This is a genomic window from Streptomyces sp. NPDC041135 (assembly GCF_055592085.1).
Genome location: NZ_JBVIYZ010000004.1, coordinates 1 through 110445, shown reverse-complemented (window position 1 = coordinate 110445; position 110445 = coordinate 1). Strand labels below are relative to the sequence as shown.

The following is a 110445-nucleotide window of genomic DNA, read 5'->3' as shown; positions in this document are numbered from 1 at the left end:
ATCAGGTCGGCTGAGCGGAACTGCGCTCGTGATCAATACACCTAGCGGCCTGGGGTGCCGCACGCCCGCGCCCGGCGCAGGAGCAGGGCGCGCTCGGGTTCGTTGCGGGTCAGTGCCGCGGCCCGCTCGAACTCCGCGCGGGCCTCGGCCGTGCGGCCCAGGCGGGCCAGGAGGTCGCCGCGGACGCTGGGGAGCAGGTGGTAGTCGCGCAGGGACGGCTCGGCGGCCAGGGCGTCGACGAGCGCGAGCGCCGGGGCCGGGCCCTGGGCCATCGACACGGCGACCGCGCGGTTCAGTTCCACCACGGGCGACGGCGACCGGGCGGCGAGCAGGGCGTACAGCGTGGCGATGGTCCGCCAGTCGGTGTCCTCGTAGGTGTGGGCGTGCGCGTGGCAGGCGGCGATGGCGGCCTGCAGGGCGTACGGGCCGGGCGGGCCTGGAGCGGCGGCGTCGGCCCGGGCCAGGGCCGTGACGCCGCGGGTGATGAGCATGCGGTTCCAGCGGCCGCGGTTCTGGTCCCGCAACAGCACCGGGCTGCCGTCGGGGCCGGTGCGGGCGGCGGCGCGGGAGGCCTGGAACTCCAGCAGCGCGGTCAGGCCGTGGACCTCGGGTTCCCCGGGCATCAGGCCGGAGAGCACCCGGGCCAGCCGCAGGGCGTCCTCGCACAGGGCGGGGCGCAGCCAGTCGTCGCCGGCGGTGGCCGCGTAGCCCTCGTTGAAGATCAGGTAGATGACGTCGAGGACGGAGCCGAGGCGGGCCTCGCGGTCGGGGCCGTACGGCACCTCGAAGGGGACGTTCCGGGTGGCCAGGGTGCGTTTGGCGCGGACGATGCGCTGGGCGACGGTGGGCTCCGGGACCAGGTGGGCCCGGGCGATCTCGGCCGTCGTCAGGCCGCCCACCAGGCGGAGGGTGAGGGCGGTGCGGGCCTCGGCGGACAGCACCGGGTGGCAGGTGGTGAAGATCAGGCGCAGCAGGTCGTCGTCGATGGCGTCGGGGTCGGCCGGTTCCGCGGCCGGGGCGGTGGTGGCCAGGTCGCGGCCGATCTCGGCGAGTTTGCGGGCGTAGGTCTCGCGGCGGCGGACCAGGTCGACGGCGCGGTGGCGGGCGGTGGCCATGAGCCAGGCCCCCGGGTTGTCCGGGACGCCGTCGCGCGGCCACTGCTCCAGCGCCGCGACCAGGGCGTCCTGGGCCAGTTCCTCGGCGATCCCGACGTCCCGGACGACCCGGGCGACGCCGGCGACGACCCGCGGCGACTCGATCCGGAAGACCGTCTCGATGGCGTGCGCGGCCGTACCGGCGGACCGGGCGGCGGCGGTGCCTGCCGGGTCGGCAGGGGCCGCGGGGGCCGGGCGGCCGGGCGGGGCGGCGGCGGGCTGTCGTTCCACAGCCCCCCATGCAACACCGCCCGGCGGCCGCCCGCCAGCGAACGGCCCGCCGGGCGCGGCGGTGCGCCGGTCCGGGCGGCGTCAGCCCTCGGCGATCTCCCGGACCTCGCAGGTCACCGTCCAGAACTCCTCGTGGGCCTGGAGGAACCGCTTGGTCCACTCCAGGGCCTCCGCCTTGTCCTTGCACTGCATGAGCGCGTAGCCGCCGATGACCTCCTTGGACTCGGTGAACGGCCCGTCGGTGACGGAGATCCGGCCGCCCTCCCAGTGCACCCGGGTGCCGTCGGCGGAGGGCGTCAGCCCGGCGGTGTCGAGCATGACGCCGGCCTTGGTGACCTCCTCGATCAGCTCGCCCATCCGCTGCATCAGGGCCTCGCTGGGCCCCTCGGCGGGGGCGGCGGACTCGTCGATCCGCACCAGCGACAGGTAGCGGGGCATGGTGTCTCCTTCGGTCGGGCGCGAGCGCCCGGGGTCGGGACGGCGGGGCTGTTCCCCGCCGCTCACCCGTGCGTCGAACGGAAGACGCCCGGATCGACATCCGCGCCGGAAGAAGTTTTCCCGGCCCGCGGTGGCCCCGGAACCGGCCGCGCCGCCCCGCCCCGCGCCTGTCAGCCCAGCGTCACCGCCGGTACCGGGTTGGTCCCGCTCCACGACCCGTTGAACCCGAAGGTCACCGATCCGCCGCTCGGCACCGAGCCGTTGTACGAGGCGTTGGCGCAGGACACCGCGGCGCCGGTCTGGGTGCAGGTGGCGTTCCAGGCCTGGGTGACGTGCTGGCCGGCGCCGAACGTCCAGTTCGCCTTCCACGACGACAGCGAGCTGCCGGCGCAGGAGATCGTCACCTGCCCGGTGAAGCCGGTGTTCCACTGGCTGGTGACGCTGTAGGCGGCGGTGCAGCCGTCCGTCGGCGGCGGCGGCGGGGTGGTCGTGCTGCCGCCGAGCGCCTCGGCGATGCCGTGGTACGCCGGTTTCGGCGCCAGGCTCTCGTCGTACGGCGTCGCCGCCCCGTAGCCGGAGAAGGTCCCCGGCACCCACGAGTCGGCGTCGGTGAAGCCCCAGACGGTGACGTTGACGCAGCGGGTCACCGCCACGCAGGCGGCCACCACCGACTTGAAGTCCGTGGCCTGCTGGGCCAGCTTCGCACTGTCCGCGGGCAGCGCCATCCGCACGTCCAGCTCGGTGATCGCCACGTCCACGCCGAGGTCGGCGAAGCGCTGGATGTTCTGCTGGAGGGTGGACGGCACCTGGCCGAGGATGAAGTGGGCCTGGAGGCCGACCCCGTCGATCGGCACGCCCTGCTGCTTCAGGCTCTTGACCAGGTTGTACAGGGCGGTCGACTTCGCGTTGACGCCCTCGACGTTGTAGTCGTTGATGTACAGCTTGGCGGCCGGGTCGGCGGCGTGCGCCCAGGTCAGGGCGTTGGCTATGTAGCCGGAGCCGAGCTTGTCGGACCAGAGGTCCGAGCGCAGGGTGCCGTCCTCGTTGAACGCCTCGTTCACCACGTCCCAGGCGGCGATCTTGCCCTTGTAGCGGCTCACCTCGGTGGTGATGTGGTTCTGCAGCAGGGTGCCGAGCTGGGCCGCCGTCCAGTTGCCGTTGGTCAGCCAGCCCGGGTTCTGGTTGTGCCAGACCAGGGTGTGGCCGCGCACCTGCTGGTTGTGCGCCTGGGCGAAGGCGACGATCTGGTCCGCCTCACCCCAGGTGAAGCTGCCCTGGGTGGGCTCGACGGACCCCCACTTCATGGCGTTGTCGGGGGTGAGCGAGCTGAACTGGGTCCCGGCGATGTCGCCGTAGGTGCCGGTCAGCTTGCCCCCGGAGACCGCGCTGCCGATGAGCTTGCCCTTGGCGGTGGCAAGGTCGCGCAGCGGGGTGTCGGCGGCGTGGGCGGTGGTGGCCCCGGCGGTGAGCAGGGCACCGGCCGTGAGGGCGCCGGCGAGCAGCGCGGTCAGGCGCGTGCGCAGGGACCTGCGGGGCGCGGCGGGTGACCGGTGTGCCGTGGGGGGCGGTGGGGGTGTGGCGCGGGGTGCGGTCGTCCTGGAATTTCTGGAGGTTCTCAACGCGGGTGCCTCCGAAAGTTTCGGCCGTATTACCGACTGGCTTCGGAGGAGTGTGGGGCCACGCGCCCCACGCGTCAATACGTCAACCCGTCTTCGCTCCCGTCACCCCGCCGGCCGGGCGGTCGTGCTGCTGCGCACCACCAGGCTCGTCGCCAGCTCCACCCGGGTGGCGACCGGGGAGTCCGGGGCGCGTCCGAGGTCCAGCACCAGCCGGGCCGCCGCCTCCGCCATCTCGGTCAGCGGCTGCCGTACGGTCGTCAGCGGCGGCCCGACCCAGCGGGCCACCGGCAGGTCGTCGAAGCCGACCACGCTCAGGTCCTCCGGGATGCGCAGGCCCAGCTCGCGGGCGGCCTCGTACAGGCCGAGCGCCTGGAGGTCGTTGCCCGCGAAGACGGCGGTGGGCCGGTCCGGGCGGCGCAGCAGCTCCAGGCCCAGCCGGTAGCCGGCGTCGTGGTGGAAGTCGCCGGCCGTGATCAGGGCCGGGTCGACCGGCAGTCCGGCCGTCTCCAGCGCCGCCCGGTAGCCGTCGACCCGCGCCCGGCTGCACATCATCCGGGACGGGCCGCTGATCGCGCCGATCCGGGTGTGGCCCAGTTCGATCAGGTGCCGGGTGGCGGCGAGGCCGCCCTGCCAGTTGGTGGCGCCGATCGAGGGCACGTCCGGGCCCGGGTCGCCGGCCGGGTCCATGACCACGAACGGGATGCCCCGGCTGGTCAGCAGGGCCCGCTGCGACTCGTCCAGCTCCGACAGCACCAGCACCACGCCGTGCGGCCGGCGGGCGGCGACCTGGTCGGCCCAGCTGCGGCCGGGGGTGAGCCGCCCGGCGCTCTCGCTGAGCACCACGCTCATCCCGGCGTCCCGGGCCACGTTCTCCACGCCCCGGATGACCTCCATCGCCCAGGCGCTCTCCAGTTCGTGGAAGACCAGGTCGATCAGGGGCGAGCGGGAGGCCTCGGCGCGCCTGCGCCGGTACCCGTAGGCCCGCAGCAGCTCCTCCACCCGGGTGCGGGTCGCGGGGGCGACGTCGGCACGGCCGTTGAGCACCTTCGAAACAGTCGGAGCGGACACGCCTGCCTCACGGGCGATTTCGGCGAGCGTCGCCGTCTGCGTTTCTGGGAGCTTCGGAGACTTCATGTCCGCGATCGTATCCCCGCCGTCCCGACTGACGAAGGGTCACACTTCCCTCGGGCTCCCGGAACATTCGGTGCGATTTGCGAAACATTCGAACCCTCGAGGGCCTTCTTCGAGGCCGGTCGTCAGTCCGCCGCCGTGCCCAGGGACTCGAACCGCCAGCGGTGCACCGTCCGGGTGACCAGGTCCCCGGGCGGCTCGGGCAGCTCGGGCAGCTCGGCGTCGTACGGCGCGTCCCACCAGGTCAGCACCAGGACCCGGTCCTGGGGCGCCCGGAACGTCTCCCGGCGCAGCGGCGTGCCGGGCAGCTCCTGGCGCCGCGCCCAGGCGAGGAGTTCCGCGCCCCGGCCCTCGGTCGCCCGGGCCTCCCACATCAGGGTGACCGTCACGGGTACAGGTTCTCCCCGCCGGTCTCGTGCGCGTGGTCGTGGGCCGGCACATGGGGGTCCGTCACCGGCAGGGAGGAGTCCGCGGAGAGGTCCCAGCCGGACGCGGCCCGGCCGCGGGCCACCATCTCGGCGCCCAGCGCCGCCACCATCGCGCCGTTGTCCGTGCACAGCTTGGGCCGCGGCACCCGCAGCCGGATGCCGGCCGCCTCGCAGCGCTCCGCGGCCAGCGCGCGCAGCCGCGAGTTGGCGGCGACCCCGCCGCCGATCATCAGGTGGTCGACGCCCTCGTCGCGGCAGGCCCGCACCGCCTTGCGGGTCAGGACGTCCACGACCGCCTCCTGGAAGGAGGCCGCCACGTCCCGCACCGGGACCTCCTCGCCGGCCGCCCGCTTCGCCTCGATCCAGCGGGCCACGGCCGTCTTGAGGCCGGAGAAGGAGAAGTCGTAGACCGGGTCGCGCGGGCCGGTCAGGCCGCGCGGGAAGGCGATGGCCTTCGGGTCGCCCTCGCGCGCGTACCGGTCGATGACCGGGCCGCCCGGGAAGCCGAGGTTCAGCACCCGGGCGATCTTGTCGAAGGCCTCCCCGGCCGCGTCGTCGATGGTCGCGCCCATCGGGCGGACGTCCGAGGTGATGTCGGACGACAGCAGCAGCGAGGAGTGGCCGCCGCTGACCAGCAGCGCCATCGTCGGCTCCGGCAGGGGTCCGTGCTCCAGCTGGTCCACGCAGATGTGGGAGGCCAGGTGGTTCACGCCGTACAGCGGCTTGCCGAGCGCGTAGGCGTACGCCTTGGCCGCCGAGACGCCGACCAGCAGGGCGCCCGCGAGGCCGGGGCCGGCGGTGACGGCGACGCCGTCGAGGTCCCTGGCGCTGACCCCGGCGTCCTTGAGCGCGCGGTTGATGGTCGGGACCATCGCCTCCAGGTGGGCCCGGGAGGCCACCTCCGGGACGACGCCGCCGAAGCGGGCGTGCTCGTCGACGCTGGAGGCGATGGCGTCGGCCAGCAGGGTCGTCCCGCGGACGACGCCGACGCCGGTCTCGTCGCAGGAGGTCTCGATCCCCAGGACCAGGGGTTCGTCAGCCATTGATCTCGGTTCCTTGTACGCCGTTCACGGAAGTGGAGGGGTCGGTCAGCCGCATCACCAGGGCGTCCACGTTGCCCGGCTGGTAGTAGCCGCGTCTGAAGCCGATCGGCTCGAAGCCGAAGCGCTCGTAGAGTCTGCGGGCCCGGTCGTTGTCCACCCGGCACTCCAGCATCACCTCGGCGCACTCGAAGGCGGTCGCCGCCCGCAGCAGCTCGGCCAGCAGACGGCCGCCGAGGCCGGTGCCCCAGTGGTCCCGGGCGACGGCGATGGTCTGCACGTCCGCCAGCTCGCCGGTGGCGGCCAGGCCCGCGTACCCGACGATCCGCTCGCCCTCGGTTGCGACCACGTACCGCCGGGTCGCGCCCGGGCCCCGGGAGTGCGCCAGCTCGGACCAGAACATGCCCCGCGACCAGGCGTCCTCGGGAAACAGCTCCTTCTCCATCCCCAGCACCGGGTCGATGTCCCACCAGCGCATCTCGCGCAGCGTGGTCTTCACGGGTCCGGTCACTTCGGGGTGACCACCTTGTAGTTCCTGGGGACCTGGGCGTCGGGGCGGCGCAGGTAGAGCGGTCTGGGCGCCGGCAGCTCCTCCCCCGCGGCCAGCTTTCCGGCGGCCAGCGAGGCGAGGGCGGCGGCCGAGACGTGCTCGGGCTCGTGGGCGCTGGGGAACGTGTCCGGGTAGAGCAGCGCGCCGGCGCCGACGGCCGGGAGGCCCGCCACGCGCTCGGCGATGTCGGCGGGGCGGTCGACGGCCGGGTCGGTGAGCCGGGTGCGGGAGTCGGCGTAGGTGGCCCAGTAGACCTCCTTGCGCCGGGCGTCGGTCGCCACCACGAAGGGGCCCGTGGTGAGGTCGGCGGCGTGGGCGAGGCCGTCGAGCGTGCACACGCCGTACACGGGGACGCCGAGCGCGAGGCCGAAGGTGTCGGCGGTCATCAGGCCCACGCGCAGCCCGGTGTACGGCCCGGGCCCGGTGCCGACGACGATCCCGGTGACGGCGTCGAGGGCGAGCCCGGCCTCGGCGAGGACGCGGTCGACGGCCGGCAGCAGCAGCTCTCCGTGCCGGCGCGCGTCCACCTGGCTGGACGAGGCGATGACGTCCGTGCCGTCGTGCAGCGCGACGGTGACGGCGGGGGTGGCGGTATCCAGAGCGAGCAAGAGCACGCGAACAGCCTACGGCTCCCGCGCCTCCCGCACGGCCGTCCGGGACGGACGGTCACCGACTGCTACGGTTCGTACGAAGTACGACATATCGCACGAGACAGAGGTGGCGCACGTGGCAGGGACCAGCTCGGTGATCGTGGCCGGCCTCACCGTGACGGCCGTCGGAGCGGTCGGCTTCCTCGGTTACCAGGCGTCGGCGAACGTTCCCGAGAGCCTGGGCGGCAGGCCGTCGGCGGGCGCCTCGGCCTCCGCGGCCGCCTCACGGGCGCCCCGCGGCCACGGCGGTCCCGGCGCCCTGCCCGCCGGCTCCGGGCAGGGTGAACGGGTCGTGTACTCGGTGGACGACGACCGGGTGTGGCTGGTCAGTGAGCGGGAGAAGGTGCAGCGCACGTTCGCCGTGCGTCCGGGGACGGTCGACCCGCTGCCGGGCGTGTACTGGGTGACGTCCCGCTCGAACGCCGTCACCGGCACCGACGGCGTCCCCATCGAGCACGTCGTGCGCTTCACCAGCGTGGACGGAGTGGTGATCGGCTTCAGCGCGGCCGTGCTGAACTCCGGCTACACCTCCGGCAGCACGAACGGCACGGCCGTGAAGACGGGCGGCATCCGGGAGACCCGGGCGGACGGCGAGGCCATGTGGCGGTTCGCCACCATCGGGGTACCGGTCGTGGTGATCCGCTGACGCGCGCCGCGCGTGCGCAACAGGTCCTAGGCGGCCTCGGGGTGCTGTCGCCGCGTCACCGGTGTCCTGGGCGCCGAGCCCGCCGGCCGGGGGGCCTGCGGCGCCCGCGGGGGCCTGGAGACGGCTTCCGCCGCCGCGCAGGACGCGAGCAGCTCGCTCATGGACACCCCGGCGAACCCGGTCGGCAGGGGCTGCTTTGTGGGGCGGGAAGCGGGCATGGGACGCCTCCTGAGGTGCGGGGGCGGGCGTGGTTAGGTTCACCTAACCACCGGCTGGCTACCATGTGACCACGCCCGATGCGTCCGGCGCAACATCGTGCCGACAGGTTGTCGGAATATCCGCGCGCGCCCGTCCGGTGCTCCCGGCGCCCCTGGTGCTCCCGGTGCTCAGGCGGAGAGCGCCCCGAGGTCGGCGGCCGCCCAGCGGGCCCCGCGCCCGGTCACCGTCACCCGCCGCGCCTCGTCGGTGTCCGCGGACCCGGAAGGGGACTCGGCGGGAGCGGGTCCGGCGGCCGCGGTGCCCACCGAGCGGTGGATGACGACCTCGAGCCGGTCGTCGGTCAGCTCCTCGACCTTGCCCTCGCCCCACTCCACGACGATCACCGAGTCGGACAGCGAGACGTCGAGGTCGAGGTCCTCCATCTCGTCGAGGCCGCCGGAGAGCCGGTAGGCGTCGACGTGGACGAGCGGGGGGCCGCCGCCCAGGGAGGGGTGCACACGGGCGATCACGAAGGTCGGCGAGGTGACCGCGCCCCGTACACCGAGCCCCTCGCCGAGACCGCGGGTCAGCGTCGTCTTGCCCGCGCCCAGTTCCCCGGTGAGCATGACCAGGTCGCCGGCGCGCAGCAGCTTCGCCAGGCGGCGGCCCAACTCCTTCATCTGGTCAGGGGAGTTGACGATCAACTGGGTCTCAGCCGGGTTGTGCGGTGCTGCTGGTGCTTCCATACCCACTTACGGTAGCCCCTGCCGGGACGGCGCCCGCGCGGGTGAGCAGGTCCGCGAGGCGGTCGGTGACCACCTCCGGGTGCTCCAGCATCACCAGGTGCCCGGCGTCGGGCACCAGCACCAGTTCGGCGTCCGGCAGCAGGTCGGCGATGGCCTCGCTGTGCTCGCTCGGCGTCACCAGGTCCCGCACCCCGGCGAGCACCAGCACCGGCTTGTCCCGGAAGCAGGCCAGCGCCTCGGTCTTGTCGTGGTCGGTGAAGGCCGGGTAGAACTCGGCGACCACGTCGATCGGGGTGGACTCGATCATGCGCTCGGCGAACCGCTCGACGGCCGGATCGACGTCCCGGGACGCGAACGAGTACCGCTTGATGACCCCGGCGAACAGGTCGGCCGTCGCCCGCCGCCCCTTCTCCACCAGCGCCGCCTGCTGCCCGAGCGCCCTCAGCACGCCCGGCAGCACCCGGCGCACCGCGTTGACGCCGGCCACCGGAAGGCCGAAGTTGACCTCGCCGAGGCGCCCGGAGGAGGTACCGACCAGCGCGGTGGCCACCACCCGCTCCCGGATCAGCTCCGGGTACTGGGCGGCCAGCGCCATCATCGTCATCCCGCCCATGGAGTGGCCGACCAGCACCAGCCCGCCGTCCGGCGCGGCGGCGTCCATGACGGCCTTCAGGTCGCGGCCGAGCTGGTCGATGGTGAGCGGCACGCCGTCGCGGACCTGGCCGACGCCGCGCCCCGACCGGCCGTGGCTGCGCTGGTCCCAGTGCACCATGCGGACGACGCCCCGCAGGGCCGCGCGCTGGAAGTGCCAGGAGTCCTGGCTGAGGCAGTAGCCGTGGCTGAAGACGACGGTGACCGGGGCGGGCGCCTTGCGGCCGAACAGCCGGCGCCGGCGCGGCGAGACGGCCGCCCCGGTGTCCGGCTCGACCTCGTCGACCTCGTAGTACAGCTCGGTGCCGTCGTCGGCGTACGCCGTGCCGGGGGTGCCGCGCAGGGCGCCGTAGGGGCCCGCCGAGTCCAGCGCCAGCCGGGCCCGGCGCCGCATGTCGCGGCCGACGGTCATCCGCTCCAGGGCGACACCGGCCGCGGCGCCCGCGGCCAGCACGCCTATCGCGGTGCCGGCGATGCCGGTCGCCCTGCGCCAGCTCGCGGCCGTCGCCCCCGCGGCGGAGGCGACGGCCACCGAGGCGATGACGTCCGCCACGGCCTCCGCGCTGCTCTCGCTCACGTACCGCTCCTCTTCGCCGTACTGCAGTTCGCAGGATGGGTCGTACGGGTGATGCCGGTGGTGCTGATGGTGCCTGCGCCGGTGGGGCCGGCGGAAGGCGTGGTGCCGGCGGAGCCGGCGACCGGCGGCACCGGGGCGGGCCCGGCACCGGCCCTCGCGGGCCCTCCTGACGGGTTACCCGTCCTGCCGGTCCTGTCCTTCGTCGACATAGACGCGAGGAACGCGGGTTCCGATGCGTGTGACGATCTCGTACGCGATCGTGCCCGCGGCCTGGGCCCAGTCCTCGGCGGTGGGCTCGCCCCGGTCGCCGGGGCCGAACAGCACGGCCTGGCTGCCGACCGGGGGCTCGTCGCCGCCGAGGTCGACGACGAACTGGTCCATGGCCACCCGGCCCGCGACCGTCCGCCACTTGCCGCCGACCAGCACCGGGCCGGACCCGGACGCGTGCCGGGGGATCCCGTCCGCGTAGCCCACGGGCACCAGGCCCAGGGTGGTCTCGCCCGGGGTGACGTAGTGGTGGCCGTAGCTGACGCCGTGGCCGCCCGGGACGTGCTTGACCAGGGCCAGCGACGCCGAGAGGGTCATCACCGGGCGCAGGCCGAAGTCGGCCGGGGTGCCGGTCTCCGGGCTGGGCGAGATGCCGTACAGGGCGATGCCGGTGCGGACCAGGTCGAAGTGGCTCTCGGGGAGGGTGAGGGTCGCCGGGGAGTTGGCGATGTGCCGTACCTCGGGGCGCACCCCCTGCTCCTCGGCGTGCGCCAGCAGCTGCCGGAAGCAGCCGAGCTGGGCGGCGACGGAGGGGTGGCCGGGTTCGTCGGCGCACGCGAAGTGCGACCACAGGCCGGTGACGCGGATCAGGCCGGCGCGCTCGGCGCTCAGGGCCTCGGCGACCAGTGCGGGCCAGTCGGCGGGCTGGCAGCCGTTGCGGCCGAGCCCGGTGTCGGCCTTCAGCTGCACGCGCGCGGGCCGGCCGGCCTGCCGGGCCGCCTCGGTGACCTCGCGCAGGGCCCACAGCGCGCTGACGGACACGTCGATGTCCCGCTCGATGGCCTGCCGCCAGGGGCCGCCCGGGGTCCACAGCCAGCACAGCACGCGCACGTGCGGCGGGATCGAGGGGTCCGCGCGCAGCGCGAGGGCCTCCTCGGGCGTGGCCGTGCCGAGCCAGCCGGCCCCCGCGGCCACGGCCTCGCGGGCACACCGCGCCGCGCCGTGGCCGTACGCGTCGGACTTGACGACGGCCATGAGGGCCGCGCCCGGCGCGTGGGCGCGCAGGGCCCGGACGTTGGCCCGCAGGGCGGCCAGGTCGATCTCGGCGCGGGCCCGCAGGGGCGCGGTCGGTGCAGGTGCTGTGGTACTCATCGCGCCCCCAGTGTCTCAGAGGCCGGTGCCGGCCCCGGGGCGCAGGGCCCGTGGGCTGTCAGGTACCCGGCCGGCGCCCCCACACGTACACCCGGTCGCCCTTCTTCAGCACCTTCCACAGCGTGCGGGCGTCGCCGAGGGTGAGGTTGACGCAGCCCCAGGAGCCGACGGTGGTGTGGATGCTGCCGTAGACGGCGTGGAAGGCCTGGCCGCCGTCGAAGAACTGGGCATAGGGCATGGGCGAGTTGTAGAGGGTCGACCAGTGGTTCTTGTGCCGCCAGTAGACGGTGTGCAGCCCGGTCCGGGTGCGGTGGCCGCTGCGGCCGCTGCGCATCGGCACCGGTCCGTAGAGCACCTTGGTGCCCTTCTGCACCCACGTCAGCTGCCGGTCGAGGTCCACGCAGGCGATGCGGTAGGACCGCACGGGGCACCGGCCGGCCGCGTTGGGGTTCTTCCTCGCCGACAGGAGCGTCATCCGTGACCAGGTGACCGGTCCCGCGAAGCCGGCGGCGGGCTTGATGCGGTACTTCTTCTGGAAGGCGCGGATGGCCCGGCAGTCGGTGCCGGACTGCTTCCCGTCCACCCTCAGCTTCAGCCAGCGCTCCACCTGGCGCTGGTAGGGCCCGGTCCGCTTGCTGCACGTCACCTTGGCGACGGCGTCCTCGAGCGGCACGTACTCGATGAGGTCGTACGCCCCCTCGGGCGCGTTCCGGGGCTCGACCGCGTCCTCCTCGGCGGAGGGCGTGTAGATCTTCGGCGGCAGCGCCTGGTCGGGCGTGTCGATCTGCCAGGGCTGCCCGGGGCCGGGGGCCACCCCGGGGACCAGGGCGGTGACGGGGCCGGGGGCCGGCGGGGCGGGTGAGGTACGGGGTGCGGCGGGGGCCGCGAGCGCCGGCCCGGCGGCCGGGAGGGCGGCCGCTGCGGCCAGCAGCGCCGCGGCCCCCCGGCGTGCGATACGTCTGCTCATCATGCGATCAGAGAAACGTGCCGCCCTCCCTGATCCCGGGCGCCGCGCGGTCCGGTCCCGGCCGGGTCACCCGGTGGACGGACGCGGGCACCGGCCCCTCAGCCGCGTACGTCGCACACGTCCCGCCAGGCCTCGGGGATCATGGCGGCCACGTCGTGGGCGCCGGCCGGTGCCCCGTCGGCCGCGAACCGCCCTGCCAGGCCGTGCAGATAGGCCCCCGCGCTCGCCGCGTCCAGCGCCGGCAGCCCGGCCGCCAGCAGGGACCCGGCCAGACCCGACAGCACGTCCCCGCTCCCGGCCGTCGCCAGCCATCCCGTGCCGGTGGCGTTGACGCGTACGGCACCGCCGCCGGGGTCGGCGACCACCGTGGTCGAGCCCTTCAGCAGCACGGTCGCCCGGTACTGCCCGGCCAGCCTGCGGGCGGACTCCAGCCGGGCCCCCTCGACCTCCTCGCGCGGTACGCCCAGCAGCGCGGCCGCCTCGCCCGCGTGCGGGGTCATCAGCGTCGGCGCGGTCCGCCGCCGCACCGTGTCCCGGTCCGCCAGCCGCAGCCCGTCCGCGTCGACGAGCACGGGCACGTCCGCCTCCAGCACCTCCGCGACGGTCGCCGCGTCGTCCCCGGCGCCGGGGCCGACCACCCACGCCTGGACCCGGCCGGCCTTCCGGGGGCCCCCGTCGGAGACGAGGATCTCCGGGAAGCGGGCGATCACCGCGTCCGCGGCGGGGCCGACGTACCGCACGGCGCCCGCGCCGCCCCGCAGCGCCCCGCTGACCGCGAGCACGGCCGCCCCGGGGTAGCGGGCCGATCCGGCGGCGACGCCGACGACGCCGCGCCGGTACTTGTCGCTCGCCGCGCCGGGCACGGGCAGCAGCCGTACCACGTCGGCGTGTTGCAGGGCCTCCAGGTCGGCGGGGGCGGGCAGGTCGAGACCGATGTCCACCAGCCGTACCGAACCCGCGTACTGGCGGGCGGGGTCGATGAGGAGGCCCGGCTTGTGCGTGCCGAAGGTGACGGTGAGGTCGGCGCGCACCGCGTGCCCGTGCACCTCGCCGGTGTCCGGCTCGATGCCGCTCGGCAGGTCGACGGCGACGACGGCGCCCCGGGCACGCTCGGCGGCGGCGGCGAGCGGTACGGCGTCCTCGCGCAGGCCGCCCTTGCCGCCGATGCCGACGATGCCGTCGACGACGAGGTCGGCTCGGGCGACCAGCGGTTCGGCGGCGGCGGGCCGCACGGTGGTGCCGCCCGCGCGCCGCAGCGCCGCGAGGCCGCCGCGGTGCGTCCGCTCCGGGGCGAGCAGCACCGCCGTGACGCCGGCGCCGCGCCGGGCGAGCCGGGCACCGGCGTACAGGGCGTCACCGCCGTTGTCGCCGCTGCCGACGAGCAGCACGACCCGGCGGCCGTAGACCCGGCCGAGCAGGTCGGCGCAGGCGGCGGCGAGTCCCGCGGCGGCACGTTGCATGAGGGCGCCCTCGGGGAGGGTGGCCATGAGCCGGCGCTCGGCGGCCCGGACCGTTTCCACGCTGTAGGCAGTACGCATGGCTCCGAGTCTGCCCCGAAGCCGCCGCCTGCCGCAGCCACGGCGGGACGTCCACCGCCGGGACCACCGGCCGGCGGTCCCGGGGCGTTCTCATCCGGCCCGCGCCTGGGACATCACCTCGTGGAACTCTTCGTGACGGCCGGCCAGCAGCAGGACACTGACCAGGCAGCTGCGTGACGCCCGTGTCTCCTCCGCGCAGCCGATCTCCCGGAAGCCGGCGACCGACCGCCGCAGGGGCTCCACGGCGGCGTCGAGCCGACCGCCGGCCCAGAGGGCCTCCCCCGCCTTTCGCTGCGCCGCCGCCACGAGCCGGGAGTTGCCGACGTCCCGCGCGAGGCTCTCGGCCCGGCGCGCGGCCGTCAGAGCCTCGTCCCACCGGTCCGCCTCGCGCAGGAATCCGGAGGCGAGGCATGCGAGCACGGCCTCACCCTGACGGTCTCCCAGGGCCCGGAAGGACTCGCGTGTCGCGGCGGCGAGCGCGAGGGCGCCCTCGCGGTCGCCGCCGAACCACCGGTCGGCCACCATCTCGCTCTCCACCTGAGCCACCCCGTGGTCGTCACCGAGGGCCGACAGCAGCTCTCGGGCCTCCTCGTACGCCTCCAGGGCCTCGGGATGCCGGCCGGTGGCGCGCCGGACACCGGCGAGGTGGCGCAGCAGCAGCGCCAGGGTCGGCGGATCGCCCGTCGGCCGGCACAGGTCGAGCGCGGTCGTCAGGACGCCGGCGGCCTCCCGGTGCCGGCCGAGGTCGCGGTACACGCACCCCAGGGAGGTGGCGACTCTCACCTCGTTGCGCCGGTCACCGCAGCCGTGGAGGAGTTCCAGCGAGCGGGAGAGGGTGGCGGCGGCCTCCGTCAGGGCGTCTTGTCCGGCCTGCGCCGCGCCGAGGACGCTGAGCGCCACGCCCTCCCCGCAGGGATCGCGTCGTGCGCGCTGGATGTCGCGGGCCGCGGTGGCCGCGGTCCGCGCTTCCGCGTGCCGGCCCATGCGTGACAGGATTCCGGCCACGTTGGTGTGGGCGAGCCCGAAGTAGCGCGAGGCCTCCGCGCCGGGCTGCTCCAGGAACCCGGTGAAGATCTCCATCGCCTCGTCGAGGCGGCCGGTCTCCGCGAGCACACCGCCCCTGCCGATCACGGCCTGCGGCATGGTCTTCCCGGACCGGCCGGCCGTGTCGGCGGCCTCCTGGTACGCCGCGAGGGCCTCGTCGTGGCGACGCAGACCCGCCAGAGCATTGCCGAGACAGCCGAGGACCACCGCCGCGTGCCGGGACTCGCCCGTCGCCCGGACGGCCGCCAGGGTGGTCAGCGCCGCGACGCGCATGTCCTCGAACAGGTGCTGTCGCGCGGTGTAGACGTCCAGCCCCGCGCACAGCACGACCGCGAGGTCCACGGCGCGGGTCGACGCGCTCCGGACGGCGGCGAAGAGATTGGCCCGTTCGAAGTCGCACCAGCCCAGCGCGTATCCGGCGTCCGGGAAGGGCCGGTCGCCGCTCTGGGCCGACAAAGGGTTGTCGAGCAGCTCACCGGCCCGTACGAGCCACTGCGCGTAGTACCGCAGGACACGCTGGACGGCCTCGTCCCGCCGGTCCGCCGCGGCCTGCTCCGGTTCCTCGCCCCGGCGCACCGAGAACAGGACCATCAGGTCGTGCATCCGCCAGCGCCCCGGGTACGCCCCGGGTTCGACGAGATGGGCGGCGGCCAGGCCGTGGAGGAGCATCTCGGTGTCGTCGACACGGTCGTCGTCGATGTCGGCGTCGGGACAGGTGAGGTGGGCCGCGGCCTCGGAGGAGAAGCCGGGGCCGGGGTTGGCGGACGCCAGGCGGAACACCTCGCGTTCGCGCTCGGAGAGGGAGCGGTAGGACAGGTCGAACGCCGCCTCGACCGCGATGTCCCCTGTGCGCAGCCGGTTGAGCCTGCTGTGCTCGCTGCGCAGCAGGCCGGCGTAACGGTCCACGCCGAGTACGGGGGAGCCCGCGAGGAACGCGCCGGCGATGGTCAGGGCCAGGGGCAGTCCACCGCACAGCGTGACGATCTCGGCGGCGGCCGCCGGCATCCGGTCGACGCGGTCGTCCGCGTCCCCCCGGGCGGTCCGCAGCGTGCGGCGCAGCAGGTCGACGCCGGACTCGGTCGTCAGGGGCTCGACTTCGTGGATACGGCCGAGGGTCAGGCTCTCGCGGGACGTGACGAGCACGTGGGTGACGCCGTCCGTCGGGAGCAGGGGGGCCAGTTCCGACCGGCTGGAGGCGTTGTCGAGGACGAGCAGCACGCGTCGGCCGGTGGCGGCCAGGTCCGCCAGCACGCCGCGGAACTCGCCCGACCGGTCCGGGGCGCCGCCACCGGCCTTCACGTCACGGCCGAGCCGGCGCAGGAACGCGTCCAGGATCTGCGCGGCGCTTCCGCGTCGGCGGGGTTCGGCGTCGTACCCGTTGAGATCCGCGAACAGCACGCCGCCGGGGAACCAGCCGCGGGAGGCACCCGCGTGCGCCGCTTGCAGGGCGGCTTCCGTCTTGCCGGCGCCGGGCATCCCGGTCACCACGGACACGCGGGGGCTGCCGGGCGCGGTCGGACGTTCCGGGGGTGCCAGTGCGTCGAGCAACGCGCCGAGAACGCCGACGTGTCCGGTGTGGTTCGGCGACAGGGGTGGGATCCCGCCGAGGTCGCAGTCCGCCGAGGTCCCGCCGCCGGGCCCGGGCCTGCGGAAGGCGGCGCCGCCGGCCGGCTCCGCGGCGCCCGCGGCACGCCGCCCCCCGCGTTCGGCGTCGTGTTCCTCACGGGCCGCCCTCAGCAGGCGCTCCCACTCCCTCCTGTCGAGGCGATCGCCCGCCCAGCCGGACCAGACCTCGACCAGGGCCAGCACCGCCGGGTCACTGCCGCTGTGCGGCACGTTGAACCGCTCCAGGGTCCGCGGCGCCCAGGAGCTGGCCCGCTTCCCCTCGAAGTCCCGCCCGCCCGGCAGCTTCCTGACCGCGGGCGCCAGCGCGTGCTGCTGGCTGTGCGGCTTGCCGGCCGCCCGCCGCGCCGTCTCCGCCCGCTCCCGCAGCCCTCGCAGCCTCGCGTGCAGTTCCTTCTTCCGCTCGCCCATCCCGGACTCCTCCCCTTCGCGGCCGTGCCCGGGCCGTACGCCACCGGGCGCCGCCCGGAGCCGGGCGCGCGGGGTGGCACCGGGCAACCCCGCGACCAGCGACGCGCGAGGCAACTCGCCCCGCACGCACGGTACTTGCTGCGCGGGACCGGGAGTGGAGGCCAGCGTGGTCCCATCACGCCGGGCCCGGCGCGCAGCACCGTCCACTCGCGTCCACTCGCGTTCGAGGAGCACCGTCATGTCCCAGCGCCGTCGCGCCCGCCGCACGCCCCACCCGCACCACCACCGGACTCCGGGGACCGAGCCCGCCCCGGAGCCGTGTGCCGCGCGTGACTCCGTACCGCGTGAGGCATGGCGGCGGCTGACCGTCAGCCTGGCCGACGCGGCCGGGCCCGCACTGGTGGCGGCCGTGCAGTGGTGGACGCGCACTCACTGAGCGGGGTCCTCAGCCCTCCGCGATCACCACGGCGGAGGCCACTCCCGCGTCGTGGCTGAGCGAGACGTGCCAGGACCGCACGCCGAGTTCCGCCGCCCGGGAGGCCACGGTGCCCTTCACCCGCAGGCGGGGCTGCCCGTTGGCCTCGACGTACACCTCGGCGTCCGTCCAGTGCAGCCCGGGCGGCGCGCCGAGGGCCTTGGCCAGCGCCTCCTTCGCCGCGAACCGCACGGCGAGCGAGGCGATACCGCGCCGCTCCCCGCTGGGCAGCACGACCTCGCCCGGCACGAACAGCCGGTCCACCAGCCCGGGCGTACGGTCCAGCGACGCCCGGAACCGGTCGATCTCGGCCACGTCGATCCCGACCCCGATGATGCTCATGGGCAGCACCTTAGGGCCGGCCGCCCACCGGCCACGAACCTGAACTCACTCTTCCGCGAACAACTCCCCCGCGTCCACCGCGTGCACGGCCCGCCGCGCCCACACCTCGAGCCGCTCCAGATCCGCGCAGCCCTCCACCCGTTCGCGCACGGCACCGGTCACCGCGATGCCGCGCCACTCCAGAATCCGCAGCACCATCTCCCTCCGGTCCTTCACGCGCCCTTCCTCACGGCCCTCTTCACGCCCCTCTTCACGCACCTGCTCGGCCAGCGGGTGGCGCCAGAAGTACTGGATCGCCGTCATCAGGTCCCTCCACATCTGCTTCGCCTGGGGGTCGGCCAGGCACGAGTCGACGAACTGCACGAAGACTGCGGCACTGTCGGGTTCGACGGTCCGCAGGGCGGCGGCCAGGGATTCCAGTATGGCCGGGGCCTGCGGACCGCGGCCATGTGTCATCGCCGAAAGCACCGCAAGGGGTACGTCCCGTTCGGCCTGCCGCTCGTCCGCGATGACCGGTACGTTGTCCGGGCCGAGCACGAGCGGGCGCACCGTCATCGAGTGCCAGCCGGGGAAGCCGAGCCGGATGGGACGCGAGGCCCACTTCGCCGTGGCGCTGCTCTGGGTGATGACGATGAGCACCGGCTCACAGCGGTACTTCTCGTAGAGGTAGGACAGGTAATACGGCCAGCTGCCGCGCTTGCGCTCGTCCTTCTTGCCCTGCGACTCGACCACGAGCAGGTACGTGCCCTGGTCCGTCTCCGCCCGCAGCAAGGTGTCCACGCGCCGCTCCACCGGCTCGACCTCCGTGAGGTCCACGTTCAGCGCCGCGATCTCGCGTGGTTCCGGGAACGGTACGTGCAGCACACGCTGCAAGGCCCGGGTCAGCAGGGCGGGGTCCTTCTGGAAGATCCTGTGCAGTGCTTCATGCGACGAGCCCACCATCATGCCGCCTCCAGTTCGCACCACACGTACTTGCCCCGGCTGCCGAACCTGGCGGACGGCTGCCAGCCCCAGTGGGTCGCGCACGCGGTGACCAGGGCGAGGCCCCGGCCGGCCTCCGCGTCCAGGGGCCGGTCCACCGGCTTCGGCGGTCCCGGTGGTTCGGGGTCGGTGTCCCAGGCCCCGATCCACACGACGCCCTCCGGGCTGCGGCGCACCCTCAGGGCGGCGGGGCCGTTGGTATGGCGTACGGCGTTGCAGACCAGCTCCGCCGCGAGGAGTTCGGCGGTGTCCACAAGAGCGATGAGCCCGTGCATGGTCAGGATCAGCCGCAGGGTGCGGCGGCAGATGGTGACGGCTCTGAGGTCGTTGGGGATGCAGAGGGTGTAGTCCCAGGTTTCGGACATGGGGCGTCAACTCCGTGGGGAAGAGGGGATCTCCGCGCGCGGCGACAGTGCGCTTCCACTGCGTGCGCGTTGCATCACCGAACGTAGGGGTAACTGTTTAGATCCGGCAAGCCGGTCACGTAACCTGCCCCCGAACGGGTGGCGCCCACCGGTGTGTTGAGAGGAACGGTCGATGGCGAAGAGAGGCGAGCCGACGGCGCGTCAGTTGCGTCTGGCGGTCGAGCTGCGCAGGCTCCGCGACGCGGCAGGCCTCACCTCGCGGGAGGCGGCCGCCCTGCTCGGGGTCAGCGCTCCGCAGATCAGTCAGATCGAGTCCGGCCTCGCGGGCGTGAGCGAGAAGCGGCTGCGCCGCCTTGCCGCCAATTACTCCTGCTCGGACAGCGAGCTGATCGAGGCCCTGGTGGCCATGGCCAACGACCGCACGCGGGGCTGGTGGGAGGAGTACCGGGAGCTGCTGCCGACGTCGTTCCTCGACCTGGCCGAGCTGGAGCATCACGCCACGTACCGGCGTGACGTGGAGTTCCTGTTCGTTCCGGGCTTGCTGCAGACACCCGAATACGCCCGAGCCGCCTTCTCGTCCAGGGTCCCCGAACTCCCCAAGGATGACCTGGACGTGCGCGTCCGTCATCGCATGCAGCGCAAGGTGATCCTTACCGGCTCCGACACCGTTCCCTATGAAGCGGTCATCCACGAGGCGGCACTACGCATCAGGGTCAGTGACCGTGCCGCTTCCCGCGCCCAGCTCCTCCGTGTGCTGGAGCTCTCCGAAGCGGATCACATCACCGTGCGCGTCATCCCCTTCGACCTGGACGGCTTCGGCGGGGCCTGGAGCCCCATGATGCTGGCCGGCGGCGCCGTGCCCAAGCTGGACACGGCGGTCCGCGACGCGCCTCACGGCACGGGATTCATTGATTCCGAGGCCCAACTCGGCGTCTTCCGCACGCTTTTCCATAGGGTGGAAGCCGTCTCACTCGATCCCGTCCGATCGCGTGACTTCATCCACAGGCTGACCAAGGAGCTGTGAGGAACCCCGTGACCAACTGGCGGAAGTCGTCCTACTCAGGTGGCGGTGACGGCAACAACTGCGTGGAGGTAGCGGCCACCCCGACCCACATAGCCGTCCGCGACTCCAAGTCCCCCGCCGGAGACATCCTCACCTTCCCCGGCAGGGTCTTCGCGGAGTTTCTCGGGGCGGTGAAGGGGGGCTACTCCACCGTCACCGACTTCGCCAGGTTGCGCGGCTGATCGACCTCGTTGCCGCGGGCCGTCGCCAGTTCGCAGGCGAAGACCTGGAGGGGAACCGTGGCCACCAGGGGCTGGAGCAGGGTCGGGGTGACGGGGATGCGGATGAGGTGGTCGGCGTAGGGGACGACCGCCTCGTCGCCCTCCTCCGCGATCACGATCGTCCGCGCCCCCCGTGCCCGGATCTCCTGGATGTTGGAGACGATCTTGTCGTGGATGACGGACCGGCCGCGGGGTGACGGAACGACGACCACCACGGGCAGGTCCTCCTCGATCAGCGCGATCGGCCCGTGCTTCAGCTCGCCCGCCGCGAACCCCTCGGCGTGCATGTAGGCGAGTTCCTTGAGCTTGAGGGCGCCTTCAAGGGCCACCGGGTAGCCCACGTGCCGGCCGAGGAACAGCACCGTGTCCTTCCCGGCCAGGGACCGCGCGAGGGCCCGTACCGGCTCCATGGTCTCCAGGACCCGCTCGACCTCGCCGGAGATCTGCGACAGGTCCCGGATCACGGCGCGGATCTCGTCGCCCCACTTGGTGCCACGGACCTGCCCGAGGTAGAGGGCGACCAGGTAGCAGGCGACCAGCTGGGTCAGGAACGCCTTGGTCGAGGCGACCGCGACCTCCGGCCCGGCATGCGTGTACAGCACCGCGTCCGACTCGCGCGGGATGGTCGAGCCGTTGGTGTTGCAGATGGCCAGGACCTTGGAGCCCTGCTCCCGGGCGTGCCGCAGGGCCATCAGCGTGTCCATGGTCTCGCCGGACTGCGAGATGGCGATCACCAGGGACCGCACGCCCAGGATCGGGTCCCGGTAGCGGAACTCGCTCGCCAGCTCCACCTCGCACGGAATCCGCGTCCAGTGCTCGATGGCGTACTTGGCGATCATGCCCGCGTGGAACGCCGTCCCGCAGGCGACGATGACGACCTTGTCCACCTCCCGCAGCTCGGACGGGGAGATCCTGACCTCGTCCAGGCTCAGCGAGCCCGCCGCGTCGATGCGGCCCAGCAGGGTGTCGGCGACCGCCTTGGGCTGCTCGGCGATCTCCTTGAGCATGAAGTAGTCGTGGCCGCCCTTCTCCGCGGCGGAGGCGTCCCAGTCCACGTGGTAGGAGCGGACCTCGGCCGGGCTGCTGTCGAACCCGGTCACCGTGACCCCGTCGCGGCGCAGTTCGACCACCTGGTCCTGGCCCAGCTCGACGGCCGAGCGGGTGTGGGCGATGAACGCGGCGACGTCGGAGGCGAGGAACGCCTCGCCCTCCCCCACGCCCACCACCAGCGGCGAGTTGCGCCGCGCGCCCACCACCACGTCCGGCTCGTCCGCGTGCACCGCGACCAGCGTGAACGCGCCCTCCAGGCGCCGGCACACCCGCCGCATCGACTCCGCCAGGTCGGCGCAGCCGGAGAACTCCTCGGCGAGCAGGTGGGCGACCACCTCGGTGTCGGTCTCCGAGGTCAGCTCGTGGCCGCGCTCGGCCAGTTCCGCGCGCAGGGCCGCGAAGTTCTCGATGATGCCGTTGTGGACGACCGCCACCCGGCCGGCGTTGTCGAGGTGCGGGTGGGCGTTCGCGTCCGTGGGAGCTCCGTGCGTGGCCCAGCGGGTGTGCCCGATGCCCGTCGAACCGTTCGGCAGCGGCCGCTCGACCAGCTCCTTCTCCAGGTTGACCAGCTTCCCGGCCTTCCTGGCCGCGGCCAGCCCGCCGTCCGCCGGCACCGCGACGCCCGCCGAGTCGTAGCCGCGGTACTCCAGCCGCTTCAGTCCGGCCATCACGACATCGAGCGCCGACTGCGCCCCCACGTATCCCACGATTCCGCACATGGGCGGCAGCCTACGCACGATCTCCGGCCCGAAACGGCTCCCGCGTGCCCGGAATCGGAAATTCCCACCGTCGTACGAGCCCTCCGCACCACGCGTCCCGCTCGAGCGGCGGCCGGGCGTGACCCACCCCACCCGCCATGCCGTTCAAACTCCGTTAACAATGGACTGTGATCTCTCCGGTCTCCCCGAAGCCCCGGAGCGCCCACCGGCACCGCCCGGAGGCGACTCCCTACGTGGACCTCACCCGCGCCGAGTGGAGCGCGCTGCGTGACAAGACGCCGCTGCCGCTCACCGCGGAGGAGGTGGAGAAGCTGCGCGGCCTCGGTGACGTCATCGACCTCGACGAGGTGCGGGACATCTACCTGCCGCTGTCACGGCTGCTCAACCTCTACGTCGGCGCCACCGACGGCCTGCGCGGCGCGCTGAACACCTTCCTCGGCGAGCAGGGCTCCCAGTCGGGCACCCCGTTCGTCATCGGCGTCGCCGGCTCGGTCGCCGTCGGCAAGTCCACCGTGGCCCGCCTGCTCCAGGCACTGCTGTCGCGCTGGCCCGAGCATCCGCGGGTGGAGCTGGTCACGACCGACGGCTTCCTGCTGCCCACCAAGGAACTGCGGGCCCGCGGGCTGATGTCCCGCAAGGGCTTCCCGGAGTCCTACGACCGCCGCGCCCTGACCCGGTTCGTCGCCGACATCAAGGCGGGCAAGGACGAGGTCACCGCCCCCGTCTACTCCCACCTGATCTACGACATCGTCCCCGACCAGCGGCTCACCGTCCGGCGTCCCGACATACTGATCGTCGAGGGGCTCAACGTCCTGCAACCCGCGCTGCCCGGCAAGGACGGCCGCACCCGGGTCGGTCTCGCCGACTACTTCGACTTCAGCGTGTACGTCGACGCGAGCGTCGAGGACATCGAGCACTGGTACCTCAGCCGCTTCCGCAAGCTGCGCGCGACCGCCTTCCAGGACCCTTCCTCCTACTTCCGCAAGTACACCCAGGTGTCGGAGGAGGAGGCCCTCGACTACGCCCGGACGCTGTGGCGGACGATCAACAAGCCCAACCTGATCGAGAACATCGCCCCCACCCGCGGCCGGGCCGGCCTCATCCTCCGCAAGGGCCAGGACCACAAGGTGCAGCGGCTGCGGCTGCGCAAACTGTGACCGCTACCCTGCGGGGATGCTGCACTTGCGTCTGATCACCCCGGCCGCCGAGACGGAGGAGGTGGTGCGGCTGATCGAGGAGACGGTCGGCACCACCCACCTCGTCGTCCTGCCGGGCGCCGCCCGCGACCCGGCCGGCGACGTGGTCCTGTGCGACGTGGCCCGGGAGGCGGGCGACAGCCTGCTGAGCGGACTGCAACGGCTCGGCATCGACAGCAGCGGCTCGATCGCCGTGGAGGACATCGACCTGTCCCTGTCGAAGCGGGCCGACCGGGCCGAGGAGGACGCGCCGGGCGAGGGCGCGGACGCGGTGCTCTGGGAGCACCTGGCGGACGAGACGCACGAGGAGTCGACCCTCTCGGTCACCTACGTCGCCTTCATCACCCTGGCCACCATGATCGCGGCCTGCGGTGTGCTGCTCGACAACGCGATCCTCATCGTCGGCGCGATGGCGGTCGGGCCGGAGTTCGGGCCGCTGGCGGGGATCTGCACCGCGACGGTGCGGCGGGCGCCGCGCCTCGCGCTGCGCTCGCTGGTGGCGCTGCTGGTGGGCTTCGCCGCGGCCATGCTGCTGACCTCGGCGTTCAGCCTCTTCATGGACGCCGTGGGCCTGTTCAGCAAGGCGCAGCTGGAGGCCGACCGGCCCAACACCGGCTTCATCTACGCGCCCGACTGGTTCTCGTTCGTGGTGGCCGTCCTCGCCGGAGCGGCCGGCATGCTGTCGCTGACGTCGGCGAAGTCCGGCGCCCTGGTCGGCGTCGCCATCTCCGTGACGACCGTACCGGCCGCCGCCAACGCGGCCGTGGCACTGGTCTACGGCGACACCGTCCAGGCCGGCCGCTCCACGGAGCAGCTCCTGCTGAACCTGCTCGGGATCATCCTGGCGGGCATCCTCACGCTGCTGGCCCAGAAGGGACTCTGGGCCGCGCAGCAGCGCAGGACCGCCACCCGCGACGCCCGGGCCGCCCGGGAATCCGGGGCTTAGCCGAGCGCGGACTTCACCGCGTCCGCCAGCCGGCCCGCGACCGACCTGGCCTGGTCGATGTCGGCGGCCTCGACCATGACCCGCACCAGCGGCTCGGTGCCGGAGGGCCGCAGCAGCACCCGGCCGGTGGCGCCCAGCTCCCGCTCGGCCTCGGCGACGGCGGCGGCGAGATCGGCGGAGGTCTTCACCCGGGCCCTGTCGACGTCCGGCACGTTGATGAGGACCTGCGGCAGGCGCTCCATGACCGACGCGAGGTCCTTGAGCGTCCGGCCGCTGCGCGCGACCTCGGCCGCGAGCAGCAGACCGGTCAGCGTGCCGTCGCCGGTGGTGGCGTGGTCGAGGACGATGACGTGCCCGGACTGCTCGCCGCCGAGGGCGTAGCCGTGCTCCTTCATCTCCTCCAGGACGTAGCGGTCGCCGACGGCCGTCTGCACGAGGTGGATGCCGGCGCGCTCCATGGCCAGCTTGAAGCCCAGGTTCGACATGACCGTCGCGACAACGGTGTGGGAGCGCAGTGCGGAACGCTCCCGCATCGCCAGCGCGAGTACGGCCAGGATCTGGTCGCCGTCCACCTCCTCCCCGGTGTGGTCCACGGCGAGGCAGCGGTCGGCGTCGCCGTCGTGGGCGATGCCGAGGTGGGCGCCGTGTTCGAGGACGGCGGCCTTCAGCGGGCCGAGGTGGGTGGAGCCGCAGCCGTCGTTGATGTTGAGTCCGTCCGGTGCGGCACCGATCGTGACGACCTCGGCGCCGGCCCGGGTGAAGGCCTCCGGGGAGACTCCGGCGGCCGCGCCGTGCGCCTCGTCCAGGACGACCTTCAGCCCGTCGAGGCGGTTGGGCAGCACCCGCAGCAGATGGCCGACGTACTGCTCGAAGCCCTCGTCGTAGTCCCGCACCCGGCCGACGCCGGAGCCGGTGGGCCGGTCCCAGGGGGCGCCGGTGCGATGCTCCGCGTAGACGGCCTCGATCCGGTCCTCCAGCTCGTCGGCGAGCTTGTGCCCGCCGCGGGCGAAGAACTTGATGCCGTTGTCCGGCATGGCGTTGTGGCTGGCGGAGAGCATCACGCCGAGGTCGGCGCCGAGCGCGCCGGTCAGGTGGGCCACCGCGGGCGTCGGCAGCACGCCGACGCGCAGGACGTCCACCCCGGCGCTCGCCAGGCCCGCGACCACGGCCGCCTCCAGGAACTCGCCGGACGCGCGCGGGTCCCGTCCGACCACGGCGGTCGGCCGGTGGCCCGCGAAGGTGCCCGCCTCGGCCAGTACGTGCGCCGCGGCGACGGAGAGGCCCAGCGCCATCTCCGCCGTCAGGTCCGCGTTGGCGACACCGCGCACGCCGTCCGTGCCGAAGAGTCGTCCCACTTGTCCTCCTGAGGAAGCGTCAGTTGCGCTGTCAGGCGCCTTGTCATCCGAGCACACAAGCCTTTGAGCGTCTTGTGCCGTTATACGCCCTTGGCTGTGATAAACGAACGCCCCGGCTGGCACAGTGGCGTGCCGCCGGGGCGTTCGGAGTACGAGCAGCAGCGCGGGATTAGCGCTTGCTGTACTGCGGGGCCTTGCGGGCCTTCTTCAGACCGGCCTTCTTGCGCTCGACCGCACGGTCGTCGCGCTTGAGGAAGCCGGCCTTCTTGAGGGCGCCGCGGTTGTTGTCGACGTCGGCCTCGTTCAGGGCGCGGGCGACACCGAGACGGAGCGCACCGGCCTGGCCGGAGACACCGCCACCGGAGATACGGGCGATGACGTCGTAACGGCCTTCCAGCTCGAGCACCTTGAAGGGCTCGTTGACTTCCTGCTGGTGCACCTTGTTCGGGAAGTAGTCCTCGAGGGTGCGGCCGTTGATCTTCCACTTGCCGGTGCCCGGGACGATCCGGACGCGGGCGATGGCGTTCTTGCGACGGCCCAGGCCGGCGGCCGGCTGGGGCTCGCCGAAGCGGGACGCGAGGGACTCGGTGGTGTACTCGCCCTCGACGGGGACGTCCGACTCCGTGGTGTAGCTGTCGATGTCAAGCTCTTCGAGCGGCTGCTCGGCAGTGGTCTCGGCCACGATTCTCCTCAGATTCTCTTCGGTCTTAGGGGGTGGCCGGACTACTGCGCGACCTGGGTGATTTCGAACGGCACCGGCTGCTGGGCAGCGTGCGGGTGCTGGTCACCCTTGTAGACCTTCAGCTTCGAGAGCATCTGACGGCCCAGCGTGTTCTTGGGAAGCATGCCCTTGACGGCCTTTTCGATGGCCTTCTCGGGGTTCTTGTCGAGCAGCTCGTCGTAGCGGACCGAGCGCAGACCACCCGGGTAGCCGGAGTGGCGGTAGGCCAGCTTCTGGGTCCGCTTGTTGCCGGAGAGGTGCACCTTGTCGGCGTTGATGATGATGACGAAGTCACCAGCGTCGATGTGCGGCGCGTAGATCGGCTTGTGCTTGCCCCGCAGAAGGGTCGCGGCAGTGGTGGCGAGACGGCCCAGGACGACGTCCTGAGCGTCAATGACGTGCCACTGGCGCGTCACATCGCCGGGCTTGGGGCTGTACGTACGCACGGTTCGTAGCCTTCGCTTCGAGTGAATGGTCCTAAACAAGGTCACCGAAACGATCACGACAGCCCTGACCGCACTGCGGTGACGCATACCGCGTGCTGGTCGCTGGTCATCGGCCCGGTGGACCGGTGTAAGGGCCCGTCCCGTGAGAATGAGCAAGCCAATACACAACGAAAAAGCAGAATACCCGCGGGGCCACGGCTGGGTCAAAACGCGTCCGCCGCGACCGGACTCCGCCGGCCTCCGCACCCAGGATACGGCCGCCGCCCGGACCCCCGGGGACGCTGCCGGACCCCGGCGGCCCGCGAAACTCCGGAGCACCCCCGCCTCCCGTCTAAGATGCGCCCCATGAGCTATGGGCAGGGGGGACCTCAGTCCCAGTGGGACCCGTGGAAGCCGAACTCGCAGCAGCCGTGGAGCGACGGCGCCGACGGGTCTCCGGACTGGGCGGCGCTGGCCGAGGCCTCGGAGACGCGCAACAAGCGGCGCAAGCTGCTGTTCATCGTGGGCGGGGCGCTGGCCACGGTGGGGGTGGGAGCGGCCGTCGCCATGGCCGTCGTGTCGGCGAACGGTGACGACAGCGCCTCCGGGCAGCCCAGCGGCCTGCCCGCCACCGCGACCCTGCCCAGCGGCTCGGGCAGCGCGGTGCCGTCCTTCGCGCCGACCAGCGCGCCGCCGCCGCTGGACCCGAAGGACTTCATATCCAGCGTGAAGAAGGACACGGCGCCGCTGAGCCCCGAGACCCTGTTCCCGGGCACCCAGCTCACCATGAACGGGACCGTCTACAAGAAGGGCCCCACGGCCGACACCTCCGCCTGCGCCTCGGCCGCCGCCGGCACCCTGCCCCCGGTCCTCAGCGCCAACGGCTGCACCCGCCTGATGCGCGTCAGCTACCGGGAGAACGGCATCGCGGTGACCGTCGGCGTCGCCGTCTTCGACACCGAGGCCCAGGCGACGAAGGCCAAGAGGCAGGCCGACCGCCGGAGCATCGTGAAGTCGCTGTCCGGCAAGGGCGTCAAGGACTTCTGCAACGCCGCCGTCTGCCGCTCCACGACGAACGCCTACGGCCGCTACGCCTACTTCACGATCACCGGCTTCACCAGCGGCAAGGACGTCACCACCAAGGACACCACCGCGTTCGGCGCCGGCGACGACCTGGCCCAGTTCGCCTTCCAGCAGATCCGCCGCCGCGGCGAGGCCCAGGCGTCGGCCGCCGCGAACAAGTAGCCGCCCGCCCGGAGCCCCCGCCGCCGTGCCGCGGCGCCGGTGGCCGGTGGCCGGTGGTGCGGAGACTAGTGGCGCTTGAGCCGCAGGCGCAGCGGGACGACCGCCGACTCCAGCTGGGTGCGCAGGGTCATCTTCGACTCGCCGTCCGTGCGCTCGGCGAACCGGATGGGGATCTCCACCGCGGTGTGCCCGGAGCGCACGGCCTTGTACTTCAGCTCCACCTGGAAGCTGTAGCCCGCGCTGTCCAGGGAGGACAGCCCGACGTCGCGCAGCGTGGCGGCCGACCACAGGTTGAACCCGGCCGTGATGTCGCGGATGTCGGTGCCGAGGATCGTGCGCGCGTAGCGGTTGGCGAAGCGGGAGAGCAGGACCCGGTGGGCGCCCCAGTCCTCGTCGAGGGAGCCGCCCTCGACGTACCGGCTGCCGACGACCAGGCCCGCCCCGGAGGACACCGCCGCCGCCAGCAGCCGCGGCACCGCCTCCACCGGGTGGCTGCCGTCGGCGTCCATCTGGACGACGTACTGCGCGCCCTCCTCCAGCGCGGCGGACATGCCGGCCGCGTAGGCCCGGCCCAGCCCGTCCTTCTCGGTGCGGTGCAGCACGCTCATGCGGCGCCGGCCGCCCGCGTTGTGCTTCTCGGCCAGCTCCTCGGCGATCCGCCCGGTGCCGTCCGGACTGGAGTCGTCGACGACCTTCAGGTGCAGCCCGTCCAGCTCCAGGGCGAGCAGCGCCTCCGCCATCCGCGGCAGGTTGGCCGCCTCGTTGTACGTCGGCATCACCACGGTGACACCGGCGGCCCGGGTGATCTCACCGACGTCCGTGACGTCGCGGTACTGCGTCATCGCTCAGCATCCTCTCGGGGCGCGGGCCTGCCCAGCGCCCGGAACCGCCAGCCGGCCGCGGTCCAGCGGTCGGCGTCCAGCACTCCCCGGCCGTCCACGATCCGGGGCCGGTTGACCAGCGCGGCCGTCTCCTCGGGGTCGAGGGAGCGGAACTGCGGCCACTCGGTGAGGTGCAGCACGAGGTCGGCCCCGCGCAGCGCGTCCCGCGCCGAGGCGGCGTACCCGAGCAGCGGGTAGGCCTTGCGGGCGTTGTCCATGGCCTCGGGGTCGTAGACCGTGACGTCGGCGCCGTCCAGGCGCAGGCGCGCGGCGACGTTCAGCGCGGGCGAGTCGCGGATGTCGTCGGAGTCGGGCTTGAAGGCGGCGCCCAGCACGGCGACCCGGGCGCCCAGCACCGCTCCCCCGCACAGTTCCCGCGCCAGCTCCACCACGCGGTCGCGGCGCCGCATGTTGATCGCGTCGACCTCCCGCAGGAAGGCCAGGGAGACGCCCAGCTCGTCGGCGCGGTGGGCGAAGGCCCGGATGTCCTTGGGCAGGCAGCCGCCGCCGAAGCCGACCCCGGCGCGCAGGAACTTCGGTCCGATCCGGTCGTCGTGGCCGATGGCCCGGGCCAGCGTGCCGACGTCCCCGCCGGCGGCCTCGCACAGCTCCGCCATCGCGTTGATGAAGGAGATCTTCGTGGCGAGGAAGGCGTTGGCGGCCGTCTTGACCAGTTCGGCGGTCGGGAAGTCGGCGGTGACGAGCGGGGTGCCGGCGGCCAGCACGGGCGCGTACACCTCGCGCAGGACGGCCTCGGCCCGCGGCGAGGCCACCCCCAGCACCAGCCGGTCGGGGCGCAGGGTGTCCTCGACGGCGAAGCCCTCCCGCAGGAACTCCGGGTTCCAGGCCACCTCGGCGCGCTCGTGCGTGGCGGCGAGCCGCTGGGCGGTGCCCACCGGCACCGTCGACTTGCCCACCAGCAGGGCGTCCGCCGCCGCGTGCTCGGCGATGGCGGCGAAGGCCGCGTCCACGTAGGTCAGGTCGGCGCCCTCGCAGTCCTTGCGCTGCGGGGTGCCCACGCACACGAAGTGCACGTCCGCGAAGGCGCCGGCTTCCGCGTAGGAGGTGGTGAACCGTAGCCGGCCGCTCGCCGTGTGCCTGGCGATCAGCTCGCCGAGGCCCGGCTCGTGGAACGGCACCCGGCCGGCGCCGAGCGCGGCGACCTTGTCCGGGTCGACGTCCACCCCGAGCACCTCGTGCCCGAGTTCCGCCATGCAGGCGGCATGGGTGGCACCGAGATAGCCGGTGCCTATGACGGTGAGCCGCATGGATCGACGGCCTTTCGTGTTCTGGCTGGTGGGAAGGTGGAGCAACGGGACGGTCGGAGCAGCGCGGCGGCGGGGCGGGACGGGTCAGGAGGTCTTGACCCAGATCCGGTACGTGCCGGTGCCGCCGCCGGCGGCCGGGAACGGGATCTTGCCGACCAGCCGGTAGTGGCCGCTCCTGGTCACCTGCTGTTCGAGGTAGCCGTCCAGGTCCGGCGTCGAGACGCCGTCCAGCAGGACCACGTCGAACCAGCCGTCCTTCAGGGCGAGGCGGTAGCCCTGCTTCCCGTGGTGGACGGCGCCCTTCTTGTCCGCGTAGCCGATGCCGTAGGTGGAGGTCCACTGCGAGGCGTCCGTGCTGTTCCGCAGGTAGTAGACGGGCACCTCGTAGGTCTCACCGAGGTAGTGGCCCTTCGGCTTCATGTACGGCTCGATGGCCTTGATCATGCCGCTGGAGTCGGGCCACTGGTCGTAGCGCCACTCGGACTGCGAGACGCCCAGGCACAGCGCGGTGACCCAGATCATGATGCCCAGCTGCGGGTAGCGGAAGTGCTTGCCGACCAGCCGGATCACGCCGATGCCCGCCATCGGCGCCGCGAACAGCAGACCGAAGCCGAGGTGCTTGTAGAGCGAGACGGAGGTGTGCAGGTGGATCTGGTACGCCGGTGCCAGCAGCGCGGTGCCGGTCAGGGTCGCGCCGAGCAAGGCGCGCCAGCGCCAGCCGGGGCCGTGCAGGCCGTGGGAGCGCGGTGACTCGTTCATCCGGCCGCGCAGCGCGTAGGCGACGGCACCCGCGACGGCGGTGGCGAAGATCAGGCCGCCCCACTCCGCGGACTTCTGCAGCAGCGCGGACGCCGCGTCGGTGCCGTGGGCGCGGTTGGTGGTGGTCTGCCGTACTCCGGCGAGCACGTCGGTGTACATCAGACCGGCCCCGGCCAGCACGGCGGTGCCGGCGGCCAGCAGGAGTGCGCGCGGCACACAGCGCCAGCCGTGGTGGTGCCAGGCGGTGAGCGCGGCCAGTACGACGAGCGTGGGAACGTACAGACCGGAGGCGTACTTCACCGCGACGGCGAGCACGACGACCGGCGCGGCGAGCAGTACGGCGAGGACGGGCGCGCGGTTGGTGCGCACCACGATCCACGCCGCGAGCGCCAGCAGGAAGATCGCCGGGGCGTCGTAGGTGGCGAACCAGCCCAGCACGATCGTCGGCTGCGTGACCGCAAACAGCGCGGCGGCCACCAGCGCGACCCGCTCGTTGAACAGGCGCCGGCTGAAGGAGTACAGCAGCGCGGTGGCACCCAGCAGGCACAGCAGGCTGAGCAGGCGGGCCCCGGCCAGCCCGAAGTGCGTGTCGACGAAGGCGGCGGCCACCGGGTACAGCATGGGCGAGCCGGAGAAGTACGACGCGTACCCGCTGTGCAGCGGGGTGCCGCTCGCCCAGTGGTCCATGACGTTGTGGCCCGCCGCCAGATACAGCGCCTCGTCCTGGAAGGCGGTGTTGGACAGCCGCAGCGACAGCAGTGCCTGGACGGCGAGGACGAGCAGCAGCACACCGCGGCTCACCCAGGCCCGGCGCCTGCTCGGGGTGTCGTCCCAGCCGGCGTCGGGGGTCTCGGGTATGTGATACCCGGGCTCGGGCTCCGCTTCGGCTTCCGGCACCGTGCGCAGCGCGTACGTCGGCTGGTCGGCCGGCTGCTGGTACGGGTAGACCCGGGGGTCGTAGTCGTAGCTGTCCGGGACCTCGTAGCCCTGCGGGACCTGGTGGTGCCGGTGGTCCTGCGGGGCGTAGGGGTCCTGGCCGGCCCGCTGGTCCTGCGGGGCCTGGTAGGCCTGCGGGGCCGCCTGGCCCGGGTAGGTCCCGGGCCCCGGGTAGGTCCCGGGCCCCGGGTAGGTCCCGGGCCCGGGGTAGGTCTCGTGGTCCTCGGGGCCCGGCTGCCGCGGGATGTAGCCGTCGGAGTTGAACCAGCCGCCGGAGGTGTCGTCGTCGGCGTAGGGGTCGTAGGGCTGAGGCGTGTAGTGCTCGGGGCGCGAGGTCATGACGGCTTCCGTACGTCGAAGCCGAAACGGTCGTCGGCGGCCAGCCGCTTGAACTCCTCGAGTGCCAGCGGGCTCGCCTCCAGCCGCCAGTCGGCACGTTTCTTGTAGTTGAACCAGATGAAACCGATCATGTCGTCGTCGGCCGCCACGCCCGCGAAGAGATTGCGGATGTCGGCGCGGCGCCGCTCACCGGGCATGGCCGCGGTCTCCAGCAGCAGCATCGGCTTCCTCGTGAAGGTGCGGACCTGGTCCCGGGTCGGCCCGAAGACGCTGTCGAAGGCGTTGTCCTCACCGGCGGTGAAGTAGCCGATCAGCCCGATCCAGTCGACGTAGGCGTCGCCCGGGTAGTACGGCTTCAGCTTCACGTCCGGGACCGGGTTGACGACGTTGGGCGCCCAGGCCCAGATGACGTTGGAGGCGCCGACGTCGAGGAAGATCCGGTGGATGTGCCGCCAGGCGGCGACGTAGTCCCGGGGAGTGGTGCTCTGAGTGCCCCACTTCTCCCAGTGGCCGTTGAACTCGTCCGCGAAGTCGATCACGACGGGCAGGTTCAGCTTCCGTACCGCGGTGGCGTACTTCCTGACGTAGGCGTCCGAGTGCCCGGCCGCGATGTCGGCGATCCTGGTCTCGAAGGGCTCCCAGGACATCAGCGTCAGGGCGCCCTCGGCCCAGGCCCTGCGCACCCCGGAGGCGTCGAAGCCGTCGCCCCAGCCGGCGTAGTACTCGATGAGGTCGGGCTGCTTGCCGGTCATCCGGGTGTAGGCGTCGACGGCCTTCAGCGACGTCGGCGCCCCGGGGACGGCCGCCCCGAAGTACTTGTGAGCGGGCTTGAGCAGCGGCACGACGTCGTAGGGCACGTCGCTCGCGCCGCCCGCGGCGGAGTCCTCCCGCCCGGCCCCGCCGTGGACGGTGCCGTCCGGGCCGCCGTCGCCGGCGAGGGAGCAGCCGGTGAGGGCGAGCAGGGCCAGCAGGCAGCCCGCGAGGACCGCCCGGACCGGGAGGGAGGGGTTCACCGGGTTCATCAGGCCTCCGCCCCGGACCGGGGCTGGACCAGGACGCGGCCCACGACCAGGGCGTAGAAGAGGCCGGAGGACAGCACCAGGGCGAAGTTCGGGGCGTCCATGGTGAAGGTCCGGTACACCGCCGCCGTCACCCAGATCAGGGCCGTGCCGCCGCTCCAGGCCCACATCCCGATCCAGAAGCGCCGGGTCTTGTTCTTCTTGGCGCCGGAGGAGCCGGTCGGCTGCCAGCCCATGCGGTTCTTGCGCAGGATGTCCCAGATGGCGAAGACGTGCGCCCAGCCGTACATCATGCGGGCCGCCCAGGCCTCCAGCCGGTAGGGCGCCCGGTGCCACATGGGGAAGATCATCGTGGTGTAGACGATGCTGGGCACCACCAGCAGCAGATGCTCGACCTTGAGCTTCTCCGGCATCATCAGCAGCAGCACGATCGGGATGACCGGCGCCGCGAACGTGAACAGCGCGGTGTGGATGTAGTAGAAGAACCCGGACATGTAGCACAGGCGGCTGGAGAGCCGGATCTTGCGCTGCCAGAACTTCTTGCTGCCCAGCAGGCTCATCGAGCCCGAGCACCAGCGGTACTGCTGGTTGAAGAAGGCGCCCGCGGTGTCCGGGCACACGCCCGTGGAGACCGCGACCGGCACGTAGCGCAGGTCCCAGCCGAGGCCGCGCAGGTCGAACCCGGTGTGCACGTCCTCGGAGTGCTCGATCAGCGTCGTGCCGCCGTTGGTGTCCAGGGCCGCCCGGCGGTAGATGGCGCAGCTGCCGACGCAGATCGCGCCGTCGCTGCCCTGCCGGGAGACCTGGACGGACCGGTAGAACAGTTCCTGCACCGCGCCGGCGCCGCGCTCGATCCAGTTCTGCGAGTCCAGCACGCGGAAGTACTGGGGCGACTGGACGATGCCGATGCGCGGGTCGTCGTGCATGTACGGCAGGAGTTCCTCGAGCAGGTCGGCGCGCGGGGTGAAGTCGGCGTCGAGGATCAGGATGAACTCGCCGTCGGACTGGCCGAAGCCGAAGTGCAGGTTGCCGGCCTTCTTGAACCAGCCGCGGTTCTCCCGGGTGCCGTAGCGGAAGCCGAAGTCGCGGGCCATCGCCTCCAGTTCGCCGCTGGCGCCGTCGTCGAGGACGAACGGCACGCAGACCCCCGGGTAGCGGTCGGCCATCGCGCGCACATGCCGCCAGGTGTTGTGCAGCACCTCGATGGGCTCGCCGCACACCGGCAGGAACACGTCCACGGACGGGTACGTCCCGGGGCGCCAGCTCTGCACCAGCTTGCGGTGGTAGGCGATGTCGAAGTCCCGGGTGAAGCCGTTGACCCGCAGCGACACCAGGTAGTAGATCACCGTGAAGACCAGCAGCGGCACGTAGATCCACAGCACCGGCGTGGACTGGGCCAGCTTGAACTGGCTGACCACCAGGCAGCAGAAGCTGACCAGCGAACTGAGGGTCAGGATCCACAGGTTGCGGCGCGCGTAGGAGTACTTCTCCTTGTCCGTCGGCGGCAGGGGCAGCAGCCCCAGCGACGCACTCGCTCCGCGTCCCGCCCGTCGCCGGCCGCCGCTCTGGCGCACGGCACGACGCCCCCCGGTCCGCACGGGACCCACTGCACTCATCGAGATTTCCCACCCTGGGCCCGTGACGACCCGTCGACCCCCCAGCCAACCCCGGCCGTCCCTTCGTACGGACGGCCAAGAAACGCAACCTTATCCGAGGGGTATGGAACGTGTAAGGGATAGCTGGGAACTTACGCCCGGTAAGCACCGAGATGGGGCATAAGTGATCGACAATGCGGGGTAACTAACAGGTTTCGCAACCGGACGACCCGGGCAGGGATCGTCTGTTGCGCGCTTCCTTGTTCCGGGCGGCCAGCAGCTCGTCGGCCGGGTAGCCGACCTCCTCCAGCGTCAGCCCGTGCGGCCGTACGACATGCACCGCCGAGTCCCGTACGCCCGCGGCCAGCACCTTCCCCGGCCACTCGGGCCCGCGGTGGCCGTCCCCGACGAACAGCAGCGCCCCGATCAGCGACCGCACCATGTTGTGGCAGAAGGCGTCCGCCCGGACGGTCGCGGTGATGATCCCGTCCGCGTCCCGCACCAGACTCAGCTCCTGGAGCGTGCGGATGGTGGTCGCGCCCTCGCGCTTCTTGCAGTAGGCGGCGAAGTCGTGCTCGCCCAGCAGCGCCCGGGCGGCCTCGTTCATGGCGTCCACGTCGAGCGGCCAGTCGTGCCACAGCACGTGCCCGCGCAGCAGCGGATCGACCCCGCCGGGGTTGTCGGTCACACGGTAGGCGTAGCGCCGCCAGATCGCGGAGAAGCGCGCGTCGAACCCCTCGGGCGCCTCGGCCAGACGCCAGATCCGCACGTCCTTCGGCAGCCGCCCGGCGAGCCGCTTCAGCAGCTTCTCCCGGTGCTCCGCCCACAGCGGCGCGGGCAGGTCGACGTGCGCCACCTGGCCGCGGGCGTGCACCCCGGCGTCGGTCCGGCCGGCCACGGTCAGCTCGTACGTCGTCCCGTGCGACCGGGTGACCGTGCGCAGGGCGTCCTCGATCTCCCCCTGCACCGTCCGCCTGCCGCCGGCCTGCTTGGCCCAGCCGTGGAAGGCGGCGCCGTCGTAGGACAGGTCGAGGCGGACACGGACATGGGCGGGCTGTACTTCGTCACTCACCCCTGGATCCTCTCAGGGCCTGGAAGGTGTCGGACATGCGAAAGCGGGTCCGCCCGACAGGGGCGGACCCGCTCAGCGCGAGGTGGTGCCTCAGGCGTCCTTGGACTCCTCGGCGGACTCCTCGGCCGGAGCCTCGGTGACGTCCTCGGCCTTGGTGTCCTCGGCCTTGGCCTGCTCGGACTCCTTGACCGCACGCTTGGTGGCGGCCTCGGCCTCGCCCACGGCGTTCTGCTGCACCGTCAGCGCCTCGACCAGCTCGATGACGGCCATGGGCGCGTTGTCGCCACGGCGGTTACCGATCTTGGTGATGCGGGTGTAGCCACCGGGGCGGTTCTCGTAGCGCGGACCGATCTCGGTGAACAGCGTGTGCACGATGCTCTTGTCCGTGATCACCTGGAGCACCTGACGGCGGTTGTGAAGGTCGCCCTTCTTCGCCTTGGTGACCAGACGCTCCGCGTACGGGCGCAGGCGGCGGGCCTTCGCCTCGGTGGTGGTGATGCGGCCGTGCTCGAACAGCGACTTCGCGAGGTTCGCGAGGAGCAGCTTCTCGTGCGCGGCGCTGCCGCCCAGACGGGCACCCTTGGTGGGCTTCGGCATGGTTCTTCTCCTGTGTGTCTGCCCCGGCCGTATCAGGTACCGGAGTCAGTATCCGAGCGGGCGGTCGCCCGTCGGAGACCCGCGCCCCGAGGGGGCGCGGGGAACTGCGCGGCCAGCCGCGGCGGGCCGGCAGCCGAAATCGGACCGTCCGGACCGAGCTGTCAGTACTGCTCGGTCTCGACGAATCCGGCGTCCGCGTCGTCGTCGGCGCCGAAGGCGTCGGCGGCGGCGGTCGGGTCGAATCCGGGCGGGCTGTCCTTGAGCGCCAGGCCCATGCCGGCCAGCTTCGCCTTGACCTCGTCGATGGACTTCGCACCGAAGTTGCGGATGTCCAGCAGGTCGGCCTCGGAGCGGGCGACCAGCTCACCCACGGAGTGGATGCCCTCGCGCTTGAGGCAGTTGTAGGAGCGGACGGTGAGTTCCAGCTCCTCGATCGGCAGCGCCAGATCGGCGGCCAGGGCGGCGTCCGTCGGGGACGGACCCATGTCGATGCCCTCGGCGTCGATGTTCAGCTCACGGGCCAGACCGAACAGCTCGACCAGGGTCTTGCCGGCCGACGCCATGGCGTCGCGGGGACGCATGGCCTGCTTGGTCTCGACGTCGACGATCAGCTTGTCGAAGTCGGTGCGCTGCTCGACACGCGTGGCCTCGACCTTGTACGTCACCTTCAGCACGGGGCTGTAGATGGAGTCGACCGGGATGCGACCGATCTCCTGGCCCACCTGCTTGTTCTGCACGGCGGAGACGTAACCGCGACCGCGCTCGACGGTCAGCTCCATCTCCAGCTTGCCCTTGCCGTTGAGCGTGGCGAGGACCAGGTCGGGGTTGTGCACCTCGACACCGGCCGGGGGCGCGATGTCGGCGGCGGTGACCAGACCCGGGCCCTGCTTGCGCAGGTACATCACGACCGGCTCGTCGTGCTCCGAGGAGACGACCAGCTGCTTGATGTTGAGGATCAGGTCGGTGACGTCCTCCTTGACGCCCGGCACGGTGGTGAACTCGTGCAGGACGCCGTCGATGCGGATGCTGGTGACAGCGGCACCGGGGATCGACGACAGGAGGGTGCGGCGCAGGGAGTTGCCGAGGGTGTAACCGAAGCCCGGCTCCAGCGGCTCGATCACGAACCGGGAGCGGAATTCGTCGACGACCTCTTCGGTCAACGAGGGACGCTGAGCGATCAGCATGTGTGGATCAGATCCTTCTTTCGTGGACGCCCGCTATTTGACGCCCGACGGAAACCGCACCTGGTGAGAAATGCGGGTACTGCAAGGGTACGGGCGATACGGCCGTTTTCACGGTGCCGTACCGCCCGGAACCTCGAAGCGGCCGTGCGTCAGACGCGGCGGCGCTTCGGCGGACGGCAGCCGTTGTGCGGGGTCGGGGTGACGTCCTGGATGGAGCCGACCTCGAGGCCCGTGGCCTGCAGGGAGCGGATCGCGGTCTCACGACCGGAACCCGGGCCCTTCACGAACACGTCGACCTTGCGCATGCCGTGCTCCTGCGCGCGGCGGGCGGCCGACTCGGCGGCCATCTGCGCGGCGAACGGCGTGGACTTCCGGGAGCCCTTGAAGCCGACGTGGCCGGCGGAGGCCCAGGAGATCACGTTGCCCGACGGGTCCGTGATGGAGACGATCGTGTTGTTGAACGTGCTCTTGATGTGCGCGTGGCCGTGAGCGACGTTCTTCTTTTCCTTGCGGCGCACCTTCTTGGCAGCGCCCTGACGACCCTTGGGGGGCATCTATTACTCCTACGGGAGGTGGTCGGTCCTACAGCGAAGACCGTGGACAGAGGTCCGCTGCGGACTACTTCTTGCCCGGCTTCTTCTTGCCGGCGATGGCGCGACGCGGGCCCTTGCGGGTACGGGCGTTGGTGCTGGTGCGCTGACCACGGACGGGCAGGCCACGGCGGTGACGCAGACCCTGGTAGGTGCCGATCTCGACCTTGCGGCGGATGTCGGCCTGCACCTCGCGACGGAGGTCACCCTCGGTCTTGATGTTGTTGTCGACGTACTCGCGGATCGCGACCAGCTGCTCCTCGGAGAGGTCACGAACACGGGTGTTCGGGTCCACGCCGGTGGCGGCCAGCGTCTGCTGGGAGAGGGTCCGGCCGATGCCGAACACGTAGGTGAGGGCGATCTCCACGCGCTTTTCGCGCGGGATGTCAACACCGGAAACGCGTGCCATTCAATGGCTCCAGTTGATCTTCGGAGGTCTTCCACAGAACCGGACCCCGGCCGCCGTACCAGGTACGAACCGGGTCCCCGGCCTCCGAACCGGGGGTGTCGAGCCATGGGCTCGGGTTCTGCGTATGAACAATTCAGCTTGCGTCGCGCGAATCTCTGCGGGTGCAGAGGGTTCGGTCGTGCGTCAGCCCTGGCGCTGCTTGTGGCGCGGGTTCTCGCAGATGACCATGACCCGACCGTGACGGCGGATCACCCTGCACTTGTCGCAGATCTTCTTGACGCTCGGCTTGACCTTCATGGTGAGGTTCTCCGGGTCAGTGCCATCGCCGCGGGAGTTCCCGGGGCGCGGGCAAGATCTACTTGTACCGGTAGACGATCCGGCCACGCGTCAGGTCGTACGGAGACAGCTCCACCACGACCCGGTCGTCAGGGAGGATGCGGATGTAGTGCATACGCATCTTGCCGCTGATGTGTGCCAGGACCTGGTGGCCGTTCTGGAGCTCGACCTTGAACATGGCGTTCGGAAGAGACTCGACGACAGTGCCCTCGATCTCGATGGCACCTTGCTTCTTGGCCACGCTTCGCCCTTCGAATCGACTACCTTGATCGACTCCCTTGCGTCCCTTACGGGCGCATGCGGACATGCGGGTGCACGAGAGCCGACGAGTCAGTCTACGTCAGCGCACCCGGAAAGACGAATCGAGGAAGTCTGCCCCATCCGGGCGATTCTCATGCGAGGGGACCGGCGGGACCGGTCCCCGGCCGGCCGTCAGGCCAGCGGGTCCGGTGCCGCCACGACGCCGTGCTCGGCCAGCTTGGCGCGGCCGCCGTCGGGGGCGGTGAGGACCAGGGGGCCCTGCTCCGTCAGCGCCACGGAGTGCTCCCAGTGGGAGGACCAGGTGCCGTCGGTGGTGATGACCGTCCAGTCGTCCGAGAGGACCTCGGTCCGCGGCGTGCCCAGCGACACCATCGGCTCGATGGCCAGGCAGAAGCCCGGGACCAGCTTGGGGCCCTTGCCGCGGCGGCGGTCGACGTAGTTCAGCAGGTGCGGGTCCATGTGCATCTCGGTGCCGATGCCGTGGCCGCCGTAGTCCTCGATGATGCCGTAGCGGCCGCCGCCGGGCTTGGGCTGGCGGCGGATGTAGGTCTCGACGGCCCGGGAGATGTCGACCAGGCGGTTGCCCTGCTTCATCGCGGCGATGCCGGCCCACATGGACTCTTCGGTCACCCGGGACAGCTCGACCAGCTCCGGCGCGTGGCCGGAGCCCACGAACACCGTGTACGCGGCGTCGCCGTGCCAGCCGTCGACGATGGCGCCGCAGTCGACGGAGATGATGTCGCCGTCCTTGAGGACCACCTCGTCGGACGGGATGCCGTGGACGACGACCTCGTTCACCGAGGTGCAGATGGTCGCCGGGAAGCCGCCGTAGCCGAGGAAGTTGGACTTGGCGCCGTGCTCGGCGAGCACCTTGCGGGCGACCTCGTCCAGGTCCTTGGTGCTGGCTCCGGGCACCGCCGCCTCCCGGGTCGCCGCGTGGATCGCGGCGACGACCAACCCCGCCGCACGCATCTTGGCGATCTGCTCCGGGGTCTTGATCTGCACCATGGGGGGCCTGCGCTCTCCGTCACTCACGTCGGCTGGGTTACCTGTACAACAGTACGGCCGCGGCGCCCCTGAGGTGTCCCCGGAACAGTCCGGGGGCGGGCACCGCGGCCGTGACGACCACGCTCTACTTGTTCTCGGCCTTCTCGCCCTGGAGGGCGTCCAGCGCCCGCTCGGTGATCTCCTCCACCGGTCCCAGCGAGGAGATCGTGCGGACCAGGCCCTGCGACTTGTAGTAGTCGATGATCGGCTCGGTCTGCGTGTGGTAGACCTCCAGGCGCTTGCGGACGGTCTCCTCGGAGTCGTCGTCGCGCTGGTACAGCTCACCGCCGCAGACGTCGCACACCCCGGCCTGCTTGGCCGCGCTGTACGTCACGTGGAAGACGTGGCTGGAGTCGTTGCGGCAGATGCGCCGGCCGGCGATCCGCTTGACGACCTCCTCCTCCGGGACCTCCAGGTCCAGGACCGCGTCCAGCGTGATGCCCTCGGTCTCCAGCAGCTGGTCGAGGGCCTCCGCCTGCTGCACGTTGCGCGGGAAGCCGTCCAGCAGGAAGCCGCCCTCGGCGTCCGGCTGCTCCATGCGGTCCTTCGCCATCGCGATCGTGACCTCGTCGGGAACGAGGTTGCCGGCGTCCATGTAGGACTTCGCGAGCTTGCCCAGTTCCGTCTGCCGACTGATGTTGGCGCGGAACAGGTCGCCCGTGGAGATGTGCGGGATACGCAGCTTCTCGGCAAGGCGAACAGCTTGCGTTCCCTTCCCGGCGCCCGGCGGCCCGACGAGGACGATTCGCATCAGCGGAGGAACCCTTCGTAATTGCGCTGCTGGAGCTGGCTCTCGATCTGCTTCACCGTCTCGAGACCGACACCCACGATGATGAGGATGCTCGTCCCGCCGAACGGGAAGTTCTGGCTTGCCCCGAAGCCCACCAACGCCATCGTCGGTACGAGAGCGATCAGACCCAGATACAGCGAACCCGGCCAGGTGATCCGGTTGAGCACGTAGCTCAGGTACTCAGCGGTCGGTCGGCCAGCCCGGATGCCCGGGATGAAGCCACCATACTTCTTCATGTTGTCGGCGACTTCCTCGGGGTTGAAGGAGATCGCCACGTAGAAGAACGCGAAGAAAACGATGAGCAAGAAGTACATACTGATGTAAATCGGGTGGTCGCCCTTGGTCAGATTCTGCTCGATCCAGGTTTTCCAGCCAGATGTACCCCCCGCGAACTGAGCCACGAGTGCGGGAATGTAGAGCAGCGACGAGGCGAAAATGACGGGAATCACACCCGCCTGGTTCACCTTCAGCGGGATGTAGGTGGACGTACCGCCGTAGGACCGGCGGCCGATCATGCGCTTCGCGTACTGGACCGGGATGCGGCGCTGGGCCTGCTCCACGAAGACCACGAGCCCGACCATGACCAGGCCCACCGCGATGACCGTGCCGAACTCGATCCAGCCGCCGGCCAGGGTGCCCTGCTTCTTGATGGCCCACAGCGCGGACGGGAAGGTCGCGGCGATCGAGATGAACATCAGGATCGACATGCCGTTGCCGATGCCGCGGTCGGTGATCAGCTCACCGAGCCACATCACCACGGCCGTACCGGCGGTCATGCAGATGACCATGGTGATCGTGGTGAAGATCGCCTGGTCCGGGACGATGCTCGACGCGACCGAGCACCCGCTGAACAGCGCACCGCTGCGCGCGGTGGCCACCAGGCCGGTGCCCTGGAGGATGGCGAGGGCCACGGTCAGGTAGCGGGTGTACTGCGTGATCTTCGCCGTGCCGGCCTGGCCCTCCTTCTTGAGGGCCTCCAGACGCGGGATGACCACGGTCAGCAGCTGGAGAATGATGCTGGCCGTGATGTACGGCATGATGCCGAGCGCGAAGATCGTGATCTGCAGCAGCGCGCCACCGCTGAACATGTTGACCAGGCCGAACAGGCCCTGGTTGCCCGACGCCTCGTTCACGCACGTCTGAACGGCCTTGTAGTTGACGCCGGGGATCGGGACGTGGGTACCGACCCGGTAGGCCACGATGATGCCCAGCGTGAAGAGCAGCTTCTTGCGCAGGTCGGGCGTCCTGAACGCCCGGGCGAACGCGGTGAGCACGGTGCCTCCTGCGACCCCCGCGCAAGTGCGTCAAGGGTGACGGTCTGAGGTGCGACGAATACGGATGAAGAACAAGTGCAGGCCACCTTACCGGCGACACTGCCTCCCTAGGAACGACCAACCGGGGATACCTCATTGTGAGGTATCCCCGGTCGGAACTGCTTACGTCATCGACGGGCCTGAGAAAATCAGACCAGCTCGGTGACGGTACCGCCCGCGGCGGTGATCTTCTCCTTGGCGGAGCCGGAGACGGCGTCGACCGTCACCTGCAGCGCCACGGAGACCTCGCCCTGTCCGAGGACCTTGACGAGGCTGTTCTTGCGAACGGCACCCTTGGCCACGAGGCCCTCGACGGTGACCTCGCCACCCTCGGGGTACAGCGCCGCCAGCTTGTCGAGGTTCACGACCTGGTACTCGGTCTTGAACGGGTTCCGGAAGCCCTTGAGCTTCGGGAGACGCATGTGGAGGGGCATCTGGCCACCCTCGAAGCGCTCCGGAACCTGGTAACGGGCCTTGGTGCCCTTGGTACCACGACCGGCCGTCTTACCCTTCGACGCCTCACCACGACCGACACGGGTCTTGGCGGTCTTGGCGCCCGGGGCGGGACGGAGGTTGTGGATCTTGAGCGGGTTGTTCTCCGCCATGATCAGTCGACCTCCTCAACCGAAACGAGGTGGCGGACGGTGTGCACCATGCCGCGGAACTCGGGACGGTCCTCCTTGACGACCACGGTGTTGATCCCCTTGAGACCAAGCGACCGCAGGGTGTCACGGTGGTTCTGCTTGCTGCCGATGTACGACTTCACCTGGGTGATCTTGAGCTGAGCCATTACGCAGCACCAGCCCCGGCACGCGCACGCAGCAGAGCCGCGGGAGCGACGTCCTCGAGCGGCAGACCGCGGCGGGCCGCGATCTCCTCGGGACGCTGCAGGCCCTTCAGGGCCGCCACGGTCGCGTGCACGATGTTGATCGCGTTCGACGAACCGAGCGACTTCGACAGGATGTCGTGCACGCCGGCGCACTCGAGCACGGCACGCACCGGGCCACCGGCGATGACGCCGGTACCGGGGGAAGCCGGCTTGAGCAGGACGACGCCCGCAGCCTTCTCACCCGTGATCGGGTGCGGGATGGTGCCCTGGATGCGGGGGACCTTGAAGAAGTGCTTCTTGGCCTCCTCCACACCCTTGGCGATGGCGGCCGGCACCTCCTTGGCCTTGCCGTATCCGACACCCACGGTGCCGTCACCGTCGCCCACCACGACCAGCGCGGTGAAGCTGAAGCGACGACCACCCTTCACAACCTTGGCGACGCGGTTGATCGCGACGACGCGCTCAACGTACGCGGTCTTCTCGGCGGCAGCTGCGCCGCCGTCACGGCCCTTCCGGTCCCGCCGCTCGCCGCCACCGGCACCGCCACCGCGGCGCTGGGGTCCAGCCATTGGAATTACCTCTCTCTGTTTCCGCTAGCTACGGAACCGGCTCAGAACTTCAGTCCGGCTTCGCGGGCGGCGTCCGCCAGAGCGGCGATGCGCCCGGCGTACTGGTTGCCACCACGGTCGAATACGACAGCCTCGACACCGGCGGCCTTGGCACGCTCGGCGACCAGGGCGCCGACCTGCTTGGCCTGCGAGGACTTGTCGCCCTCGCCGCCGCGGATCGTCGTGTCCAGGGTCGACGCCGACGCCAGGGTGTGACCCTTGATGTCGTCGATGACCTGGGCCACGATGTGGCGGTTGGAGCGCGTCACGACCAGGCGCGGACGCTCAGCCGTACCCGAGATGTGCTTACGGATCCGGATGTGGCGGCGCTTGATCGCGGCACGCTTGTAAGCGTCGCCCTTGAGAATCTTCTGTCCGTATGCCATGGCTTACTTACCCGCCTTTCCGACCTTGCGGCGGATGACTTCGCCCTCGTACTTGACGCCCTTGGCCTTGTACGGGTCGGGCTTGCGCAGCTTGCGGATGTTGGCCGCAACCTCGCCGACCTTCTGCTTGTCGATGCCCTCGACCGAGAACCGGGTGGGGGCCTCCACCTTGAAGGTGATGCCCTCGGGGGCCTCGACGGTGATCGGGTGGCTGTAGCCGAGCGCGAACTCGAGGTTCGAACCCTTGGCGGTCACACGGTAACCGACACCACTGATCTCGAGCTTCTTCACGTAACCCTGGGTCACGCCGGTGATCATGTTCGCCACCAGCGTGCGGGACAGGCCGTGCAGGGCCTTGTTCTGACGCTCGTCGTTGGGGCGCGTGACGTTGAGTACGCCGTCCTCGCCCTTGACGATCTCGATCGGTGCCACGACGGTGTGGGTCAGCTCGCCCTTGGGGCCCTTGACCTTGACCGTACGGCCGTCGATGGTGACGTCCACGCCGGCGGGAACCGCGATGGGGAGCTTGCCGATGCGCGACATAGCTGTTTCCTCCGTTCCCTTCTGCTACCAGACGTAGGCGAGGACTTCCCCACCCACGCCCTTCTTGCCGGCCTGCTTGTCGGTGAGGAGCCCGTGCGACGTGGAGATGATCGCCACGCCCAGGCCGCCCAGCACCTTCGGCAGGTTGGTGGACTTCGCGTACACCCGGAGACCGGGCTTGGAGATGCGCTTGATCCCCGCGATGGAGCGCTCACGGTTGGGGCCGAACTTCAGCTCCAGGACGAGGTTCTTGCCGACTTCGGCGTCCTCGACCTTCCAGCCCGTGATGAAGCCCTCCTGCTGGAGGATCTCCGCGATGTGAGACTTGATCTTCGATGCCGGCATCGTCACGGAGTCGTGGTATGCCGAGTTCGCGTTCCGCAGACGCGTAAGCATGTCTGCGATCGGATCAGTCATGGTCATGAATTGGCCTTCGGCCTCTCTCGCCGGGGTTTCCTGGTGCGCCATCCCTCTCCTCGATCCGAGACGGGGCGGGTGCGGTGCGGTGGACCTACGGCGTAGTAAGTCGTACGGGCGGCAGACGCCCAACCCCGCAAGCCTACGGCATGCGGAGGTGGGCCCCTGCCGACCCAGATGCTTACCGAGAGCTTCCGGAATCCCTAAAAGGCGGGATTACCAGGAACTCTTGGTCACGCCCGGCAGCTCGCCACGGTGAGCCATCTCACGAAGGCACACGCGGCACAGGCCGAACTTGCGGTACACGGAGTGGGGACGGCCGCAACGCTGGCAGCGCGTGTAACCGCGCACGCCGAACTTGGGCTTGCGGGCAGCCTTAGCGATCAGAGCCTTCTTCGCCATCTCGCTCACGCCTCCTTGAAGGGGAAGCCGAGGTGACGAAGGAGCGCGCGGCCCTCAGCGTCGTTGGTCGCCGTGGTGACCACGGTGATGTCCATACCCCGGACACGGTCGATCTTGTCCTGGTCGATCTCGTGGAACATGACCTGCTCCGTGAGACCGAAGGTGTAGTTGCCACGGCCGTCGAACTGCTTGGGGGACAGACCGCGGAAGTCGCGGATGCGCGGCAGCGCGAGCGACAGGGTGCGGTCCAGGAACTCCCACATGCGGTCGCCACGGAGCGTGACGTGGGCACCGATCGGCTGACCCTCACGCAGCTTGAACTGCGCGATGGACTTGCGGGCCTTGGTGACGGCCGGCTTCTGACCGGTGATCGTGGTGAGGTCGCGGATGGCGCCCTCGATCAGCTTGGAGTCGCGGGCGGCGTCGCCCACACCCATGTTGACCACGACCTTGACGAGGCCGGGGATCTGCATGACGTTCTCGTACTTGAACTCGTCACGCAGCTTGCCCGCGATCTCCTCGCGGTACTTCTGCTTCAGACGCGGAGTGGTGGTGGTAGCCATCAGATGTCCTCACCCGTCCGCTTGGCAACGCGGATCTTGTTGCCCTCGTCGTCGAAGCGGTAACCGACGCGCGTGACGACCTTGTTGCCGTCCTTCTCCACGACCAGCTGAACGTTGGACACGTGGATCGGGGCCTCGGTGGTCACGATGCCGCCGGCCTGGGAACCGCCTGCGGTCGGGCCGGCCTTGGTGTGCTTCTTGACCCGGTTGACACCCTCGACCAGGACGCGGTCCTCGCGGGGGAAGGCCGCGATGACCTTGCCCTGCTTGCCCTTGTCCTTACCGGTGATGACCTGGACCAGGTCGCCCTTCTTGATCTTCATGCTTACAGCACCTCCGGCGCGAGCGAGATGATCTTCATGAACTTCTTCTCGCGCAGCTCACGGCCGACCGGGCCGAAGATACGGGTGCCGCGAGGGTCGCCGTCGTTCTTCAGAATGACAGCGGCGTTCTCGTCGAAGCGGATGTACGAGCCGTCCGGACGGCGGCGCTCCTTGACGGTGCGAACGATGACCGCCTTGACGACGTCACCCTTCTTCACGTTGCCACCGGGGATCGCGTCCTTGACGGTGGCGACGATGACGTCACCGATGCCCGCGTAGCGGCGACCGGAGCCACCGAGCACACGGATGCAAAGGATTTCCTTCGCACCAGTGTTGTCGGCGACACGCAGTCGCGACTCCTGCTGGATCACGTCTATCTCCTGATCGTCTGCCGGTTCCCCGGGGGCCGCTTCTCAGCGGCCCCCGGAGCCTGGCGGAACTGACCTGCGGGATTTGCCCCGCAGGGCGTTTTCATTGGAATTCGCTTGCGCGAATTACCTACTTGGCCTTCTCGAGGATCTCGACGACGCGCCAGCGCTTCGTCGCGGACAGCGGACGCGTCTCCATGAGGAGGACGCGGTCGCCGACGCCCGCGGCGTTCTGCTCGTCGTGGGCCTTGAGCTTGTTCGTACGACGGATGACCTTGCCGTACAGCGCGTGCTTGACGCGGTCCTCGACGGCGACGACGACGGTCTTGTCCATCTTGTCGCTGACGACGAGACCCTCACGGGTCTTGCGGAAGCCGCGGGCCTCTGCAGTCTGCTCAGTCACGTTGCTCTCACTCATCAGGCGCTCTCCACCGTCTCGATGCCCAGCTCGCGCTCACGCATCAGGGTGTAGATCCGCGCGATGTCCTTGCGGACGGCCTTCAGCCGACCGTGGTTCTCGAGCTGACCGGTCGCCGCCTGGAAGCGGAGGTTGAACAGCTCTTCCTTGGCTTCGCGGAGCTTCGCCAGAAGCTCCTCGTCACCCAGTTCGCGCAGCTCGGACGCCTTGGTACCGGCCGACATCACGCTTCACCTGCCTCGCGCTTGACGATCCGGCACTTCATCGGCAGCTTGTGGGCCGCACGAGTCAGCGCCTCACGGGCGATCTTCTCGTTGGGGTAGGACAGCTCGAACATGACCCGACCGGGGTGCACGTTCGCGATCCACCACTCCGGCGAACCCTTACCGGAACCCATGCGGGTCTCGGCAGGCTTCTTGGTGAGGGGACGGTCCGGGTAGATGTTGATCCAGACCTTGCCGCCACGCTTGATGTGGCGGGTCATCGCGATACGGGCCGCCTCGATCTGGCGGTTGGTCACGTACGCCGGCGTGAGGGCCTGAATGCCGTACTCGCCGAACGCGACCGTCGTACCGCCCTTGGCCTGACCACGGCGCTTCGGGTGGTGCTGCTTGCGGTGCTTGACCCTACGGGGGATCAGCATGACGGTCAGGCCTCCGTTCCGGTGCTCTCAGCCGGAGCGGACGCGGGAGCCTCGGCCTTGGGGGCCTCGGCGCCAGCAGCCTGCTGCGGCTTGCGACCGCGCCGCTCGCCACCGCGGCCACCACGGGCCGGGCGGTCGGAGCCGCCACCGCGGGCCGGGCGGTTACCCGCACGGGCGGCAGCGTTCTCGGCGCGGACCTCGGCGATGTTCTTGACATCGCCCTTGTAGATCCAGACCTTCACGCCGATGCGGCCGAAGGTCGTCTTGGCCTCGAAGAAGCCGTAGTCCACGTTCGCGCGGAGCGTGTGCAGGGGCACGCGGCCCTCGCGGTAGAACTCCGAGCGGGACATCTCGGCGCCGCCGAGGCGGCCACCGCACTGGATCTTGATGCCCTTGGCGCCGGCCTTCATCGTGCCCTGCATGCTCTTGCGCATGGCACGACGGAAGGAGACGCGGGAGGACAGCTGCTCGGCGACGGCCTGAGCGACCAGCTGGGCATCGGTCTCGGGGCTCTTGACCTCGAGGATGTTCAGCTGGACCTGCTTGCCCGTCAGCTTCTCCAGCTGACCGCGGATCTTGTCGGCCTCCGCGCCGCGGCGGCCGATGACGATGCCCGGACGCGCGGTGTGGATGTCGACGCGCACGCGGTCACGGGTGCGCTCGATCTCCACCTTGGAGATACCGGCGCGCTCCATGCCGGACGTCAGCATCCGGCGGATGGCGACGTCTTCCTTGACGTAGTCCTTGTACAGCTTGTCGGCGTACCAACGCGACTTGAAGTCGGTCGTGACACCGAGCCGGAACCCGTGCGGGTTTACCTTCTGGCCCATTACCGGGTTCCTTCCTTGCTGCTGACGACCACGGTGATGTGGCTGGTCCGCTTGCGGATCCGGTAGGCGCGGCCCTGGGCACGCGGCCGGAACCGCTTCAGGGTCGGGCCCTCGTCGACGTAGGCCTCGGAAATGACCAGGCTGTCGACATCGGTGTGGTCGTAGTTGTGCGCGGCGTTGGCGATGGCGCTGTCGAGCACCTTGCCGACCGGCACGGAGGCGGCCTGCGGAGCGAATCGCAGGACGGCCTGGGCCTCCGTGGCGTCCATGCCACGGATGAGGTCCACCACGCGGCGGGCCTTCATGGGCGTGACGCGGATGTACCGCGCCTGGGCCCTGGCTTCCATGGTTGTCCCTTCAGTTACTTACGTGTCTGAATGCGATCCGCTGCTAGCGGCGCTTCGACTTCCGGTCATCCTTGACGTGGCCCCGGAAGGTGCGCGTCGGCGAGAACTCGCCGAGCTTGTGGCCGACCATCGACTCGGTGACGAACACCGGGATGTGGGTCTTGCCGTTGTGCACCGCGATCGTGTGACCGAGCATGGCCGGGACGATCATCGAGCGACGGGACCAGGTCTTGATGACGTTCTTGGTGCCGGCTTCGTTCTGCGTGTCCACCTTCTTGATCAGGTGGTCGTCGACGAAGGGCCCCTTCTTCAAGCTACGAGGCATCTCAACCCGTCCTTAGCGCTTCTTGTTCGTCTTGCGGCGGCGGACGATGTACTTGTTCGACGCCTTCTTGGGCGAACGAGTACGGCCTTCCTTCTTGCCCCACGGGGACACGGGGTGGCGGCCACCGGAGGTCCGGCCCTCACCACCACCGTGCGGGTGGTCCACCGGGTTCATGACCACACCACGCACGGTCGGGCGAACGCCCAGCCACCGCTTGCGGCCGGCCTTGCCCCAGTTGATGTTGCTCTGCTCGGCGTTGCCGACCTCACCCACGGTGGCGCGGCAGCGCGCGTCCACCATGCGGATCTCGCCGGACGGCATACGCAGGGTCGCCATGGCGCCCTCACGAGCCAGCAGCTGCACCGAGGCACCGGCGGAGCGGGCGAACTTGGCACCGCCACCGGGACGGAGCTCGATCGCGTGGATCGTGGTACCGACCGGGATGTTGCGGAGGGCCAGGTTGTTGCCCGGCTTGATGTCGGCCCCGGGACCGTTCTCGACGCGGTCACCCTGCTGCAGGTTGCGCGGGGCGAGGATGTAGCGCTTCTCGCCGTCGGCGTAGTGCAGCAGCGCGATGCGCGCGGTGCGGTTGGGGTCGTACTCGATGTGCGCGACCTTCGCCGGCACGCCGTCCTTGTCGTGACGACGGAAGTCGATCACTCGGTAGGCGCGCTTGTGTCCGCCACCCTGGTGGCGAACGGTCACACGACCGGCGTTGTTACGGCCGCCCTTGCTGTGCAGCGGGCGGACCAGCGACTTCTCCGGCGTGGACCGCGTGACCTCGACGAAGTCGGCGACGCTGGAGCCACGACGGCCCGGCGTAGTCGGCTTGTACTTGCGGATTCCCATTTCTCAGTCCTCGTCCGATATCGGACGATCCGACCCGCTTACGCGGTCGGACCGCCGAAGATGTCGATACGGTCGCCCTCAGCGAGGGTCACGATCGCGCGCTTGCTGCCGGCACGCTGACCGAAACCGGTCTTCGTGCGCTTGCGCTTGCCCTGGCGGTTGATCGTGTTGACCCCGGTGACCTTGACCGAGAAGACCGCCTGGACGGCCTGCTTGATCTGGGTCTTGTTGGCGTTCGGGTCGACGATGAACGTGTACTTGTTCTCGTCGAGGAGCGCGTAGCTCTTCTCCGAGACGACCGGCTTCAGCAGGACGTCACGGGGGTCCGTGTACGACTTGCTCAGCGGCGTCTCGACGGTGTTCTTGCCCTCGGCGGCGTGGCGACGCGCCTTGGCGACGCGCGCGGCCTTGGCGGCCTTGGCGGCCTTCGAGGCGATGCTCGGGTGACGCGTAGCCATCAGGCCTCGCTCCCTTCGGTGTCATTGGCCTTCGGGCCGGACACGAAGGACTCGAACGCGGCCTGGGTGAAGACCACGTCGTCCGAGACGAGAACGTCGTACGTGTTCAGCTGGCCCGGCTCCAGGATGTGGACCTGGGGCAGGTTGCGGGCGGACAGCCACGCGGCCTCGTCGGCGCGGTCGACGACCAGGAGCAGGTTCTTGCGCTCGCTGATCTTGCCGAACAGGCTCCGGGCGGCCTTCGTGCTGGGGTTCTCGCCCTCGATCACGCCGGAGACGACGTGGATGCGGTTGTGACGCGCCCGGTCGGTGAGGGCACCGCGCAGGGCGGCGGCCTTCATCTTCTTCGGGGTGCGCTGCGAGTAGTCACGCGGCTGCGGGCCGTGGACGACGCCACCGCCGGCGAACTGCGGCGCACGCGTCGAGCCCTGACGGGCGCGGCCGGTGCCCTTCTGGCGGTACGGCTTCTTGCCACCGCCGCGGACCTCGCCACGCGTCTTGGTCTTGTGGGTGCCCTGGCGGGCAGCGGCCAGCTGCGCGACGACGACCTGGTGGATCAGCGGGATGCTGACCTTGGCGTCGAAGATCTCCGCGGGGAGCTCGACGGAACCGGCCTTCTCGCCCGCCGGCGAAAGGATGTCAACAGTACTCATCGGTTACCTCAGGCCCCCTTGGCCGCGGTGCGGACCAGGACGAGGCCGCCGTTCGGACCGGGGACCGCGCCCTTGATGAGCAGCAGGCCCTTCTCCGCGTCAACGGCGTGGACGGTCAGGTTCTGGGTGGTGACCCGCTCGTTGCCCATGCGACCCGCCATGCGGAGGCCCTTGAACACGCGGCCCGGGGTGGCGCAGCCACCGATGGAACCGGGCGAGCGGTGCTTGCGCTGGGTGCCGTGTCCGGCGCCGAGGCCCTTGAAGTTGTGACGCTTCATGACGCCGGCGAAGCCCTTGCCCTTGCTCTTGCCGGTCACGTCGACCTTCACGCCGGCCTCGAACACCTCAGCGGTGATCTCCTGGCCGAGCGTGTACTCGGAGGCGTCCGCGGTGCGGATCTCGACGAGGTGGCGACGGGGGGTGACGTCGGCCTTGGCGAAGTGGCCCTTGAGGGGCTTGTTCACCTTGCGCGGGTCGATCTCGCCGAAAGCGATCTGGACGGACTCGTAGCCGTCGACATCGTTCGTACGGACCTGGGTGACGACGTTCGGGCCGGCCTTGACGACGGTGACCGGAACAACACGGTTGTTCTCGTCCCACACCTGCGTCATGCCGAGCTTCTCGCCCAGGATGCCCTTGATCTGCTTAGCCATCTCTCAGATCACCGGCCTCAGAGCTTGATCTCGATGTCGACACCGGCCGGGAGGTCGAGTCGCATCAGAGAGTCAACGGTCTTGGGGGTCGGGTCGAGGATGTCGATCAGGCGCTTGTGCGTGCGCATCTCGAAGTGCTCGCGCGAGTCCTTGTACTTGTGCGGCGACTTGATGACGCAGTACACGTTCTTCTCAGTGGGCAGCGGCACCGGGCCCGCGACCGACGCACCAGTGCGCGTCACCGTCTCGACGATCTTCTTCGCCGAGGAGTCGATGACCTCGTGGTCGTAGGCCTTGAGCCGGATGCGGATCTTCTGTCCCGCCATGGCTACTCAGTAGTCCTGTCTCTCTAACGCTCTGGAACCCGATGTTCCTTTTTCTGTCTCCGCCGACCCACGCGGTCGGGCGTGTCGCTGTTCCACTGACACAGATGCCCCTTGTTCGAACATCCCTGCGGGAACTGCACACGGCCCTTCCGGAACCGCAAGCCGGGGGCGACGACCCACCGGGTGCCTGGCCAGTGCCGCGCTGACACTTCCCGGAAGATTCCCGTACGTCCAACCCGCAGGGGGTTGACGAGTACTGTGGGACTCGCTTCCGGTCCTCCCGGCGGGAGGCGCACAGCATCAACACTCGACCGAGCAACTCGGACAGTCTGCCATATGGGGCAGCTGCCTGGCCAATCGGGCCGAAGAGATTACCCCGAAGGTGATGTAGGTCAAACCGGCACGGGCGCGGTCCGGGAACGGGCGGGCCCCCGGAGCGCGCTCGGGACGACCGGTCGGCGGATCCGACCGGTCAGCGGATCCCCAGGACCAGTTTGTCCAGGGCCTCGTCCGCCGTGCGGGCCAGCAGCGTGACGCCGGCCATGCCGGTGTACACCGCGCCGCCCGGCGCGATGGCCAGGTAGGTGTTGCGCCGGTCGGCCTCCCCGATCGGGCAGAGCGGGACGCCGGCCTCCTCGCTGAGCACGTCGAAGATCTCGTCGTCGCACTCGGCGGCCATCGGGTCGAGCCGGAACCCCATGCGGGCCATCGTCCGCCCGGGCCCGCGCTCGCCGCTCTCCAGCCCCCCGAACTCGGCGAGGAAGCGTCGCGCGGCCTCGTGGAACTCGAACCCGCCGCGTTCGCGCAGCGCGGTCTCCCACGGCCGGACGGGCACCGCGCGGCCGGGATACCAGCCGGCGGCGCGCAGGACCCGGTCCGTCCGCGCGGACCAGCGGGGTGCGGGCTCCCCGTTCACCGGGGCGTCACGAGCGGCGGCCGCGCAGGGCCCGCCACCCCTCCTCGACGGCGTCCGCGGACCTCAGCCACCAGCCCTCCAGCGTGTCGCGCACGGCCGACCGCAGCCACCGCCACTTGAACCACGGCGGCAGGTCCCGGTACGGCACGTACGTCAGCGTGTCCTTGATGGGGTGCTCGGCGGCTCCCCCGGGGCCCTCGGCGCGCAGCGCGGCGTACAGCTGCGGGGTCAGCCTCCCGTGCAGGCGGGCGGCGTGGCCCGCCGCCGTGAAGGCGAATCCCCGCTGGTGCCGGTCGGGCAGCAGCATGGCCCGGGCGATCCGCGGGGACGCCTCGTCCAGCGGGCAGTTGAGGGCCAGTCCGATCACCGCGGTGCCGAGGTGCCGCTCACCGCGGGCGAACGCGGCGTCCCATTCGCCGGGGGCGTCCAGGCCCAGCAGGCCCTCGCCGGTCGCCCAGTTCCATCGCGCAGCCACAGCCGGTCTCTCCTCGGGTCCGTCAGTCCGCGCACGGCGGCGGAAGCACCCGCTGCTTCTTGACGTTGTCGATCATTCCCGCCTTCTTCAGCTTGGTCAGGTCGCCCTGCGTGACGCTCTTGGACGGGTACGAGCCCTGCACATGGCCGTGGTAGATCTCCTTGATGATATTGCCGTCCTTGTCCATGGTGTAGTCGTGCCGGTCCAGGACGACGATCTCGTTGTTGGCGTGGTCCACGCCGACCCGCCGGAAGTTGTCCGGGTTGTTGGGGTCGCCCAGCGGGAGGGAACGGTCCAGCGCGGCCTGGCCGTTGCTGGGCGCGCGGCTGATCTCGCCCTTGGCCGAGGAACCGCTGCCCGAGCCGTGCTTGTTGTAGGTGGAGTCGTCGTAGACCCGGACCGGTTCGCCGCCGTCCCCCTCCAGACCGAGCGGGTCGCTGCGGCGCAGCGGGTTGTCGACGTACCCGTGGGGGTTGGGGGCGGGGACCAGGCCGAGCGGGTCGGGGCTGAGGTAGCTCGCGGTGTCCGGGTCGTAGTAGCGGGCCAGGTTGTAGTGCAGGCCCGTCTCGGTGTCGCGGTACTGGCCCGGGAAGGCCAGCGGGCACAGGGCGTCGCCGGGGTCGGTCAGCGGCCTGCCCCACAGGCTGGCCGGGGCCCGCCAGGCGATCGTGCCGTCCTCGTCGACCAGCTCGGTGGGCGTGCCCACGAGGTCGGTGACGATGGCGTAGAACCGGCTGGTGACCTCGTCGGACGCGTCCGGGTGCCACCGTCTGCGCAGCTGGGCCGCGGCCCGGTGGGTACCCGGCTCCCAGTCCCAGGTGTCGGTCTCCAGCAGGCCCGCGCGCAGCGTCCGGTGCTCGGCGAGCTGGGTGCCGTCCCAGCTGAAGAGGGTTTCGTCGGTTGCCGAACCGTCTTCGGCCACACGCCACTTGGCGGTGCGCCGGCCAAGCACGTCGTAGCGGTAGCGCCAGGTTCCGCGGTCGGGCGTCACGGCCTCGGTGAGCCGGTCGTCGGCGTCCCAGGCGTACGACCAGATCCGGCGCAGGCCGGACAGCGTGCGCCGGATCATGCGGACCACGCGGCCCTGGTCGTCGTGCTCGTAGGTGGTGCGGCCCGCCGACGTGACCCTCGTCCCCGAGTGCCGCAGCGGTCCCTGCGCGTCCTGGCCGCCGGGGGCGGGGTGGGCGGCGGCGGTGAGGTTGCCCAGCTCGTCGTAGGCGTAGGTCTCGGTCCAGGTCTCGGCCGTCACCCGGGTGACGCGGCCCGCGCCGTCGAGTTGGAAGCGGCGGGTGCCGCTCAGCCGGTCGGTGACCGAGGTGAGGTTGCCGTCGCCGCGGTAGGCGTAGGAGCGGGCCTGGATCGGGGCGGTGTCCCCGTGCCCGCTGCCGGACCCGGCCCGCACGACCTGCTCGACGAGGCGGTGACCGGCGTCCCAGCTCTGGGTCAGCGTGGCGGCGCCGGCCAGGCCGCGGGCGGTCTCCCGGCCGGCCGCGTCGTGCGTGAAGGTCAGTTCGCCGCCCGCGGTGGCGAGCGAGGCGGGCAGGCCCGCGGCGTCGTAGGACCAGTGGGAGGTGGCGCCGGAGGGCGTGGTGCGCCGGACGCGGCGGCCGAGTGGGTCGTAGGCGCTGGTGACGGTGCGGCCGTCGGTGGTCTCGGCGACTATCCGGCCCACCGCGTCATAGCGGTAGGCGACCGTGCCGCCCGGGCCCGCGGCCTCCAGCAGCCGGCCCGCGGCGTCGTAACGCAGGGTGGTGACGGCGCCGTCGCTCGTCCGCGCGCTCACCACGCGGCCGGCGGCGTCGTGGCCGAACCGTACGCTCTGCCCGGCGCCGTTGGTCCGCTCGGTCCGGCGGCCGGCCGGGTCGTGGCGGTAGGTGAGCGTGCGGCCGTCGAAGTCGGTCTCGGCGATCACGCGCCCGGCCGCGTCGTGGCGGTAGCTCCACTCGGCGCCGAGCGGGTTCGTCACCGCGGTCAGCCGCAGCTCGGCGTCGTGCGTGAAGCGGTAGCGGGTGCCGTCGGGGTCGGTGCGGGCGCTGGGCAGGTCGAACGCGCCGTACTCGAAGCGCGTGCTGAGGCCGGCCGGGTCGAGGTGCTCGGTGAGGTTTCCCTGGAGGTCGTAGGACCAGGTCTCGCGACGGCCGTCGGCGTGCTCCCGCCACAGCAGCCGTCCCTCGGGGCTCCAGCCCTGGCGGAGGGTCCCGCCGACGGCGTCGTCGATCCGTACGGCGCGGCCGAACGCGTCCCGCCGCACGGTGACGACGCTGCCCCGCGGGTCCACCACCCGTACGGGCAGCCCGGCCGGGTCGGTGTCGAAGCGGAAGGTGTGGCCGAGCGCGTCGGTCCGGGCGATCCGGTGCCCGCGGCCGTCGTAGGCGAAGGCGCTGACGGCGCCCAGCGGATCGGTGCTGGTGAGCAGGTTGCCCCGGTCGTCGTAGGCGCACTCCCAGCGCGCGCCGTCGGCGTCCGTGATGGCGGTGGGCAGGCCGTCGGCGCTGTACTCCACCTCGATGACGGTCCCGTCGGGCCGCTCCATGCGCAGCGGCTCGCCGCGCTCGTCGAGGGTGAACCGGGTGGTGTTGCCGAGCGCGTCGGTCCGGGCCAGCAGATGCCCGTACCGGTCCCACTCCGAGTACTCGGTGTGCCCCAGCGGGTCGGTGACGGAGACGAGCTGGAACAGGTCGTTGTAGCGGTACGTCGTCGTGTTGCCGAGGGCGTCCGTGTAGCGGGTCTCGCGGTCCTCGCTGTCGTACGCGACGGTGCAGGCGAGGCTGCCGTCGGCACCCGCGCCGCCGGTGCAGCGGTCCAGGGCGTCGTAGGTGAAGCCGTAGCGGTAGCCGTTGCGGTCGGTCCACGAGGTGATGCGGGCACGCTCGTCGTAGGTGAGCCGCTGCGGCAGTCCGGTGCTGTCGTGGACCTCGGTGAGGTCGCCCGCGGCGCTGTAGCCGAAGCGGCGCAGGACCGTGCCGTCGGGGCCGTCCTCGGGGTTGCGCAGGCGCAGCGCGGTGACGCGCCCGCCGTCGGTGTCGACGTGCAGGTACCGGCCGGCGGAGTCCCGTACGGCGACCGGGACGCCGTGGGGGTCGCGGTCGATGTCGACGCGGCAGCCGTTGCGGTCGGTGATCGCGGCCAGCGGCAGGGTGAACGCCTCGTCGGGGGCGGCCGGGGCGGTGCGGGGGGCGTAGTGCCGGGTCAGGCCCGTGACGGGGTCGGTGACGCGCAGCGGGGCGCCGGGGGCGCCGTCCCAGTCCAGCGGCCGGCGCGGGCCCTCGGCGGGCAGCACCGAGGCGCCGGGCCGGGGCACCGGGTAGAACAGCAGCATGCCGTCCTCGGTGGCGAGGACGGCGCCCTCGTCGTCGAGTTCGAGGCGTTCGTCGAGCGTGGACGCCCAGGACGGGCCGAAGCAGCGGCCCCACTGGTAGGTGGACAGATGGGTGCGGCGCAGCACCAGGGGCAGCAGGCCCGGCAGCTCGACGTCGGTGGTCTCCATGAGCATCTCGCCCGAGACCATGTCGATCGGGTCGCCGTTCTTGCAGCGCGCCTTGGGGGGCTTGGCCTTGGCGGCGGCGTCGTCGGCCTCCCGGCGCAGGCCCTTGCCGAGCCCCTTCGCCATGGCCTTGAGGCCGCCCTTGCCGAGGCCCTTCATGCCCTTGGCGAGCTTGCCGAGCGAGGTCAGGCCCTTGCCGCCGGGGATGCAGTCCATGGCGGCGAAGGCGACGTCGAGCAGGCCCGCCTCGCCTTTTCGGTATTTGTTCAAGGTGTCGGCCAGCACGACCAGGGCGGCGACCAGCACGATGGCGCCCAGGATCGGCCCTCCGATGATCATCGCGACGATGCCGACGACCGTCACGACGACCTTGCAGACGGCGACGATGGTGTCCCAGTTGTCCTCGAACCAGTCCCCGATGTCCTCCCACCAGGACCGGTTCTGGATGCCCGCGTCGGACGCCTCGTCGATCTTCGTCTTCGCGTCGCGGGCCGCGTCGTCCCGCATCCGGCGCGCGTCCTCGGCCATCTTCTTCGCCGCGTCCAGCGCGCTCTGCGCCGAGGTGACGTCCGACTGGGCCTTGGAGTGCGCCGACTTGGCGTTCTGCACGTCCCGGGTGGCCGCGCGGACCTTCGCCTCGTCCGGCTTGTCGGCGTCCGTGCCGCGGCCCGAGGGGTCGTCCTTGTACTTGTCGGCCTCCTTGCCGGCCCGCGTCATCCAGGAATCCGCCGACGCCAGCCGGGACTTGGCCGACGACAGGTCGTCCTGCGCCGCCCTGGCCTTCACCAGCGCCCGGTCGGCCAGCGCCTGGGCGCGCTCCAGCTCGGGCCAGAACCCGGCCAGCGCGTCGCCGCACATCTCGTACGACTTCTTCAGCTTCTTCAGGTTCTTCGGGACGTCGCCGAACTGGTCCTTGAAGACCTCGGCCGACTTCCCCGCCCACTCCAGCAGCGTCTCCTCGCCGGCCATCCCCTTGACCAGCCGGAGCGCCTCGGAGACGTCGTCGGCGAAGTCGTGCAGCTGCTTCGCGAGCGACCGCACCCGCTGCGGATCCCCCGGAGTCGGGTCCTTGTCCAGGTCCAGCGGATGCCAGTCCGCCGGCCGATACCCCGCCATGTCCTCGCAACCCCCGTCGCACCCGCACCATCAACAACCGTATGCACGCGTGAACTTACCGGGTACGTGTGTTCGCCGGGAACCGCGTGGGCGCGGGGGCGGGCCGCCGGCGGGCCGCGGTCGTTCCGCGGGCGGTCCGCTCAGTCCGCGAAGCGGAACGTCGACGTGATCGCGTCGAAGATGTCGAAGAAGGAGTCGGCGAGGTCCAGCACCTGGCTGCTGCCGGCGACCAGGGCCACCTTGCCCTCCTGGCCCGGCACCGGGATGTACGTCTGCATCAGCACGGCCCGCACGGTGCGGCCCAGGCTGTCCCCGGGGACGGCGATGTCCTCGATGCCGTGGGTGCGGGCGGCAGGGCCGGCGCCGGGGATGTCGACCGTGGTCACCTTCCGCCAGGAGTCACCCTCCTTCACCGCCTCCTTGACGGCGAGCTGGGCGGCGACGGAGGCCGGGTCGTTGGGCAGCGGCGCGCCGTCGCGGGTGCGGCCGCCGACCAGGGAGACGGTGACCGAGGCGGTGACCGGGGTGTCGCCGCCGAAGGTCTCCGCCATGCAGCCGCAGTACAGGGCGCCGGACTTCCAGGCGTCGGCCGCCGCCTTCCGCAGGAACGCGACGTAGGTGTCCCGGTGCTCGGCCAGCTGCGGATGCTGCCGGACGCGCTCGCCGACCATCCGCCGGATCGAGTCGTCCCGCGACTCCGGGCGCACGTCGAACTCCCACCACGACTCCGGCACCTTGATCAGGAATCCGCCGCGCCGGACGGTGAGTGCCTCCATGTAGCGGGCCATGGGTCGCCGGGCTCCGTTCGTTCGGTCGGTCGCTTGCGCGCCGTACTGCTGTACGGTGCCGCCAGACTACGAGACAGGGGGACCGACGCGTGGGCACGGGCCAGAGTGACCTCTCACTGCCGCTGACCGAGCTGGAGGGCTACGGCCGCCGGCTCCGCTCGATCAAGACGCGCCTCAACCACACCAAGAAGCTGTTCGAGAGCTACCGGGACGACATCGGCGCCGGCAACGTCAACGACGCCCTGGGCGACTTCGAGTCGAACTGGGACGACGGCCGCGAGGACATCACGCAGCAGCTCGACGCGCTCGCCGACATGGCGGACACGGTCGTGCGCGAGTTCAAGAAGCTGGACGACGACCTCGCCAAGAAGGTCAACGACGCGGTGAAGACCCAGGACACCCGCAGCGCGGCCCAGAAGAAGGCCGACTAGCTGACCGTGCGCAGGGCGCATGGCGAAGGGGCCCGTACGACCGAAGTCGTACGGGCCCCTCCACAGCTACCTGGCAGAGACCTGCCGGGTCAGTTCAAGATCACTTGTTGATCTTGGTGACCTGGCCGGCGCCCACGGTCCGGCCACCCTCACGGATGGCGAACTTCAGGCCCTCTTCCATGGCGATGGGCTGGATGAGCTCCACCTTCATCTCGGTGTTGTCACCCGGCATGACCATCTCGGTGCCCTCGGGGAGGGTCACCACGCCGGTCACGTCCGTCGTCCGGAAGTAGAACTGGGGACGGTAGTTGTTGAAGAACGGCGTGTGACGGCCACCCTCGTCCTTGGACAGGATGTAGGCCTGCGCCTCGAACTCGGTGTGCGGGGTGACCGAGCCCGGCTTGATGATGACCTGGCCGCGCTCGACGTCCTCGCGCTTGATGCCACGGAGGAGCAGACCGACGTTCTCACCGGCCTGGCCCTCGTCGAGCAGCTTGCGGAACATCTCGATACCGGTGACCGTGGTGGTGGTCTTCTCGGTCTTGATGCCGATGATGTCGACGGTCTCGTTGACCTTCAGGACACCGCGCTCGATACGGCCGGTGACGACCGTACCGCGACCGGTGATCGTGAAGACGTCCTCGATGGGCATGAGGAACGGCTTGTCGACGTCACGCTCGGGCTCCGGGATGGAGGTGTCGACGGCGTTCATGAGCTCGAGGACCGACTGGGTCCACTTCTCGTCGCCCTCGAGCGCCTTCAGCGCGGAGACACGGACGACCGGCAGGTCGTCGCCCGGGAACTCATACTCGGAGAGGAGCTCACGGACCTCGAGCTCGACGAGCTCCATGATCTCCTCGTCGTCCACCATGTCGGCCTTGTTCAGGGCGACGACGATGTAGGGGACGCCGACCTGGCGGGCCAGGAGCACGTGCTCCTTGGTCTGCGGCATCGGGCCGTCGGTGGCGGCGACCACCAGGATCGCGCCGTCCATCTGCGCGGCACCGGTGATCATGTTCTTGATGTAGTCCGCGTGACCAGGGCAGTCGACGTGGGCGTAGTGACGCGCCTCGGTCTGGTACTCGACGTGCGCGATGGAGATGGTGATACCACGCTGACGCTCTTCCGGCGCCTTGTCGATGTTGTCGAACGGGGTGGCCTCGTTCAGGTCCGGGTACGCGTCGTGCAGCACCTTGGTAATGGCGGCCGTGAGGGTCGTCTTACCGTGGTCGATGTGACCGATGGTGCCGATGTTGACGTGCGGCTTAGTCCGCTCGAACTTCGCCTTCGCCACTGGGGTCCTCCTGTGGAGTGGTTCTGTACGCCTTACTTCATCGGCGCCAGGTGATCTTTGCTGTTAAGTCCCGGAACCGGGGGCATTCAACCAGGATTGCGGCTGAATGCCCCGTGAGGCTCCGGAGTCAAGCCTAAGGCGTGTGAACGCGGTGCGTTACTCGCCCTTGGCCTTCGCGATGATCTCCTCGGCGACGTTCCGCGGAACCTCGGCGTAGGAGTCGAACTGCATCGAGTAGCTTGCGCGACCCGACGTCTTGCTGCGGAGGTCGCCGACGTAGCCGAACATCTCCGACAGGGGCACGAGGCCCTTCACGACGCGGGCACCAGCCCGCTCCTCCATGGCCTGGATCTGGCCACGGCGGGAGTTGATGTCGCCGATGACCTCACCCATGTAGTCCTCGGGCGTGGTGACCTCGACGGCCATCATCGGCTCCAGGAGCACGGGCGAAGCCTTGCGCGCGGCCTCCTTGAAGGCCTGCGAACCGGCGATCTTGAAGGCCAGCTCGGAGGAGTCGACCTCGTGGTAGCCACCGTCGTGGAGGATGACGCGCACGCCGGTCATCTCGTAACCGGCGAGGATGCCGAACTGCATGGCCTCCTGCGCACCGGCGTCCACCGAAGGGATGTACTCCTTCGGGATACGGCCACCGGTCACCTTGTTCACGAACTCGTACGAGGTGTCGCCACCCTCGAGCGGCTCGATGCCGATCTGCACCTTCGCGAACTGACCGGTACCACCGGTCTGCTTCTTGTGGGTGTAGTCGACGCGCTCGACGGCCTTGCGGATCGTCTCACGGTAGGCCACCTGCGGCTTGCCGACGTTGGCCTCGACCTTGAACTCACGGCGCATACGGTCGACCAGCACCTCGAGGTGCAGCTCGCCCATGCCGCCGATGATGGTCTGGCCGGTCTCCTCGTCCGAGTGGACCTGGAAGGACGGGTCCTCCTCGGCCAGGCGCTGGATCGCGACGCCCAGCTTCTCCTGGTCGCCCTTCGACTTGGGCTCGATGGCGACCTGGATGACCGGCGCCGGGAAGTCCATGGACTCCAGGATCACCGGCTGCTTGTCGTCGCACAGCGTCTCACCGGTCGTGGTCTGCTTCAGACCCATGACGGCGATGATGTCGCCGGCGCCCACCGCGTCGATCTCCTCACGCTTGTTCGCGTGCATGCGGTAGATCTTGCCGATGCGCTCCTTCTTGCCCTTGACGGAGTTCAGCACCGAGGTGCCGGACTCCAGGCGGCCCGAGTAGACCCGGACGAAGGTGAGCTTGCCGAGGTGCGGGTCGCTCATGATCTTGAACGCCAGCGCGGACAGCGGCTCGTCCTCGGACGGCCTGCGCTTGACGACCGTCTCCGGGTCCTTGACGTCGTGGCCCTCGATGGCCTCGATGTCGACCGGCGACGGCAGGTAGCGCACGACGGCGTCGAGCAGGGGCTGCACGCCCTTGTTCTTGAACGCGGTGCCGCAGAAGACCGGCGTCACCGTGGTGCCGTCGCTCTTGCCGGAGGCGATGGTGATACGACGGATCGCGGCGTACAGCTGCTCCTCGGACGGCTCCTCGCCCTCCAGGTACAGCTCCATGATCTCTTCGTCGTTCTCGGCCACGGCCTCGAGCAGCTTGCCGCGGTACTCCTCGGCAGCCTCGGTGTGCGTGTCCGGGATGTCGACGACGTCGTACATCTCGCCCTTGGTCGCCTCGGCGGACCACACGAGCGCCTTCATGCGGACCAGGTCCACGACGCCCTTGAAGTCGGCCTCGGCACCGATCGGGAGCTGCATGACGATCGGCTGCGCGCCCAGGCGGTCGCTGATCATGTCGACGCAGCGGTGGAACTCGGCACCGGTCCGGTCGAGCTTGTTGACGAAGCAGATGCGCGGCACGCCGTAGCGGTCCGCCTGACGCCACACGGTCTCGGACTGCGGCTCGACGCCGGCGACACCGTCGAACACCGTCACGGCACCGTCGAGCACGCGCAGCGAACGCTCCACCTCGACGGTGAAGTCGACGTGGCCCGGGGTGTCGATGATGTTGATGGTGTGGTCGACGTCTTCCAGCGACCAGTGACAGGTGGTGGCAGCAGAGGTGATCGTGATGCCACGCTCCTGCTCCTGCTCCATCCAGTCCATGGTGGCGGCGCCGTCGTGGACCTCACCGATCTTGTACGACACACCGGTGTAGAACAGGATCCGCTCGGTGGTGGTCGTCTTGCCCGCGTCGATGTGGGCCATGATCCCGATGTTGCGGACCCTGGCCAGGTCAAGTGAAGTGGTAGCCATAAGGCTTCAGTCTTCTCTCGGTCTCGATGTGGGTAGCGACTACCAGCGGTAGTGCGCGAAGGCCTTGTTGGACTCGGCCATCTTGTGGGTGTCCTCGCGCTTCTTCACGGCCGCACCGAGGCCGTTCGAGGCGTCGAGGAGCTCGTTGAGGAGGCGCTCGGTCATGGTCTTCTCGCGACGGGCGCGGGAGTAGCCGACGAGCCAGCGCAGCGCGAGGGTGTTGGCGCGACCGGGCTTGACCTCGATCGGCACCTGGTAGGTGGCGCCACCGACACGGCGGGACTTGACCTCGAGGGTCGGCTTGATGTTCTCCAGCGCGCGCTTCAGCGTGATGACCGGGTCGTTGCCCGTCTTCTCACGCAGACCCTCCATGGCGCCGTAGACGATGCGCTCGGCGGTGGAGCGCTTGCCGTTGAGCAGCACCTTGTTGATCAGCGACGTGACAAGAGGAGAACCGTAGACCGGGTCGATGATGACCGGGCGCTTCGGGGCGGGGCCCTTACGAGGCATTCTTACTTCTCCTTCTTGGCGCCGTAGCGGCTGCGGGCCTGCTTGCGGTTCTTGACACCCTGGGTGTCCAGCGAACCGCGGATGATCTTGTAGCGAACACCCGGCAGGTCCTTCACACGGCCGCCGCGCACGAGCACGATGGAGTGCTCCTGCAGGTTGTGTCCCTCACCCGGAATGTAAGCGGTGACCTCGATCCCGCTGGTCAGACGCACACGCGCGACCTTACGCAGGGCCGAGTTCGGCTTCTTCGGGGTGGTCGTGAACACACGCGTGCAGACGCCACGACGCTGAGGGGAACCCTCGAGTGCGGGCGTCTTGTTCTTCTCGACCTTGTCCTGCCGGCCCTTACGGACCAGCTGCTGGATCGTAGGCACTACTTCTCCGGTTTCTGTGTGCCGATAGGTGTAGCTAACCTGGAACATTCACCGACCCACGCGGTCGGGTGTGTCGTATCCCGCAGATTCCCGCCGGAGGGCGAAAGGGCACGGATCACGGTGGCCGCTTACAGCTCGCCATGCGGTTCGAAGGCACGCACGAGAGCCAGGGCACACCCCAGGCACAAGGTCTGAGCGTACCTACCGCACGGACTTCGGTCAAAACAAATGGAGTGCGCTCCGACACGCCGGATTTATCACGCTTGCCATTGTGGACCCGCCCGGCCCCGTACGCCCGTCCGTGGCACGTCACGGCCGGCGGCCGCGCGGCGGCTCCCGAAACCCCGCAGCGGCGCCCTGCGACCCGGAACCGGCGCCACCGCACTCCCCCGGCCGGTGGGCGCCCACGAGCCCAGGAAGGGCCGCTGAGCGCGCGCACGGGGCATCCGGGGCTCGCGGGCGCCCGCGGGTACGCCGAAGGGCGGCCACCCCTGAGGATGACCGCCCTTCGGTTCACCACCGCTTACTGGTTGTACGGACCGTAGTCGTAGTCCTCCAGCGGAACGGCCTGGCCGGAGCCGGTGCCGAACGGCGAGTAGTCGATGTCGTCGTAGCCGACGGCCGAGTACATCGCGGCCTTGGCCTCCTCGGTCGGCTCGACCCGGATGTTGCGGTAGCGGGACAGACCCGTACCGGCCGGGATGAGCTTACCGATGATGACGTTCTCCTTGAGGCCGATCAGGGAGTCGGACTTGGCGTTGATCGCCGCGTCCGTCAGGACCCTGGTCGTCTCCTGGAAGGACGCCGCCGACAGCCAGGACTCCGTGGCCAGCGAGGCCTTGGTGATGCCCATGAGCTGCGGACGACCGGAGGCGGGGTGACCGCTCTCCTGGACGACGCGCCTGTTCTCCTGCTCGAACTTGGAGCGCTCGACCAGCTCGCCGGGCAGCAGCTCGGCGTCGCCGGACTCGATGATCGTCACACGGCGCAGCATCTGCCGGATGATGATCTCGATGTGCTTGTCGTGGATCGACACACCCTGCGAGTTGTAGACCTTCTGGACCTCGCCGACCAGGTGGACCTGGACGGCACGCTGGCCCAGGATGCGCAGCACGTCGTGCGGGTTGGTGGCACCCACGGTGAGCTTCTGGCCCACCTCGACGTGCTCGCCCTCGCTGACCAGGAGCCGGGCACGCTTCGAGATCGGGTAAGCCGTCTCGTCGCTGCCGTCGTCCGGCGTGATGACGATCTTCTTGGTCTTCTCGGTCTCCTCGATCCGCACGCGGCCGGAGGCCTCGGAGATCGGGGCGACACCCTTCGGGGTACGCGCCTCGAACAGCTCGACGACACGCGGCAGACCCTGGGTGATGTCGTCACCGGCCACACCACCGGTGTGGAAGGTACGCATCGTCAGCTGGGTGCCGGGCTCACCGATGGACTGGGCGGCGATGATGCCGACCGCCTCACCGATGTCGACCAGCTTGCCGGTGGCGAGCGAACGGCCGTAGCACATCGCGCAGGTACCGACAGCGGACTCGCAGGTCAGGACCGAGCGGGTCTTGACCTCCTCGACGCCGCGGCCGACCAGTTCCTCGATGAGGACGTCGCCCAGGTCGGTGCCGGCCGGGGCCAGCACCTGTCCCTCGACCACGATGTCCTCGGCGAGGCAGCGCGCGTACACGGACGTCTCGACGTTCTCCGCCTTGCGCAGGACGCCGTCCGCACCGCGCTCCGCGATCTGCAGCTTGAGGCCGCGCTCGGTGCCGCAGTCCTCCTCGCGGATGATGACGTCCTGGGAGACGTCCACCAGACGACGGGTGAGGTAACCCGAGTCGGCGGTCCGCAGGGCGGTGTCCGCCAGACCCTTACGGGCACCGTGCGTGGAGATGAAGTACTCCAGCACGGACAGGCCCTCACGGAAGGACGCCTTGATCGGACGCGGGATGGTCTCGTTCTTCGCGTTCGACACCAGACCGCGCATACCCGCGATCTGCCGCATCTGCATCATGTTTCCTCGGGCACCCGAGTCGACCATCATGAAGATGGGGTTGGTCTTGGGGAAGTTCTCGTTCATCGCCTCGGCGACCTCGTTGGTCGCCTTGGTCCAGATCGCGATGAGCTCCTGCGTGCGCTCTTCCTTGGTGATCAGACCGCGCTCGTACTGCTTCTGGACCTTCTCGTCCTGCGCCTCGTAGCCCTTGACGATCTCCTTCTTCGCCTCGGGAACGACAACGTCGGAGATGGCCACGGTGACACCGGAACGGGTCGCCCAGAAGAAGCCGGCCGCCTTCAGGTTGTCGAGCGTCGCCGCCACGATGACCTTGGGGTAGCGCTCGGCCAGGTCGTTGACGATCTCGGAGAGCTGCTTCTTGCCCACCGAGTAGTCGACGAACGGGTAGTCCTCGGGCAGCAGCTCGTTGAAGAGCGCGCGGCCCAGGGTGGTGCGCAGACGGAACGAGTCCCCCTGCTGCCACTCGGGCTCGCCCTCCTCGCGGGCCGGCGGGGTCCAGCCGCGCGGCGGGATGGTGCCCACCGGGAAGCGGATGTCGATCGGCGACTGCAGCGCCAGCTCGCCGGCGTCGAACGCCATGATCGCCTCGGCCGTGGAGCCGAACGCGCGGCCCTCGCCCTTGGTGTCACGCAGCTCGCCGTCGGTGGTGAGGAAGAACAGACCGAGGACCATGTCCTGGGTCGGCATCGTCACCGGACGGCCGTCGGCGGGCTTGAGGATGTTGTTCGAGGACAGCATCAGGATGCGGGCCTCGGCCTGCGCCTCCGCGGACAGCGGCAGGTGCACGGCCATCTGGTCACCGTCGAAGTCCGCGTTGAACGCGGTGCACACGAGCGGGTGGATCTGGATGGCCTTGCCCTCGACCAGCTGCGGCTCGAAGGCCTGGATGCCGAGGCGGTGCAGGGTGGGCGCACGGTTCAGCAGCACCGGGTGCTCGGCGATGACCTCTTCGAGGACGTCGTACACCACGGTGCGGCCGCGCTCGACCATCCGCTTGGCGCTCTTGATGTTCTGCGCGTGGTTCAGGTCGACCAGGCGCTTCATCACGAACGGCTTGAACAGCTCCAGCGCCATCGCCTTCGGCAGACCGCACTGGTGCAGCTTCAGCTGCGGACCGACGACGATCACGGAACGCGCCGAGTAGTCGACCCGCTTGCCGAGCAGGTTCTGGCGGAAGCGGCCCTGCTTGCCCTTGAGCATGTCGGACAGCGACTTCAGCGGACGGTTGCCGGGGCCCGTGACCGGGCGGCCGCGGCGACCGTTGTCGAAGAGCGCGTCGACGGCCTCCTGGAGCATGCGCTTCTCGTTGTTCACGATGATCTCGGGCGCACCGAGGTCGAGAAGGCGCTTCAGGCGGTTGTTGCGGTTGATCACACGGCGGTACAGGTCGTTCAGGTCGGAGGTCGCGAAGCGGCCACCGTCCAGCTGCACCATCGGACGCAGGTCCGGCGGGATGACCGGCACGCAGTCCAGCACCATGCCCTTGGGGCTGTTGCTGGTCTGCAGGAACGCGGAGACGACCTTGAGGCGCTTGAGCGCACGGGTCTTCTTCTGGCCCTTGCCGGTGCGGATGATCTCGCGGAGGCGCTCGGCCTCCTCGTCGAGGTCGAAGGACTCCAGGCGCTTCTGCAGCGCCGCGGCACCCATCGAGCCGTCGAAGTACGTGCCGAAGCGGTCGCGCAGCTCGCGGTAGAGCAGCTCGTCGCCCTCGAGGTCCTGGACCTTGAGGTTCTTGAACCGCGTCCACACCTCGTCGAGCCGGTCGATCTCGCGCTGCGCACGGTCGCGCAGCTGCTTCATCTCGCGCTCGGCGCCCTCGCGCACCTTGCGGCGCACGTCGGCCTTGGCGCCCTCGGCCTCCAGCTCGGCCAGGTCGGTCTCGAGCTTCTTGGCGCGGGCCTCCAGGTCGGCGTCCCGGCGGTTCTCGATCTGCTGCCGCTCGACGGAGACGTGCGCCTCCAGGGAGGGCAGGTCACGCGTGCGGCGCTCCTCGTCGACGTACGTGATCATGTACGCGGCGAAGTAGATGACCTTCTCGAGGTCCTTGGGCGCCAGGTCGAGCAGGTAGCCCAGCCGGCTGGGGACACCCTTGAAGTACCAGATGTGGGTGACGGGAGCGGCCAGCTCGATGTGGCCCATCCGCTCACGACGCACCTTGGCGCGGGTGACCTCGACGCCGCAGCGCTCGCAGATGATGCCCTTGAAGCGGACGCGCTTGTACTTTCCGCAGTAGCACTCCCAGTCCCGGGTCGGACCGAAGATCTTCTCGCAGAAGAGTCCGTCCTTCTCGGGCTTGAGCGTGCGGTAGTTGATCGTCTCGGGCTTCTTGACCTCGCCGTGGCTCCACTGACGGATGTCGTCAGCGGTTGCCAGACCGATCCGGAGCTCGTCGAAGAAGTTGACGTCGAGCACTATGCGTCAATCCCTCTCAGGGTTGTAAGTCATGGGGTCTGATACGGGGGTCCTGGGGCCGGCGGCCTTCACGAGGAAGGCCGCCGGACTCCCGTCAGACCTCTTCGACGCTGCTCGGCTCGCGCCGGGACAGGTCGATGCCAAGCTCCTCCGCCGCGCGGAAGACGTCCTCGTCGGTGTCGCGCATCTCGATGGACATGCCGTCCGAGGACAGCACCTCCACGTTGAGGCACAGGGACTGCATCTCCTTGATGAGCACCTTGAAGGACTCGGGGATGCCGGGCTCGGGGATGTTCTCGCCCTTGACGATGGCCTCGTAGACCTTCACGCGGCCGGTGACGTCGTCGGACTTGATGGTCAGCAGCTCCTGGAGGGCGTAGGCGGCGCCGTAAGCCTCCAGCGCCCACACCTCCATCTCACCGAAGCGCTGGCCACCGAACTGGGCCTTACCACCCAGCGGCTGCTGGGTGATCATCGAGTACGGACCGGTCGACCGGGCGTGCAGCTTGTCGTCGACCAGGTGGTGGAGCTTGAGGATGTACATGTAGCCGACCGAGATCGGGTCCGGGAACGGCTCACCGCTGCGGCCGTCGAACAGCCGCGCCTTACCGGTCGGGAGCACCATGCGCTCGCCGTCGCGGTTGGGGATGGTGTGCTGCAGCAGACCCGCCAGCTCGTCCTCGCGGGCACCGTCGAAGACGGGGGTCGCGACGTTCGTGCCGGGGTCGACCTTGTCGGCGCCGATCACCTGCAGGCGCTGTGCCCACTCCTCCGCCAGGCCGGAGACGTCCCAGCCGCGGCTGGCGAGCCAGCCGAGGTGGATCTCCAGGACCTGTCCCGGGTTCATCCGGGACGGGACGCCCAGCGGGTTGAGGATGATGTCGACGGGGGTGCCGTCCTCCAGGAACGGCATGTCCTCGATCGGCAGGATCTTGGAGATGACGCCCTTGTTGCCGTGGCGGCCGGCGAGCTTGTCACCGTCGGTGATCTTGCGCTTCTGCGCGACGTAGACGCGCACCAGCTGGTTCACACCGGGGGGAAGCTCGTCGCCCTCCTCGCGGTCGAAGACGCGGACGCCGATGACCTTGCCGATCTCGCCGTGCGGGACCTTCAGCGAGGTGTCACGGACCTCACGGGCCTTCTCACCGAAGATGGCGCGCAGCAGGCGCTCCTCCGGGGTCAGCTCGGTCTCGCCCTTGGGCGTGACCTTGCCGACCAGGATGTCGCCGGCGACGACCTCGGCACCGATGCGGATGATGCCGCGCTCGTCGAGGTCGGCGAGGACCTCCTCGGAGACGTTCGGGATGTCCCGGGTGATCTCCTCCGGGCCGAGCTTGGTGTCACGGGCGTCGACCTCGTGCTCCTCGATGTGGATCGAGGAGAGGACGTCGTCCTGCACGAGGCGCTGCGACAGGATGATCGCGTCCTCGTAGTTGTGACCCTCCCACGGCATGAACGCCACGAGCAGGTTCTTGCCCAGGGCCATCTCGCCGTTCTGGGTGGCCGGGCCGTCGGCGAGGACCTGACCGGTGATGATCCGGTCGCCCTCGTTGACGATGACCTTCTGGTTGACCGAGGTGCCCTGGTTGGACCGGGAGAACTTGGCCAGGCGGTACGTGATGTACGTGCCGTCGTCGTTGGCGGTGGTGATGTAGTCCGCGGAGACCTCCTGGACCACACCGTCCTTCTCGGCCTTGACCACGTCGCCGGCGTCGACGGCGGAGCGGTACTCCATGCCGGTGCCGACGAGCGGGGCCTCGCTCTTGATCAGCGGCACGGCCTGGCGCATCATGTTCGCGCCCATGAGGGCACGGTTGGCGTCGTCGTGCTCGAGGAACGGGATCATGGCGGTCGCGACCGACACCATCTGGCGCGGCGAGACGTCCATGTAGTCGACGTCGTCACCGGGGACGTAGTCGACCTCGCCGCCACGACGGCGGACCAGGACGCGGGACTCCTCGAACCGCATGTCGTCGTTGAGCGTGGCGTTGGCCTGCGCGATGACGAAGCGGTCCTCCTCGTCGGCGGTCAGGTAGTCGACCTCGTCGGTGACCTGGCCGTCGACGACCTTGCGGTACGGCGTCTCGACGAAGCCGAACGCGTTGACCCGGCCGTAGGAGGCGAGCGAGCCGATCAGACCGATGTTCGGGCCTTCGGGCGTCTCGATCGGGCACATGCGGCCGTAGTGCGAGGGGTGGACGTCACGGACCTCGAAGCCGGCCCGCTCACGGGAGAGACCACCCGGGCCGAGCGCGGACAGACGACGCTTGTGCGTCAGCCCGGACAGCGGGTTGTTCTGGTCCATGAACTGCGACAGCTGGCTGGTGCCGAAGAACTCCTTGATGGAGGCGACGACCGGCCGGATGTTGATCAGGGTCTGCGGCGTGATCGCCTCGACGTCCTGCGTGGTCATCCGCTCGCGGACGACGCGCTCCATCCGGGCCAGACCCGTGCGGACCTGGTTCTGGATGAGCTCGCCGACGCTGCGCAGACGACGGTTGCCGAAGTGGTCGATGTCGTCGGTCTCGACGACGATCGTGTCGCCGTTGTCCCCGGCGGTCTCGGCCTCACCGGCGTGCAGCTTCACCAGGTACTTGATCGTCGAGATGATGTCCTCGACGGTCAGGATGCCCGCGTCCAGCGGAGCGTCTGCACCCAGCTTCTTGTTGACCTTGTAGCGGCCGACCTTGGCCAGGTCGTAGCGCTTGGGGTTGAAGTAGAGGTTCTCGAGCAGCGTCTGCGCGGCCTCACGCGTGGGGGGCTCGCCCGGGCGCAGCTTGCGGTAGATGTCGAGCAGCGCGTCGTCCTGGCCCTGGGTGTGGTCCTTCTCCAGGGTGGCGCGCATGGACTCGTACTCGCCGAACTCCTCGAGGATCTGCTCGGTGGTCCAGCCGAGCGCCTTCAGGAGGACGGTGACGGACTGCTTGCGCTTGCGGTCGATGCGCACACCGACCATGTCGCGCTTGTCGATCTCCATCTCCAGCCAGGCACCCCGGGACGGGATGATCTTGGCGGAGAAGATGTCCTTGTCGGACGTCTTGTCGATGGAGGAGTCGAAGTAGACACCCGGCGACCGGACCAGCTGCGACACCACGACACGCTCGGTGCCGTTGATGACGAAGGTGCCCTTGTTCGTCATGAGCGGGAAGTCGCCCATGAAGACGGTCTGGGACTTGATCTCGCCGGTCTCGTTGTTGGTGAACTCCGCCGTCACGAAGAGGGGCGCGGCGTACGTGAAGTCGCGCTCCTTGCACTCGTCGATGCTGTTCTTCGGCGGCTCGAAGCGGTGGTCGCGGAAGGTCAGCGACATCGACCCGGAGAAGTCCTCGATCGGGGAGATCTCCTCGAAGATCTCCTCGAGGCCGGACTTGGTGGGGACGTCCTGACCGTTCTCGAGAGCCTCCTCGACGCGAGCCTTCCAGGAGTCGTTGCCGAGCAGCCAGTCGAAGCTCTCGGTCTGGAGCGCGAGAAGGTTCGGAACCTCGAGGGGCTCCTTGATCTTTGCAAAAGAGATGCGCAGCGGGGCAGTGCTGGCGCCGTTGTTCGTATTCGCGGTCGAGGCGTTGCGCGAGGCGGCCAAGAGGGGGTCCTTCCGAGGGCTCGGACTCACTACGCGCGTACCGGCCCCTCTCCCACTCACGGCGACAGGCAGGCCCGAACGGACCGGAGGTCCAGCTCGGAAAACGTCTGATCGTCAGTGCTCGGGTGAGGGCAGACCCCTGGTGACGGGCAGGGGACAGCTAACAGGCAGCGCAAAGGGTCAGTGTAGCCACTTGGTACACTGATGTCCAGTGCGGGTTCCGCAAGACCCTCGTCGTCGTCGCTCTCACTGCCCTCGTCTACGCCCTCGGCATGTCTGCCCTCAACGCACGTTGATACTGCCCTCTTCGTCGTCGATCCATGCCTCGGATTCGGATCCTTGTGACGACGCGTCCTGAGAATTGCGCGCTGCGTGCGGTTCGTCAAGGCCCCACTTGCCCGAACCGGGTGCTGCGCCCGTCACGTGCAGCCGGAACCCGGGGGCGCTCAAGGGCACGACGAAGATCACCATACTCCGCGCGACCCCGGGCGCAAGGCAGCCGCCACCTGACCCCCCGTACGCCGAAGAGCGACCACCCGGATGGATGATCGCTCTTCGGTGCGTTCGCGTTACAGCCCCCGAGGGCCGCAATCGGCGCGCTGCGAGTCCGTGGGGACCCGGTGGGTGTTACTTGACCTCGACGGAGGCGCCGGCGCCCTTGAGGGACTCGGCGGCCTTCTCGGCGGCGTCCTTGGCGACCTTCTCGAGGACGGGCTTCGGGGCGCCGTCGACGAGGTCCTTGGCCTCCTTCAGACCCAGGGAGGTCAGCTCACGCACGACCTTGATGACCTGGATCTTCTTGTCGCCCGCACCGGTGAGGATGACGTCGAACTCGTCCTTCTCCTCCTCCTGCTCGACCGGGGCGCCCGGGCCGGCGGGGCCGGCGACGGCGACCGCGGCGGCGGCGGTGACGTCGAACTTCTCCTCGAACGCCTTCACGAACTCGGAGAGCTCGATGAGGGTCATCTCCTCGAACTGCGCGAGCAGGTCTTCCTGGCTGAGCTTCGCCATGATGGCGGTCCTTCCACTAATTCGGCAGGTGCCGGATGTACGGGGTGAGGCGGGCGTACGTCGGGCCCGCGTCGACCCTCACCTCATGCGGTGAGGATCGGAAAGCGAGCCGAATTACTCGGCACCGCCCTGCTCGGCCTGCTTGGCACGAAGGGCGTCCACGGTGCGGACGAGCTTCGAGGGCAGCGCCTGGAAGAGCTGAGCAGCCTGGGACTGCTTGCCCTTGAAGGCACCGGCCAGCTTGCTGAGCAGAACCTCGCGGGACTCGAGGTCCGCAAGCTTCTTGATCTCGTCGGCGGACAGCACCTTGCCGTCAAGGACACCGCCCTTGATGACGAGATTCGGGTTCTCCTTGGCGAAGTCGCGCAGACCCTTCGCCGACTCCACCGGGTCACCGGTGACGAAGGCGACCGCCGTCGGACCGTTGAACAGGTCGTCCAGCGTCGTGATCCCGGCCTCGTTGGCCGCAATCTTGGTCAGCGTGTTCTTCACCACGGCGTACTGGGCGTTCTCACCGAGCGATCGGCGCAGGTTCTTGAGCTGCGCCACGGTGAGACCGCGGTACTCGGTCAGCACGGCGGCGTTGGAGTTGCGGAACTGGTCCGTCAACTCGGCAACCGCGGCAGCCTTGTCGGGCCTCGCCATAGAGCCTCGGCCTCCTTCCGGGTGATTCGGACCGCGCGGACCCGAAGGAGGACTGGGGAAACGAAACGCCCCGGCGCAGGCGCACGGGGCGGACTCGACCGGTCGCAGATGCACAGCGGCACATGCTCCAGGAGTTCTTCCACGACACCTGCGCGGGTCGTCCACTTTTCAGCGGATCCTTCGGCCACCGCGCCCTCGGAGAGCACGGCAACGACCAGCGGTCTTTGGCTTCCTCAGGAGAGTACGGGACCGGGTCGCCCCCAGGCAAATCGGTCCGTTCGGGCGGCCCCGGCCGGGCTCAGGAGCCGGTGCCCGAGCCGCCCGCCACCGTCCCCGCGCCGCCCGTCGCGGTCCCCGAGCCGCCGGTCGCGGTCCCCGCCGACTTCAGCAGGTCCTTGAAGTCCCTGGTGTCGGCGGCCGGGGGTTCCTGGACGGCGACCTTCACCCCGTAGTCGCTGTAGTACGCGGTGCTGGTCATGGCACCGGACGCCATGTCGGCCCGCTCGACCTTCTTCACCAGCAGGTCGTGGCTGTCGACCCAGATGTCGACGCGCTCGGTGGTGACACCCGCCTGGTCGAGCTGCTTGCGCAGGCCGGCCAGCTGCCCGGCGGTGAGGTTCCGGCTGCTCCGGCCGGCCAGGTCGGCGACGCCCACGGTCCCGGAGTAGTGCGTGGCCCTGACGCCCGCGACCGTGTCCTCGCCGGCCTTGCGCAGGTCACCGGAGGCCAGCAGCAGCTTCACCGCCTGGTTCGGCGTGGTGTTCTGCATCTGGTCCTTCAGGAACGCGCCCGAGCTGCCGCCGACGTCGGCGAGGTCGTCGTAGGTGTACTTCAGCCAGTGCCTGCCGCCCGTCTGCCGGGCGTACGCGTCACTCATGCGGGCGTAGAAGGCGTCGGGCAGGTAGCGGGCCCGCATGGAGGTCGTGCCGAGCCGGCGCATGGTGCCGGCCACGGTGCCGCCGGTGTAGGTGAGGGTGAGGTCGCCGGTGATGCCGTCGCTCCAGCCGAGGACGCCGTCGCCCTTCATGGACATCGCGGAGCCCAGCACGGTGGTCACCCGGACCCGCGCGGAGTCGGCCCGGTCGGTGGACCGCTCGGCGGACCTCAGGGCGGTCACGGCCACGGGGCTGACACGGGCCGGCCGGCCGGTGCCCCCGGCGCCCTCCTCGGGGCCGCCGGACGAGTCCGGGGAGCCGCATGCGGCCAGCGACACCAGCGCGGTCAGCGCCGCTGCCGGGAGTGTCACCCGGCGGACGGTCGTGCTCTTCATCTGGTCCCCACTCCTGTGATCGCCGTGCTCCGCACGCCAGTGCAGCCCACCGACAGCCGTACCCGGAACATCCGGACACCGAAAAGGACGGACCCCGCACCGTGAAGGTTGCGGGGTCCGCCCTGATGCTGTCGCGTCGCTGACGCGGCTACCGGGGTGAGCGTGGGGCTCAGACGGCGGCCGGGTCCTCCTCGACGAGGAGGTTGCGGGTGCGGTTGGCGTCCACCGGGATGCCGGGGCCGATCGTGGTGCTGATGGCCGCCTTCTTGATGTAGCGGCCCTTCGCGGCGGACGGCTTCAGACGGAGGATCTCCTCCAGCGCGGCGCCGTAGTTCTCCACCAGCTTCTCGTCGTCGAAGGACGTCTTGCCGATGATGAAGTGCAGGTTCGAGTGCTTGTCGACGCGGAACTCGATCTTGCCGCCCTTGATCTCGGTGACGGCCTTGACCACGTCGGGGGTGACGGTGCCGGTCTTCGGGTTCGGCATCAGACCACGCGGACCGAGCACACGGCCGAGACGGCCGACCTTGCCCATGAGGTCCGGGGTGGCGACGACGGCGTCGAAGTCCAGACGGCCCTTCGCGACCTCGTCGATCAGTTCGTCGGAGCCGACGATGTCGGCGCCCGCGGCCTCCGCGGCCGCAGCACGGTCACCGGTCGCGAAGACCAGGACCCGGGCGGTCTTGCCGGTGCCGTGCGGCAGGTTCACGGTGCCACGGACCATCTGGTCGGCCTTGCGCGGGTCGACACCCAGGCGGAAGGCGACCTCGACGGTGCCGTCGAACTTGGTCGTGGAGGTCTCCTTGGCGAGACGGACGGCCTCGAGCGGGGCGTACAGCTTCTCCCGGTCGATCTTGGCGTCCGCAGCGCGGAGAGCCTTGCTGCGCTTGCTCACAACTGCTCCTGTGTGTTCTGAAAGGAGGCGTGGTACGGGCCGAGCAGGCCCTGCCACGTGCGGCGGGTGATCAACGGGACCACCGCCGCGGAATGCCTGGGGAAGGTGGGACTCAGCCCTCGACCGTGATGCCCATGGAGCGGGCGGTGCCGGCGATGATCTTCGACGCGGCGTCCAGGTCGTTGGCGTTCAGGTCGGGCAGCTTGGTCTGGGCGATCTCGCGGACCTGCGCCTCGGTGATCTTGGCGACCTTGGTCTTGTGCGGCTCGCCGGAGCCCTTCTCCACACCCGCGGCCTTGAGGATCATCTTGGCGGCCGGCGGAGTCTTGGTCACGAAGGTGAAGGAACGGTCCTCGTAGACCGTGATCTCCACCGGGATGACCCAGCCACGCTGCGACTCGGTCGCGGCGTTGTAGGCCTTGCAGAACTCCATGATGTTGACGCCGTGCTGACCGAGCGCGGGGCCGACCGGCGGGGCCGGGTTCGCCGCACCGGCGTTGATCTGGAGCTTGATGAGCCCCGTGACCTTCTTCTTCTTGGGAGGCATAGCTCTCCGGGTCCTTTCGGTTCGGGTCCTGCCTGCGCTCGGGGGACAACCCGGACGCAGGCATACCGCACAACGATAACGGGTATAACTGTGCGGCTGAAAACCAAGCAGGTCAGACCGGCTGCGAGAGCCTGACTGACCTGCGTGGAAGCGGGAGGTCCAGAGAAGCTAGTTCTTCTGGATCTGGTCGAAGGAGAGCTCGACCGGCGTCTCGCGGCCGAAGATCTCCACCAGGCCCTTGACCTTCTTCGAGTCGGGGTTGATCTCGTTGATGGTCGCCTGGAGCGTGGCGAACGGGCCGTCGGTGACGGTGACCGAGTCGCCGACCTCGAAGTCCAGCACCTGGACCTCGACCTTGCGCTGCGGGGCCGGCTTGCCCTCGGCCTCGGCGGCCTCGCGGGCGGCCTTCTCCTCGGCCTCCGGGGCGAGCATCTTGACGATCTCGTCCAGCGTCAGCGGGTAGGGGTCGTAGGCGTTGCCGACGAAGCCGGTGACACCCGGGGTGTTGCGGACGACGCCCCAGGACTCGTTCGTCAGGTCCATGCGGACCAGGACGTAACCCGGCAGCTTGTTCTGCTTGATCGTCTTGCGGTCGCCGTTCTTGATCTGGACGACCTCTTCCTGCGGCACCTCGGCCTGGAAGATGTAGTCCTCGACGTTCAGCGAGACGGCGCGCTGCTCCAGGTTGGTCTTCACGCGGTTCTCGTAACCCGCGTAGGTGTGGATCACGTACCACTCGCCGGGCAGCGTCCGCAGCTCCTGGCGGAGGGCCTCGACGGGGTCGACGGGCTCCGCGGGCTCTTCCTCGGCCTCGGCGTCGTCCGCCACGGCCAGGTCGTCGCCGTCGTCGCCGGCGCCCTCGGTGTCGTCACCGGACTCGATCTCGTCGGACTCGACCTCGTCGTCACCGGACTCGTCGTCGCCGGACTCGTCCTCGACGTGCAGCGCGGCGTCCTCGGCGGACTCACCCAGCGCGGCATCCGCAGCCTCGAACTCGTCCTGCTCGTCCGCGCCCTCGACGATGTCGAGCTCGTCATCCACGGACGCATCCGGCTCGATGGCGTCGTTCAGGTTCGGGTCAGACACGGTGGCTGCTTCTTCCTGGATACATAGGGGTGGAACATGCGAAAAGGGGCGCCGGTACCACGGCGCCCTTCGCTCTTGGCTCAGCCGAAGACGTACTTGGCCGCGTGGTTGAGCCCATAGTCAATCACGGTCACCAGGGCGATCATGATGGCGACGAAGAAGATCACCACTGTGGTGTACGACGTCAGCTGGTTACGCGTCGGCCAGACGACCTTGCGGAGTTCCGCGACGATCTGCCGGTAGAAGGTCGCCAGGCGCCGCAGCGGGCCCTTCTTGGCGCGCTTGCCGCCCTTGCGGGGCTTCTTGGACTCCGGCAGCTCGTCCTGAGCATCAGGCGTGTCGATGGAGCCCACGGCGTCCGTCATGCGTCCTCACCTGATCCCGGGTCGTGGCCGTGCCGCGCCCGGTTCTGAGCCGCACGGCGGTGCATTGCAGTACGTACATGCGCACACATCCTGGCGGTGTGTGTAGCAGGGCCGGAGGGACTTGAACCCCCAACCGCTGGTTTTGGAGACCAGTGCTCTACCAATTGAGCTACGACCCTTTGGTGTCCCCCAACGTACCGCATCCGACCGGGTGCTCGGTGTGCACCGGCTCGGGCACGGCTGCCGAAGGCCAACGAGGTGAGAGTGTACGTGGTCCACGGCCGCGCGTCGAACAGAAAGTGCCAGCCGGGGGCGGCGCACGGAAGATCGTCCTGGCCGGGGCGGGGATTCGGATGGGTGTTCACGCCTCGACCCGAAGCTGTTCAGTCCGTGAAACCCGTGTGCCGGGGGCATTTCCGGTCTGAAACGATGGGTTCATGAGCGCTGCAACCCCTCCCACCGAGCGCCGGGTCTCCGCCCGAGTCGGCGCGATCTCCGAGTCCGCCACCCTCGCCGTGGACGCCAAGGCCAAGGCCCTCAAGGCCGCCGGGCGTCCGGTGATCGGCTTCGGCGCGGGTGAACCCGACTTCCCGACCCCGGACTACATCGTCGACGCCGCCATCGAGGCGTGCAAGAACCCCAAGTACCACCGCTACACCCCGGCCGGTGGCCTGCCCGAGCTGAAGGCCGCGATCGCCGCGAAGACGCTGCGCGACTCCGGCTACGAGGTCGACTCCTCGCAGATCCTGGTCACCAACGGCGGCAAGCAGGCCATCTACGAGGCCTTCGCCGCGATCCTCGACCCGGGCGACGAGGTCATCGTCCCGGCGCCGTACTGGACGACGTACCCGGAGTCGATCCGGCTGGCCGGCGGTGTCCCGGTGGAGGTCGTCGCGGACGAGACGACCGGCTACCGGGTGTCCGTGGAGCAGCTCGAGGCCGCCCGCACGGAGAAGACGAAGGTCGTCCTGTTCGTCTCCCCGTCCAACCCGACCGGCGCGGTCTACACCGAGTCCGAGACCGAGGCGATCGGCCGCTGGGCCGTGGAGCACGGCCTGTGGGTGCTCACCGACGAGATCTACGAGCACCTGGTCTACGGCGGCGCGGCCGCCGTCTCGCTGCCCGCGATCACGCCCGAGCTGCGCGACAAGTGCATCGTGGTCAACGGCGTGGCGAAGACGTACGCGATGACCGGCTGGCGCGTGGGCTGGGTCATCGGCCCCAAGGACGTCATCAAGGCCGCGACCAACCTCCAGTCGCACGCCACCTCCAACGTCTCCAACGTCGCCCAGGTGGCCGCCCTGGCCGCCGTCTCCGGTGACCTGGACGCGGTGGCCCGGATGCGCGAGGCCTTCGACCGGCGCCGCCGCACGATCGTGCGGATGCTCAACGAGATCGACGGCGTGCTCTGCCCGGAGCCCGAGGGCGCCTTCTACGCCTACCCGTCGGTCAAGGCCCTGCTCGGCAAGGAGATCCGCGGCAGGCGCCCGCAGAACACCGTGGAGCTGGCCGCGCTGATCCTGGAGGAGGCCGAGGTCGCGGTCGTCCCCGGTGAGGCCTTCGGTACGCCGGGCTACCTGCGGCTGTCGTACGCGCTCGGCGACGAGGACCTCGCCGAGGGCGTGAGCCGGCTGCAGAAGTTGCTGGCGGAGGCGCGGGACTGACGTCCGCCTGTGCTGCACGCGCGCGGGCGGGCCGTTTCCCTCCGGGGAGGCGGCCCGTTCGTGCGTGCGAGCAAGACCACGAACGGGGAAACGGCTACCGGTGGGCCGCGGACGTGCGGCAGGATCCTGGGATGGAGCCTGTACGTGATGTCTCTGCGCTGCCGAAAGCCCATCTGCACCTGCACTTCACCGGTTCGATGCGGCCCACCACCCTGCTGGAGCTGGCCGACAAGTACGGCGTGCGCCTGCCCGAGGCCCTGACCGACGCCCTGACGAGCGGCGAGCCGCCGCGGCTGCGGGCGACCGACGAGCGGGGCTGGTTCCGCTTCCAGCGGCTGTACGACGCCGCGCGCTCGTGCATCAGAGAGCCGGAGGACATCCGGCGGCTGGTCCGGGAGGCCGCGGAGGAGGACCTCAAGGACGGCTCGGGATGGCTGGAGATCCAGGTGGACCCGACGTCGTACGCGCCCCGGCTGGGCGGGCTGATCGCGGCGCTGGAGGTCATCCTGGACGCGGTGGACGCGGCGTCGCGGGAGACGGGCCTGGGCATGCGGGTGGTGGTGGCCGCCAACCGCATGAAGCACCCGCTGGACGCGCGCACGCTGGCCCGGCTGGCGGTGCGGTACGCGGACCGGGGCGTGGTCGGCTTCGGGTTGTCGAACGACGAGCGGCGCGGCATGGCGCGGGACTTCGACCGCGCCTTCGCCATCGCCCGGGACGGCGGCCTGCTGGCCGCGCCGCACGGCGGTGAGCTGGCCGGCCCGACGTCGGTGCGCGACTGCCTGGACGACCTGGGCGCCGCCCGGATCGGGCACGGCGTGCGCGCGGCGGACGACCCGCGGCTGCTGCGGCGGCTCGCGGACCGGGGCGTGACGTGCGAGGTGTGCCCGGCGTCGAACGTGGCCCTCGGGGTCTACGAGAAGCCCGGGGACGTCCCGCTGCGCACGCTGTTCGAGGCGGGCGTCCCGATGGCCCTGGGCGCCGACGACCCGCTGCTGTTCGGGTCCCGGCTGGCGGCCCAGTACGAGCTGGCGCGCCGGCACCACGGCTTCACGGACGCGGAGCTGGCCGAGCTGGCCCGGCAGTCGGTACGGGCGTCGGCGGCGCCCGCGGACGTCACGGCGCGGCTGCTGGCCGGGATCGACGACTGGCTCGCCCGCCCGGCCGTCTGAACCGGGGGCAGGGCGGACAGGCCTGCCGGGGTCACGCGGAGCCGGGCGCCGCGGTGATCCCGGCCAGCAGGGTGCGGGCCAGGCGGGCGGCGAAGGCGTCGACGGGCGGGCGGGCGCCGGTCTCGGTGGCGTCGTAGGCGAAGGCGCGCTGGGCGCAGGCGCCCAGGAGCAGGGAGGCGGCCGCGAAGGTGTCGGCCTCGGCGGCGACCCGGCCGGCGGCCTGTTCGGCGCGGAGGTAGGCGTCCAGGGCCTCGATCGGCAGGTGCGGTCCGGAACCCATCGCGCGCAGCGCGTCGTCGTGCCGGCGCTTGAGCTGCGTCTCGGCGTACAGCGAGGCGGCGATCGGGAAGCTCTGCTCGTAGAAGAGGGCGGCCCGGCGGGCGATCTCGGTGAGGTTGTCCTCCAGGGTGCCCTGCCCGGGCTCGGCGGCGAGGCCGCTCAGCAGCGGGGTCAGCCGGGGCAGCCGTTCGGCCAGGACGCGCACGAACAGCTCCTCCTTGCCGGGGAAGTACTTGTAGAGCGCCGCCTCGGAGCAGCCGGCGAGCCGGGCGATCTCCTTGGTGGTGGCGCGGGAGAGTCCGACCGTGAGCATCAGCTCGTGAGCGGCGTCGAGGATGCGGACACGCGCCGGCTTCGGCTCCATGGGTGGTCCTTCCGGGGTTTTCGGGGTCGTGCGGGGTTGACGGGTGAGTGGTCGCTTACCCACCCTAGAAGGCACCCGGTGAGTGAACACTCACCCACCACTCACTCACCCACCTCATCGCAGCACGGGAGTCGTCATGAAGCTCACCGTTTTCGGCGCCACCGGAGGGATCGGCCGCGAGCTGGTCGGCCAGGCCCTGGACAGCGGGCACGAGGTCACGGCGGTGGTGCGCGACCCGTCCCGGCTCACCGTCGCCGGGGACCGCCTGACGATCACCCGCGCCGACCTGACCGATGCGCAGGCGCTGCGCGCGTGCGTCGCCGGGCGGGACGCGGTGCTGTCCGGACTGGGCGCCCGCCGCCGCGCCGACGCGGGCGTGGCGACGCGGCTGACCCGGACGGTGCTGGAGGCCATGGAGGCGGAGGGGGTACGGCGGCTGCTCGTGGTCAGCGCCGGGCCGGTCGGCCCCGCCCCGCAGCACGACGGCCTCCTGGACCGCGGGCTGCGGAGTCTGGTGTCGGCGATCCTGAAGGACGTGTACGCCGACCTGCGCGAGATGGAGGACGAGCTGGCGCGCAGCACCACCGACTGGACCTCCGTACGGCCGCCCCGCCTCCAGGACAAGCCGCTCACCGGCACCTACCGCACGGTGATCGGCGGGTTCCCGCCCCGGGGGCGCTTCATCGCCCGCGCGGACGTGGCCCATGCCATGCTGGCGATGATCCCCGACCCGGGCACGGTGAAGCAGGGCGTGGGCGTCGCCTACTGAGCCGCCTGCCGAAGGGCGGTCCCGGTGAGTGCGGGCGCCGTCAGAGGCTGACGCCGACCGTCACCGGTTCGTTGACCAGGGTGATGCCGAAGGCCTCGCGGACCCCGGCGACGACCTCACGGGCCAGGGCGAGCAGGTCCTCGGTGGTGGCGCCGCCCCGGTTGGTGAGGGCCAGGGTGTGCTTGGTGGAGATGCGCGCGGGGCCGGTGCCGTAGCCCTTGGTGAAGCCGGCCTTGTCGATCAGCCAGGCGGCGGAGGTCTTGGTGCGGCCCTCGCCCGCCGGGTAGGCGGGCGGCTCGGCGCCGTCGCCCAGGCGCTCCGCCACGCGCGCGCGGAAGGCGGCGAACCGGTCGTCGGTGAGGATCGGGTTGGTGAAGAAGGACCCGGCCGACCAGGTGTCGTGGTCCTCGGGGTCCAGCACCATGCCCTTCCCGGCCCGCAGCTTCAGCACGGTCTCCCGGGCGGCGGCCACCGGCACCCGGTCGCCGGGCCCGACACCGAGCGCGCGCGCCGCCTCCGCGTACCTGACCGGCGCCGACAGCCCGTCGGCGTCCTCCAGTTCGAAGCGGACGCGCAGGACGACGTACCGCTCGGGGTCGGCCTTGAAGCGGCTGTGGCGGTACGAGAAGGCGCACTCCTCGTTGGTGAGCGTGACCGTCTCGCCCGCGCGCCGGTCGTAGGCGACGACCTCGGTGACGGTGGAGGAGACCTCCTGCCCGTAGGCGCCCACGTTCTGGATCGGTGTCGCGCCCGCGGAGCCCGGGATGCCGGCCAGGCACTCGATGCCGGCGAGCCCGGCACGCACGGCGTGGGCCACGGCGTCGGTCCACACCTCGCCGGCCGCCAGCTCCAGTGTCGTGCCGTGCAGCTCCAGGCCCCGGGTCGCGATGCGCAGGGCGGTGCCGTCGAAGCCCTTGTCGCCGATCACCAGGTTGGAGCCGCCGCCGATGACCAGCAGCGGGGTACCGCTGTCGTCGGCCGCGCGGACGGCGTCGATCACCTCGGCGTCGGTGACCGCGGTGACCAGCCGGGCCGCGGGACCGCCCAGCCGGAAGGTGGTCAGCGGGGCGAGGGGGGCGTCGTGGAGTTCGTGCACGCGCCAAGACTACGAGACCGCACCGACAGCCCGGCCCCCGCGCGGCGCCCCTGCCGGTCACCGGCCGGCGCCCGCCGCTCCTCCGCGCGCGGGACGGCCCCGGCAGGCTGCCGGGGCCGTACGCGCGCGTGGCGGGTCGTTTCCGTCGGGCGGGTGCGGAGTTCCTCCCGCCGGGGCGTCAGTGCCCGACGCCTTCCAGCACCCGGTTCGGCTCCCCCGTGGCGACGAGGCGTCCGGCGGCGCGGCGGCGGGCCGGGATGACCAGGGCGGCGAGGGCGGCGAGGGCGACCACCGCGGCGCCGGTGACGAGAGCGGGCCGCAGACCGTCGACGAAGGCCTGGGCGGACTGGTAGCCGCCCTGGGCGGAGAAGATCGACGACATCACCGCGACGCCCAGCGCACCGCCCACCTCGCGCAGCGCGTTGTTGGCGCCGGAGGCGATGCCCTGTTCCTGCGGGCGGACGCTGGACATGACCAGGTTGGCGGCCGGCGCGAAGTACAGGGCCATGCCGATGCCGCTGACGATCAGGCCGGGCAGCTGGACGGCGTAGGAGGCGTGCGCGGTGACCACACTGGCCATGTAGCCGAGGCCCAGGGCCTGGAGGAACAGGCCGGTGGCGACGACCGGGCGGCCGCCGACGCGGTCGGAGAGGATTCCGGCGACGGGAGCGACGAGCATCGGCATACCGGTCCAGGGCAGCATCCGCAGCCCCGCCTCGGTGGGCGAGTAGCCGAGGACACCCTGCATGTACTGGCTCAGCAGGAAGATGGAGCCGAACATCCCGACGAACATCAGCAGGCTGGCCGCATTGATCCCGGCGAAGGCGCGGGAGCGGAACAGCCGCATCGGCAGCATGGGGTTGTTGGCACGGGCGCTGTAGCGGACGAATCCGGCCAGCAGGGCTCCGCCGCCGATCAGCGCGGTCAGCACCACCGAGTCGCTCCAGCCGTCGGCCGGGCCGCGGACCAGGCCGTAGACGATCCCGAAGAGGCCACCGCTGGCGAGCACCGTGCCGGGCAGGTCGAGCCGGGCGCCGGCCCCGTGGGACTCGGCGAGGCGCAGGCGGGCCAGGGGCAGCAGGGCCACGCCGAGGGGCACGTTCAGCCAGAAGATCCAGTGCCAGGAGATGTGCTCGGTGAGGCTGCCGCCGATGAGCGGCCCGGAGGCGACCGCGAGGCCGTTGACGGCACCCCAGATGCCGTACGCGGTCCCGCGCTTGGCCGCGGGCACCGCCGCCGTCAGCAGGGTGAGCGTCAGCGGCATCATCACGGCGGCTCCGGCACCCTGCACGGCCCGGGCCGCGATGAGGGAGCCGATGCCCGGGGCCAGGGCGGCGGCCGCGGAGGCGGCGGTGAACACGGTGAGCCCCGCGAGGAACATCCGGCGGCGGCCGAACCGGTCGCCGAGGGCCGCGCCGAACATCAGCAGCACGGCGAAGGTGAGCGTGTAGGCGCTCACGGTCCACTCCAGGTCGTCCAGCGCCCCGCCGAGGTCAGCGCGCAGGGAGGGCAGGGCGGTGGTGACGACGAGGTTGTCGAGGGCCGCCATGAAGCCGGCGACGCTGGTGATGACGAGTGCCCAGGCGGCACCCCCGCGCCGTGCGACGGCGCCCTGTCCGGTCTGCTGTGACATCGCTCCCCCAAGAAGCATCTGAGTAGGTCGTGAAGTTCTGTGTCGTGAAGATTAGTTATTGATTACTAACTTTCGTGGGCATGAGGAACGGCACACACCGCCGCTCCCGACCGCACCCCCGACCGCGTCACACGGCTTCCGCCGCCTCCGCCTCGGGCCGCCCCGCGAGCCGGACCGACGGGTACATCGCCTGCCACACCTGGTGCTCGGGCGGGAACCCCATGGCCGCCAGGGTGTTGATGAGCATCCCGTACGCCATGAAGGTCGTGGTCTCGTCCGCGTCCGCCCCCAGGGGCAGGTGCACGGTGTTCCAGAACCTCATCCAGGCGGCCCGCACGGCCTCACCGAAGGCGTGGTCGCCCTCGGCGTCGGCCGCGGACACCGTGATGTACGTCTGCATCTGCATCTGGAGCCGCTCCGGGTGCTGCTGGATCAGCCGCACGTACGTCTGGGCCATCACTTGCAGCGCCTCTTCGCCCTCGTGACCCTCGGCCGCCTCGGCGAGGACGCGGCAGGTGTCCTCGATGCAGCGCAGGGACGCCGCGGTGAAGATCGCCATCTTGCCCGGGAAGAGCCGGAAGAGGTACGGCTGCGAGACGCCCACACGCTTGGCGATCGCCTCGGTGGAGGTGCCGTAGTAGCCCCTCTGCGCGAACTCCGTGATCGCCGCGCGAATGACACTCTCGCGCCGTTCCTCAGCACTCATCCTGGCCATGCGAGTAAGTTAGTACTCAATCACTAACTTAGTCAAGCGGCTCCACGGGGCGACATGCGTAAGGGGTGTCCGCCCAGGCGGACACCCCTTACATCGCTGATCACATCACCACATCGCTGTGCGCGGTGAGCGGTGCTCACTGCTGTGATCGGCGCTTACTGCTGTGAGCAGTGCTTTGCTGCTGTGAGCGGTGCTTGCTGCTCCTCAGGCGAGCCGTACGACCGCCCGGGACATGCCCAGGACCTTCTGGCCGCCGCTGGTCGCCGTCAGGTCGACGCGCACGGTGTGGTCGTCGAGCTTGGCCGCCACCTTGCCGCTGACCTCGATGAGGGCACCCGTGTCGTCGTTCGGGACGACGACCGGACGGGTGAAGCGGACGCCGTACTCGACGACCGCGCCCGGGTCGCCGGCCCAGTCGGTGACCACGCGGATCGCCTCGGCCATGGTGAACATGCCGTGCGCGATGACGTCCGGCAGGCCCACCTCCTTGGCGAACTTCTCGTTCCAGTGGATGGGGTTGAAGTCCCCGGAGGCACCCGCGTAGCGCACCAGGGTGGCGCGGGTCACGGGAAAGGCCTGGGCCGGCAGCTCGGTGCCGACCTCGACGTCCTCGTAAGCGATCTTCGCCGTCATCGGTCTCACGCCTCGCCTTCCGCGGAGCCCGCCGCGCGCGCCACGAGCTTGGTCCAGGCGGTCACGACGTGCTCACCGGCCTCGTCGCGGACCTCGCCGCGGATGTCCAGGATGTCGTTGCCCGCGAGGGACTTGATGCCGTCGATGCTGGAGGTGACGGTGAGCCGGTCCCCGGCCCGCACCGGGCGGCTGTAGGCGAACTTCTGGTCGCCGTGCACCACGCGGCTGTAGTCGAGGCCGAGCTGCGGGTCCTCGACGACCTGTCCGGCGGCCCTGAAGGTGATGGAGAACACGAACGTCGGCGGGGCGATCACATCCGGATGACCGAGGGCCTTGGCGGCCTCCGCGTCCGTGTAGGCGGGATGGGTCTCCCCGACCGCCTCGGCGAACTCGCGGATCTTCTCCCGGCCCACCTCGTAGGGCTCGGTGGGCGGGTAGCTCCGCCCCACGAAGGACTGGTCGAGCGCCATGGCCCGGCACCTCCTGATGTCTGCTGCTGCCTGTGTACCGCTGCGGCTGCCTTCTGCCGCGACGGCCGGTGACGGCCCGCGGCGGCCCACAGCCTTGATGGCCAACCGGGGAAACGACTCGAGGCCGCCCCCCTGAATGAGGGGACGGCCTCGAGTACGAGCCTGTTTTATCGCGTTTCGCGGTGCGCGGTGTGCGCATTGCAACGCGGGCAGTGCTTCTTCATCTCCAGACGATCCGGGTTGTTACGCCGGTTCTTCTTGGTGATGTAGTTCCGCTCCTTGCACTCCACGCAGGCCAGCGTGATCTTCGGGCGGACGTCGGTGGCAGCCACGTGAGTGCTCCTAAGACGAACGGATGGACTGATTCAACGCAAGCAAGAGTAGCCGATCGAAGGACCGACCCCGCAATCGGCTACTGTCAGTAGCGGTGACCGGACTTGAACCGGTGACACAGCGATTATGAGCCGCTTGCTCTACCGACTGAGCTACACCGCTTTGATGAGATCGGCCCCCGCCTTGCGACGGGAACCTCTCACACCAGAGCCCCAATACGGAATCGAACCGTAGACCTTCTCCTTACCATGGAGACGCTCTGCCGACTGAGCTATTGGGGCGAGCGATGAAGACATTACACGGTCCGCCGCCGTTCGCCCAAATCCGTTCCCGGCCCCCGGTCCGGGCCCTCTCCCCAGGCCTCCCGGCAGCCCCGCGGGCCCCTGATCGCCTGGCCACGCGGGCCCTGATCGCCGGCCACGCGCGCGGTTGAGGACACACCTTCGGCGGACTCACGCCGGGACCACGCCGGTACGACTATTGCGCTCCTCCACACTCTGCGTGACCGGTCACCCTAGGCTCGTCTCACTTCGCGTGATCTTGAGTCCCGCGCCCAGCCGGCCCGTCCCGGCTCAGCCGGCCCAGCTCAGCCGGGACCCCACAGCCCACCTCCAGTCCGCCCCATGGAGCGCGATGCACGACAGCCAGCCGCAGCCGCCCCGACCACCGTCCGACTCCTCGGGACCGTCCGACGCCTCGGGACCGTCGGACTTCTCAGGACCGTCCGACTCCCCGGGACCGTCGGACTTCTCAGGACCGTCCGACTCCTCGGGACCGTCGGGCTCCTCGGGCTCCTGGGGCCCGTCGAGTTCGCCGGGCCCGTCCGACCGGCAGGACCCACCGCGCCGGTCCGGCTCCTCCTGCTCGTCCGGGTCGTCCGGGTCGTCCGGGTCGTCCGGGTCGTCCGGGTCGCCGGGGGCTCCGGGATCCTCGGGGCAGGCGGAGTCGGCTGCTCTCCTGCTGTGCGGGGCGCGGCTCACGGACGGCCGGATCGTGGACGTACGGCTGGTCGGCGGGCGTATCGAGGCGGTCGGCACGGCCGGCAGCCTGGCGCCGGGCCCGGTCCGTACCGGCGTCTCCCGCGTGGACCTCGGCGGCTACCTGCTCCTGCCGGCGCCCGCCGAACCCCACGCCCACGCCGACACCGCCCTGTCCGCCGAGCACGACGGGCCGGTGCCGTACGCGCCCGAGGACGTCCAGCGCCGGGCCACCGAGGCCGCCCTGCTCCAGCTCGGGCACGGGGCGACGGCGGTACGCGCACACGTGCGCGTGGGCGACGTCCAGGGCCTCGGCGCGCTCGGCGCGGTCCTGCGGGCCCGGCGGTCGCTGCGCGGGCTGGCCGAGCTGACCACGGTGGCGATGCCCCGGCTGCTGACCGGCGTCGCGGGCGCCGACGGGCTCGCCATGCTGCGGGACGCGGCCAAGATGGGCGCCTCCGTGGTGGGCGGCTGCCCGGACCTCGACCCCGATCCGACGGGCTATGTGGAGGCGGTCCTGGAGGTGGCCTCCGAGCAGGGCTGCCCCGTCGACCTGCACACGGACGCCACCGACCCGGCCCGTCTGTCCCGGCTCGCCGTGATGGCGGGCGGCCTGCGCCCCGGAGTGACCCTCGGTCCGTGCGCCGGCCTCGCGCGCCTGCCCGCCGACGCCGCCGCGCGGATCGCCGACCAGCTCGCCGCCGCCGGCGTCACGGTGGTCTGCCTGCCCCAGGGCGGCTGCGCCGGCGCCGAGGGGCGCGGCACGGCACCGGTACGGCTGCTGCGCGCGGCCGGGGTACGGGTAGCGGCGGGCAGCGGCGCCCTAAGGGACCTGTCCAACCCGGTGGGCCGCGGCGACCCCCTGGAGGCGGCCTACCTGCTCGCCTCCCGCTACGGCCTGCGCCCCGAGGACGCCTACGAAGCGGTGAGCACCTCCGCACGCGCCGCGCTGGGCCTGCCGGAGGTCCGCGTGGAGGCCGGTTTCCCGGCCGAGCTGCTCGCCGTGCGCGGTGACCACCTGGCGGGCGCGCTCTCGCTCGCCTACAGCCGGATCGTGGTGCACCGCGGGCGCGTGGTGGCCCGTACCAGCGCGGTCCGCGAGTACTGCAACTCGGCCGCCGCCGCTGAGCTGGGGCTTCCTCGGCAGGGGCGGGGCGCGTTGTCGTGAACGGAGGGCGCTGCCTGCGAGCGCGCGCCCCGGCGCCCGCACGGCGTACGCCTGGGCGACCCAGCAGTGCGCACTCCGACGCCATGCGCCATGCGCGTCCCGGTGACCGGTGTCAAGTCGTGCGGCGGATGCGGCCCTTCGGGCGTACGGTCGGAATCATGCGCATTGTCATCGCTGGTGGTCATGGTCAGATCGCGCTGCGGCTGGAGCGGCTGCTCGCCGCGCGCGGGGACGAGGTCGCGGGGATCATCCGCAGGGCCGAGCAGGGCGACGATCTGCGAGCGGTCGGCGCCGAACCGATCGTGCTCGACCTGGAGTCGGCCTCGGTCGAGGAGACGGCGTCGCGGTTGCGGGGCGCGGACGCGGCGGTCTTCGCGGCGGGCGCGGGTCCGGGCAGCGGTACGGCCCGCAAGGAGACGGTGGACAGGGGCGCGGCGACGCTGTTCGCGGACGCGGCGGTCCACGCGGGAGTGCGCCGTTTCCTGGTCGTCTCCTCGTTCGGAGCGGACCCGGAGCACCAGGGCAACGACGTCTTCGACGTCTACCTGCGCGCCAAGGGCGAGGCGGACGCGTACGTCGCCCGTCAGACGGCCCTGGACTGGACGATCCTGCGCCCCGGCTCGCTGACGAACGAGCCCGGCACCGGCCTGGTACGCCTGGAGGCCCACACCGGCCGCGGCGCCGTCCCGCGCGACGACGTGGCGGCCGTCCTGGCGGAACTGGTGGACACCCCGGCGACGGCCGGCCTGACCCTGGAGCTGATCGGCGGCTCGATCCCGGTGCCGGTGGCGGTGAAGTCGGTGGCGGGCAACTGAGGGTCCGTCGGGAGCACGGGCTGCCGGCCCGCTCGGACGGGCGCCGCTGTCAGAAGAGGGGCAGCTGCCCCGGGTGGTCCGGCACGGTGTAGCCGTCCAACGACGGCTGGACCGCCCCGAGCTGGGCCTGCCGCCGCGAGCCCGCACAGGACACGAGGTCTCCGGGGCCACGGGTGCCGGGTGGGTCGTGCCGCGCGAAGCGTCCGGCGACGACGGCGATGTCACGCCCGCACTCGGGACAGGTTCTCCGACGGGAAGTCATGATCCCAGTGTGCGAGGGCGCCCCCCCGAACGCGCCGCCACCCGTCCCGTGTTGCCACTCACACCCCCAAACACGGCACAGCCGGACGGAGTCGGACGTCGTCGCACGCCGAACCGACGAACCGACGAACCGACGAACCGACGGACGGGTCGCCCGGGTCGCCCGGTAGCGCCAACGCGCGCGTCACGCCAGGAAGTAGGCGGCCAAGCCGACGAGCGTCGTCATGGCGGTGAACGCGCCGCCCGAGGTGTACCAGCGCTTGGCTCTGCCCATGTAAGCCGTTCCCGTGCCGGGGTTGGTGCCGCCGGTCGCGCAGTACGCGCCCACGGCCGCCACGGTCGCGCAGACCTCGCCGAAGGCGACCCAGCCGACCCGGATGCCGCCCGGGGTGTGGTCCGGCAGCCCCAGCGCGACGGCCACGGCGGCGACGTTGACCAGGGTGCCCACGAATCCGCTGCCCGCGGGCAGGAGGGCCAGTCGGGCGGGGGTGTTGTCGCCGACGGCGAGCTGGAAACCTAAGAGGCTGATCATCAGCGCCACGAGGGTGAAGATCCCCACCAGCGCGGGTGCCAGACTGGACACGCGTCCCCCAGGGTCATGGTCCGTACGGGTTCTCGGGCACGCCGAGACAGCGCCATCGGGACGTCCGTCCGTCCAGGCCCCCGAGCGTGTTTCTAGACTACGCAAGGATGGAACGGTTGGAAACAATGGAGGTGAGGATCGATGTCCCCCCGCCGCGCGAACCCGGTGCCCAGTACGGTCCCGCCCGCCGGCCGTGAACTCGTCCTGGTCCTGCGGAGCCTGTGCGACGACTCGGGCCTGACCTACACCCGGCTGTCCGAGCTGACCGACACCAGCGCGGCGACCTTCTCCCGGTTGCTCAGCGGCTCCCGCCTTCCCGGCGAGGCCTTCCTGCACCGCCTGTTCCTGGCTCTCGACCTCGACCCCGAACAGCAGCGTCAGCTCACGCGGTTGTGGCGGCGGGCCCTCGACGAGCGGCGCGGGCCCGAGCCCGAGCCCGCCCCGGAGGATCGGACCTCCGGCGCCGCCGACCTCAGGACGGCGCTCGAGGACCTGCGGGTCGCAGCGGGCCGGCCGAGCCTGCGCCGCATCGCCGCCCTGGTGGACGGCGTGTCCACCACGACCGTCCACCGGGTGCTCCAGGCTCCGCAGGAGCGCCCCGCGCTCGTGGTCCCCGTGGCCTACGCGCTGACCCGGTTACTGCCGGAGACGGCCGACCGGGACCGTGCGCTGGACCGGGTCCGCGAGGTGGCCGGCCCTGCCTTCCTGGGACCGGCGCCCACGGTCGAGGAGTGGTCCCGCACCGTACGGGAGCTCTTGGCGCACAGTGCGGAGCTGGAGCGGCAGCTGGCCGAGCGTCTGCCCGGCGAAGCGTCGGACGCGCTCCTGGCCGACGGCCGGCGCAGTGCGGAGGCAGCCCGCGCGCTCCTGCGACGTGCTCACCGCTCGGACGACGAGGAGACGGCCGGCACCGCCACCGGCTCCCCGGCAGGGCCCTCAGCAAGCGGCGAGGTCTGGCGGGGCGAGGCATGGGTGGTCCGCGTGGTGGCCGGCACCGTCGGCAAGACCTACCGCTGCCCGGGATGCGACCAGGAGATCAGGCCGGGAACGCCGCACGTGGTGGTCTGGCCGCAGTACGGCAACGTCGACGAGCGACGGCACTGGCACCATGCCTGCTGGAACGCCAGGGACCGCCGCAGCGCCCGACTGCGCCCACCCGCGCGGGGCACGGACGGCACCTAGGCGGGCCCTGAGGTACCCGGCTGGACGGCTCCGACTCAGTGGCGAACGGGAGAGGCGGAGCCGGGTAGTGAGCCCGGCCCGTGATCTCCTCGGTCACGCGAGACCCTTCGCCGTAGAAGGCGCTGATGCGGCGTGTGACGGTCCGGCTAGCGGTTGCCAGCGAGGCGGGCGGGTTCGGACGCTAGGCCCCGGCCAGTTCGTCCAGCAGCTTGCGGAGCTTGTTCGGGTCAGCCCCGAGGAGTTCGCCCTTCTTCTCTCCGTTCCAGTAGGTCTGGAAGGTAGGCATGGCCCTGATGCCGGCCCCCTCGGACACGTCTGGGACCTGGTCGACGTCGATGATCGCGAACCTGACGCCGCTGTACTCCGGCTCTGTGGAAAAGCGCTCGAATCTGGGCTGGATGAGTTTGCAGGGGCCGCACCAGACCGCTGTGAAATCCGTGATGACTTTCGGATTGTCCGCGAGCAGCTCGTTGAACTGCTCTGCGCTGGTCACGTGGATCACAGCTCTCGCGGCGGCGGGAGCCTCGGCCCTTGGCTGCTGCGTCGACACGAACGCCGCTCCTTGGCCTGGGGGACGGAGGGTGGCTGACGATGCACTGGCGTACGGGGCAGCGGCGAGCATCGCGCCCAGCACGACGGCGGTGGCCCTGCTCAGCCGACGCCCATGCGGTGCTGCCGGCCGGAGGGCGCCGGAAGCCAGGGTCTGGGGATCTGTGTTCATGCGGTCAACGAAACCGGTGCCCCTTGCGAAACGTAAGGAAGACCGATGTCGAGTCACGCGGAAGGGAAGCAGCGCTCGCCTCAATAGCCCAAGGCAGACGAAACCAGTCGCCTCGTGTGTTCCCAGCCCCCAACCGATCCTGCCCGATCCTGCCCAACGGCTGAGGACAACCTGGCTTCGTGCGTGCCCCGTTGCCGCAGGATGCACGAGCGTGCGACCGGGCGGCGGGACGCTGCTGCCCGCACGAATGGCCAACAGCCCCTGCGCTGATCGGGGCGACGTACGACAAGGGCCCTGTGACCTGCTGTTGCAGCAGGTCACAGGGCCCTTGTTCCCGTGTGGCGGCGCCAGGATTCGAACCTGGGAAGGCTGAGCCGGCAGATTTACAGTCTGCTCCCTTTGGCCGCTCGGGCACACCGCCGGGGTTTGCCACCAAGGCGGCCCGCTTGCGGCGGTGCTCCCTGGCAACGACGTAAACAATACCCGATACGGAGGGGTGCTTCGCCACCCGATTGATCGGCGCTCGCGGGTCGCGGGGTGACTAGGCTGGGACGGATGCGGCCCGGCTCGGCGCCGGGCTCGGCGGCCGCCGCCGCGCACGCCGACACGCAGCCCATACACACACGCACCCGGACACAAGGAGCCACAGGACATGGCCGACTCCAGTTTCGACATCGTCTCGAAGGTCGAGCGGCAGGAGGTCGACAACGCCCTCAACCAGGCCGCCAAGGAGATCTCGCAGCGCTACGACTTCAAGGGCGTCGGTGCCTCGATCTCGTGGTCCGGCGAGAAGATCCTGATGGAGGCGAACTCCGAGGAGCGGGTCAAGGCAGTCCTCGACGTCTTCCAGTCCAAGCTGATCAAGCGCGGTATCTCGCTGAAGGCGCTGGACGCGGGCGAGCCGCAGCTCTCCGGCAAGGAGTACAAGCTGTTCGCCTCCATCGAGGAGGGCATCTCCCAGGAGAACGCGAAGAAGGTCGCCAAGATCATCCGGGACGAGGGTCCCAAGGGTGTCAAGGCCCAGGTCCAGGGCGACGAGCTGCGCGTCAGCTCCAAGAGCCGCGACGACCTCCAGGCCGTGATCGCGCTGCTCAAGGGGCAGGACTTCGACTTCGCGGTGCAGTTCGTGAACTACCGGTAGTCCCTGCCCGGGCGGGACGGGGAAGGGCGGGCGCCTCCGGGCGCCCGCCCTTCTCACGTGCCCGTCCTTGCCGCACGCCCATCCCTTGCCGCATGCCGTCCTTGCCGAATACGCGCCCGGCTCAGTCCCGGGAGTTCCCGAACACGACGCGGTAGAGGACGAGCAGCACCAGCGCGCCGCCGATCGCGGCGGCCCAGGTGGGTCCGTCGTAGAAGTGCTTGCTGACGGGGTGGTCCAGCCAGCGGGCGGAGATCCAGCCGCCGACGAACGCTCCCGCGATGCCGATGAGCGTCGTGCCGATCAAACCGCCCGGGTCGCGTCCGGGCAGCAGCAGTTTGGCGATGGCTCCGGCCAGCAGCCCCAAGATGATCCAACCGATGATGCTCATGCCGTGAACCTGCCCTCTCCCGCTGTGCCGGCGCTGTTACGGCCCTGTGCTTCTCCGGCCGGGAAACGCTGTGACCTCCGGTCGGCAGGCGGGGGTCCGTGCCGTCTCTCGTGGAGGACGCCTGGTGGGCACCGGTGGTTGCGGCGCTCGGCGGAGGGCTCGCCGCAGTGGGCCCCCCGGGACCGCGCGGACCCGGAGCTGCGCCGTCAGCGCGTCGCGAACGGCTGGTCGGTGCGTACGATCTCGCGGCCCAGGGGCAGCAGCGAGACGGGGATCAGCTTGAAGTTGGCGACGCCGAACGGGATGCCAATGATGGTGACGCACAGGGCGATGCCGGTGACGATGTGGGCGAGGGCCAGCCACCAGCCGGCCAGGACCAGCCACAGGACGTTGCCGAGGCAGGAGGGGGCGCCCGCGTCACGGCGATCGACGGTGGTGTACCCGAAGGGCCACAGGGCGTACACGCCGATGCGGAAGGCGGCGAGCCCGAAGGGGATGCCGATGATCGTGACGCACAGCAGGACGCCCGCGAGCAGATAGCCGAGGAACAGCCAGAAGCCGCTCAGGATGAGCCAGATGACGTTCAGGACGGTCTTCACCGGTATCCACCTGCCATTCGTTCCAGCCGGGCGATGCGCTCCCCCATCGGAGGATGCGTGGAGAACATCTTGGACAGTCCCTGACCCGGTCGGAACGGGTTGGCGATCATCATGTGGCTCGCCGTCTCGATCCGGGGCTCGGGCGGTAGCGGCAGCTGCTTGGTGCCCGCCTCCAGCTTCCGCAGGGCGCTGGCGAGCGCGAGCGGGTCACCGGTGAGCTGCGCGCCGGAGGCGTCCGCCTCGTACTCCCGGGAGCGGCTGATGGCCAGTTGGATGAGGCTGGCGGCCAGCGGTCCGAGGATCATGACGAGCAGCATGCCCAGCAGGCCGGGACCGTCGTCGTCGTCCGAGCGGCCGATCGGGATGAACCAGGCGAAGTTGACCAGGAACATGATGACGGAGGCGAGGGCGCCGGCGACCGACGAGATGAGGATGTCGCGGTTGTAGACGTGGCTCAGCTCGTGTCCGATGACGCCGCGCAGCTCCCGCTCGTCCAGCAGGCGCAGGATGCCGTCGGTGCAGCACACGGCGGCGTTGCGGGGGTTGCGGCCGGTCGCGAAGGCGTTGGGTGCCTCGGTGGGCGAGATGTACAGGCGCGGCATGGGCTGGCGGGCCTGCGTGGACAGGTCGCGGACCATGCGGTAGAGCGCAGGGGCCTCGAACTCGCTCACGGGGCGGGCACGCATCGCGCGCAGCGCCAGTCTGTCGCTGTTCCAGTAGGCGTACGCGTTGGTGGCCAGGGCCACCAGGACCGCCACGACCAGGCCCGTCCGCCCGAAGAGGCTGCCGACGACGATGATGAGCGCGGACAGCCCCCCGAGGAGCGCCGCGGTCCTGAGCCCGTTGTGCCGACGGTGCACGGTGCGCCCTCCAAGTGGTGCAGCAGGGAACCCGTCGCCTGCGGATCTGCCTTGCCGGTCTTGCGATGCCACCGGTGCCGTGGTGTCACGTCCAGTGGACCTTCCCGCTCTGGTCAACGCCAGGCGGCGGCCGCGAGTTCCCTGGTGCGGGCGGCGGCGCGGGTCGGCTGTCCGGGTGAGGGAGGTCGCGGGGGCGCACGCGCGCGGGGAGGGCTCCTCGCGCGCGTGCCGCGGGTCAGAACAGGCCGGTGGAGGCGAAGCGGAGGACCAGCTGGGGCGCGCCGGACAGGACGACGCCGAGGACGCCGGTGAGGGTGAGTGCGGCCGTGAGGGGGGCGGGGAGGCGGTGGCGGGCGGGCTCGCCCTCGGGGGCGCGGAACAGCAGGGCCGTCCACTGGAGGTAGTAGAAGAGGGCGATCACCACGTTGACGGCCATGACGACGGCCAGCCAGCCGAGGCCCGCGTCGACGGCCGCGCCGAACACGGTGACCTTGGCGAACAGGCCGATCACGCCCGGCGGCAGGCCGGCGAGGCAGAGCAGGAAGAAGGCCAGCAGCAGCGCGGTCACCGGATTGGAGGCGTACAGGCCCCGGTAGTCGCTGAGGCGGTTCAGGGCCCTGGTGCGGCCCACCAGGGCGGCGACCGCGAAGGCGCCGAGGTTCACGGCGGCGTACATGAGGGCGTAGGCGACGGTGGAGCCGATCGTCTTCCGGGCGTCATCGGTGTATCCGGCCGCGGCGATCGGCACCAGAAGGTAGCCGGCCTGGCCGACGGAGGACCAGGCGAGCAGCCGTACGGCGCTGTGTGCGCGGGCGGCCTGCTGGCGCAGGGCGCCGACGTTGCCGACGGTCATGGTCAGCGCGGCCAGGACGGCCAGGGCGGGGCCCCAGACGTCGGCGTACGACGGGAAGGCGACGACGGTGACGAGGATGAGGCCGGAGAAGCCGACCGCCTTGCCGACGACCGACAGGTAGGCGGCGATGGGCAGGGGGGCGCCGACGTAGGTGTCGGGGACCCAGAAGTGGAAGGGCACGGCCGCCGTCTTGAAGGCGAAGCCGATCAGGGTGAGGACGACGCCGGTCTGCGCGAGGGTGTGCAGCTGTCCGTCGACGTGCTGGATGCGGTCGGCGACCTGGGTGAGGTACAGGGTGCCGGTGGTGGCGTACACGAAGCTGATGCCCATGAGGCTCACGGCGGTGGCGGTGACCGAGGACAGGAAGAACTTCAGGGCCGCCTCGGAGGACTTGCGGTCGCCGTGCCGGATGCCGACCAGCGCGAAGGCGGGCAGGGACGCGACCTCGAGGGCGACGATGAGGGTGGCCAGGTCGCGGGAGGCGGGCAGCAGGGCGGCGCCGGCCGCGGAGGAGAGCAGCAGGAACCAGAACTCGCCCTCGGGCACGCGCCGCTGTTCGTCCTTCAGGGTGGTCACCGACAGCAGGGACGCCAGCAGTGCGCCGCCGAGGACGAGGAACTGGATGACGAGGGTGAACCGGTCCGCGGTGTAGCTGCACGCGTGCGTGCCGCCGCTGACGCAGAAGGTGCTGCGGTCGCCGTCGAGCAGCGGCAGCAGGAGGACGGCGGCCGCGGCGAGCCCGGCGACCGAGACCCAGCCGAGGACGGCCTTGCGGGCCTGGGGCACGAACAGGTCGGCGACGAGGACGGCGAGGCCCACGAGGGCGGCGGTGAGGGGCGGGGCGACGGCGAGCCAGTCGACGGACTGGACCACCGACTGGACCGGCGGCTGGGCCAGGGCGCTCATCGGTTGCCTCCTGCCAGGAGCTGCTGCACGGCCGGATCGGTCAGGCCGAGGAGGACCTTGGGCCAGAGCCCGGCGACCAGGGTGAACACGATCAGCGGGGTCCAGGCCGCGAACTCGTAGCCGTGGACGTCGGCGAGGGCCGGCGCCTGCCGGGGTACGACGCCCATGCAGACCCGGCGGACCACGACGAGCAGGTAGGCGGCCGTCAGCAGGGTGCCGAACGCGCCGATCGCCATGAAGGTGAGGAAGGCCGGGCGGCTGAGACCGGCGGCGGGGTCGAAGGCGCCGAACAGCGACAGCATCTCACCCCAGAACCCGGCGAGGCCGGGCAGGCCGAGGGAGGCGACCGCGGCGAAGGCGAGCAGTCCGCCGAGGCGGGGGGCCCGGCCGTACAGCGCTGCGCCGGTCTGCGCGGCGAGGGCGTCGAGGTCGGTGCTGCCGGTGCGGTCCTTCAGCGAGCCGACCAGGAAGAACAGCAGGCCGGTGATGAGTCCGTGGGCGATGTTGGCGAACAGCGCGCCGTTCACGCCGGTCGGGGTCATGGTGGCGATGCCGAGCAGGACGAAGCCCATGTGGCCCACGGAGGAGTAGGCGATCAGGCGCTTGAGGTCGCCCTTCCCGCCCTGCCGGGCCAGGGCCAGGCAGGCCAGGGAACCGTAGATGATGCCGACCACGGCCAGGGCGGCGAGGTAGGGCGCGAAGGTGCGGAAGCCGTCCGGCGCGACCGGCAGCAGGATGCGGACGAAACCGTACGTGCCCATCTTCAGCAGGACACCGGCCAGCAGGACCGAGCCGACGGTGGGCGCGGCGGTGTGCGCGTCCGGCAGCCAGCTGTGCAGCGGCCACATCGGCGTCTTGACCGCGAGCCCGAGTCCGATCGCCAGTACGGCGATGACCTGCACGGACGTGGTCAGCGACCGGCCGTTGTCAGTGGCGAGTGCCACCATGTCGAAGGTGCCGGCCTTGATCCCGATCAGGAGCAGGCCGAGCAGCATGACGACGGAGCCGAGCAGCGTGAAGAGGATGAACTTCCACGCGGCCCGGGTCCGGCCCTCGCCGCCCCAGCGGGCGATGAGGAAGTACATCGGGATGAGCACCGTCTCGAAGGCGAGGAAGAACAGCAGCAGGTCGAGGACCGCGAAGGTGGCGAGGGTGCCGGACTCCAGGACGAGCACCAGGGCGACGAAGGCCTTGGGGCTCGGACCGGACGGCGCCTTGAAGTAGGAATACAGGGCGCAGAGGAACGTCAGCAGCGCGGTCAGGACCAGAAGGGGGAGGGAGATGCCGTCGATGCCCAGGTGGATGCGCACGTCGAGTGCGGGGATCCAGCTGATGTCGGTCGTGGCCTGCATCCTCGACGGATGGTCGTGGTCGAAGCCGAGCGCGAGGACCACCGCGGCGACGAGGATCACGCCCGTCACGGTGACGCCGTGCCGCAGTACGGCCTGCTCGGGCGACTTCCCCTTCAGTCCGGGCGGGGCGGGCAGCAGGGCGGCGACGGCGCCGAGGAGCGGGCCGACGACGACGAACGCCAGAAGGAACTGCATCACGGACTCGTTGATATCGATCACGCCTGCTCACGCTCCCGTGGCGACGAGGAGGACGGCGACCGCCAGGACGACGGTGCCGGCGAGCAGCGCGCTCACATAGGTCTGCACATTGCCGGTCTGGGCGCGCCGGACGCCGGCGCCGAGCAGGCGGGGCAGGGCGGCGGCGCCGCGGACGTAGGTGTCGACGACCTCGCGGTCCAGGAACCGGACGAGGCTCGCCGCGGCCTGCACCGGGCGGACGAACGCCGCCGTGTACAGGGCGTCCAGGCGGAAGCCGGCGGCCGCGGGCCGGTGCAGCGGGCCCAGCAGCAGCCTGCCCGGGTCGGCCGGGTCGGCGGCGTGGGCGATGTCGCCGTAGGCCGGTGTGTGGCCGGCGATGGCCTCGGCCTCGACCAGTGCGGCGTCGCCCTCGGGGTGGGCGGCGACCGCGCCGATCGGGACCTGGGCGGCCCGGGCCGCGGTGTGCCGCCAGGCGCCGTAGGTGAGCAGGCCGCCGGCCAGGGCGAGGCCGGTGCCGAGGACGGAGGTCGTCAGGGCCGGGGTGAGGTCGTGGCCGTCGAACCAGTCGGGCAGCGAGCGGTAGGCGAAGCCGCCGAAGGCGAGGGAGGGCACGGTGAGCACCCACAGCACGACGGTCATCGTCAGCGGCTGGCGGCCGTGGTCGGGGACCTCGGCGCCCCGGCCGCGGAAGGCCAGCAGCCACAGCCGCGTGGCGTACGCGGCGGTGAGCACGGCCGTGAGCAGACCGGCGACGAGGACGATCCAGCCGGCGCTGCCGGGAACGGGACCGGGATGTCCGGTGGCGGCGTGCTCGGCGGCGCCCAGGACGGACTCCTTGGAGAAGAAGCCGCTGAAGGGAGGGATCGCGGCGAGCGCGAGGAGGGCCACGGTCATCGTCCAGTAGGCGTCCGGGACGCGGTCGCGCAGGCCGCTCATCCGGGACATCGCGGCGAGCGAGTTGGTGCCGGCGGTGTGGATGACCACGCCGGCCGCGAGGAACAGCAGCGCCTTGAAGGCGCCGTGGGACAGGAGGTGGAAGACGGCGGCGCCGCGTTCGCCGACGGCGAGGGCGCCGGTCATGTAGCCGAGCTGGCCGATCGTCGAGTAGGCGAGGACACGCTTGATGTCGTCCTGGGCGAGCGCGGCGAGACCGGAACCGGTCATGGTGACGGCGGCCATGACGGCCATGACGATCGTCGCGGCCGCGGACGCCTCGAAGACGGGCAGCAGCCGGGCGACGAAGTAGACACCGGCGGCGACCATCGTCGCGGCGTGGATCAGCGCGGAGACGGGCGTGGGGCCCGCCATCGCGTCGGGGAGCCAGGTGTGCAGCGGGAACTGCGCCGACTTGCCCGCGACGCCCGCGAGGAGCAGCAGGGCGGTCAGCGTCGGGTGCGGCAGTGAGCCGCTCGCGACGGCGCCGAGGACGCGGGTGATCCGGAAGGAACCGGCGCCGGCGGCGAGTGCGAACAGGCCGATCAGGAAGGGGACGTCACCGAGCTTGGTGACCAGGAAGGCCTTGAGGGAGGCGGCCCGGGCCTCCGGGGTCTCCCAGTAGTGGCCGACCAGGAAGTAGGAGCAGATGCCCATGACCTCCCAGCCGACCAGCAGCACCATCAGGTCGCCGGAGTAGACGACCACCAGCATCGCGGAGGTGAACAGGGAGACGAGCGCGGCGTAGGAGGGGTAGCGCGGGTCGTCGCGGAGGTAGCCGGTCGAGTAGATCTGCACGCAGGTGGCGACGAAGGCGACCAGTACGGCGGTCAGGGCCGCGAAGCCGTCGATGTGCAGGCCCAGCTCGATCGGCACGGAGCCGGTGGGCGTCAGCTCGGTGGCGGAGTCGATCGCCGCGCCGCCGCCCTGGCGCTCGGCGACCACCGCGGCCAGGACCAGTGCGGCCAGCGGCGGCAGCACGGCGAGCGGGCGGACGAAGCCGGGGGCCGTGCGGCCCAGCAGCAGGCCGGCCGCGGCGCCCAGGAACGGAAGGAGGGGGACGAGGACGGCGAGGGTGGTCGTGGTCACGCGGTGGCCTCAGCCTTCTCCGCCGGTGGGGTGTCGCTGCCGGGGCCGTCGCTCGCGCGGCCCTCGGCGGTGTCGCGGAGCCTGTCGATGTCGGAGGTGCCGCGGTTGCGGTGGACGGCGAGGACGATCGCCAGGCCGATGCCGATCTCGGCGGCGGCGATGGCGATGGTGAACAGGGTCAGGGCCTGCCCGGAGTGCAGCGTCTCCTCGGCGGTCCTGCTCAGCCAGACGTCGAAGGCGACGAGGTTGAGGTTGACGGCGTTGAGCATCAGCTCGACCGACATCAGGACCAGGATCGCGTTGCGGCGGGCGAGGACGCCGTACAGGCCGGTGCAGAACAGGAGGGCGGAGAGGACGGCGGGATAGGCGAGGTGCATCAGCGGACACCGTCCTGGTCGGCCGGGGCGTCGTCGCCGCCGCGGGCGTGCGGGACACCGTCGGTGACGGCGGCCGCGTCCGCCTTGCGGGACAGGACGATCGCGCCGACGAGTGCGGCGAGGAGGAGGACGGAGAGCGCCTCGAAGGGCAGGACCCAGTGCCGGAACAGGCTCGCGCCGGTGACCTCGGTGGAGCCGGCGGCGGGGCCGTCCAGGTCGATCCAGGTGGCGCGGAAGGCGTCGACGACCACCCAGACCAGGGCCGCGGCGCCGGCGACGGCCACGGTGAGGGCCGCCCAGCGGTTGCCGGAGTCGGCGTCCGGGGAGCGGCCGATGGGCGCCCTGGTGAGCATCAGCCCGAACAGCAGGAGGACGACGACGGAACCGACGTAGATGAGCACCTGCACCCAGGCGATGAATTCGGCGGTGAGCAGGAGGTATTCCACGGCGAGGCCGCCCAGGGCGACGACCAGCCACAGGGCGGCGTGCACCAGTTGCCGCGTGGTGACCGTGACGAGGGCGGCGCCGAGGGTGACCAGGCCGACGAGGAGGAAGGCGATCTCGACACCGGTCGGGGACAGGAAGCCGTGCCGTTCGGACGCGGCGAGGAGGGCGCCGGCGGTGCCGCGGGCGAGCGGGCCGGTGGGTGTCGTCGCGGTCACCGCCGCGGTCGCTGCTGCGAGGCTCACGAGTCGTCCCCCTGCGGGTCCAGCGGCTCCCGCGGCTCCTGCGGCTCCTGCGGTGCGGCCTGCGCCGCGGCGAGCTTCTCGGCGCTCTTGCGCGCGGCGGCGATCTCCTTCGGCTCCTCCGCGCCCGGATCGAGGGCGGGCGGGGCCGGCACGGTCCACATCCACTCGCGGAGCTTGTCGCGCTCGTGGGTGAGTTCGCGGATGTCGGTCTCGGCGTACTCGAACTCCGGGGACCAGAACAGCGCGTCGAAAGGACAGACCTCGATGCAGATACCGCAGTACATGCACAGGGCGAAGTCGATGGCGAAGCGGTCGAGGACGTTGCGGCTGCGTTCGCGGCCGCCGGGGGCCGCCGCCGGGATCGTCTCCTTGTGGGAGTCGATGTAGATGCACCAGTCGGGGCACTCGCGGGCGCACAGCATGCAGACCGTGCAGTTCTCCTCGAACAGGCCGATCACGCCGCGGGTGCGCGGCGGGAGGTCGGGCTGGACGTCGGGGTACTGCTGGGTGACCGTCTTCCTCGTCATCGTGCGCAGCGTGACGGCGAGGCCTTTGGCGAGTCCGGAGCCGGGGATGCGGGGCCGGGTGGAGGGGACCGACTCAGCCATCAGGAGATCACCACCTTGACGATGCCGGTGAGGGCGATCTGAGCGAGGGAGAGGGGGACGAGGAGGGTCCAGGAGAGCTTCTGCAACTGGTCCTCGCGCAGCCGGGGATAGGTGACGCGGAGCCAGATGACGACGAACGCGAGGATCGCGGTCTTCACCAGCGTCCACACCCAGCCGAGGCCGTCCGCGCCCCAGGGACCGTGCCAGCCGCCCAGGAAGAGGACGGTGGTCAGGCCGCACAGGACGATGATCCCGGCGTACTCGGCGAGCAGGAACAGGGCGAAGCGCAGACCGGTGTACTCGGTGTACGCGCCGAAGATGATCTCCGAGTCGGCGACGGGCATGTCGAACGGCGGACGCTGGAGTTCGGCCAGACCGGCCACGAAGAACACCAGCGCACCGACGATCTGCCAGGGCAGCCACCACCAGCGGAAGGCCTCGGCGATGCCCGGCAGGGAGACCGTGCCGGCGGCCATCGCGACCGAGGCGGCGGCGAGCAGCATGGGGAGTTCGTAGGCGAGGAGCTGGGCGGCGGTGCGCAGGCCGCCGAGGAGGGAGAACTTGTTGGCGCTGGCCCATCCGGCCATCAGCGAGCCGAGCACGCCGACGCCCATCACGGCCAGCACGAAGAAGACACCCGCGTCGAGGACCTGGCCGACGGCCCCCTCCCCGGGGCCGATCGGGATGGCGAGCAGGACCAGCAGGTACGGCAGCAGGGCGACGGCGGGCGCGAGCTGGAAGACGCGGCGGTCGGCGCCCGCCGGGACCACGTCCTCCTTCTGCGCGAACTTCACACCGTCCGCCACGAGCTGGGCCCAGCCGTGGAAGCCGCCTGCGTACATGGGACCGAGGCGGCCCTGCATGTGGGCCATCACCTTGTGCTCGGTCTGGCCGACGATCAGGGGGAAGGTGAGGAAGACGACGAACACGACGAGGAGTCGCAGGGCGACGTCGAGCGCGCCGTTCACCGCGGGCCTCCTGCGGGGTCGTCGGGGGTGGTGGGGTCTTCGGGGGCGCGAGTGCCGGTGCCGGTGGGGTCGTCGGCGGCGGGAGCGCCGTCGCGGTCCGGCTGCTCCGGGGCCGCCGACTGGTCCGGGGCCTCCGACTGCCGCGTGGGCTCCGGGTCGGGGGTCCGCTCCGGCTCCGGGTCGGGGGTCCGCTCCGGCTCCGGCCGCTGCGCGGGCTCCGGCTGTGAGGAGGCCTGCGTGGGCTCCGGCTGCCGCGTGGGCTCGTCGAACGCGGGGCGGGCGTGGTGCCAGGGGGCGTCCGCGCTGCGGGGAGCGGTGCCACGCGCGCGTGGCGTGGAGGTGTCGGGTGCCGTCGGCTCCGCGGCCTCCGGTGTCCCGGCGCGCTGGGAGGCGGAGCCCGCCGAGGCGCTGCGTGCCCGGCGCGGCCCGGAGGGAGCGGTACGCCCGGAGGCGGGACCCCCGGCCGGGGCCGCCGCACCCGGGCTGCGCGGAACGTCCGGAGCACCGGGGATCTCCGTACCGGCGGACGCGGAGGTGACCGGGGGTGCGGTCGCGCCCTCCGCCTCCGTACCCGCCGCGCCGCTCGCCAGCTGGCTCGCCGAGCCCTGCGCCGCCGTACGCGCCCGCCGGGCGGGACGCTCACCGGAAGCGGGACGCCCGCCTGCGGCGGGTCGTTCACCGGCGGCCGCCGCCCGTACCGGCCGCTCCCCCGCCGCACGGGCCGCACCCCGGGCCGGGCGGGCCGGGGCGGGCGGGAGCTGGCCCTTCAAGGGCCCCCACTCGTTCGGATCAGGGACACCGGGCGGCAGCATCTGACGGCGCTTGGGGCCGCCGTGGCCGGCGCCCGCCGCGGACTCCCCCGGCTCTTTCGCCCCGGGCCAGGCCTTGGCGACCCGGGCCGCGAGGACGAAGTCCTTGCGCAGGGGATGTCCCTCGAAGGTGTCGGGCAGGAGGAGGTGGTCGAGCCCGGGGTGGCCGTCGAAGGTGACGCCGAACATCTCGTGGGTCTCGCGCTCGTGCCACGCGGCGCCCGCGTAGACGTCGACGGCGGAGGGCAGCGCCGGCGTCTCGTACGGGACGGTCGTGCGCAGCAGCAGGCGCCGGACCGGGGCGAGGGCGACGACGTGCGCGCTGACGCGGAAACCGGTGCCCGGCTCGTCGACGGCGCTCAGCCAGTCGAAGTAGGTGCAGTCCAGCTCGTCGCGGGCGGTGCGCAGGGCGGAGATCCAGGCGGCGGGCGGTACGTCCACCGTCAGGACCTCGTACGACTCCTCGGCCGTCGCGTCCGTGCCGAACAGCTCCTCGGCGGGAGCGGGCAGCCAGCCGGTCGCGGTCATCGCGCGTCCCCCTCCGCGGCGGAGGAGCCGTCAGCCCTGCCGTCAGCAGTGCCGCTCGCGGGCGCGGGAGGCCGTACGAGACCGCTCTGCAGGGCGGCGGCGGAAGGGCGGCCGGCGGTCGTGCCGTACCGCTCGGCCAGCGACTCCCGGGCGATCTTCTCCTGGAGCTTGAGGATGCCCTGGAGCAGCGCCTCGGGGCGGGGCGGGCAGCCGGGGACGTACACGTCGACCGGGATGATCTGGTCGACGCCCTTGGTGACGGAGTAGGAGTCCCAGTAGGGGCCGCCGCAGTTGGCGCAGGCGCCGAAGGAGATGACGTACTTCGGCTCGGGCATCTGCTCGTACAGGCGCTTGACGGCCGGGGCCATCTTGTCGGTGACCGTGCCGGAGACGACCATCAGGTCGGCCTGGCGGGGGCCCGGCGCGAACGGGATGACGCCGAGGCGGATGAAGTCGTGGCGGGCCATCGACGCGGCGATGAACTCGATCGCGCAGCAGGCGAGGCCGAAGTTGAAGACCCACAGCGAGTAGCGGCGGCCCCAGTTCAGCACCACCTTCATCGGCTCGGGGGCCAGACGTGCCAGGGCGCCCAGCCGCTTGGGCTCGGGCAGCGGCACGGGCTCGGAGACCGAGGGGCTCACGTCCATGTCAGGACCCCCTTCTTGTATGCGTAGAGCAGGCCCACGGCGAGGAAGCCGAGGAAGACGAACATCTCCACCAGGGTGGTCGCGCCGTAGCCGGGGGCGGCGAAGACCGTGGCCCAGGGGAACAGGAACACCGAGTCGACGGCGAAGATCACGTACAGGAACGCGTAGACGTAGTAGCGGACCTGGGTGTGGGCCCAGCCCTCGCCGACGGGGTCGACGCCGCACTCGTACGTCAGGAGCTTCTCGGGGGTGGGCACGACGGGCCGCAGCAGGCGGCCGGCGCCGAAGGCGACCGCGACGAAGAGCACGCCGAGGACGGCGAGCAGTCCTACGACCGAGTAGGACCGGAAGTAGCCGGTCGCGGCGTCCGCCGCGACGACGGTCGAGCCCGCCAACGTCTCCCGCACCCTGCGTCCCTCGCTCCCTGACCTCGTGGCCTGACCTGGTGACGTGACCTCGTGACCTGAGTGACCCCTGCGCCGCATTGCCATTCGAGGATCTGTACGCACGGGAGTCTAGGCCCTGATAAAGAGACGGTAAGCGGCCCGTCACGGGGTGAGACGCGGGGGTGGGGTTTTCCCCCGCACGTCCGGGCGGCCTACCTCATGGCGCCGGGCCGCCGGGCACGGCACGCTGGCCCCTATGACCGCTTCCCTGCCCGCCGCCGACACGCGGCCCGCCGCCGCGCGACCGGACGGTGCCGACCGCCTGCCACCGGCCCGCCCGGCCTTCGAGGCGCACACCTGGAAGGAGATCGCGCATCTCCTGACGAACCTGCCGATGGCGCTGGTCGGCTTCGTCTACGTCGTCACGGTTCTGACGGTCAGCGGCGTCCTGACCCTGACCGTGGTGGGCTTCCCGCTGCTCGCGGCCGGTCTGCTGGGCGCCCGGCAGTTGGGGAGGCTGGAGCGTGGCCGGGCCCGGGCGCTGCTCGGGGTACGGGTGGAGGAGCCGAGCCGGCTGCCCTTCGCCCGGGGCCGCGGCGGCCCGGTGCAGCGGCTGTGGATGTCGCTGAGGGACCCGGTGGGCTGGCGGACGCTGCTCTACGACGGCATCCGGCTGCCTTGGGGCATCTTCACCTTCGTCACCACGCTGACCTCGCTGTTCGTGCTGTGGCCGGTGCTGCCGTTCATCGCACGGGCGCTGACGAACGTGGACCGGGCGATGGTGCGCGGGCTGCTGTCGCCCTCCGACGAGCTGGAACGCCGCATCGCCGAACTGGAGTCCGACCGCGGGGTCGTGGTGGACACGGCGGCGGCGGACCTCAGACGCATCGAGCGGGATCTGCACGACGGGGCGCAGGCCCGGCTGGTCAACCTCGCGATGGGGCTCGGCCTGGCGAAGGAGAAGCTGGCCGAGGGCCGGGCCGACGAGCACGTGGCGGCGATGGTCGAGGAGGCGCACGGCGAGGTGAAGCTGGCGTTGCAGGAGCTGCGCGACCTGGCCCGGGGCATCCATCCCGCCGTGCTGACCGACCGGGGTCTGGACGCGGCGCTGTCGTCGGTGGCCTCGCGCTGCACGGTGCCGGTGAAGGTGACGGCCGACCTGGCGACCCGGCCGGCCGCCGCGATCGAGGGCATCGCCTACTTCACCGTCTCGGAGCTGCTGCAGAACGTCAGCAAGCACAGCGGGGCGCGCGGCGCGTCGGTCGACGTGTGGCGGGTGGAGGACCGGTTGCTCATACAGGTGCGGGACGACGGCCGGGGCGGCGCCGCCCTCGACGGGGGCACCGGTATGCGCGGACTCGCGGAGCGGCTGGGCGCGGTGGACGGTCTGTTCGTCGTCGACTCCCCGCCCGGCGGCCCGACGGTCGTCACCGCGGAGCTGCCCTGGCGCGACCGGTCGGACACCTCCGACCAGGTGTCCCGGCAGCGGTCCCGCCGAAGGTAGGGATAACCCCCCGCAGGAGACGCCGACGGCCTCCATGGCCCGTGGACCTGCGACGCAGCAGGCTGAAGGCAGGGCAACACAGCCGCCTGACGAGGAGAACGGGACGCCGCCGATGACCACGCAGTACGGGCAGGAGCACGGCCAGGGGTACGGCTCGGGGTACGGCTCCGAGCACGACCGGGACCGCATGCGGGTCCACCCGCACGACGACCCGCGCGAGTACCGGCACCGGTACGGGCACGAGGAGCCACGGCGCCACCGTCTGCCCGCCGTGCTGCGGGCGCCGGTCGAGGCGCGCAGCTGGCGCGAGTTCGGGTACGTGCTGCTGAGTCTGCCGATCGCCTGCGTCCTGTTCGTGTGGGCGGTCACGATGGTGTCGCTCGGGGCGGGCCTGCTGGTGACGTTCCTCGGGGTTCCGGTGCTGGCGGCGGGGCTGGCGGGCTGCCGGGGCATCGGGGCGCTGGAGCGGGTGCGGGCGCGCGGACTGCTGGGCCTGGAAGTGGCCGACCCCGAGCCGCTGCGGACGGGCCGCCCGGGCGTCATGGCGTGGATGGGCGCGCTGCTCAAGAGCGGCACGTCATGGCGGCACCTGCTGTACGCGCTGCTGCACTTTCCCTGGGCCGTGTTCTCGTTCTGCGTCGCGGTCAGCTTCTGGACCTACGGCTGGGCGCTGCTGACCTACCCGCTGTGGTTCTGGGTGTTCCCGGTCTACGGCGGCCAGGGCGGCCTTCAGCTGTACGGCGACGGGCAGCACCAGATCTACCTGGACAACCCCTTCGAGGTCACCGTCACCGCACTGGTCGGGCTGCTGTTCACGCTGGCCACGCCCTGGCTCGTGCGGGCGTTGACCATGGTGGACCGGCAGCTGGTGAAGGGGCTGCTCGGACCGTCGCGGCTGTCGGCGCGGGTGGTGGAGCTGGAGTCGGACCGGGGGATCGTGGTCGACACGGCGGTGTCGGACCTCAGGCGCATCGAGCGGGACCTGCACGACGGGGCGCAGGCGCGGCTGGTCAACCTCGCGATGGGGCTCGGCCTGGCGAAGGAGAAGCTCCGGGAGGACCCGCGGGCGGCGGCGCGGATGGTGGACGAGGCGCACGGCGAGGTGAAGACCGCGCTGCAGGAACTGCGTGACCTCGCCCGGGGCATCCACCCCGCCGTGCTGACCGACCGGGGCCTGGACGCGGCGCTGTCGTCGGTCGCCTCCCGCTGCACGGTCCCGGTGCGGGTGGAGGTGGACCTGGACAGTCGGCCGGCCCCGGCCATCGAGGGGATCGCCTACTTCACCGTCTCGGAGCTGCTGCAGAACGTCAGCAAGCACAGCGGGGCACGCGGTGCGTCGGTCGACGTGTGGCGGGTGGAGGACCGGCTGATGCTCCAGGTCATGGACGACGGGGCGGGCGGCGCCGACCCGCGCGGCGGTTCGGGTCTGGCCGGTCTGGCCGAGCGGCTGGGCGCGGTGGACGGCGTCCTGGTGGTGGACTCCCCGGCGGGCGGACCGACGCGGGTGACGGCGGAGCTGCCCTGGCGCGGATGACTCCCCGCACCCCCTGCGGCTGAGCCCCCGCGTCCCCTCCCGGCGGGCTTCCCCGGTCACCGTTCCCCCTCCCGGCGGCCTTCTCCGGTCGTCCGCGGTCTCTGTCCGCAACGTTGTCCACAGCCCTTGTCCACAGCTTCGGCGGCCCGCGTCGAATGCTGGAATGCTGGACCCTCGCAGGGACGGGTGACGGACCGCGGTGGACGAGCCGCGGCGGCGTGGGAGGGACGGGCTATGGGGGGCCGGGAGATCGTGGAGGACAGGGTGCGGGTGGTCATCGCCGAGGATTCGGTGCTGCTCAGGGAGGGCCTGACCCGGTTGCTGACGGACCGCGGGCACGATGTCGTGGCCGGTGTGGGGGACGCGGAGGCCTTGCTGAAGACCATCGCCGACCTCGACGCGCAGGGTGAGCTGCCCGACGTGGTGGTGGCGGACGTGCGGATGCCGCCGACGCACACGGACGAGGGAGTGCGGGCGGCCGTCCAGCTGCGCAAGTCGCATTCCGGGCTCGGGGTGCTGGTGCTGTCGCAGTACGTCGAGGAGCGCTATGCCACCGAACTGCTGGCCGGTTCCAGCCGCGGCGTGGGGTATCTGCTCAAGGACCGGGTCGCCGACGTGCGGGAGTTCGTCGACGCGGTGGTCCGGGTGGCCGCGGGCGGTACGGCTCTGGACCCGGAGGTGGTGGCCCAGCTCCTCGGGCGCAGCCGGAAGCATGACGTGCTGACGAAGCTGACCCCGCGCGAGCGCGAGGTGCTGGGCCTGATGGCCGAGGGGCGCACCAACTCCGCGATCGCCCGGCAGCTGGTGGTCAGCGACGGCGCGGTGGAGAAGCACGTCAGCAACATCTTCCTGAAGCTGGGCCTGTCCCCGAGCGACGGCGACCACCGGCGGGTGCTGGCCGTACTGACCTACCTGAACTCCTGAGAGCCGCCACCGCGCCCGCACCCGGCCGGTCCGTGCGAAAAGCGGCGGACGTGGGAAGTCATGACGCGTCAGGGCGAGGGTCCGTCTCAAAACGCCGTTCAACATGCGAATGCGCACCGGAAGGCGACCCTTACCGACGTAGGGTTGTTTTCGGGAAGGTCCGTGGGACGACCACTCCCGGACAGCCGCCTCGAAGGAGGTCCAGTTCAGTGACCAGTCAGGTCAGCAGCCCAGCGGAGCACACCGACGGAACCGTCGTAGGAGAGCAGCGCAGACCGGGCGGAACGAAGGACGTTCGTCGTCTGGACCGGGTGATCATCCGGTTCGCGGGGGACTCGGGTGACGGTATGCAGCTCACGGGGGACCGGTTCACCTCGGAGAC

118 protein-coding genes, 4 tRNA genes and 1 pseudogene are annotated in these 110445 nt (G+C 70.8%); 19 read left to right on the top strand and 104 right to left on the bottom strand.

Annotated elements, in window-relative coordinates; genetic code table 11:
- Positions 1-41: 41 nt before the first annotated feature.
- From ACZ6CZ_RS11655 to tsaB, 8 genes are all read right to left on the bottom strand, one after another.
- Positions 42-1385, bottom strand: a complete 1344-nt coding sequence (locus ACZ6CZ_RS11655) for an RNA polymerase sigma factor (RefSeq protein WP_469018169.1) — start codon at positions 1383-1385, stop codon at positions 42-44.
- A gap of 81 nt (positions 1386-1466) precedes the next feature.
- On the bottom strand, positions 1467-1823 hold the full coding sequence (locus ACZ6CZ_RS11650; RefSeq protein ID WP_469018167.1) for a YciI family protein: 357 nt from the start codon (positions 1821-1823) through the stop codon (positions 1467-1469).
- 170 nt (positions 1824-1993) lie between these two features.
- A complete protein-coding gene (locus ACZ6CZ_RS11645; RefSeq protein WP_469019078.1) occupies positions 1994-3346 on the bottom strand; it encodes a glycoside hydrolase family 10 protein in 1353 nt (450 codons plus the stop codon).
- A 198-nt stretch (positions 3347-3544) separates the two neighbouring features.
- Positions 3545-4576: a LacI family DNA-binding transcriptional regulator gene (locus tag ACZ6CZ_RS11640; protein WP_469018164.1), complete on the bottom strand. Its 1032-nt coding sequence runs from the start codon at positions 4574-4576 to the stop codon at positions 3545-3547.
- Positions 4577-4698: 122 nt separating this feature from the next.
- Entirely contained in the window at positions 4699-4962 is a 264-nt protein-coding gene (locus ACZ6CZ_RS11635) for a hypothetical protein (protein WP_469018162.1), read from the bottom strand.
- Complete coding sequence (gene tsaD / locus ACZ6CZ_RS11630; RefSeq protein WP_469018160.1) at positions 4959-6044, bottom strand: tRNA (adenosine(37)-N6)-threonylcarbamoyltransferase complex transferase subunit TsaD; 1086 nt, start codon at positions 6042-6044, stop codon at positions 4959-4961. The genes ACZ6CZ_RS11635 and tsaD overlap by 4 nt, the downstream gene beginning before the upstream one ends.
- Positions 6037-6519, bottom strand: a complete 483-nt coding sequence (rimI, locus tag ACZ6CZ_RS11625; RefSeq protein ID WP_469019075.1) for a ribosomal protein S18-alanine N-acetyltransferase — start codon at positions 6517-6519, stop codon at positions 6037-6039. The genes tsaD and rimI overlap by 8 nt, the downstream gene beginning before the upstream one ends.
- A 29-nt stretch (positions 6520-6548) precedes the next feature.
- A complete protein-coding gene (gene tsaB, locus ACZ6CZ_RS11620) occupies positions 6549-7205 on the bottom strand; it encodes a tRNA (adenosine(37)-N6)-threonylcarbamoyltransferase complex dimerization subunit type 1 TsaB (RefSeq protein ID WP_469018157.1) in 657 nt (218 codons plus the stop codon).
- A 112-nt stretch (positions 7206-7317) separates the two neighbouring features.
- Here tsaB and ACZ6CZ_RS11615 point away from each other — a divergent pair, with 112 nt between their 5' ends.
- The gene (locus ACZ6CZ_RS11615; protein ID WP_469018155.1) at positions 7318-7887 is read left to right on the top strand and encodes a hypothetical protein; all 570 of its coding nucleotides are present in this window, start codon (positions 7318-7320) and stop codon (positions 7885-7887) included.
- A gap of 26 nt (positions 7888-7913) precedes the next feature.
- Here ACZ6CZ_RS11615 and ACZ6CZ_RS11610 read toward each other — a convergent pair whose 3' ends face one another.
- The 7 genes from ACZ6CZ_RS11610 to ACZ6CZ_RS11580 form a co-directional block, all read right to left on the bottom strand.
- Positions 7914-8105 (bottom strand): hypothetical protein, encoded by a 192-nt coding sequence (locus tag ACZ6CZ_RS11610; protein ID WP_469018152.1) that lies wholly within the window; start codon positions 8103-8105, stop codon positions 7914-7916.
- 168 nt (positions 8106-8273) lie between these two features.
- Entirely contained in the window at positions 8274-8831 is a 558-nt protein-coding gene (gene tsaE / locus ACZ6CZ_RS11605; RefSeq protein ID WP_469018150.1) for a tRNA (adenosine(37)-N6)-threonylcarbamoyltransferase complex ATPase subunit type 1 TsaE, read from the bottom strand.
- Positions 8797-10059: an alpha/beta fold hydrolase gene (locus tag ACZ6CZ_RS11600; protein ID WP_469018147.1), complete on the bottom strand. Its 1263-nt coding sequence runs from the start codon at positions 10057-10059 to the stop codon at positions 8797-8799. The genes tsaE and ACZ6CZ_RS11600 overlap by 35 nt, the downstream gene beginning before the upstream one ends.
- Before the next feature lie 174 nt (positions 10060-10233).
- Positions 10234-11418: an alanine racemase gene (gene alr / locus ACZ6CZ_RS11595; protein ID WP_469018145.1), complete on the bottom strand. Its 1185-nt coding sequence runs from the start codon at positions 11416-11418 to the stop codon at positions 10234-10236.
- A 58-nt stretch (positions 11419-11476) separates the two neighbouring features.
- The gene (locus ACZ6CZ_RS11590; protein WP_469018142.1) at positions 11477-12388 is read right to left on the bottom strand and encodes a L,D-transpeptidase family protein; all 912 of its coding nucleotides are present in this window, start codon (positions 12386-12388) and stop codon (positions 11477-11479) included.
- A gap of 95 nt (positions 12389-12483) precedes the next feature.
- Entirely contained in the window at positions 12484-13923 is a 1440-nt protein-coding gene (locus tag ACZ6CZ_RS11585) for an NAD(P)H-hydrate dehydratase (protein ID WP_469018139.1), read from the bottom strand.
- Positions 13924-14013: 90 nt separating this feature from the next.
- Positions 14014-17001 (bottom strand): tetratricopeptide repeat protein, encoded by a 2988-nt coding sequence (locus tag ACZ6CZ_RS11580; protein ID WP_469018137.1) that lies wholly within the window; start codon positions 16999-17001, stop codon positions 14014-14016.
- Between the two features lie 238 nt (positions 17002-17239).
- Between ACZ6CZ_RS11580 and ACZ6CZ_RS11575 the strand changes: the two genes are divergently transcribed.
- Entirely contained in the window at positions 17240-17437 is a 198-nt protein-coding gene (locus tag ACZ6CZ_RS11575) for a hypothetical protein (RefSeq protein ID WP_469018135.1), read from the top strand.
- 9 nt (positions 17438-17446) lie between these two features.
- Here the strand turns inward: ACZ6CZ_RS11575 and ACZ6CZ_RS11570 are convergent, their stop codons facing one another.
- The 3 genes from ACZ6CZ_RS11570 to ACZ6CZ_RS11560 are packed head-to-tail and all read right to left on the bottom strand — an operon-like array spanning position 17447 to position 19164.
- Positions 17447-17818, bottom strand: a complete 372-nt coding sequence (locus tag ACZ6CZ_RS11570) for a holo-ACP synthase (protein WP_469018132.1) — start codon at positions 17816-17818, stop codon at positions 17447-17449.
- A gap of 45 nt (positions 17819-17863) precedes the next feature.
- Entirely contained in the window at positions 17864-18760 is an 897-nt protein-coding gene (locus ACZ6CZ_RS11565) for a hypothetical protein (RefSeq protein WP_469019073.1), read from the bottom strand.
- A complete protein-coding gene (locus tag ACZ6CZ_RS11560) occupies positions 18760-19164 on the bottom strand; it encodes an ATP-binding protein (RefSeq protein WP_469018129.1) in 405 nt (134 codons plus the stop codon). The genes ACZ6CZ_RS11565 and ACZ6CZ_RS11560 overlap by 1 nt, the downstream gene beginning before the upstream one ends.
- A 172-nt stretch (positions 19165-19336) precedes the next feature.
- On the opposite strand from ACZ6CZ_RS11560, the gene ACZ6CZ_RS11555 reads away from it, so the two are divergent.
- Together ACZ6CZ_RS11555 and ACZ6CZ_RS11550 are read left to right on the top strand one after the other, a co-directional pair.
- Entirely contained in the window at positions 19337-20188 is an 852-nt protein-coding gene (locus ACZ6CZ_RS11555; RefSeq protein ID WP_469018126.1) for a helix-turn-helix domain-containing protein, read from the top strand.
- Positions 20185-20409, top strand: coding sequence for a DUF397 domain-containing protein (locus ACZ6CZ_RS11550; protein ID WP_469018124.1), 225 nt, complete (start codon positions 20185-20187; stop codon positions 20407-20409). The genes ACZ6CZ_RS11555 and ACZ6CZ_RS11550 overlap by 4 nt, the downstream gene beginning before the upstream one ends.
- Here ACZ6CZ_RS11550 and glmS read toward each other — a convergent pair.
- Positions 20370-22217, bottom strand: coding sequence for a glutamine--fructose-6-phosphate transaminase (isomerizing) (gene glmS / locus ACZ6CZ_RS11545; RefSeq protein ID WP_469018122.1), 1848 nt, complete (start codon positions 22215-22217; stop codon positions 20370-20372). The two genes, ACZ6CZ_RS11550 and glmS, sit on opposite strands and share 40 nt — an antisense overlap.
- 167 nt (positions 22218-22384) lie before the next feature.
- Here glmS and coaA point away from each other — a divergent pair, with 167 nt between their 5' ends.
- Positions 22385-23374 (top strand): type I pantothenate kinase, encoded by a 990-nt coding sequence (gene coaA / locus ACZ6CZ_RS11540; RefSeq protein WP_469018120.1) that lies wholly within the window; start codon positions 22385-22387, stop codon positions 23372-23374.
- Positions 23375-23390: 16 nt separating this feature from the next.
- The gene (locus ACZ6CZ_RS11535; RefSeq protein WP_469018118.1) at positions 23391-24359 is read left to right on the top strand and encodes a DUF389 domain-containing protein; all 969 of its coding nucleotides are present in this window, start codon (positions 23391-23393) and stop codon (positions 24357-24359) included.
- Here ACZ6CZ_RS11535 and glmM read toward each other — a convergent pair.
- From glmM to rplM, 3 genes are all read right to left on the bottom strand, one after another.
- On the bottom strand, positions 24356-25714 hold the full coding sequence (gene glmM / locus ACZ6CZ_RS11530; protein WP_469018116.1) for a phosphoglucosamine mutase: 1359 nt from the start codon (positions 25712-25714) through the stop codon (positions 24356-24358). The genes ACZ6CZ_RS11535 and glmM overlap by 4 nt on opposite strands.
- Before the next feature lie 169 nt (positions 25715-25883).
- On the bottom strand, positions 25884-26396 hold the full coding sequence (rpsI, locus tag ACZ6CZ_RS11525) for a 30S ribosomal protein S9 (protein ID WP_469018113.1): 513 nt from the start codon (positions 26394-26396) through the stop codon (positions 25884-25886).
- A 41-nt stretch (positions 26397-26437) separates the two neighbouring features.
- Entirely contained in the window at positions 26438-26881 is a 444-nt protein-coding gene (rplM, locus tag ACZ6CZ_RS11520) for a 50S ribosomal protein L13 (protein ID WP_469018110.1), read from the bottom strand.
- 345 nt (positions 26882-27226) lie between these two features.
- Between rplM and ACZ6CZ_RS11515 the strand changes: the two genes are divergently transcribed.
- Entirely contained in the window at positions 27227-28105 is an 879-nt protein-coding gene (locus tag ACZ6CZ_RS11515; protein ID WP_469018107.1) for a hypothetical protein, read from the top strand.
- Positions 28106-28170: 65 nt separating this feature from the next.
- Here the strand turns inward: ACZ6CZ_RS11515 and ACZ6CZ_RS11510 are convergent, their stop codons facing one another.
- The 40 genes from ACZ6CZ_RS11510 to ACZ6CZ_RS11315 form a co-directional block, all read right to left on the bottom strand.
- Entirely contained in the window at positions 28171-28947 is a 777-nt protein-coding gene (locus ACZ6CZ_RS11510; RefSeq protein ID WP_469018105.1) for a polyprenol monophosphomannose synthase, read from the bottom strand.
- The gene (locus ACZ6CZ_RS11505) at positions 28944-30254 is read right to left on the bottom strand and encodes a UDP-glucose dehydrogenase family protein (RefSeq protein ID WP_469018103.1); all 1311 of its coding nucleotides are present in this window, start codon (positions 30252-30254) and stop codon (positions 28944-28946) included. The genes ACZ6CZ_RS11510 and ACZ6CZ_RS11505 overlap by 4 nt, the downstream gene beginning before the upstream one ends.
- A gap of 84 nt (positions 30255-30338) precedes the next feature.
- Complete coding sequence (locus tag ACZ6CZ_RS11500) at positions 30339-32288, bottom strand: glycosyltransferase family 39 protein (protein ID WP_469018100.1); 1950 nt, start codon at positions 32286-32288, stop codon at positions 30339-30341.
- A complete protein-coding gene (locus ACZ6CZ_RS11495) occupies positions 32285-33310 on the bottom strand; it encodes a glycoside hydrolase family 26 protein (protein ID WP_469018097.1) in 1026 nt (341 codons plus the stop codon). Before ACZ6CZ_RS11495 ends, ACZ6CZ_RS11500 begins: the two co-directional genes overlap by 4 nt.
- Positions 33310-34725 (bottom strand): glycosyltransferase family 2 protein, encoded by a 1416-nt coding sequence (locus ACZ6CZ_RS11490; RefSeq protein ID WP_469019071.1) that lies wholly within the window; start codon positions 34723-34725, stop codon positions 33310-33312. The genes ACZ6CZ_RS11495 and ACZ6CZ_RS11490 overlap by 1 nt, the downstream gene beginning before the upstream one ends.
- A gap of 382 nt (positions 34726-35107) precedes the next feature.
- Positions 35108-35974 (bottom strand): tRNA pseudouridine(38-40) synthase TruA, encoded by an 867-nt coding sequence (gene truA, locus ACZ6CZ_RS11485; protein ID WP_469018094.1) that lies wholly within the window; start codon positions 35972-35974, stop codon positions 35108-35110.
- 90 nt (positions 35975-36064) lie between these two features.
- Positions 36065-36571, bottom strand: coding sequence for a 50S ribosomal protein L17 (gene rplQ / locus ACZ6CZ_RS11480; protein ID WP_469018091.1), 507 nt, complete (start codon positions 36569-36571; stop codon positions 36065-36067).
- A gap of 161 nt (positions 36572-36732) precedes the next feature.
- Positions 36733-37755 (bottom strand): DNA-directed RNA polymerase subunit alpha, encoded by a 1023-nt coding sequence (locus ACZ6CZ_RS11475; protein WP_003966937.1) that lies wholly within the window; start codon positions 37753-37755, stop codon positions 36733-36735.
- A 149-nt stretch (positions 37756-37904) separates the two neighbouring features.
- Positions 37905-38309 carry a 30S ribosomal protein S11 gene (gene rpsK, locus ACZ6CZ_RS11470; protein WP_003956432.1) on the bottom strand — a complete coding sequence of 135 codons (405 nt, stop codon included), beginning with the start codon at positions 38307-38309 and terminating at the stop codon, positions 37905-37907.
- Positions 38310-38373: 64 nt separating this feature from the next.
- Positions 38374-38754 carry a 30S ribosomal protein S13 gene (gene rpsM / locus ACZ6CZ_RS11465; protein ID WP_003974244.1) on the bottom strand — a complete coding sequence of 127 codons (381 nt, stop codon included), beginning with the start codon at positions 38752-38754 and terminating at the stop codon, positions 38374-38376.
- Between the two features lie 183 nt (positions 38755-38937).
- Positions 38938-39051: a 50S ribosomal protein L36 gene (gene rpmJ, locus ACZ6CZ_RS11460; RefSeq protein WP_003998809.1), complete on the bottom strand. Its 114-nt coding sequence runs from the start codon at positions 39049-39051 to the stop codon at positions 38938-38940.
- A gap of 58 nt (positions 39052-39109) precedes the next feature.
- Positions 39110-39331 carry a translation initiation factor IF-1 gene (gene infA / locus ACZ6CZ_RS11455; RefSeq protein ID WP_003948620.1) on the bottom strand — a complete coding sequence of 74 codons (222 nt, stop codon included), beginning with the start codon at positions 39329-39331 and terminating at the stop codon, positions 39110-39112.
- A gap of 191 nt (positions 39332-39522) precedes the next feature.
- Positions 39523-40359: a type I methionyl aminopeptidase gene (gene map / locus ACZ6CZ_RS11450; protein WP_469019068.1), complete on the bottom strand. Its 837-nt coding sequence runs from the start codon at positions 40357-40359 to the stop codon at positions 39523-39525.
- A gap of 124 nt (positions 40360-40483) precedes the next feature.
- Positions 40484-41149 (bottom strand): adenylate kinase, encoded by a 666-nt coding sequence (locus ACZ6CZ_RS11445; RefSeq protein ID WP_469018088.1) that lies wholly within the window; start codon positions 41147-41149, stop codon positions 40484-40486.
- Positions 41149-42462, bottom strand: coding sequence for a preprotein translocase subunit SecY (gene secY, locus ACZ6CZ_RS11440; protein WP_469018086.1), 1314 nt, complete (start codon positions 42460-42462; stop codon positions 41149-41151). Before secY ends, ACZ6CZ_RS11445 begins: the two co-directional genes overlap by 1 nt.
- A 188-nt stretch (positions 42463-42650) precedes the next feature.
- Entirely contained in the window at positions 42651-43106 is a 456-nt protein-coding gene (rplO, locus tag ACZ6CZ_RS11435; RefSeq protein ID WP_469018084.1) for a 50S ribosomal protein L15, read from the bottom strand.
- A gap of 2 nt (positions 43107-43108) precedes the next feature.
- The gene (gene rpmD / locus ACZ6CZ_RS11430; protein ID WP_039656212.1) at positions 43109-43291 is read right to left on the bottom strand and encodes a 50S ribosomal protein L30; all 183 of its coding nucleotides are present in this window, start codon (positions 43289-43291) and stop codon (positions 43109-43111) included.
- Complete coding sequence (gene rpsE, locus ACZ6CZ_RS11425; RefSeq protein ID WP_007384078.1) at positions 43291-43899, bottom strand: 30S ribosomal protein S5; 609 nt, start codon at positions 43897-43899, stop codon at positions 43291-43293. The genes rpmD and rpsE overlap by 1 nt, the downstream gene beginning before the upstream one ends.
- 41 nt (positions 43900-43940) lie before the next feature.
- Positions 43941-44324 carry a 50S ribosomal protein L18 gene (rplR, locus tag ACZ6CZ_RS11420; protein WP_469018081.1) on the bottom strand — a complete coding sequence of 128 codons (384 nt, stop codon included), beginning with the start codon at positions 44322-44324 and terminating at the stop codon, positions 43941-43943.
- Positions 44325-44327: 3 nt separating this feature from the next.
- A complete protein-coding gene (gene rplF / locus ACZ6CZ_RS11415) occupies positions 44328-44867 on the bottom strand; it encodes a 50S ribosomal protein L6 (RefSeq protein ID WP_469018078.1) in 540 nt (179 codons plus the stop codon).
- A 24-nt stretch (positions 44868-44891) separates the two neighbouring features.
- The gene (gene rpsH, locus ACZ6CZ_RS11410; RefSeq protein WP_007384075.1) at positions 44892-45290 is read right to left on the bottom strand and encodes a 30S ribosomal protein S8; all 399 of its coding nucleotides are present in this window, start codon (positions 45288-45290) and stop codon (positions 44892-44894) included.
- Between the two features lie 210 nt (positions 45291-45500).
- On the bottom strand, positions 45501-45686 hold the full coding sequence (locus ACZ6CZ_RS11405) for a type Z 30S ribosomal protein S14 (RefSeq protein ID WP_003948630.1): 186 nt from the start codon (positions 45684-45686) through the stop codon (positions 45501-45503).
- Between the two features lie 5 nt (positions 45687-45691).
- Positions 45692-46249 (bottom strand): 50S ribosomal protein L5, encoded by a 558-nt coding sequence (rplE, locus tag ACZ6CZ_RS11400; RefSeq protein WP_469018076.1) that lies wholly within the window; start codon positions 46247-46249, stop codon positions 45692-45694.
- Positions 46249-46572, bottom strand: coding sequence for a 50S ribosomal protein L24 (gene rplX, locus ACZ6CZ_RS11395; protein WP_024883202.1), 324 nt, complete (start codon positions 46570-46572; stop codon positions 46249-46251). The genes rplE and rplX overlap by 1 nt, the downstream gene beginning before the upstream one ends.
- A gap of 2 nt (positions 46573-46574) precedes the next feature.
- Positions 46575-46943: a 50S ribosomal protein L14 gene (rplN, locus tag ACZ6CZ_RS11390; RefSeq protein WP_003998823.1), complete on the bottom strand. Its 369-nt coding sequence runs from the start codon at positions 46941-46943 to the stop codon at positions 46575-46577.
- A 127-nt stretch (positions 46944-47070) separates the two neighbouring features.
- Positions 47071-47358 carry a 30S ribosomal protein S17 gene (gene rpsQ, locus ACZ6CZ_RS11385; protein WP_003992363.1) on the bottom strand — a complete coding sequence of 96 codons (288 nt, stop codon included), beginning with the start codon at positions 47356-47358 and terminating at the stop codon, positions 47071-47073.
- The gene (gene rpmC / locus ACZ6CZ_RS11380; RefSeq protein WP_003998824.1) at positions 47358-47582 is read right to left on the bottom strand and encodes a 50S ribosomal protein L29; all 225 of its coding nucleotides are present in this window, start codon (positions 47580-47582) and stop codon (positions 47358-47360) included. The genes rpsQ and rpmC overlap by 1 nt, the downstream gene beginning before the upstream one ends.
- Positions 47582-48001: a 50S ribosomal protein L16 gene (gene rplP, locus ACZ6CZ_RS11375; RefSeq protein ID WP_004927269.1), complete on the bottom strand. Its 420-nt coding sequence runs from the start codon at positions 47999-48001 to the stop codon at positions 47582-47584. The genes rpmC and rplP overlap by 1 nt, the downstream gene beginning before the upstream one ends.
- A 5-nt stretch (positions 48002-48006) precedes the next feature.
- Positions 48007-48831 carry a 30S ribosomal protein S3 gene (rpsC, locus tag ACZ6CZ_RS11370; RefSeq protein ID WP_469018072.1) on the bottom strand — a complete coding sequence of 275 codons (825 nt, stop codon included), beginning with the start codon at positions 48829-48831 and terminating at the stop codon, positions 48007-48009.
- Complete coding sequence (gene rplV, locus ACZ6CZ_RS11365) at positions 48831-49178, bottom strand: 50S ribosomal protein L22 (RefSeq protein WP_026252021.1); 348 nt, start codon at positions 49176-49178, stop codon at positions 48831-48833. The genes rpsC and rplV overlap by 1 nt, the downstream gene beginning before the upstream one ends.
- Positions 49179-49221: 43 nt before the next feature.
- A complete protein-coding gene (rpsS, locus tag ACZ6CZ_RS11360) occupies positions 49222-49503 on the bottom strand; it encodes a 30S ribosomal protein S19 (protein WP_003974263.1) in 282 nt (93 codons plus the stop codon).
- Positions 49504-49515: 12 nt separating this feature from the next.
- Positions 49516-50352: a 50S ribosomal protein L2 gene (gene rplB / locus ACZ6CZ_RS11355; protein WP_469018068.1), complete on the bottom strand. Its 837-nt coding sequence runs from the start codon at positions 50350-50352 to the stop codon at positions 49516-49518.
- A gap of 38 nt (positions 50353-50390) precedes the next feature.
- Entirely contained in the window at positions 50391-50810 is a 420-nt protein-coding gene (rplW, locus tag ACZ6CZ_RS11350) for a 50S ribosomal protein L23 (protein ID WP_469018065.1), read from the bottom strand.
- On the bottom strand, positions 50810-51463 hold the full coding sequence (gene rplD, locus ACZ6CZ_RS11345; RefSeq protein ID WP_469018062.1) for a 50S ribosomal protein L4: 654 nt from the start codon (positions 51461-51463) through the stop codon (positions 50810-50812). Before rplD ends, rplW begins: the two co-directional genes overlap by 1 nt.
- 8 nt (positions 51464-51471) lie before the next feature.
- Positions 51472-52116, bottom strand: a complete 645-nt coding sequence (rplC, locus tag ACZ6CZ_RS11340; RefSeq protein WP_129307396.1) for a 50S ribosomal protein L3 — start codon at positions 52114-52116, stop codon at positions 51472-51474.
- A gap of 17 nt (positions 52117-52133) precedes the next feature.
- Positions 52134-52442, bottom strand: coding sequence for a 30S ribosomal protein S10 (rpsJ, locus tag ACZ6CZ_RS11335; RefSeq protein WP_003948644.1), 309 nt, complete (start codon positions 52440-52442; stop codon positions 52134-52136).
- A gap of 472 nt (positions 52443-52914) precedes the next feature.
- Entirely contained in the window at positions 52915-53358 is a 444-nt protein-coding gene (locus ACZ6CZ_RS11330; RefSeq protein WP_469018060.1) for an SUKH-3 domain-containing protein, read from the bottom strand.
- Between the two features lie 7 nt (positions 53359-53365).
- Positions 53366-53833, bottom strand: a complete 468-nt coding sequence (locus ACZ6CZ_RS11325; RefSeq protein ID WP_469018057.1) for a hypothetical protein — start codon at positions 53831-53833, stop codon at positions 53366-53368.
- Between the two features lie 22 nt (positions 53834-53855).
- Positions 53856-58433 (bottom strand): DUF6531 domain-containing protein, encoded by a 4578-nt coding sequence (locus ACZ6CZ_RS11320; protein WP_469018055.1) that lies wholly within the window; start codon positions 58431-58433, stop codon positions 53856-53858.
- Positions 58434-58573: 140 nt separating this feature from the next.
- The gene (locus ACZ6CZ_RS11315) at positions 58574-59221 is read right to left on the bottom strand and encodes a hypothetical protein (protein WP_469018052.1); all 648 of its coding nucleotides are present in this window, start codon (positions 59219-59221) and stop codon (positions 58574-58576) included.
- An 89-nt stretch (positions 59222-59310) separates the two neighbouring features.
- Here ACZ6CZ_RS11315 and ACZ6CZ_RS11310 point away from each other — a divergent pair, with 89 nt between their 5' ends.
- Positions 59311-59652 carry a hypothetical protein gene (locus ACZ6CZ_RS11310; protein ID WP_469018049.1) on the top strand — a complete coding sequence of 114 codons (342 nt, stop codon included), beginning with the start codon at positions 59311-59313 and terminating at the stop codon, positions 59650-59652.
- A 100-nt stretch (positions 59653-59752) separates the two neighbouring features.
- On the opposite strand, the gene tuf is transcribed toward ACZ6CZ_RS11310, so the two are convergent.
- The 15 genes from tuf to ACZ6CZ_RS11235 all read right to left on the bottom strand — a co-directional run bounded on the left by tuf (position 59753) and on the right by ACZ6CZ_RS11235 (position 78114).
- On the bottom strand, positions 59753-60946 hold the full coding sequence (tuf, locus tag ACZ6CZ_RS11305; RefSeq protein WP_469018046.1) for an elongation factor Tu: 1194 nt from the start codon (positions 60944-60946) through the stop codon (positions 59753-59755).
- Between the two features lie 156 nt (positions 60947-61102).
- Positions 61103-63229, bottom strand: a complete 2127-nt coding sequence (gene fusA / locus ACZ6CZ_RS11300; protein WP_469018043.1) for an elongation factor G — start codon at positions 63227-63229, stop codon at positions 61103-61105.
- A 39-nt stretch (positions 63230-63268) separates the two neighbouring features.
- The gene (gene rpsG / locus ACZ6CZ_RS11295) at positions 63269-63739 is read right to left on the bottom strand and encodes a 30S ribosomal protein S7 (protein WP_003974303.1); all 471 of its coding nucleotides are present in this window, start codon (positions 63737-63739) and stop codon (positions 63269-63271) included.
- A 2-nt stretch (positions 63740-63741) separates the two neighbouring features.
- Positions 63742-64113 (bottom strand): 30S ribosomal protein S12, encoded by a 372-nt coding sequence (rpsL, locus tag ACZ6CZ_RS11290; protein WP_003948652.1) that lies wholly within the window; start codon positions 64111-64113, stop codon positions 63742-63744.
- Positions 64114-64636: 523 nt separating this feature from the next.
- Entirely contained in the window at positions 64637-68536 is a 3900-nt protein-coding gene (locus ACZ6CZ_RS11285; protein ID WP_469018041.1) for a DNA-directed RNA polymerase subunit beta', read from the bottom strand.
- A 94-nt stretch (positions 68537-68630) separates the two neighbouring features.
- Positions 68631-72116, bottom strand: a complete 3486-nt coding sequence (rpoB, locus tag ACZ6CZ_RS11280) for a DNA-directed RNA polymerase subunit beta (RefSeq protein WP_469018038.1) — start codon at positions 72114-72116, stop codon at positions 68631-68633.
- Positions 72117-72398: 282 nt separating this feature from the next.
- Positions 72399-72587 carry a hypothetical protein gene (locus tag ACZ6CZ_RS11275; protein ID WP_469018036.1) on the bottom strand — a complete coding sequence of 63 codons (189 nt, stop codon included), beginning with the start codon at positions 72585-72587 and terminating at the stop codon, positions 72399-72401.
- Positions 72588-72743: 156 nt separating this feature from the next.
- Positions 72744-73127, bottom strand: a complete 384-nt coding sequence (gene rplL, locus ACZ6CZ_RS11270) for a 50S ribosomal protein L7/L12 (protein ID WP_152784543.1) — start codon at positions 73125-73127, stop codon at positions 72744-72746.
- A gap of 114 nt (positions 73128-73241) precedes the next feature.
- Positions 73242-73772, bottom strand: a complete 531-nt coding sequence (gene rplJ, locus ACZ6CZ_RS11265) for a 50S ribosomal protein L10 (protein ID WP_469018032.1) — start codon at positions 73770-73772, stop codon at positions 73242-73244.
- Positions 73773-74070: 298 nt separating this feature from the next.
- Positions 74071-75042, bottom strand: a complete 972-nt coding sequence (locus ACZ6CZ_RS11260) for an SCO4651 family lipoprotein (RefSeq protein WP_469018029.1) — start codon at positions 75040-75042, stop codon at positions 74071-74073.
- Between the two features lie 169 nt (positions 75043-75211).
- On the bottom strand, positions 75212-75937 hold the full coding sequence (rplA, locus tag ACZ6CZ_RS11255) for a 50S ribosomal protein L1 (RefSeq protein WP_469018026.1): 726 nt from the start codon (positions 75935-75937) through the stop codon (positions 75212-75214).
- A 112-nt stretch (positions 75938-76049) separates the two neighbouring features.
- A complete protein-coding gene (rplK, locus tag ACZ6CZ_RS11250) occupies positions 76050-76484 on the bottom strand; it encodes a 50S ribosomal protein L11 (protein ID WP_037858373.1) in 435 nt (144 codons plus the stop codon).
- Between the two features lie 168 nt (positions 76485-76652).
- Positions 76653-77570, bottom strand: a complete 918-nt coding sequence (nusG, locus tag ACZ6CZ_RS11245) for a transcription termination/antitermination protein NusG (protein WP_469018023.1) — start codon at positions 77568-77570, stop codon at positions 76653-76655.
- Positions 77571-77650: 80 nt separating this feature from the next.
- Positions 77651-77935, bottom strand: coding sequence for a preprotein translocase subunit SecE (gene secE / locus ACZ6CZ_RS11240; protein ID WP_469018021.1), 285 nt, complete (start codon positions 77933-77935; stop codon positions 77651-77653).
- Between the two features lie 106 nt (positions 77936-78041).
- Positions 78042-78114: transfer RNA gene (locus ACZ6CZ_RS11235), tRNA-Trp, on the bottom strand.
- Positions 78115-78372: 258 nt separating this feature from the next.
- Here ACZ6CZ_RS11235 and ACZ6CZ_RS11230 point away from each other — a divergent pair.
- Positions 78373-79599 carry a pyridoxal phosphate-dependent aminotransferase gene (locus ACZ6CZ_RS11230; protein WP_469018019.1) on the top strand — a complete coding sequence of 409 codons (1227 nt, stop codon included), beginning with the start codon at positions 78373-78375 and terminating at the stop codon, positions 79597-79599.
- Positions 79600-79730: 131 nt separating this feature from the next.
- Positions 79731-80771: an adenosine deaminase gene (locus tag ACZ6CZ_RS11225; RefSeq protein WP_469018016.1), complete on the top strand. Its 1041-nt coding sequence runs from the start codon at positions 79731-79733 to the stop codon at positions 80769-80771.
- Positions 80772-80802: 31 nt separating this feature from the next.
- Here the strand turns inward: ACZ6CZ_RS11225 and ACZ6CZ_RS11220 are convergent, their stop codons facing one another.
- Positions 80803-81414: a TetR/AcrR family transcriptional regulator gene (locus ACZ6CZ_RS11220; RefSeq protein ID WP_469018014.1), complete on the bottom strand. Its 612-nt coding sequence runs from the start codon at positions 81412-81414 to the stop codon at positions 80803-80805.
- 136 nt (positions 81415-81550) lie between these two features.
- Between ACZ6CZ_RS11220 and ACZ6CZ_RS11215 the strand changes: the two genes are divergently transcribed.
- On the top strand, positions 81551-82183 hold the full coding sequence (locus tag ACZ6CZ_RS11215) for an NAD(P)-dependent oxidoreductase (protein ID WP_469018011.1): 633 nt from the start codon (positions 81551-81553) through the stop codon (positions 82181-82183).
- Positions 82184-82223: 40 nt separating this feature from the next.
- Here ACZ6CZ_RS11215 and ACZ6CZ_RS11210 read toward each other — a convergent pair whose 3' ends face one another.
- From ACZ6CZ_RS11210 to ACZ6CZ_RS11170, 9 genes are all read right to left on the bottom strand, one after another.
- Positions 82224-83279, bottom strand: coding sequence for a UDP-N-acetylmuramate dehydrogenase (locus tag ACZ6CZ_RS11210; protein WP_469018009.1), 1056 nt, complete (start codon positions 83277-83279; stop codon positions 82224-82226).
- A 178-nt stretch (positions 83280-83457) separates the two neighbouring features.
- Positions 83458-84912, bottom strand: coding sequence for a DHA2 family efflux MFS transporter permease subunit (locus tag ACZ6CZ_RS11205; RefSeq protein ID WP_469018006.1), 1455 nt, complete (start codon positions 84910-84912; stop codon positions 83458-83460).
- A gap of 127 nt (positions 84913-85039) precedes the next feature.
- A complete protein-coding gene (locus ACZ6CZ_RS11200; RefSeq protein WP_469018003.1) occupies positions 85040-85627 on the bottom strand; it encodes a TetR/AcrR family transcriptional regulator in 588 nt (195 codons plus the stop codon).
- 204 nt (positions 85628-85831) lie between these two features.
- A complete protein-coding gene (locus ACZ6CZ_RS11195; RefSeq protein ID WP_469017999.1) occupies positions 85832-86260 on the bottom strand; it encodes a MaoC family dehydratase in 429 nt (142 codons plus the stop codon).
- A 5-nt stretch (positions 86261-86265) separates the two neighbouring features.
- Entirely contained in the window at positions 86266-86730 is a 465-nt protein-coding gene (locus ACZ6CZ_RS11190) for an FAS1-like dehydratase domain-containing protein (protein WP_469017996.1), read from the bottom strand.
- Between the two features lie 167 nt (positions 86731-86897).
- On the bottom strand, positions 86898-87062 hold the full coding sequence (rpmG, locus tag ACZ6CZ_RS11185) for a 50S ribosomal protein L33 (RefSeq protein WP_003948671.1): 165 nt from the start codon (positions 87060-87062) through the stop codon (positions 86898-86900).
- Between the two features lie 90 nt (positions 87063-87152).
- Positions 87153-87225 (bottom strand) — tRNA-Met (locus ACZ6CZ_RS11180).
- Between the two features lie 46 nt (positions 87226-87271).
- Positions 87272-87344 (bottom strand) — tRNA-Thr (locus tag ACZ6CZ_RS11175).
- 291 nt (positions 87345-87635) lie between these two features.
- On the bottom strand, positions 87636-88043 hold the full coding sequence (locus tag ACZ6CZ_RS11170) for a hypothetical protein (RefSeq protein WP_469017994.1): 408 nt from the start codon (positions 88041-88043) through the stop codon (positions 87636-87638).
- Positions 88044-88056: 13 nt separating this feature from the next.
- Here ACZ6CZ_RS11170 and ACZ6CZ_RS11165 point away from each other — a divergent pair, with 13 nt between their 5' ends.
- Both ACZ6CZ_RS11165 and ACZ6CZ_RS11160 read left to right on the top strand, forming a co-directional pair.
- Complete coding sequence (locus tag ACZ6CZ_RS11165) at positions 88057-89208, top strand: amidohydrolase family protein (RefSeq protein WP_469017991.1); 1152 nt, start codon at positions 88057-88059, stop codon at positions 89206-89208.
- 158 nt (positions 89209-89366) lie between these two features.
- The gene (locus ACZ6CZ_RS11160; protein ID WP_469017988.1) at positions 89367-90023 is read left to right on the top strand and encodes an SDR family oxidoreductase; all 657 of its coding nucleotides are present in this window, start codon (positions 89367-89369) and stop codon (positions 90021-90023) included.
- 49 nt (positions 90024-90072) lie between these two features.
- Here ACZ6CZ_RS11160 and ACZ6CZ_RS11155 read toward each other — a convergent pair whose 3' ends face one another.
- Both ACZ6CZ_RS11155 and ACZ6CZ_RS11150 read right to left on the bottom strand, forming a co-directional pair.
- Entirely contained in the window at positions 90073-90285 is a 213-nt protein-coding gene (locus ACZ6CZ_RS11155; RefSeq protein ID WP_469017985.1) for a hypothetical protein, read from the bottom strand.
- Positions 90286-90468: 183 nt separating this feature from the next.
- Positions 90469-90867 carry a hypothetical protein gene (locus tag ACZ6CZ_RS11150; protein WP_469017982.1) on the bottom strand — a complete coding sequence of 133 codons (399 nt, stop codon included), beginning with the start codon at positions 90865-90867 and terminating at the stop codon, positions 90469-90471.
- Positions 90868-91008: 141 nt separating this feature from the next.
- Between ACZ6CZ_RS11150 and ACZ6CZ_RS11145 the strand changes: the two are divergent.
- Positions 91009-91236: pseudogene (locus ACZ6CZ_RS11145) on the top strand (helix-turn-helix domain-containing protein); the annotation flags it as partial.
- A gap of 456 nt (positions 91237-91692) precedes the next feature.
- Entirely contained in the window at positions 91693-92049 is a 357-nt protein-coding gene (locus ACZ6CZ_RS11140) for an ATP/GTP-binding protein (protein WP_469019065.1), read from the top strand.
- 181 nt (positions 92050-92230) lie between these two features.
- On the opposite strand, the gene ACZ6CZ_RS11135 is transcribed toward ACZ6CZ_RS11140, so the two are convergent.
- Together ACZ6CZ_RS11135 and ACZ6CZ_RS11130 are read right to left on the bottom strand one after the other, a co-directional pair.
- Positions 92231-92599, bottom strand: coding sequence for a thioredoxin domain-containing protein (locus ACZ6CZ_RS11135; protein WP_469017979.1), 369 nt, complete (start codon positions 92597-92599; stop codon positions 92231-92233).
- 510 nt (positions 92600-93109) lie between these two features.
- Positions 93110-93191, bottom strand: a tRNA-Tyr gene (locus ACZ6CZ_RS11130).
- Between the two features lie 231 nt (positions 93192-93422).
- On the opposite strand from ACZ6CZ_RS11130, the gene ACZ6CZ_RS11125 reads away from it, so the two are divergent.
- On the top strand, positions 93423-93911 hold the full coding sequence (locus ACZ6CZ_RS11125; protein WP_469017976.1) for a YajQ family cyclic di-GMP-binding protein: 489 nt from the start codon (positions 93423-93425) through the stop codon (positions 93909-93911).
- Between the two features lie 121 nt (positions 93912-94032).
- On the opposite strand, the gene ACZ6CZ_RS11120 is transcribed toward ACZ6CZ_RS11125, so the two are convergent.
- The 13 genes from ACZ6CZ_RS11120 to ACZ6CZ_RS11060 form a co-directional block, all read right to left on the bottom strand.
- A complete protein-coding gene (locus ACZ6CZ_RS11120; RefSeq protein WP_469017974.1) occupies positions 94033-94299 on the bottom strand; it encodes a GlsB/YeaQ/YmgE family stress response membrane protein in 267 nt (88 codons plus the stop codon).
- 206 nt (positions 94300-94505) lie between these two features.
- The gene (locus tag ACZ6CZ_RS11115) at positions 94506-94898 is read right to left on the bottom strand and encodes a YccF domain-containing protein (protein ID WP_469017971.1); all 393 of its coding nucleotides are present in this window, start codon (positions 94896-94898) and stop codon (positions 94506-94508) included.
- Positions 94895-95758 (bottom strand): zinc metalloprotease HtpX, encoded by an 864-nt coding sequence (gene htpX / locus ACZ6CZ_RS11110; protein WP_469017968.1) that lies wholly within the window; start codon positions 95756-95758, stop codon positions 94895-94897. Before htpX ends, ACZ6CZ_RS11115 begins: the two co-directional genes overlap by 4 nt.
- A 235-nt stretch (positions 95759-95993) precedes the next feature.
- On the bottom strand, positions 95994-97517 hold the full coding sequence (locus tag ACZ6CZ_RS11105) for an NADH-quinone oxidoreductase subunit N (protein ID WP_469017965.1): 1524 nt from the start codon (positions 97515-97517) through the stop codon (positions 95994-95996).
- A complete protein-coding gene (locus tag ACZ6CZ_RS11100; protein ID WP_469017962.1) occupies positions 97514-99088 on the bottom strand; it encodes an NADH-quinone oxidoreductase subunit M in 1575 nt (524 codons plus the stop codon). Before ACZ6CZ_RS11100 ends, ACZ6CZ_RS11105 begins: the two co-directional genes overlap by 4 nt.
- 6 nt (positions 99089-99094) lie before the next feature.
- On the bottom strand, positions 99095-101089 hold the full coding sequence (locus ACZ6CZ_RS11095) for an NADH-quinone oxidoreductase subunit 5 family protein (RefSeq protein WP_469017959.1): 1995 nt from the start codon (positions 101087-101089) through the stop codon (positions 99095-99097).
- Positions 101086-101466 carry an NADH-quinone oxidoreductase subunit NuoK gene (nuoK, locus tag ACZ6CZ_RS11090; RefSeq protein ID WP_469017956.1) on the bottom strand — a complete coding sequence of 127 codons (381 nt, stop codon included), beginning with the start codon at positions 101464-101466 and terminating at the stop codon, positions 101086-101088. The genes ACZ6CZ_RS11095 and nuoK overlap by 4 nt, the downstream gene beginning before the upstream one ends.
- Positions 101466-102128, bottom strand: coding sequence for an NADH-quinone oxidoreductase subunit J family protein (locus ACZ6CZ_RS11085; RefSeq protein ID WP_469019063.1), 663 nt, complete (start codon positions 102126-102128; stop codon positions 101466-101468). Before ACZ6CZ_RS11085 ends, nuoK begins: the two co-directional genes overlap by 1 nt.
- 23 nt (positions 102129-102151) lie before the next feature.
- Positions 102152-102763 carry a NuoI/complex I 23 kDa subunit family protein gene (locus ACZ6CZ_RS11080; RefSeq protein ID WP_469017953.1) on the bottom strand — a complete coding sequence of 204 codons (612 nt, stop codon included), beginning with the start codon at positions 102761-102763 and terminating at the stop codon, positions 102152-102154.
- Complete coding sequence (locus ACZ6CZ_RS11075) at positions 102763-103731, bottom strand: complex I subunit 1/NuoH family protein (protein ID WP_469017950.1); 969 nt, start codon at positions 103729-103731, stop codon at positions 102763-102765. The genes ACZ6CZ_RS11080 and ACZ6CZ_RS11075 overlap by 1 nt, the downstream gene beginning before the upstream one ends.
- Complete coding sequence (locus ACZ6CZ_RS11070) at positions 103728-105068, bottom strand: NADH-quinone oxidoreductase subunit C (RefSeq protein WP_469017948.1); 1341 nt, start codon at positions 105066-105068, stop codon at positions 103728-103730. Before ACZ6CZ_RS11070 ends, ACZ6CZ_RS11075 begins: the two co-directional genes overlap by 4 nt.
- Positions 105065-105715 (bottom strand): NADH-quinone oxidoreductase subunit B, encoded by a 651-nt coding sequence (locus ACZ6CZ_RS11065; RefSeq protein ID WP_469017945.1) that lies wholly within the window; start codon positions 105713-105715, stop codon positions 105065-105067. Before ACZ6CZ_RS11065 ends, ACZ6CZ_RS11070 begins: the two co-directional genes overlap by 4 nt.
- A complete protein-coding gene (locus ACZ6CZ_RS11060; protein WP_469017942.1) occupies positions 105706-106122 on the bottom strand; it encodes an NADH-quinone oxidoreductase subunit A in 417 nt (138 codons plus the stop codon). The genes ACZ6CZ_RS11065 and ACZ6CZ_RS11060 overlap by 10 nt, the downstream gene beginning before the upstream one ends.
- 235 nt (positions 106123-106357) lie before the next feature.
- On the opposite strand from ACZ6CZ_RS11060, the gene ACZ6CZ_RS11055 reads away from it, so the two are divergent.
- The 3 genes from ACZ6CZ_RS11055 (at position 106358) to ACZ6CZ_RS11045 (ending at position 110063) form a co-directional block, all read left to right on the top strand.
- Positions 106358-107605, top strand: a complete 1248-nt coding sequence (locus ACZ6CZ_RS11055; protein ID WP_469017939.1) for a sensor histidine kinase — start codon at positions 106358-106360, stop codon at positions 107603-107605.
- A gap of 112 nt (positions 107606-107717) precedes the next feature.
- Positions 107718-109139, top strand: a complete 1422-nt coding sequence (locus ACZ6CZ_RS11050; RefSeq protein WP_469017936.1) for a sensor histidine kinase — start codon at positions 107718-107720, stop codon at positions 109137-109139.
- Positions 109140-109373: 234 nt separating this feature from the next.
- A complete protein-coding gene (locus tag ACZ6CZ_RS11045) occupies positions 109374-110063 on the top strand; it encodes a LuxR C-terminal-related transcriptional regulator (RefSeq protein WP_469017934.1) in 690 nt (229 codons plus the stop codon).
- The last annotated feature ends 382 nt before the right edge of the window (positions 110064-110445 follow it).

Bases quoted from the DNA above. Each gene is read 5' to 3' on its own strand.
- rplJ (WP_469018032.1), bottom strand. From the start codon at position 73,772: ATGGCGAGGCCCGACAAGGCTGCCGCGGTTGCCGAGTTGACGGACCAG.
- ACZ6CZ_RS11070 (WP_469017948.1), bottom strand. From the start codon at position 105,068: ATGACCGCGACCGGCTGGCTGCCCGCTCCCGCCGAGGAGCTGTTCGGC.
- ACZ6CZ_RS11405 (WP_003948630.1), bottom strand. From the start codon at position 45,686: ATGGCGAAGAAGGCTCTGATCGCTAAGGCTGCCCGCAAGCCCAAGTTC.
- ACZ6CZ_RS11495 (WP_469018097.1), bottom strand. From the start codon at position 33,310: ATGAACCCGGTGAACCCCTCCCTCCCGGTCCGGGCGGTCCTCGCGGGC.
- ACZ6CZ_RS11045 (WP_469017934.1), top strand. From the start codon at position 109,374: ATGGGGGGCCGGGAGATCGTGGAGGACAGGGTGCGGGTGGTCATCGCC.
- tsaD (WP_469018160.1), bottom strand. From the start codon at position 6,044: ATGGCTGACGAACCCCTGGTCCTGGGGATCGAGACCTCCTGCGACGAG.
- ACZ6CZ_RS11505 (WP_469018103.1), bottom strand. From the start codon at position 30,254: ATGCGGCTCACCGTCATAGGCACCGGCTATCTCGGTGCCACCCATGCC.
- ACZ6CZ_RS11650 (WP_469018167.1), bottom strand. From the start codon at position 1,823: ATGCCCCGCTACCTGTCGCTGGTGCGGATCGACGAGTCCGCCGCCCCC.
- map (WP_469019068.1), bottom strand. From the start codon at position 40,359: ATGGTGCAGATCAAGACCCCGGAGCAGATCGCCAAGATGCGTGCGGCG.
- rpmJ (WP_003998809.1), bottom strand. From the start codon at position 39,051: ATGAAGGTCAAGCCGAGCGTCAAGAAGATCTGCGACAAGTGCAGGGTG.
- ACZ6CZ_RS11260 (WP_469018029.1), bottom strand. From the start codon at position 75,042: ATGAAGAGCACGACCGTCCGCCGGGTGACACTCCCGGCAGCGGCGCTG.
- rplW (WP_469018065.1), bottom strand. From the start codon at position 50,810: ATGGCTACGCGTCACCCGAGCATCGCCTCGAAGGCCGCCAAGGCCGCC.
- fusA (WP_469018043.1), bottom strand. From the start codon at position 63,229: ATGGCTACCACTTCACTTGACCTGGCCAGGGTCCGCAACATCGGGATC.
- ACZ6CZ_RS11155 (WP_469017985.1), bottom strand. From the start codon at position 90,285: ATGACTTCCCGTCGGAGAACCTGTCCCGAGTGCGGGCGTGACATCGCC.
- ACZ6CZ_RS11125 (WP_469017976.1), top strand. From the start codon at position 93,423: ATGGCCGACTCCAGTTTCGACATCGTCTCGAAGGTCGAGCGGCAGGAG.
- rpsQ (WP_003992363.1), bottom strand. From the start codon at position 47,358: ATGAGTGAGAGCAACGTGACTGAGCAGACTGCAGAGGCCCGCGGCTTC.
- rplE (WP_469018076.1), bottom strand. From the start codon at position 46,249: ATGGCTACCACCACCACTCCGCGTCTGAAGCAGAAGTACCGCGAGGAG.
- ACZ6CZ_RS11575 (WP_469018135.1), top strand. From the start codon at position 17,240: ATGTCCCAGCGCCGTCGCGCCCGCCGCACGCCCCACCCGCACCACCAC.
- rpsG (WP_003974303.1), bottom strand. From the start codon at position 63,739: ATGCCTCGTAAGGGCCCCGCCCCGAAGCGCCCGGTCATCATCGACCCG.
- ACZ6CZ_RS11195 (WP_469017999.1), bottom strand. From the start codon at position 86,260: ATGACGGCGAAGATCGCTTACGAGGACGTCGAGGTCGGCACCGAGCTG.
- rplB (WP_469018068.1), bottom strand. From the start codon at position 50,352: ATGGGAATCCGCAAGTACAAGCCGACTACGCCGGGCCGTCGTGGCTCC.
- ACZ6CZ_RS11225 (WP_469018016.1), top strand. From the start codon at position 79,731: ATGGAGCCTGTACGTGATGTCTCTGCGCTGCCGAAAGCCCATCTGCAC.
- ACZ6CZ_RS11515 (WP_469018107.1), top strand. From the start codon at position 27,227: ATGAGCTATGGGCAGGGGGGACCTCAGTCCCAGTGGGACCCGTGGAAG.
- ACZ6CZ_RS11205 (WP_469018006.1), bottom strand. From the start codon at position 84,912: ATGTCACAGCAGACCGGACAGGGCGCCGTCGCACGGCGCGGGGGTGCC.
- ACZ6CZ_RS11120 (WP_469017974.1), bottom strand. From the start codon at position 94,299: ATGAGCATCATCGGTTGGATCATCTTGGGGCTGCTGGCCGGAGCCATC.
- glmS (WP_469018122.1), bottom strand. From the start codon at position 22,217: ATGTGCGGAATCGTGGGATACGTGGGGGCGCAGTCGGCGCTCGATGTC.
- rplP (WP_004927269.1), bottom strand. From the start codon at position 48,001: ATGCTGATCCCCCGTAGGGTCAAGCACCGCAAGCAGCACCACCCGAAG.
- ACZ6CZ_RS11500 (WP_469018100.1), bottom strand. From the start codon at position 32,288: ATGACCTCGCGCCCCGAGCACTACACGCCTCAGCCCTACGACCCCTAC.
- ACZ6CZ_RS11640 (WP_469018164.1), bottom strand. From the start codon at position 4,576: ATGAAGTCTCCGAAGCTCCCAGAAACGCAGACGGCGACGCTCGCCGAA.
- rplD (WP_469018062.1), bottom strand. From the start codon at position 51,463: ATGAGTACTGTTGACATCCTTTCGCCGGCGGGCGAGAAGGCCGGTTCC.
- rpsC (WP_469018072.1), bottom strand. From the start codon at position 48,831: ATGGGCCAGAAGGTAAACCCGCACGGGTTCCGGCTCGGTGTCACGACC.
- ACZ6CZ_RS11565 (WP_469019073.1), bottom strand. From the start codon at position 18,760: ATGGTGGGCTCGTCGCATGAAGCACTGCACAGGATCTTCCAGAAGGAC.
- ACZ6CZ_RS11585 (WP_469018139.1), bottom strand. From the start codon at position 13,923: ATGCGTACTGCCTACAGCGTGGAAACGGTCCGGGCCGCCGAGCGCCGG.
- ACZ6CZ_RS11590 (WP_469018142.1), bottom strand. From the start codon at position 12,388: ATGATGAGCAGACGTATCGCACGCCGGGGGGCCGCGGCGCTGCTGGCC.
- ACZ6CZ_RS11560 (WP_469018129.1), bottom strand. From the start codon at position 19,164: ATGTCCGAAACCTGGGACTACACCCTCTGCATCCCCAACGACCTCAGA.
- rplQ (WP_469018091.1), bottom strand. From the start codon at position 36,571: ATGCCGAAGCCCACCAAGGGTGCCCGTCTGGGCGGCAGCGCCGCGCAC.
- ACZ6CZ_RS11475 (WP_003966937.1), bottom strand. From the start codon at position 37,755: ATGCTGATCGCTCAGCGTCCCTCGTTGACCGAAGAGGTCGTCGACGAA.
- ACZ6CZ_RS11445 (WP_469018088.1), bottom strand. From the start codon at position 41,149: ATGCGAATCGTCCTCGTCGGGCCGCCGGGCGCCGGGAAGGGAACGCAA.
- secE (WP_469018021.1), bottom strand. From the start codon at position 77,935: ATGACGGACGCCGTGGGCTCCATCGACACGCCTGATGCTCAGGACGAG.
- ACZ6CZ_RS11555 (WP_469018126.1), top strand. From the start codon at position 19,337: ATGGCGAAGAGAGGCGAGCCGACGGCGCGTCAGTTGCGTCTGGCGGTC.
- rpsM (WP_003974244.1), bottom strand. From the start codon at position 38,754: ATGGCACGCGTTTCCGGTGTTGACATCCCGCGCGAAAAGCGCGTGGAG.
- rplL (WP_152784543.1), bottom strand. From the start codon at position 73,127: ATGGCGAAGCTCAGCCAGGAAGACCTGCTCGCGCAGTTCGAGGAGATG.
- ACZ6CZ_RS11315 (WP_469018052.1), bottom strand. From the start codon at position 59,221: ATGGCCCGCTACATGGAGGCACTCACCGTCCGGCGCGGCGGATTCCTG.
- ACZ6CZ_RS11080 (WP_469017953.1), bottom strand. From the start codon at position 102,763: ATGGCTGAGTCGGTCCCCTCCACCCGGCCCCGCATCCCCGGCTCCGGA.
- ACZ6CZ_RS11065 (WP_469017945.1), bottom strand. From the start codon at position 105,715: ATGGACGTGAGCCCCTCGGTCTCCGAGCCCGTGCCGCTGCCCGAGCCC.
- rimI (WP_469019075.1), bottom strand. From the start codon at position 6,519: ATGCGCTGGTGGGACATCGACCCGGTGCTGGGGATGGAGAAGGAGCTG.
- rpsH (WP_007384075.1), bottom strand. From the start codon at position 45,290: ATGACCATGACTGATCCGATCGCAGACATGCTTACGCGTCTGCGGAAC.
- ACZ6CZ_RS11580 (WP_469018137.1), bottom strand. From the start codon at position 17,001: ATGGGCGAGCGGAAGAAGGAACTGCACGCGAGGCTGCGAGGGCTGCGG.
- ACZ6CZ_RS11610 (WP_469018152.1), bottom strand. From the start codon at position 8,105: ATGCCCGCTTCCCGCCCCACAAAGCAGCCCCTGCCGACCGGGTTCGCC.
- rplC (WP_129307396.1), bottom strand. From the start codon at position 52,116: ATGGCTAAGCAGATCAAGGGCATCCTGGGCGAGAAGCTCGGCATGACG.
- nuoK (WP_469017956.1), bottom strand. From the start codon at position 101,466: ATGCACCTCGCCTATCCCGCCGTCCTCTCCGCCCTCCTGTTCTGCACC.
- ACZ6CZ_RS11510 (WP_469018105.1), bottom strand. From the start codon at position 28,947: ATGACGCAGTACCGCGACGTCACGGACGTCGGTGAGATCACCCGGGCC.
- ACZ6CZ_RS11320 (WP_469018055.1), bottom strand. From the start codon at position 58,433: ATGGCGGGGTATCGGCCGGCGGACTGGCATCCGCTGGACCTGGACAAG.
- tsaE (WP_469018150.1), bottom strand. From the start codon at position 8,831: ATGGAAGCACCAGCAGCACCGCACAACCCGGCTGAGACCCAGTTGATC.
- ACZ6CZ_RS11535 (WP_469018118.1), top strand. From the start codon at position 23,391: ATGCTGCACTTGCGTCTGATCACCCCGGCCGCCGAGACGGAGGAGGTG.
- rpsE (WP_007384078.1), bottom strand. From the start codon at position 43,899: ATGGCTGGACCCCAGCGCCGCGGTGGCGGTGCCGGTGGCGGCGAGCGG.
- rplK (WP_037858373.1), bottom strand. From the start codon at position 76,484: ATGCCTCCCAAGAAGAAGAAGGTCACGGGGCTCATCAAGCTCCAGATC.
- ACZ6CZ_RS11105 (WP_469017965.1), bottom strand. From the start codon at position 97,517: ATGAGCGCCCTGGCCCAGCCGCCGGTCCAGTCGGTGGTCCAGTCCGTC.
- rpsK (WP_003956432.1), bottom strand. From the start codon at position 38,309: ATGCCCCCCAAGGGTCGTCAGGGCGCTGCCAAGAAGGTGCGCCGCAAG.
- rplF (WP_469018078.1), bottom strand. From the start codon at position 44,867: ATGTCGCGCATCGGCAAGCTCCCCATCGCGGTTCCCGCCGGCGTGGAC.
- ACZ6CZ_RS11230 (WP_469018019.1), top strand. From the start codon at position 78,373: ATGAGCGCTGCAACCCCTCCCACCGAGCGCCGGGTCTCCGCCCGAGTC.
- ACZ6CZ_RS11160 (WP_469017988.1), top strand. From the start codon at position 89,367: ATGCGCATTGTCATCGCTGGTGGTCATGGTCAGATCGCGCTGCGGCTG.
- rpmD (WP_039656212.1), bottom strand. From the start codon at position 43,291: ATGGCTCAGCTCAAGATCACCCAGGTGAAGTCGTACATCGGCAGCAAG.
- rpmC (WP_003998824.1), bottom strand. From the start codon at position 47,582: ATGTCGGCCGGTACCAAGGCGTCCGAGCTGCGCGAACTGGGTGACGAG.
- rplO (WP_469018084.1), bottom strand. From the start codon at position 43,106: ATGGCGGAGAACAACCCGCTCAAGATCCACAACCTCCGTCCCGCCCCG.
- rplV (WP_026252021.1), bottom strand. From the start codon at position 49,178: ATGGAAGCCAGGGCCCAGGCGCGGTACATCCGCGTCACGCCCATGAAG.
- rpsS (WP_003974263.1), bottom strand. From the start codon at position 49,503: ATGCCTCGTAGCTTGAAGAAGGGGCCCTTCGTCGACGACCACCTGATC.
- ACZ6CZ_RS11050 (WP_469017936.1), top strand. From the start codon at position 107,718: ATGACCACGCAGTACGGGCAGGAGCACGGCCAGGGGTACGGCTCGGGG.
- ACZ6CZ_RS11220 (WP_469018014.1), bottom strand. From the start codon at position 81,414: ATGGAGCCGAAGCCGGCGCGTGTCCGCATCCTCGACGCCGCTCACGAG.
- alr (WP_469018145.1), bottom strand. From the start codon at position 11,418: ATGAGTACCACAGCACCTGCACCGACCGCGCCCCTGCGGGCCCGCGCC.
- ACZ6CZ_RS11190 (WP_469017996.1), bottom strand. From the start codon at position 86,730: ATGGCGCTCGACCAGTCCTTCGTGGGGCGGAGCTACCCGCCCACCGAG.
- rpsJ (WP_003948644.1), bottom strand. From the start codon at position 52,442: ATGGCGGGACAGAAGATCCGCATCCGGCTCAAGGCCTACGACCACGAG.
- ACZ6CZ_RS11275 (WP_469018036.1), bottom strand. From the start codon at position 72,587: ATGGTGATCTTCGTCGTGCCCTTGAGCGCCCCCGGGTTCCGGCTGCAC.
- ACZ6CZ_RS11055 (WP_469017939.1), top strand. From the start codon at position 106,358: ATGACCGCTTCCCTGCCCGCCGCCGACACGCGGCCCGCCGCCGCGCGA.
- rplX (WP_024883202.1), bottom strand. From the start codon at position 46,572: ATGAAGATCAAGAAGGGCGACCTGGTCCAGGTCATCACCGGTAAGGAC.
- ACZ6CZ_RS11215 (WP_469018011.1), top strand. From the start codon at position 81,551: ATGAAGCTCACCGTTTTCGGCGCCACCGGAGGGATCGGCCGCGAGCTG.
- ACZ6CZ_RS11570 (WP_469018132.1), bottom strand. From the start codon at position 17,818: ATGAGCATCATCGGGGTCGGGATCGACGTGGCCGAGATCGACCGGTTC.
- ACZ6CZ_RS11200 (WP_469018003.1), bottom strand. From the start codon at position 85,627: ATGGCCAGGATGAGTGCTGAGGAACGGCGCGAGAGTGTCATTCGCGCG.
- rplR (WP_469018081.1), bottom strand. From the start codon at position 44,324: ATGGCATACGGACAGAAGATTCTCAAGGGCGACGCTTACAAGCGTGCC.